This window comes from Allobosea sp. LC85, from assembly GCF_000735605.1.
In the GTDB taxonomy this organism is placed as follows: domain Bacteria; phylum Pseudomonadota; class Alphaproteobacteria; order Rhizobiales; family Beijerinckiaceae; genus Allobosea.
This window is the reverse complement of the sequence record NZ_JPKG01000033.1, coordinates 112,268-219,493: the sequence shown is the minus strand read 5'-3', so window position 1 is coordinate 219,493 and position 107,226 is coordinate 112,268. Positions and strand designations below refer to the sequence as shown.

Here is a 107,226-nt window from a genome sequence, read left to right as displayed (position 1 = left end):
CGGCCTCGACAAAGCCGACAACCCGCTCGCGAAGATCCTTCGAATAGCTCAGACCCATGATCCACCTCCGCAAACGGTGAATCACAAACGCTGCAAAAAGGGAATCGCCCGATTCCGATTTCAGGTCCGACGCTCTAAACAATCGCTGAGGGTGCGTCCCCCGCTCGAATCGACTGCACAGAGCTGGCCGCTCTGGCTGAAGGGAATCATCGAATCCCCTCCCGGCCGAAATGACACCGTTTCCCCGGCCCGAATCCCAGCCATGAGAGGCGGCCCAGCCTATGGCTTCAGCCCTGCTGAATCGCTGGCGGCGCCCCTGCGCGACCGGTTCAGGGAGGCGAAAACGCGCTCGCGGATGCCGTCATCCGCCGGCCAGCGGCGCCGTCCAACGGCTCCGGGCCGGGCCGCAGGCAACCCTGCCGGCAGGGCTGGCCGCAGCTCCCGATGCACATCATCGCCTGAAATCAACCGCTTGATAGAAAACGCTTTTCATCGGTTATAGCCCAATTTCGAGGGCCGCATTCCGATAGGTGAAGGACTGGATTTTTACCACTCGTTAACCATTCTCTCGGTACATCTTGGCAACCGAAAATTTACCAAGATGACCGCCGTGTTAACCAAACCTAGGCCGATCCGCCTCAAGGGGCGCTCCTACCTTGCATTGACGCTGACCCCGGAGCTGCCCTTCGAGGATTGGCTGACGCGGCTCGACGAGCTTGCGGCCCTCTCCGCCGGATTTTTCCTACGGCGGCCGGTGGTGGTCGATGTCGAAGGCCTGACTATCGACCGTCCGCAGCTTCGCGAACTCGTCGGCCAGCTCGGCAAGCGCAATGTGCGGATCATGGGCATCGAGGGCGCACCGCCCTCGCTGCTCGGGGCGGACCTGCCGCCGGCGATGTCCGGCGGGCGGGCGGCTTCGGATATCGAAGCCCCGACCGCCGAACAGGCACCGCAGGCGGATGTGGCAGAGAGCGTGCAGCAAGCGCCTCCTGCCCAGCTGCCGGTCAAGGCGATGCCGTCGATCATCGTGACCGAGCCGGTGCGCTCGGGGCAGTCGCTGATCTTCACCGAAGGCGACGTCACCATCGTCGGCTCGGTCGCATCGGGCGCCGAGATCGTCGCCGGCGGCTCGATCCATGTCTACGGCACGCTCAGGGGCCGGGCGATCGCCGGTGCGATGGGCAATGCCAGCGCGCGCATCTTCTGCCGCAAGCTCGAGGCGGAGCTGATCGCGATCGACGGCTTCTACAAGACGGCCGAGGACCTTGGACCCGACATGCGCGGCAAGGCCGTCCAGATCTGGCTCGAAGGCGAAACATTCAAGGTTGGGTCACTCGCCTGAAACGACGGCGTGTCCACAGAAAGCGGGAGAGTGCAATGGGCAAGGTAATCGTAGTCACATCGGGTAAGGGCGGCGTCGGCAAGACGACGTCGTCGGCCGCATTGGGGGCAGCGCTTGCGCATAACGGCGACAAGGTCGTGGTCGTCGATTTCGACGTCGGGCTGCGCAATCTCGACCTCGTCATGGGTGCGGAACGACGCGTCGTCTATGACATCGTCAACGTCATCCAGGGCGAAGCGAAGCTGACGCAGGCGCTGATCCGCGACAAGCGGCTGGAATCGCTCTACCTGCTGCCGGCCTCGCAGACACGCGACAAGGACAATCTCACCCCGGAAGGCGTCGAGAAGGTCATTGCCGCCCTGAAGACGGCCTTCGACTGGGTCATCTGCGACAGCCCGGCCGGCATCGAGCGCGGCGCGACGCTGGCCATGCGCCATGCCGATGTCGCGATCGTGGTGACGAATCCGGAAGTCTCCTCGGTGCGCGATTCCGACCGGATCATCGGGCTGCTCGATTCGAAGACGCTCAAGGCCGAGAAGGGCGAGCGGATGGAGAAACACCTGCTGCTGACCCGCTACGACCCGGTCCGGGCCGAGCGCGGCGACATGCTGAAGGTCGACGATGTCCTCGAGATCCTGTCGATCCCGCTGCTCGGCATCATCCCCGAAAGCATGGACGTGCTGCGCGCCTCCAATGTCGGCTCGCCCGTCACCCTGGCCGATGGCCGCAGCGCGCCGGCGATCGCCTATTTCGAGGCTGCGCGCCGCCTCAACGGCGAAAACCTGCCGGTAACCATTCCCGGTGAGAAGAAGGGCTTCTTCGGCAAGATTTTCGGAAGGAAAGCAGCATGAACTTCCTTCGTATTTTCACCCGCTCCCAGTCGTCGGCCCCCGCCGCGCGCGAGCGCCTGCAGGTCCTGCTCGCCCATGAGCGCGCCTCGGTCGGCGATTCCGACCTCGTCACCAAGCTGCGCGACGAGATCCTGCGTGCGATCTCGAAGCATATGCAGATCGACGACGACCGGGTCAGCGTCAAGATGGAGCGCGGCGCCAAGGTCACGACGCTCGCCGTCGATATCGAGATCCCGTTCGACGCAGACAAGAAGAAGAAGGCGGCCTGACGGCCGCCCCACCCTTTCCCCGTTTCATCCGGCACGCTGGATCATCGGACCGGATATCGCATCCCATCTGATGATCCGGCTTTTTGTGTTTGCATCGGCCTACGGCGAAAACCGCGTTTCACTTTTCGGTTTCGGACGCTCGCGCTTGCGCCAATGCTCGGCTCAGAGCGTGGTCAAGGCCTGGCCATTGCCCTCCGATCCGGCCCAGCTGAGCCACATGGCTGCAGTCCAGGAGAAATCAGGGCCGCCGCATCCCGTGCCGTCGCTTGGGTCGAAATACTCCCAAAAACCGTTCTGCCGGACGAGATCGCCGCTGTCGCGCCGGAGCAGGTTCGCCTCGTCGGTCAGACCATAGGCAGCCAGGCCATCGGCGATCATCCGGTTCATCATCAGCCAGACCGGGCCGCGCCAATAGCGCGTCGCATCGAAACGTCGATCGCGCGGATCGCTGCTGGCGACGGAGAAGCCGGCGGCTGCACGCGTCGCCTCGAGATGGTGCTTGAGCGCGAGCGCATCCTCCTGGAGCGCTGTGCGCGCATAGAGCGGGAGATAGGCCGCGCAGGTGACGGCCTCGCTGAGCCGTCCGCTGCGCAGGTCGAGAGACCGATACAGCCCATCCGGGCCCTTGAGCCGCGGCATCGCCCTCTCGCCGCGTGCGATCCAGCCGCGCAGGGCGCCGGCCTCTTCGGTGAAGCCCAGTTCCTCCGCCAGCGTCAGAAGATCGCGATCGGCGCGCAGCAGGATCGACTGGATGCCGAGATCGCAGACCCGGAAGGAGAGCTTGCGCGCCACGGCCCCCCCCTCCCAGTCCAGGGCCTTGGCTTCCTCGACCAGGGTCATGACCCGGTTGTAGAAATCATGCGTCGGGCGGTGGGCCGCATCGACATGGCCGAGGTCCTTGCGCAGATGCGCGACATCGACCTGCGGAATGACATTGGCGAGCGGCTCATCCCAGTCCGGCGAATTGTCCCGCCCCGATTCCCAGGGATGGACGATGGTGACCAGCCCGGTGCCGTCCGGGTCGCGGGTCTCATGCCACCAGCGATGCGAGGCGAAGAGCTTTGGGACAAGAGCCCGGATGCGCGAGGAATCGCCGCCGGAGAGCCCGTGCAGCACCCGCGCCGCGGTCGCTGCGACGGGTGGCTGCGAGATTCCGGAGGTCAACGGCTGGCGCTGGATGCCCCAGGCCTCGGGGCCCGGATAGTAGCCGTCGGCCGGGGCGCGGAACACGATATGCGGCACCATGCCGTCATCCCACTGGCCCTCGAACAGGGTTTCCAACTCGCGCCAGGCGCGGTCGAGATCGAAGGTGGCGAAACCGAGCGCGACGAAGGCCGAATCCCAGTTCCACTGGAACGGGTAGACGCGGCCATTGGGGACGGTGAAGCCGCCACGGTCATTGCGGCGCAGCACGGCGCGCGCTGCCTCATCGCGGTCGGAAGGAGGTGTGGTCGACAGCATGGCTCAGGCTCCGGGATGGCTGCGGCCCGTTTCCGGGTCGATCCAGACGATGCGGGCAGGGTCGAGCGCCAGACCGAGCGTTTCGCCCGCCGCGATCCGGGCGCCCGGCGGGGCAACGATGCGGGCAAGGTCATCGCCGATCCTGCCGGTGAGCAGGAGATGCGAGCCCATCGGCTCCGCGACCCGCACGGTGAAGGGCACGCCGCTGGCAGTCTCGGTCAGCTTCGCATCCTCGCCGCGAAAGCCGAGGACGATCGGCCCGTCGGCGGGAGAGGCCAATGTCAGTCCGCCGAGCCGGGCCTGACCGGAGGTCGCGACGGCGTTGACGAAATTCATCGGCGGCGAGCCGACGAAGCCTCCGACGAAACGGGTCGCCGGCCGCGAATAGACCTGGGTCGGCGTGCCGATCTGCACGATATGGCCGCCATGCATTACCGCGATCCGATCGGCCAGGCCCATGGCCTCGGTCTGATCATGCGTGACGTAGATCGTGGTCGTGCCGGCCTCGCGCAGCACGCTGCGCAGCTCCGCCCGCATCTCGAGCCTGAGCAGCGCGTCGAGATTGGACAGCGGCTCGTCCATCAGGAGCACGGCCGGCTCGACCGCCAGCGCGCGCGCCACCGCGACGCGCTGGCGCTGGCCACCCGAGAGCTTCGCCGGGTAGCGGTCGAGATAGGGCTCGATATGCAGAAGCTCGGCCGCCTTGCGCACCTTCGCCTCGACCCGCGCCTGGTCGGCGCCCTTCATGCGCAGGCCGAAGGCGACATTCTCGAACACCGTCATATGCGGAAAGACGGCGTAGTTCTGGAACACCATGGCAAGGCCGCGCTGGGCCGGCTTCAGCGCGGAGACGTCGCGGTCGCCGATCATGACCCGGCCCGAGCTCTGCACCTCCAGCCCGGCGATGATGCGCAGCAGCGTGGTCTTGCCGCAGCCGGAAGGGCCGAGCAGCGCGACGAACTCGCCATCCTCGACGGTGAGCGAAATCTCCTGCAGGGCGATGGCGCTGCCGAACTGCTTGGCGACCTTGTCGATCAGGATCCCGGCCAAGGGCTTCCCCCTATTTGCTCGAGACGCCCCACATCGCGAACAGGTATTTCCTGACCGCGAAGATGAAGAGCACCGAGGGAACGATGAGAATGAAGCCGCCGGCAAAGCGGTAATGCAGCGGTGATTCGGACAGGACGGTCAGCAGATAGGCGGTGAGCGTGCGCTCCCGCACCGTCAGGACCGAGGCGGCAAAGACCTCGTTCCAGGAAATGACGAAGGCGAAGATCGCCACTGCTGCGATGCCGGGCAGCGCCAGCGGCAGCACCACCTTGCGGAAAGCCTGCCAGCGCGTGCAGCCGAAGACCCAGGCCGCCTCCTCGTATTCGCGGGGAATACCCATGAAGAGCGACGAGGTCACGAGAGCCGCGAAGGGCAGCGCCAGGGCCGTGTGGACCAGCGAGACGCCAAACGGCGTGTCGTAGAGCCCGACGCGGATGAAGATGACGGTCAGCGGCAGGGCAAGAATCGCCAGCGGAAAGGCCCGCGTCAGCAGGACCAGCAGGCGGAAGGCGCTCTGTCCCCGGAAGGCGAAACGCGCCAGCGCGTAGCCCGCCGGCGCGCCGAGCAGGATCGAGAACAGCATGGTCAGCGACGCGGCGATCAGCGAGTTCAGCGCGGCGTTCCAGACACCCTCGATCCTGAGGAAGGTTGCGAGCGCCGTGAAGGAGGTCTCCGCCGGCGTGAAGGTTTTTGGCCATTTGAAGACCGCCATCCGTCCGCCCATCGCGCCAAGCCCGATCAGGTAGATCGGCACCAGCACCCAGGCGCAGAGCGCCAGCACGCCGGTGACATAAAGCCATTTGCGGGGCGCGCTCATCCTTGCGTCTCCGGATCGACCCGCAGCGCCTTGAGATAGATGATCGTCGCGGCAAGCGAGATCGCCATCACCAGCACGGCATAGGCCGCGGCGACGCCGTAATTCTGGTTCTCGTTCTGCCAGGTGTAGGCCTCGCCGACGAGGATCGGGAAATTGCGCCCGCCAAGCGCATAGACGACCGCGAAGACCTCGAAGGCCAGGACCGTGCGCAGGATCAGCGCCGATTGCAGGCTGGGCTTCAGCAAGGGCAGCGTGATCCTGCGGAATTTCGTCCAGGGGCTGGCGCCGAAGATGTCGGCGGCCTCGCCGAACTCCTTGGGAATGAGCTGAATCCCGGCAACGAGAATGATCAGGACGATCGCGGTCGCGCGCCACAGCTCGGCCATCACGACGGCGAAGAAGAGGGAAACGGGCGTTTCGCTGTTGAGATAGGCGGTCGGGCCGCTGATCACGCCGATCTGGAACAGCAGCGTGTTGAGATAGCCCGAATCCTGCAGGATCGCGAGCCAGACGAGGCCGGCGGCGAGGTCCGAGACGCCGAGCGGGATCGTCCAGATCCAGAGCACCAGCTCCCGCCCGCGCGTCATCTTCTGCAGCATCAGCCCCATGACGAGCGCGAGCGCCACCTGCAGCGGAATCACCACGATGACGAGCGCGAAGGTGTTGCGCAGCGCTGTCGGGAAATTGAGATCGCCGGCCATGCGGGCGTAATTCGCAAGCGAGACACCCTGCCCGCCATCGAAGGAGAGCAGGATGGTCTGGCCCAACGGCACCAGGAAGAAGGCCGCAAGGAAGGCGACCGCGGGCGCGATCAGGACATAGGGCAACCAGCGTGGCTGGGGCATGGTCGAAGGCCTCTGCAAGGCGCTCCTGGAGGCTGCGCTTGGCCGGAATGACCGGAGCGCAGCCGTCCGAAGCTCAGGTGACCGGGCAGGCGCCCTGGCTCGGCTTGTCCGGGGCCCAGCAGGGCGCGGCGGTCTGGGTCATCAGCGTGCGCAGAATCTCGGCCTGCGCGTCGAGGACCGCGCGGATCGGCTCGTTGCGCAGCACGATGCGCTGGAACGTGTCGAAATAGACCTTGTTGAACTCGCCGCCCTTGTCGCCAAGGCCGATCGGCAGGAGCGCGACGATCGCGTCCTTCGCGCCTTGCGTCTTGGCGACGCCATCGGCGAGCAGCTTGACGCCTGCCGGCAGGTCGGGCGGCAGGGGCGCATCCACGACCGGGAAGAAGCCGACCTCCTGCGCCGTGGCAAGCTGCGTCGCAGGCTTCAGCAGATGCTCGATCACCGCCGCGGCCTGGGCCCGGTTCGGCGCGTCCTTCGCGATGGCGAGCCCGGCAATGACGGGCATATAGGCGCGCCCCTTCGCACCAGCCGGCGGCGGCACGACGAGATACTGGTCGGGCTGGGCGGTCAGCGCATCCTTGACGCGGGCGATATGGTCCCAGGCGATCCAGACTTCGCCCGCCATCAGCGGTTCCTGCATGAAATTGTAGTTGTTCGCGTTGGGGTTCACCGTCGCCCAGAGCGCCTTGAAATCGGTCCAGCCCTTCTCGGCTGCGGCCGAGCGGAACTCCGTCACCATCGAGCCGGTATAGGACGGCACGAGGTTGCCCTGCACGAAGCGGGCAAACAGGCCCTTCGGCCCCGCCGGAAAGCCGATGCGACGCTGGCCGGTCTTGTCCTGGATCGCCTTGCCCCAGGCGGCGAGCTGCTCATAGGTCAGCGCGTTGACATCGGCGCCAGCCGGCAGGAACGGCAACGCCTCCTTCTTGACGACCAGAACATAGGTCGCCTGGATCCAGGGGATATATTGCTGATGGGGCGTGCCGAGCTTGCCGAGTTCCATCAGGCCGGCCGGTATGCCGCTCGAACCGAGCTTGGCCGCAAGATCGTCGACAGCGTCGAGCGAGCCCGCCGGCGCCAGCGGCTGCAACTCGCCGTGCAGCGCCCCCACCAGGCTGATCGTGCGTTTGCCGGCCGCCTGCTCCGCCTTCATGCGTACCGCGAATTGCGGCGGCTCCTCGACCACATAGGTGGTTTTCGGCGCGCCCTTGAGCAGCACGTCGCGCACCTTCTGCGCCTCGTCGATCGGCCGCAGCTGTGTCGACAGAAAGACGACATCCTGCGCCCTGGCGACAGGCGCAGCGAGCACGGCCCCCGCCGCGAAGGCGGCGATCGCCAGATGATTGAGCGTCTTCATAGGCTCCTCCCTGTCTCGCTTGTTCTGGCTGGCATCGGACGGTGCGGCTGCGAGCGGCCTGCCCCGTCCGCGATGGGGTCAGGTTCGCGCCTCCCCGAGCGAGGCGCGTGCAATGAACTCGACGGCATTGATCTCTGTCAGATCGCGCGGATCCGCCCCGCCGATGCGGGCCAGAGCCATCTCCGCAAGGCGGCGCCCCGTTGCGGCGATCGGCAGCTCCATCGTCGCGAGCGCCGGATCGGAAAAGGCCGCGGCCGGAATATTGTCATGGCCGATGATCGCAATGTCGCGCCCGACGACGAGACCGCGCTCGCGAATGGCGCGCATCGCGCCCAGCGCCATGCTGTCGGTGGCGCAAAGCAGGGCGCTGGGCAGCTCCGGCTGCGCCAGCAGCAGCTTCGCTGCCCGATAGCCGCCGGCCTCGTTTGCGCTGTCCTCGACGATCTCAGCCGAAAGGCCAGCCTGGCGACTGGCCCGCTCGAAGCCGCTGCGGCGCAGATGCGCGAAGGTGAAGGCCGAGGGAGCCGCCAGATGGCCGATCCTGCGGTGGCCGAGCGCGGCCAGACGCAGCACGGCATCGTGGAACGCGGCCTCGCCATCGCCATCGACGAAGGCATAGGGTTCGGGAAAATCGCTGCGCCCCATCGCGACGAAGGGAAAGCCGGAATCGGTGAGGTAGCGCAGGCGCGCATCCTCGCGCCGGGTGCGGACGACGATGATGGCGTCGGTGCGCCGACCGTCGACGAGGCGGCGATAGGTCTTGAGTTCGTCGGGGCCGGGCAGCGCGGCGATCAAGGTCAGATCATAGCCCTGCTCCGCAAGCCGCTCGCCGATCGAGCCCATGAGCTCGATATAGAGCGGTTCGTTGAAATGCCCCGGCTCGGCCGGAAGCACCATGGTGACGATCTCGGTGAGCCCGCGCCGCAGGCGCCGGGCGGCGGAATTGGGCCGGTAACCGGCTGCCTCGGCCGCTGCCAGCACACGTTCCCGCGTCGCGAGCGCAACATCGCCATAGCCATCGAGCGCCCGCGAGACGGTCGTGATCGACAACCCCAGCGTTTGCGCCAGCACGCGCAAGGAACTCATCGGCGTCTCGGCAATCGGTTGGACGTTTCGCTGCTCTGTGATCAGGATAACGCCATCCAAAACGTTTTGGAAAGCCCTATCAAGCGTGGCGTGAGGCAGCCGGGCCGTCCGCCCTCTCCTACAGCCGACGGGCTCCGGCCGAGAGGCGCACGGCTTCGGAAATCTGCGCAAACTGCTTCGCAAGCGGGCTCGTCTTGCGCCAGACCATGCCGATCGTGCGCGACGGCTGGGGATCCTTGAAGCGAGTGACTGAGACCGAAGCCGAGCGGGTCTCGACCGAGACCGCCATTTCCGGAATCAAGGTGACGCCCAGGCCAGCGTCGACCATCTGCACCAAGGTCGACAGCGAGCTTGCGTCGAGCAGATCGCGTGGCTGCATGGCGCGCGGGGTCTTGTTGCAGAACGAGAGCGCCTGATCGCGAAAGCAGTGCCCCTCCTCCAGGAGCAGCAGCCGCATTTCGTGCAGCGCCTCGCGATTGGGGGCGGGCTTTCCCTCATCCTCGCGCGGCCGGACGAGGACGAAGCTTTCGGTGAAGAGGGCGGCCTCGGTCAGCGACGGCTCCGAGACCGGCAAGGCCACGACCGCCATGTCAAGCCGGCCCTCATTCAGCTCCTGCACGAGCTTCGGTGTCAGCGTCTCGCGGACATGGAGGTCGAGGCCGTCATAGAGGCGGGTCAGGTCGGCGATGAGGCCGGGCAGCAGATAGGGCGCGACCGTCGGAATGACGCCGATGCGCAGCTTGGCGACCAGCCCTCCGCGCGAGCTGCGCGCATAGTCCTCCAGCTCATCGACCGAGCGCAGGATATCCTTGGTCCGGAGCGCGATCTCTTCGCCAAAGCTCGTCAGCCGGACCTGGCGCCTGTCCCTCTCGAAGAGTTCGGCGCCGAGCTCTTCCTCGAAGGCCTTGATCTGCATCGACAGGGCCGGCTGGGAAATGGCGCAGCTCTCAGCCGCACGTCCGAAATGTCCGTGGCGGGCCAGCGCCTCGAAATAGCGCAGCTGCTTCAGTGTCAGGTTCGTCATAATTTTAGCTTATCGACGCAATCAGAAAATCGGAATTAAAATAATGAAACCCTTTTGCTAAGACGCTCCCTGCGAAGACGAGGAGCAGGCAATGCCGAGACCGCCCCGCATGATCAAGGCCGGTGGCGATCTGCTCATGGCCGGTCTGGCCATCCCAGCCGCCGGCGCCTGTCGATCGCCCCTGTTTCCAGCCGCCCGGCTGGCAGGCCTGGCAGGCCATGACCACGGGTCGCTGCCCCGCACCGACCGCCTGTGATTGAGAAACGCGCGACCAGCGTAATGTGAATTGGAGAGAATCATGAATGCGAAAACTGAGGATGGAGCCGGGAAATGCCCGGTCGCTCACGGGACCAGCGGCACCCAGAGCCGCGACTGGTGGCCCAACCAGCTGCGCGTCGACCTGCTGAACCAGCACTCCTCCAAATCCGATCCGCTGGACCAGGCCTTCGACTATCGCGAGGAATTCGGCAAGCTCGACTATGAAGAGCTGAAGAACGACCTGCGCAAGCTGATGACCGACTCGCAGGATTGGTGGCCGGCCGATTTCGGCCATTACGGCCCGCAATTCGTCCGCATGTCCTGGCACGCCGCCGGCACCTACCGCCTGAGCGACGGCCGTGGCGGCGGCGGCCGCGGGCAGCAGCGCTTCGCCCCGCTCAACAGCTGGCCGGACAACGTCAATATCGACAAGTCGCGCCGCCTGCTCTGGCCGATCAAGCAGAAATACGGGCAGCGGATCTCCTGGGCCGACCTGATGATCCTCACCGGCAACGTCGCCCTGGAGACGATGGGCTTCCGCACCTTTGGCTTCGCCGCCGGCCGTACCGACACCTGGGAGCCGGATCTCGACGTCAACTGGGGCTCCGAGACCGCCTGGCTGACGCATCGCCCGCTCGACACGTTCGATGCCCCGCTCAGCGCTACCGAGATGGGCCTGATCTACGTCAATCCGGAAGGCCCGAACGCCAATGGCGACCCGCTTTCCGCGGCCCATTTCATCCGTGAAACCTTCGCCCGCATGGCGATGAACGACGAAGAGACCGTCGCGCTGATCGGCGGCGGCCATACCTTCGGCAAGACCCATGGCGCGGCGCCCGAATCCCACAAGGGGCCGGACCCGGAAGCCGGAGAGCTGGAGGCGCAGGGCCTGGGCTGGGCCAGCAATTTCGGCACCGGCTTTGGCGCAGACGCAGTCGGCAGCGGCATCGAGGTCACCTGGACGCAGACGCCGGTGCAGTGGAGCAACCACTTCTTCGAGAACCTGTTCAAATACGAATGGGTCCAGACCCGCAGCCCCGGCGGCGCCATCCAGTGGGAGGCGAAGGACGCCGAGGCCGTCATCCCCGACGCCCATGATCCGTCGAAGAAGCGCAAGCCGACCATGCTGACGACCGACCTGTCGCTGCGCGTCGACCCGGTCTACGAGAAGATCTCGCGCCGCTTCCTGCAGAATCCGCAGGCTTTTGCTGAGGCCTTCGCCCGCGCCTGGTTCAAGCTGACCCATCGCGATCTCGGCCCGCGTTCGCGCTATCTCGGGCGGGAAGTGCCCCGGGAAGAGTTGGTCTGGCAGGATCCGGTGCCGGCCGTCGAGCATCCCCTGATCAATGACGAGGACGTCGCTGCGCTGAAGGCCAAGGTCCTGGCCTCGGGCCTGAGCGTCTCCGAGCTCGTCGGCACCGCCTGGGCCTCGGCCTCGACCTTCCGCGGCGGCGACAAGCGCGGCGGCGCCAATGGCGCGCGCCTTCGCCTGGCGCCGCAGAAGGACTGGGAGGTCAACCAGCCCCTGCAGCTCGCCAAGGTGCTCAAGGTCCTCAAGGGCATCCAGTCGGAGTTCAACCTGGCCGCGACCGGCGGCAAGGAGGTCTCGCTCGCCGACCTGATCGTGCTGGCGGGCAATGCCGGCGTCGAGCAGGCGGCGAAGGTTGCCGGCCAGAATGTGACCGTGCCGTTCGCACCGGGCCGCACCGACGCCTCGCAGGGGCAGACCGACATCCACGCCTTCGACGTGATGGAGCCGCAGGCGGACGGCTTCCGCAACTACCAGAAGGCGACCCTCAGGGTGCCGGCCGAGGTAGCCCTGATCGACAAGGCGCAGCTGCTGACGCTGACCGCGCCCGAGCTGACCGTGCTGGTCGGTGGACTGCGCGCGATCAACATCAATGTCGATGGCATGAGCCAAGGTGTCCTGACCGACCGGCCCGGCGCGCTGACGAACGACTTCTTCGTCAACCTGCTGGACATGGGCACGCAGTGGAAGGCGAGGCCTGAGTCCAAGGACATCTTCGAGGGCACCGACCGCAAGAGCGGCGCGCCGAAATGGACGGGCACGCGCGTCGACCTCGTGTTCGGGTCGAACTCGATCCTGCGCGCGCTCGCCGAGGTCTATGCCAGCTCCGACGCGCAGCAGAAGTTCGTGAAAGACTTCGTTGCAGCCTGGACCAAGGTGACGAACCTCGATCGCTTCGACCTGGCCCGATCCAGGTGAAAAGCCTTCAGCGGCCGCCTCCGGGCGGCCGCTGAAGCTCTGCCCGCCCCAGGCGTCCGCGCTTTTCCGGCCCGGCCGACAGGGAATAGACGCGCGGCCCCTCGGCGCTGGCGACACGCGTGCGGCTCAGCGCAGCCTCTCCGGCCGGAATTGCGCGCGACGGCTGATGGTCTTCCCCGACACCATGAAAACGCCCTCGCCGGTGTAGTGCAGTGTCTCGGGGCGCTGCGGCGACGGTGCGACATGCGCCTTCACCACTTCGAGAATGAAGAAATTATAGCGCTCGACCAGCGCATCGTCATGAAGACGGCACTCGAAACTGGCGTGGCATTCGCCGATCAGCGGCGCATCGACGCTGCTTGCGGGCTCTGCCGTGAGCTTGAACCGGTCGAATTTGTCGATCTCCGCCCCGGTCGTATTGCCGATCCCGACGACGGCATCGGTCAAGGCCGTGGTCGGCAGATTGACGACGCAGGCACGGCTTTCGCGGATCATTCCGTGGCTGTGATTGCCGCTGGACACCATCAGGCCGATGAGCGACGGCGAGAACTCCAGAACCGTGTGCCAGCCAAGCGTCATGACATTGTCGGCGCCCCGCCATCGCGACGACACCAGCACGATGGGTCCGGGTTCCAGATAGCGGCGCACCTGGCTGACGGGAAAATCGCGTTTCTCCGGACGTTTTGGCACGGGCGCCCTCTCCCATCTTGCGTTGGCGATGCCAGGCCGCTTTACCCGTCCGTGCCGGGCCTTGCCCACCTGGTTCCAGGCGCAGGCTCAGCGATGGAATTCGCGACGAAGCTCATCCTTGGCGGCTTCCAGCACCTTCTTCTGCGACCGCGACAATTTGGTTCCGGCCCGGTTGATGTGGAAGGTCAGCATCGACATGGCCGAACGGAACGGCGTCGTCTTGCGGCGATGACTTTCTTCGGCCGAATGCTTCAGGGACTTCGCGATGGCGCGTGGATCGCGCGACGCGAACACGTCCTTGTCGAGGTCGAGCGCATCGCTATGCCTGGCGACCTCCGCGGACCATTTCTGCTGATTTCCCGCCATGCCTGCCTCCTGCCTTCCTTGCCTCCTTGCTCCTGCCTTTCCCTGCCCTCAGCCGCGACTGCCGGCCGTGCAGCGACCGTCCCTGACTACCACCCATGCCTCCTCATCCCCCATGAACGCGCACCACTACGAAATGCTCCCTGCACCTGGGCAAAGAGGAACGCAGCGAGCGCTCGCCCGTTTGATCGGAACATCCGCGTTTGCCAGCCAACCGCAGGAGCAGCGCCATGCTGGATCAATCGGATTTCGCCCGCGCACGCCGGCATATGGTCGAGACGCAGATCGCGCTCCGGGGCATCCGATCAGAGCCTGTGCTCGAAGCGATGCGGGAGGTTCCCCGGGAGGATTTCGTCGAAGAGGGCTTCGAGGAATTTGCCTATGAGGACAGCCCCCTCCCGATCGGCGAAGGCCAGTCGATCTCGCAGCCGATGATCGTCGCCCTGATGATCGAAGCGGCAGAGATCGGGCCGGGGGACCGCGTGCTGGAAGTCGGCGCCGGCTCCGGCTACGCCGCGGCGGTGATCAGCCGGATTGCCGAGCGGGTCTATGCCATCGAACGGCACGCATCGCTTGGCGAGCGGGCGCGGCAGCGCTTCGAGAGACTCGGCTATGACAATATCGAGCTGGCTGTCGGCGATGGCACGCTGGGCTGGCCGGAACAGCAGGCCTTCAATGCCATCCTGGTCGCGGCCGGCAGCCCGGATGTGCCTCAGGCCCTCAAGCGGCAATTGGCCATCGGAGGTCGGCTGGTCATTCCGGTCGGGGTGCAGGATGGGGGACAATCGCTGTTGAAGGTGGTGCGCCGCAGCGAGACGAGCTTTGAGGACAAGGATCTCGGCCCTGTCGCCTTCGTTCCGCTGATCGGCGAGCAGGGCTGGGCGGATGCGCGGTCTGTCTTGAAAGATCCGGCCATTCCAGGCATCTGACGCGCCGAGTTCACCAGCCAGACAGCGTGCAGCCATGACAACCAAGACCGCCGAAAGCCGCAGCTTCGAAGCCGATGTTTCCCGCCTCCTGCATCTGATGGTGCACTCGGTCTATTCGGACCGGGATGTCTTCCTGCGGGAGCTGATCTCCAACGCCGCCGACGCCAGCGAGAAGCTGCGCTACGAGGCCATCGCCAGGCCGGAGCTTCTGGGCGACGAACTGAAGCTAGCGATCACGATCGCGGCCGATCCGGAGGCCGGCACGCTCGCGATCGCCGATAACGGCATCGGCATGGGCCGCGACGAGATGATCGAGGCGCTCGGCACCATCGCCCGCTCCGGCACGCGCGGCTTCCTGGAGCGCATCGCGACCGCTGAGGGCAAGGAAGGCGCGCAGCTCATCGGCCAGTTCGGCGTCGGCTTCTACTCGGCTTTCATGGTCGCGGACAAGGTCGATGTCGTCAGCCGCCGCGCCGGCAGCGACGAGGCCTGGCTCTGGTCATCGGACGGCAAGGGCGAATTCACTGTCGCTCCCGTCGCGCTGGATGATGCTCCCCTGCGCGGCACCCGCGTGACCCTGCACCTGATGGAGGATGCCAAGTCCTATGCCGAGCGCTGGACGCTGGAGCGCATTGTCAGGGACCAGTCGGGCCACGTGCCGGTGCCGATCGCGCTGATCGAGAAGCCGGGCGCGGAGGCAACCCCGCTGGCGGACGGCGCGGCGCTCTGGGCGAAGCCGAAGAGCGAGATCGACGCGCAGGAATACACGGACTTTTATCGCAGCGTCGCCGCGCAATATGACGAGCCTGCCGCGACGATCCATTTCCGCGCCGAGGGTCGTCAGGAATACAGCGCGCTCGTCTTCGTGCCGGGCGGGCGCCCCTTTGACCTGTTCGATGCCGATCGCAAGGGGCGCATCAAGCTTTACGTGAAGCGCGTCTTCATCACCGATGAGGCGGAGCTGCTCCCGCGCTATCTGCGCTTCGTGCGCGGCATCGTCGACACGGCCGATCTGCCGCTGAACGTCTCGCGCGAGATGATCCAGGACAGCCCGCTGCTCGGCGCAATCAAGAAGGGCGTCACCAACCGCGTCCTCTCCGAGCTCGCGAAGCTCGCCGAACAGGACGGCGACGCCTTCTCCAAGGTCTGGGAGAACTTCGGCTCGGTCATCAAGGAAGGGATCTACGAGGATTTCGAGCGTCGCGCGCAGTTGCTCGGCCTCGCCCGCTTCAGGACGACGGCTGCGAGCGAGGGCCGGCGCAGCCTGAAGGACTATGTCGGAGCGCTCAAGGAGAACCAGACGGCGATCTACTATATCGCCGGCGACGATGCGGGCAGGATCGCGACCTCCCCGCAGCTCGAAGGTTTTCGGGCGCGCGGCATCGAGGTGCTGCTGCTCAGCGATCCCGTCGACAGCTTCTGGGTTTCGGGAGCGCCGGAATTCGAGGGCAAGCCGTTCAAATCGGTGACGCAGGGTGCGGCCGATCTCAGCCTGATCCCGCTGCTCGACAACGCGACGCCGCCCTCCACTGAAACGAGTGAGGCGGTGCAGGCCTTGCTCGCGGCGATGAAGGAGGTTCTCGCGGACCAGGTCGCCGATGTCAGGGCCTCCGAGCGGCTGACCGACAGCGCGGTCTGCCTCGTCGCCGCGGAAGACGGCCCGGATCGCCAGTTCGAGCGGCTTTTGACCGCGGCCGGGCGCATCGAGAGCGCCAGCAAGCCGATCCTCGAGGTTAATCCGCGCCACGAGATGATCGTCGGGCTGGCCGGCGTCCGGAATGAGGCCGTGCGCAGCGATGTCGCGAACCTGCTGCTCGATACGGCCCGCGTGCTCGACGGCGAGCGCCCGACCGATGCCAAGGCCTTCTCCGAGCGCCTGAGCCGGCTTGTCGCCCTCAGCCTCGCAGCATCGTAGCAACCCAGGGAGGCGCGTGCCGATCCGGCGCGCCGTCTTATCGGCTCCACGCGAATGGCCGGCAACCGTCGCTGCGGTTGCTGGCGGGCGCTGAACGAAACTCCAAGGCGGGAGCGGAACCGGCAGATCCGCTCAAGAGAATACTCTTGTAAACCAAGGTATTGCCAGGGAATTCTGCGATTCTGAATCATCGGGATGAACGGCCTCGGGCGAGGCCCTGAGCCTCAGGCACCGGTCAACTGTGCCTGCAGATCAGCGTAATCCTCGAAGACCAGATCCGGCCGCTGAGCCAGCAGAGCGGCAGGCGCGTTGTAGCCGAAGGTTACCGCGCCGCAGGCCATCCCGGCCTTGCGTGCCGCCTCGATGTCACGGACCTCATCGCCGATCGCAATCGCGCGCTCGCGGGGCACGCCCAGCCGCTTCGCGACGGCCTTGAACTTGGCGCTTTTTCCCCAGAGCGAGGCGCCACAGTCGAAGGCGCTGACATGGTCCGCAGCCCGACCAAGCGTTCGCCGGATCGTCTCCTCCGCATTAGAACTGACCACGGCGATCGCGATGTGATGACGGGCCAGAGTTTCGAGCGCCCGCTCGACCCCGTCGAAGAGGCGAACCTCACCTTGGCTCTGCGCATTGAGCTCACGCATATGCGCGGCGATTGCGGGCATCTTCCACAAGGGAACACCAAGGCGTGCAACGATCTCGCGGCTGCCCAGCGCACGGAGATCATCCCTCTCATGCTCCTGGACCTCCCGGAACCCGAATTTCCGCGCGGTTCCGTTCAGCACCGAACAGAACCACGGAAAGCTATCGGCAAGGGTTCCGTCGAAATCGAAGATGGCAAGCGCGTAGCGAGGCATGACAGTGCGGAGCTTATGAGAGGAGTGCCGGCGATACCCTGATCGGCAGCGCTTGAGGACATTCATTCGCATGAGAGGCTGCTTGCGCACGAGAGGCTGCTTGCGAATGAGATGCCGCCTGTCCGGTAGCGCTTCGCAAGCGCGGATCACAGTGCCATTTTCCGGACAGCCCGGATTTCGTGGAGTAACCGAGGTCTGCTGCTGGCGCGATCCACCAGCGCAAGCTCGAATGCCCAAGGACGGAAATTGACCACAGCCGGATCTCTTCGCCGCATGCATGGTTGTCACATAATCTGGTGAAACGTCGTCCGACGGTCATCACCGACACATCGCAGCTCGCACCGACGGGGCCGGCATGGATTATTTCAGGCGCTTCACCTTCCTGTTCGCGACGCCAAATTTCGACGCGGAGGATCTCGAGGGGATCCGGTTCAACCAGATCGTCGACGAGATCGAGCGCTCCGGCTTCGAGGTCGTCAAGGCGCGCAAGCTGGAAGATGCCGAGATCGCGGTCCAGACCGATGCAGCCATCGGCTGCATGGTGGTCGACTGGGGCAAGAAGGGGCTGGAAGGCAAGACGGCGCACCTGATCAACCTGATGCGCCGCCGCGGGCTCGACTTCCCGATCATCCTTCTGATCCGCCGCAAGCGCTTCGAGGACGTGCCGGTCGAGGTGCTCGACTTCATCGACGGGTACATCTTCCTGTCGGAGGAAACGCCGCCCTTCATCGCCAAGAGCCTCATCAGCCGCCTCAAGCAATATGCCGAGACGCTGAAGACGCCGTTCTTCGGTGCGCTCGTCGACTATGCCGAAGAGGGCAATCATTTGTGGACCTGCCCCGGCCATAATGGCGGCGTCTTCTACAGCCGCAGTCCGATCGGGCGCGTCTTCATGGAGCATCTCGGCGAGGCGGTCTTCCGCGACGACCTCGACAATTCGGTGCTCGATCTCGGCGACCTGCTGACCCATGAGGGACCCGCGCTGAAAGCGCAGAAGGAAGCCGCCCAGATCTTTGGCGCCGAGAAGACCTATTTCGTCCTCAACGGCACCTCGACCTCCAACAAGGTCGCGCTCGCGGCACTGGTCACGGATGGCGACCTCGTGCTCTTCGACCGCAACAACCACAAGGCCGCCCATCATGGCGCCCTGCTGATCGGCGGCGGGATCCCGGTCTATGTTCCTACCGTCCGCAACGCCTGGGGGCTGATCGGGCCGATGCGCTGGGACACATTCGACGAGGAAGCTCTGCGCGAGCGCATCAGGATCCATCCGCTGGTCACGGATCGGGATGCCTGGCAGAAGCCGCGCCCGTTCCGCGTCGCCGTGGTCGAGCAATGCACCTATGACGGCTCGATCCACAGCGCCGAGATGATCCTGCAGCGCATCGGGCATCTCTGCGACTACATCCTCTTCGACGAGGCCTGGGCCGGATTCATGAAGTTCCACCCGCTCTATGCCGGGCGTTTCGCGATGGGGCTCTCCGACCTCGGACCCGATGCGCCCGGCATCATCGCGACGCAATCGACGCACAAGCAGTTGGCCAGCTTCTCCCAGGCCTCGCAGATCCACATCAAGGACAGACACATCCGGGGGCAGAAGCGCCGGGTCGAGCATCGCCGCTTCAATGAGAGCTTCATGCAATATGCCTCGACCTCGCCCTTCTATCCGCTGTTCGCCTCGCTGGATGTTGGCGCGCAGATGATGAAGGGCCGCTCCGGCGAAGTGCTCTGGGACGACACGATCAGGCTCGGAATCGAGCTGCGCAAGAAGATCCGGGCCGTCCGGCGCGAATTCGAGGAGAAGGAAGCGCGGCCCGAGCGGCGCTGGTTCTTCGAGCCCTTCGTGCCCGACCGGGTGACGATTCCCGACGCATCGCGCGAGGGTGCGGTCCATGACGTCGCCTGGGAGATGGTCTCGACCGACCAGCTCGCCCTGGACCCGGCCTATTGGCAGCTCGCGCCGGGGGCGACCTGGCATGGCTTTCCCGGATTGGAGCCGGGCTTTGCCATGACCGACCCCAACAAGCTGACGCTGCTGACGCCGGGCTTCGACCGCGCGACCGGCAGCTATGTCGAACACGGCATCCCGGCGCCCGTCGTCGCCCAGTTTCTGCGCGAGAACCGGATCGTCGCCGAGAAGAACGACCTCAACTCGCTGCTCTTCCTGCTGACGCCGGGCGTCGAGGCGAGCAAGGCCGGCACCCTGATCAGCGGCCTTGTCGCTTTCAAGAAGCTGCATGACGACAACGCCCTGCTGGAGGAGGCGATCCCCGAGTTCTACCGACGCCGGCCTTCGCGCTATGCCGGGGTCCGGCTGCGCGATCTCTGTGGCGAGATGCACCGCTTCTTCCGCGAGGCGGATGTCAGCGGGTTGCAGGCGAGACAGTTCTCGCCCGAGCACCTGCCGGAAATGGCGATGTCGCCCCATGATGCAGCACGCTGCCTGGTGCGCAACGATGTCGACTACCTGCCGATCGACGCCATTGCCGGGCGCATCGCCACGACGCCCTTCGTCGTCTATCCGCCAGGCATCGCATCCATCGTTCCAGGCGAGCGGCTGACCGGGCGGGCCCAGCCGATGATCGACTACCTCAGGATGTTCGAGGCGAGCTTCAATGCCTTCCCCGGCTTCGATGTCGAGATCCAGGGCATCTATCGCGAGACCGATGCCACCGGGCGGGTGCGGCTCCACACCTATGTCGTCAGCGAACAGGCTCAGGGATAGATCATCGGGCCGGTATCCGGTCCGATGATCCAATCCTCCGGGTTTGCATCGGCTTTCCCGAAAACCGCAATCCACTTTTCGGGCCGATGCTTCTAACCTTCTGGCTGCGCATCGGCTTTCCCGAAAACCGCAATCCACTTTTCGGGCCGATGCTTCTAACCTTCTGGCTGCGCATCGGCTTTCCCGAAAACCGCAATCCACTTTTCGGGCCGATGCGTCGAGGGCAGCGACGCGCCATGCAGAACGAAACCCCGATCATCATCCGCCCGTCGCGCGATGCCGATGTCGAGCCGATGCTGGCGATCTATCGCCGCCATATCCGGCGTGGCATCGAGGCCGGTGTCGAGGACAGCGGCACGCCGCAGCCGGACGACCTGCGCGACCGGCGCAAGAACCTGCGCAACCGCCGCCTGCCGCATCTGGCCGCGACCCTGGGTGGAGAGGTCGTCGGCTATGCCTATGTCGTCCTGTTCCGCAAGCGCCCGGCCTATCGCTTCACCGTCAAGCATTCGATCTATGTCCACCACGACCATCTCGGACGGGGGATCGGGCGCCTGCTGATGCAGGCGCTGATCGACGCCTGTGCGGCGGCGGGTTTCAGGCAGATGATCGGTTATATCGACGCCGAGAACACCGCCTCGCTTGCCCTGCACGAGCGCTTCGGATTCGCCAGGGTCGGTCTGCTGCCGGGCGTCGCCTATCGCTACGGCAAATGGTCCGACAGCGTCATGGTGCAGAGGTCGCTCGGCGCCGGCGCCACCCTGCCCGCGCCCTGAATCGGCATGAACTCGGCGACCTGAACAGCGATCTTGGCGTTTCGCAAAGCGCAATAGGGACGCGCCGCTGACGTTCAAGTCGCGGCGCGGCCGGCCCCTTCAGTCAACCGCCCGACACATGGCCGTCAGTAGGCTTCCGGAACGAAGAGCTCCGGCGGAACGGCGCTTCGGATGTAGTCGGGATGGCGCACGCGCTCCGGCAAGGTGATGTCCTGCTTCGGCACCGACTCATAGGGAATCTGGCTGAGCAGATGCGCGATGCAGTTGAGCCGGGCGCGCTTCTTGTCGACCGCCTGAACGACCCACCACGGCGCGTGCTCCGTATGGGTGCGATCGAACATCTCCTCCTTGGCGCGGGTATAGTCCTCCCAGTGGACCCGGCTCTCCATGTCCATCGGCGAGAGCTTCCACTGCTTCAGGGGATCAGCGATCCGCATGCGGAAGCGGAATTCCTGCTCCTCGTCCGTGATCGAGAACCAGTATTTGATCAGGATGATGCCGGAGCGCACGAGCATATGCTCGAAATCCGGAACGGAGCGGAAGAACTCCTCCAGTTCGTCTTGCGTGCAGAACCCCATGACCCGCTCGACCCCGGCGCGGTTGTACCAGCTGCGGTCGAACAGCACCATTTCGCCAGCCGTCGGCAGATGCGGCACATAGCGCTGGAAATACCATTGGTGGCGCTCGCGCTCGGTCGGCGCCGGCAGCGCCACGACGCGGCAGATCCGCGGATTGAGCCGCTGCGTCACGCGCTTGATCGCGCCGCCCTTGCCGGCCGAGTCGCGCCCTTCGAAGAGCACGACGACCTTGAGCTTCTTGTACTGGATCCAGTCCTGAAGCCGCACGAGCTCATGCTGCAGGCTGAACAGCTCCCGGAAATACACCTTCCGGTCCAGCGTCGGGCCTCCCGAGCCCAGCCCCTCGGAGACAAGTTCGTCGAGCCGGTCCTCCTCAAGCTGCAGCTCCAGTTCCTCGTCGAAGCTGTCGGCGATCTCGGCTTTGATCCGGTCCAGATCGGGTGTCATGAGTTGCGAACCTTTGACATGCGTTTCGACAAGCGAGGGTGCGGACGCACCAAACCGCGGTTTTGCAGGGGCCTTGCGAAGACCTCGACAAACCGCGGCGGGAGCGGGACGCAACGCTTGAAAGGCGAAACCCGCGCCACCGGCACCAGTTCCTGCCGCAGCAGTCTCGCCGGCTAAAGTGACGCTGCGATGACCCATAAGTGCTGAAGCTACGCCTGTTCGACGGACAGCCAAGCGGCTGCGATCCAGGAACCGACACGGCTTCGCTCGCCGAGCTATCCGTTCGGCAGGCCGCCCCAACCACCTTCAGCCCATGGGTGATGCTGGCGACCCGTTCTCAGGTCGCCACAGGCGCCTGGTGCTCGTCGTCGATCGAACGCGTATCGCCTGTCCCGAGCAGCGTTCGTGTCGCGTCGATCGAAGCATAGTTCCAGAGGATCTTCATGCCTTCGGTCGTCGAGACGTTGCGGAACCGATGCGGAAGATTGGCGGGGATGAACGTGATGTCGCCTGCCGTGATCGGGTACTCGACACCATCGATTTCGGCGATGGCCTGGCCTTCGAGCAGCATCACGCTCTCTTCGCAATTATGGCTGTGCAGCGGGATCGCAGCCCCGGGCTCGAAGATGGTGATGCCATTGATGAAGCTGGTCGATCCCGTGCGGCGGGTGACGAGCGGGATCGTCTTGGCACCGCCGCCGCGCTGGCGCGCCGGGATTTCGGACGGGCGAAGAACGGCGGGCTTGCAAAACCAGAGATCATCGGACCGGATGCGATTCCGGTCCTATGACCTAACTCGACGTTTTGATGATCGAGGCGACCACAGGCACAAGGGCCAGCCCAATATTGCGGGTGTTTTCCGCGTCCAGGTGCACGCCGTCGATGACCGAAGCCTTTGCAACCGACGCCGCATCGAAGAAGCTGCAGCCGCGGCGCCGGGCGACGGCTTCATATTCCGCTGCCAGGCGTTGTGACTCGGCAATGTCGCGCCCGCCGGCGGGCAACCCGTCCGCCGCGCGCGACGCGGCGAAAATCGGCGGCGAAACCACCAGGACCTTGGGCGCCGCCGCGCCCCAGCCATAGGGAAAGCTCTGCGCGATCTCGATCAGCCGGTCGATTCCCGCCGCAGCGCCCGCAGCGCGGCCACAGATATGCGGCTTGAGATCATTGGCGCCCAGCATGATGATGAGCAGGTCGACGGGATAATGGCTGCCGAGCAGCGTCGGCAGGATCCGCGCTCCGTTTCGATCAGACGGCGACATATGATCGTCGAAACAGGTCGTTCGGCCCCCGAGCCCTTCGGCCACGACGGTCGCTGCGCCCCCTAGTCCGGCCGCAAGCACATTCGGCCAGCGATCCTGAAAGGCATGGCGACTGCCCTGCTGGTGATCCGAGCCCCAGGTGAGGCTGTCGCCGAATGCCAGAATGTTGAAGTTCATCGTTCCATCCAGATTTCGCAGAGTGCGGTCAGCGCCGCCGCATAGGGCTCGACTGCTTTTCCGAGTCGGACGACGTGCCGTATCGCCGGAACGGGAGCGAAGCCCATCGAAGATCCAGAGCCACGGTGGCCTGGACGCGGAAAGCCGCCTTCCCATCCGAAGCCTCGCAACCAGCAAGCCCTGCCCGAGGGGGGAACGAGAAGGCGCTGCCCCATGGACAGCCGCAACACTGCGTGGAACGTTGCGTCAGGCTGTGGGGAGATTGCCGTGAAGATGACTTTGGTCGTGAGGATGCCTTGGGTCATGAGCAGCGTGCTGTTGGGCATGCTGGGTTTGGTGTCGACTGCGTCGGCGCAGTCAGGCGGGACGAGAGCGGAATGCCGGGGCATGAACAATGTTCGCGCCTGCAGCTGTGCCCTCAATAATGGTGGCTCGGTCTCCGCCGATCCCCATCGCCCGGGCAAGATCAAATGGCAGGCCGCGCGCCGCGGAACGCCTGCACATATGGCCTTCATGAACTGCACAAATCGATCGGGGGCATAGTGGCCAGGAATTGAGGGCGCATGATCCTCAAACACGTTCTCTGGCCCGTGCTGCTCTACGGGCTGTTTTTCTGCGCGAGCTTCGGCGCCAGCTTTGCCGGCCTCATCTGGCTCACTGGCGCGGCATGGGACTGGCCGCTCTCCGAAGGGCACCGGGGGCTGGCCGTCATGTCGTTCTTCATAGCCGCATTCGCCACGGATCGATTCTGGCGCGTGTTTCTGTTGGGCGAATAGCCCATCGATCATCGACCAAAGGCGCATGGGAGCGACCTGGAACGACCAACCGGGGGTTGCTAGAGGCGTATTGGATTCCTCCCACGATTGGTTCGCCATGACGAAGCCTGCTGTTGTCGCCCTTCTCGCATTCGGTCTTTCCGCCTGCGTCAGCACTCTGGATCAAAAAATCCCGGAGACAGCAGACACGCCGCAACAGCGGAAGGCAGTTGCCGCCGTGGCGATCGAGAATCTCGGCCGCCATTGGGCCCTTGGCTATCTTCCTCTCAAGGTCCCCAGCATCTCAGGCCCCTTCGCGAGCAAGGGCATAACCGGCAGCACCGTCTTCGCCTACTGCATCAGCGCGATCTACGATCAAGGCCCGTTCCGAAAGGTCGTATACGGAAAGGCCAATGTCGGGCAAGCAGGCTCGAAGATCCACGTCAGTTATGCCGATACACGCGGTATCTCCTGCCAGGGAGAATCCCAGCCCTTCAACGAATTGGCTGAGCTTGTCGCCCAGAAGACCGGGGTGAGTGTGAAATCCGTCTTTGAACTGCCTCCGCCTGCATTCTAGACAAGCAACTGCGCGCCACGCCTAAGGGACGATTGCCGCCCGCCAAGCATTCACAGGCGTTCGTGATGTGGCGACGGCTCCGTCGCTTTTTCCGGTCGACTAAATGCTCAACCCGCTTCATCATACCCGGACCTAGATACAAGCGGGGCGTGCATATGGGGCGATGGCTTCGAGCGACCGGGGCAAGGCGAAACTCCGCTCACGGCTCGGTTTCCACCCTTGTTTCCGGTCTGGTCGGGCTCTTTGCAGCCTTGCCCGCCCAGGCGCAGTGCACGCCCGATCCGCCGGGATTCGGCGCAACGGTGACCTGCTCGGGCACTGATGTCGATGGTTTTGCGGCGCCGGCCAACACGCCCGTCACCATCAATGTCGCGCCGGGAGCGACCGTCCAGCAGGCTCCGGCGACAGGTCAGGCGATCACCTTCGGGCTGAACACGGCTGGAAACCTGCTCAACAACAATGGCTCGATCATCTCATCCGGAAACGCCGCCGGCACCTTTACCGGCGTGACCTTCTCGTCCGGGACAGGCGCCGGGACGAGCATCCTCAACAATTTCGGCATCTTGTCCGCGACGAACGCGGGAGCCGGCAATGCGCTCGCCGTGTCCCTCCTGCAGGGCAATGCGGCCTCGACCATCCAGATCGTCAATGCCACTGGTGCGACGATCGTCGGGACGGCGACAGGCGGCGGCACAGGCGTCGGCGTGAACCAGAATTTTGCGGCCGGCGCCACGGCACGCGCGCTGGTCATCGACAATAGCGGCATCATTCGCGGAACGACCAACGGCGTCGCTGCCGGCACCGGTGCATCCAGCGCGGCTCAGACCATCACCATCAATAACGGCGTCGGCGGCGCGGCGGCACAGATCAATGGCGGGACCGGCGCCGCGATCACCTTTGCCGGCAACGGCCTCAACACCGTCAACAACCTCGCCACAGGCACGATCAACGGCAACATCGTCAGCACCGGCAACGCGTCGATCGTCATCGACAATTCCGGCACCATCAATGGCAACATCAATCAGGGCAACAGCGCCGATACCTTCATCATGCGCGGCGGCGTGGTGAACGGCACTCTCGACCAGGGCAGCGGTCTCGGCGACGGCGTCGATCGCTTCACGATGACCGGCGGCACGATCAACGGCACCGTCAATCAGGGCGGCGAACTCGACTTCGCGACGGTGTCCGGCGGCGTCATCACCGGCGGACTGAACGAAGGCGACTTCGTCACGGTCACCGGCGGCCAGATCGGCTCGATCGACATGACGCTCGCCAATAACGTGCTGACCATGTCGGGCGGGCTGGTCGTCACCAATGTGCTGGCGGCGCAGAACAACGACACGCTCAACCTGTCGGGCGGGCGCATCGGCGGCTTCGTCAATTTCGGCAATGGCAACAACGTCTTCAACATCACTGGGGGCAGCGTCGGCGGCTTCCTGCTCAGCGGAACCGGCACCGACACGGTGAACTGGAGCGGCGGCGGCGTGCTCGAATCCGGCTTCCGGCTGGGCGCGGGCAATGACCTGGCCATCTTCACCGGTCTGACGGCGGCGCACATCGTGCCGGCCGCCGTGATCGATGGCGGGCCCGGCATCGATCGGCTGACCTGGAACAATACCAGCGCAACCGGGGTCGCCCGCTTCACCAACTGGGAGCTGTTTGAACTCACCAACAACTCGCAGCTCACCTTCGCCAGCACGCTGACCCTCGGCGACGCCGGCACCGGCACGGGCACGCTGTCGATCGATGCGACAAGCACCGTCTTCGCCGGGAATGGCGTGCATGCGATCGCGCCCTTCACGCCGGGCCAGCTGGTGACGGTCAACAATGCCGGCACCATCGATCTGACCAACGGCCCGGCGGCCGCGAGCGACAGCCTCATGATCATCGGCAACTATGCCGGCCAGAACGCGCGCATGCGGTTGCAGACGGTACTTGGCGACAGCGCCTCGCCATCGGACCAGTTGATCATCTCCGGCGGCTTGGCGAGCGGGCAGACCGGGATCACGGTCGTCAACCTGGGCGGAACCGGCGCACTGACATTCGGCAGCGGCATCAAGGTGGTCGACACCCTGAACGGTGCGACGACCGCAGCCGGAGCCTTCAGCCAGGCCGGGCCGATTGCGGCGGGGGCCTTCGAATACGCCCTCTATCGCGGCGGCATCGCGGCGGGCACCGAGCAGAACTGGTATCTCCGCTCCACCCTGCCCCCGCCGACAACCGTGGTGCCGCAGCCTCAACTGGCTGTAGGCGCCGAGAGCGCCATCCTGGCGCCATCGCCGGGCGCACCGACGATTGCAACCCCGGACGGGCCGGTGGTGGCGCTCTATCGTCCCGAAGTCGCCACGAATGCGCTCACATCCGCGACCGCGCGCATGGTCGCGCTCAGCACGCTCGGAACCTTTCACGAGCGCCAGGGCGACCAGGACCTGTTGCGGGGAACCGGCATCGCGTCGGCCGGATGGGGACGCATCTTCGGCCAGCAGCGCGAACAGCGGTTCTCGGGCGATGTCAGCCCGGAATTCAAGGGCAGCATCATCGGCCTGCAGACCGGCCTCGATCTCTACGGCATCGACTGGCCAAGCGGACATCGTGACCGTTTCGGCGCCTTTTTCGGCTATGGGCGGGCCGAGGGGGACGTGCGCGGCTTCGCCCTCGGGCAGTTGCGCGCCTCCACCGGCAAGCTCGGGCTCAATTCCTACAGCCTCGGCGCCTACTGGACCCATATCGGCCCGGCCGGCTGGTATCTCGACACCGTCCTGATGAACAGCTGGCTCGATGGCACGCCCCGTTCCGACCGCGGCATCCGGTCTGAAGCCGATGGCACGGTCTTCACCGGCTCGCTCGAGGCAGGCTATCCCATCGCTCTTGGCGGCGGCTTCGTCCTGGAGCCGCAGGGCCAGCTCATCTGGCAACGCACATCGCTCGACCGGACGAGGGATCTGTTCTCCGCGATCAGCCAGGACAGCAGCGACGCGCTGACCGGCCGGATCGGCGCACGCCTGCGGGGCAGCCTGCTCTGGGGCACGACGGAGATCAGGCCCTATCTGACCGCCAATCTCTGGCGCAGCTTCGGCGGCAGCGACAAGACGCTCTTCGACACCAACCTGATCACGACGCAGCGCGGCGCGACCGCCTTCGAAATCGGCGGCGGCGTCACGGCGCAGGTCACGCCGGCGGTCAGCCTCTACGCCAAGGCGAGCTACCTGACCAATGCCGACTCGAATCGCAGCCGCGGCTTTGGCGGAAATCTCGGGCTTCGCGTGACATGGTAGCGGCGATGAAGCTTTGACATCCGCCGCCGAGCTCTGCGCGCCGCCGCGGCGTGCCTCGTCTGTCCGGAAGCGGACTTGCCCAGAAGCTGACTTGCCCGGCAGCCCCGGGGCCTTCGCCGGCACCAGGCGCCAGAGCTCTTTCGACTCGCCTTGACGCCGGTCACGCCCCACCTTCCTGGCGGGCGCCTTGCAGCCTAAAGCATCGGCCCGAAAAGTGGATTGCGGTTTTCGGGAAAGTCGATGCACACAAGGAAGGTTAGGTCATCGGACCGGATACGATATCCGGTCGGATGATCTAAGCTGTGGGATCCCTGGAGGTTGAATGATGGCAACCCTGGAACGCGCGATCGATATTGCGGCAGAGGCTCACTCCGGCCAGCTCGACAAGACCGGCGCCCCCTATATCGCCCACCCGATGCGGCTGATGGTCCACTTCCTGACAGGTGGCAATGAGGAATCGGCGATCATCGCGGCGCTGCACGATGTCGTCCAGGATTCGAAATGGACGCTCGCCGACCTGCATCGCGAGGGCTTCTCGCAGGAGATCCTGTCTGCGCTCGAAGCCCTGACCCGGCGCGAGGGCGAGGAATACGTCGACTATATCCGGCGCGCCGCCGGCCACCCGTTGGCGCGCTTCGTCAAGGAAGCCGATATCCGGGACAACCTGGCGGAAGAGCGGATGAACAAGGTCTATGACCGCGAAAGGCTTTTCAACAAGTATTCCGCGGGGTTGCGCGTACTCGCTGAGACCCCGCTCAAACGCTAGATCGCCGCGCGTCCGTTCGGACGCAGGAGGGGCGATCCATCTCTTTGTTTGAGCATCGGATCTTTCCGAAAAACCGGATTCCACTTTTCGGTCCGATGCTTTAGCGCGCAGCCTATGGAGCAGCAGCCGTCGCGAGAGGCGACGGCTGCGATGGCTGCCTTTGCATCGGCTTCCACTTTTCGGGCCGATGCTTGGAGCCCTCAGCCATTGCTGGCGAAGCGTGTGCTGCGCGGGTCGCCCTCCGGCAGGACCTCGGGCTGCTTCCAGACGACGCCGTTCGGCGTCGGGATCGGGGTCATGGTCAGCTGGTATTGCGGCTGGCCGCGGAAATTCGGATCGCCCGGCTGCTCGCTCTGGATCTGGTAGCGCAGCAGCATCGCGAAATCCTCATGCGCGGTGTTGTGGCAATGGCTGACATAGGATCCGCCGAACTCGCCGAAGCGCACCTGGAACTTGACCCGGCCGGAGGGTCGCAACCGCCAGACATCCTTGCGCACCAGCCGCTCCGTCGCGGGGATCGGCGCGCCGCCGCGATCGATCGTGACGCCCTCCTCGAAATGCAGGTGGATCGGATGATCCCAGCCGTCGCCACCATTGACCAGCGTCCAATGCTCGACCTCGCCCGGCTTCGGGATCAAGAGCGAGATGCGGTTGGCATTCAGGGAATGGGCGCTTTCGCCATTGATCTTGACCGTCCAGGGGAAGTTCAGGATGTCTCCGCATTCCGGCACGCACTGGCCGTCGGGCGTGCTGCGTGAATCGCCGGTGCCGGATCGCCCGAACTCGATCACGCGTTCGCGCACCGGCGCGACGATCGGGATCTGGGCGGTCAGCGTCTTCGTCCCCGTGCGCCAGTCGGGATCGGCGAAATTGGCGCTGCGATCGGCATCAAGCGGATTGCTGGCATTGTAGAGCTTGCCGGGATTGTCGACGCTCTGGAGCTGGTTGACCACCCGGAATTCGAGGAACGGACCGATGCAGGGGTCGTTGTCATCGCCCTTGAAGGCCGAGCCCATCGAGACCGGCCCCTTGGGAAGACGCCCATCGACCTGCTTCAGCAGGTTGACCAGATAGATGCTGTCGCCCGGTTCGAACGCGGCAAAGTCGATGACGATGTCGAAGCGCTCCGCCACGCCCATCTCGTCGGTCTCGGTCAGGGCAATCGGGTTGACCAGCAGGTTGCCATCATTGGCAATGAAGTAGAACGGTACATTGGTCAGCCGCGCAAAGCGGCGGCTCTTGTTGACGGCCAGCGCCAGCTTGACGAAGCGAGCCATCGCCGCATTCAGGATGCGGAAGCGGTAGCGCCGCGGCAGCACTTCGAAATAGGGGTAATAGGTGCCGTTGACGCAAAGCATGTCGCCGAGGAAGCCGTCGGTGTCGAAAATATCGAAACGGCATTGGCCATTGGCGTCGAAGGCCGGGTTCGAGATCGCCAGGTTGACGTCGAAGTCGAGATTGCCCCATTTCAGCTGCGAGCCGCTCGGCAGCCGCAGGTTGATGCCGTCATTGAGGTCCTCGCGGCCGCGATCCGGGCCGCTATAGACATTGCACAGCCCGAAAATGCCCTTGTGCACGTTCTCTGCGGTGAAGAAGAAGCGGTGGTCGTGGAACCAGAGGCTGCCCTGGATCTCGCGGAAATCACCGGGGACCTGGACCAGCCCCTCGCGGTCATCCGGCCCCGAGCATTTGCGGGCATAGTCGCGGTCGCCGGTCGGCCAGACATTCGGCATGTCGCGCCGGGCCATCGCCATGCCCCAATGGTAATCGTAGAAAGTGCCGGGGAAATGATAGGCGTTGCAGGCGCCGTCGCTTTCGGCGCCGTTATGGGCGTTATGGAGATGGATCGAAATCTCGTTGCGCCCGAAGCCGCCATTCTTCTTCCGGTCGACCGGCAGGTCGTTATAGATCCGGGTCAGGATCGGCTCGCCATAGCGCGCCTTGATCAGGGTCGGCTGCCCAATCCCGGTGCGCAGGCCCGCAATCCGCCCCTCGCGGCCGGGTGCGCGCGGACCGAAGGTCCACATCGAGGTCGCATTCTGCTCGGGCATGCCGTCGCAGAAAGAGCAGCCAGGCTTGATCTGTCCGAGTGACAGCAGATAGCCCTTCCTGGGATAGAATTCCTCCCAGCGCTGATGCGCGAAGAACTCGCCGGGCGGGCGCCCCTCGAACGGCCCGGCATTGGTCACCGGGTTGCGGTAGAGCGCACCGCCGGAATTGGTGAAGTCGCTGTGGTAGGAGAAGTTCCTGGCCGGCAGTTCCTGGGCGCCCGCGGCCCCTCCCCACGCTGCGTCGCCATTCGACATGCGCGTCAGTGGCACTGGTTTCAGCACGTCTGGCCGCGGCATCGGGTCATGGAACTTGGCGACGCCGAAGGTCGGGCTGCGCGGCGCGCCCGTCGGCACCTGGGCATAGGCGCTCTTGGCGAAGGGGCTGAGGCCGTTCTTCGCGATCAGCAGGCCGCCTGCCGTGAAATAGCCCCAGCGCAGCAGATCGCGCTTGGTGATATCGCCGACCGACAGCGCCTTGACGATCTCGAGCCGGTTGTCCAGCGCACGCTGGGCCTCCCTCAGCCGCAAACCCTTGGTCAGACGCGGTAGATACATGCCGGCCTCCCCCTTTGCCGCAGCTGCGGCAGAATTACAGTACCGTTAATAGCTGGAGGGTGCCGCGAATTGTAGAGAATATGGTCCGGCGATCCGTGCGGCGAAGGTCAGACCGCGAATCTATACTTAAGAAGGGGCCGCGGCAGCGCTCTGCACAGGTCGGCGCCATTCACGGTTCGATGCACAGATTCAGGGCAGGTTTTCTCCCCTGGATCGCAGTCTCCGCTCCCGTCTTACAGCCCGCTTCCGGCCCCAGGTGGGCGCCCTCCCCCAAGCCGCGCGCCCCGGCGGACGCTGCCGCGACGATGCGGGCCTGTGGAAGGCACGCTTCCCCGAATCTCCCTTGGCCCGCTGTCAAAGCCTGTCGGCGTCGATCACCGCCTGGGCGAAGGCCTGCGGCGCCTCTTGCGGCGGATTGTGGCCGATGCCGCCGGTGAAGAGACGGTGCTCGTATTTGCCGGTGAAGCGCTTCGCATAGGCCGCGGGCTCGGGATGCGGCGCGCCATTGGCATCGCCCTCGATGGTGATCGTCGGCACGCCGATCGTCGGAAACATGGCGAGCTTCCTCTCGAGTTCGTCGTATTGCGGCTCGCCCGCGGCCAGGCCGAGCCGCCAGCGGTAATTATGGATCGAGATGGCGACATGGTCGGGGTTGTCGAGGGCCGTGGCCGAGCGCGCGAAGGTCGCGTCGTCAAAGGCCCATTTCGGCGAGGCCAGTTCCCAGATCAGGCGGGCGAAATCGCGGGTGTATTTCGTGTATCCCGCCTGCCCGCGCTCGGTCGCGAAATAATACTGGTACCACCATTGCAGTTCGGCCTTCGGCGGAAGCGGCGCCTTGTTCAGCTCCTGGCTGCCGATGAGATAGCCGCTGACAGAGACCATCGCCTTGCAGCGCTCCGGCCAGAGCGCGGCGACGATATTGGCGGTCCGGGCGCCCCAGTCATAGCCGGCGATGACCGTCTTCCCGATCTTCAGCGCGTCCAGCAAGGCGATGATATCGGTCGCAAGCGCCGCCTGCTGGCCGTTGCGCGGCGTCTCGGCCGACAGGAAGCGGGTGCTGCCATAGCCCCGCAGATGGGGCACGATCACCCGGTATCCGGCCCCGGCGAGAATGGGGGCGACATCGACATAGCTGTGGATGTCATAGGGCCAGCCATGCAGCAGCAGCACCGGCGGGCCATCCGCAGGCCCGGCCTCGGCATAGCAGACCTCGAGAACGCCGGCCTCGATCCGCTTCAGCGCGGCAAACGAGGTCTGCGCGCCCTGCCCCGCGCTGCCCGCCGGGGCGGCGGGTGATGGGCGCGACTGCGCGCGGGCACTGCCGATCGCACTGAGGGGAGCAAGCGCCGCTCCCAGCGCCAGGGTACCGAGGAAACTCCTCCTGGGGTGATCGATCTGCTCCGACATGGCTCTTTTCCCGATGGCTTGAATGACAAGGGATGGAAGCGGGTCCACTGTATCCCGGCTGTGTCGCCGCGCGGCCGATCGTGCAAGCGCGCGTAGCATCGGGTGGCCTGGATACGGAGAGATACAATCCGCTCGCCGCCATTGGACATCCATCTGGGGCGTCCACGGCAGCGGCCCGAGCCTCTATAGCGGTCACTCCAGCCACGGCGCCCCCCCAATGACCCCTGGCCAGTCCGGTGCGAACTCCAGGCTGCCAGCCCAAACGGAACGATCCGGGGGGTTGGTCTCGCTTGAGCTCGCATTCCACCTCCAGAAGCAAAGCAGCGGCAACCGGCACCCTATTTCTCCTCGGGGGGCTCGACCTCCGTCGCGCCTGATCATTCCGCCGGGACAGCGCCTCTCGAAGCGCAGGTGACAGGTTGCGTCAGCCAAATGTCAGCTTGAGCGGCGTAGTCTCCCGTCGTCACCGCACCTGCACGCCCCGGAAGCCCTTCACGGACCGGCGAAGAAGACCGCGAACGCCACGTCACTCAGCACGTATTCCGCCGGGCTCCTCTCGGTCGGATAATGCTGCCGTGAGCAGGACGCTTCCGGTCCGGGTTGGGACTGTCAATCATAAGACCCCCCAGGGAGGATAATCATGGTCACCCGATATGCTTCCCGTTTTTCCACCACGTCCCGCGTAAAGCCTCTGACGGCAGACCATAGCGGCCGCGCAATCGGCGATCTCGGAACCGTCATGCTGGTCGCGCTGCCGCTGCTCTTCGCTACGGGCGGAGCCGATGCCGCGGCATCGGCAGGTTGCGAGGGCGGTGGCTTCACCGTGCTGGGTCGCACCCAGAACGCCACGATCCCCGCCAGCGCCCTTGGGACGAGTTTTCGCGTGCAGGGCAAATATGCCCAGTTCGATGTCGACTCGGCGACCCTGGGCATCCGCAACTTCACGCTGACCGGCGCGCCAAACCCGCTCGATATCACGGGAGGAGTGCCGACGCCGGTCTTCGCCAGCAAGCTCCCCGACCATCGCGGGTTGTCGCTGACCAGTTCACTCACCGTTGAGATCAAGGAGACCGAGATCGAGATCGGGCGAACCGGCCGCGATCTCAGCATGAAGATCCAGGCCAAGGACTGCGCGACTGGCGGCATCTTCCAGATGGAGGTCGAGCGCGAGGACGGAACGCCGACGCTGTTCACCCATATCCTGGCCGAAGGCGCCAACCCCAGCCTGAAGGCGTTCTATTTCGACAACCGCAACTTCCGGAACCGGGAAGGCGACGAGGTTCCCTTCAAGGACATCACGGTCATCGTCCCGGCACGCGTCAATTTCGGCAATGACTTCTCCCGCAAGTTCGTCGGCAGGGACAGCCCGCAGGTTGCCACGCGCAGGGCGGAGCCGGGCTGCGTGAACCAGATCACCACCCGCTTCCCCGGTGCCCCCGCGACGGTGCGTCATTGCGGCGGCGTGTCCCGCTGGGACGTCGCGAGCGGTGGCCGCATGGGCCAGGTGATGGGCGAGGATGCCGTCGAGGTCGCCCCGCCGGCCACGGAATGCGTCCAGAACTGCCAGGCGCAGAACCGGGTTCGCGGCCGGTCCACGGTCCTTGGCTTCCCATTCCCGGTGGATTTGGCAGACCGACTCCAGCCGCGCTCCCCGCCACAACCTGCCTTCGGCGCAGCGCAGACGGTTGCGACCAACCCGCAATAGGCGGGCGCTTGCCACGGGGTTCTCGAGCCACGACATGAGCGCGCCGGTGATGCGCGCTCGAACCCGCGAGGTCCTGTCCGTCGACGACCTGGTCCGCCGGCTCAATGCGAAGCGCCGGGACGCCATGAAGGCATCACTCGGGGGCGGCAGCAGGGTTCGTCAACCGGGGAAAGCCGACGCAGGTGCCCCGCCGTTCCGGGGGGCGCGGCGGGGCTCTCAGGCCGTGATGACGCCGGAAGGGGATCGCGGCGCCAGGACGTCCCAACAACGCATTGCAGCGCCCCTGGTTCCACAGCCTGCCCGGCATTCGGCGCCGGCAATCCACCTCTCGGGCCGATGCTTCAGATCACGCTGCGGTTGGACGAAATCGTCCACACGCTGAAAACGGTGATCGACTCTCATGGCTGAGCATGCTCGATGCGAAAAACCGTTGCCACTGTTTCGCAGCAGGCTCTAGGCGTGCAGCCTGAACTTCTCCAGGGCACGCCTCGCAAGGTCCTCGTCATCGATGGCGACCATCACCAGGTTCGTCACGATCGAGGCCAGCCTCTGCCGTTCGCGCTCGCGGTCCTGCCTCTCGTCGAGGCTTGGCCTGATTTTCTCCCAGGCCGCATCCAAGGCCGCCTGGGCGCGCGCAATGTCCACCGGATCCCTGAGCGATGAGAATGGCATCGTCGCTCCCCCCAAAGAACTGACTGCCAAGAACTGACTGCATCCTAAATCAGGCCATCGCGCTCCGAAATGCAAGCTCTCCAGCGTAAGAAGGCCCGCCACCCCTTTCGGAGCGGCGGGCCAGTGTCATGGGTCTCTCGCAAATGCCGGGATAACCAACCGCCTTGAGCGTGGTTCCCGCTCCCCCGCCAATTCTTTCGGACTCGGACAGGACTGGAGACGGCGTCGTCTCCGGCAATCACGGATCGAGCCACTGCGTCGCGGCGTCTGTGGGGAACGCAGACGCGGCCCGGCAGCTGATCTCCGTCCGACCTTCGGAGGAGGTGCATCATGCCGGCGAAATCCAAAGCCCGGCGGGAGCGGCGCTCGCCGCCAAGCGGGGCGAGATGAAGACCAGCGATGACTGAAAAGGAGCTGCACGACCTGGCTTCGACCAAGCGCAAGGGCAAACCCGAGCGCATGTCCAAGTCGCACTGAATCTCGCTCGCCATCCCCGAATGTGGCGAGCGGAACCGAGTGACCCTGCCACTGGGGGCTATCGGCAGAGCCCCATGAAGCGACGAGATGGAGGCTGTGTTTTCTTTCGCCGACCAAAGGAACTTCCTGCCGGGATGAGCGTTATGCGCGCGGCCACAGGAGGCGTCCGTGAAAACGCTGGTGTCGGGCTGCCTGGTCTTCCTCCTCGGCGGGTTGTGGTCGGTCCTGGCCGGCCCCGGACCAGGACTCGGACCAATGTCCGAGCTTTTCTGGACGGCCATGGCGCTGGCAGCAACCGTCAGTGCCGCGGGGTTGGATGCGTTGGACGATTGAGAGCTGCCTGCTGAGAGCTGCAGCCTGCGCTCCAGCGGCCTTCATCGGGAGGGCGTGGTGCGCCGACGCGTACCACCGAGCTCCGACCGCCGCTTTGCGCCAGGTTCACGCCGGTCCAGCGCCAGTTTGGCCAGGATGCAGCCGAACACCGCAATCATCAGCGGCGGCGTCCGCAACCGTGCGATCAGGAAACCCAAGGGAATCGCAAACTGCTTGGGATATCGTCCCTCAGCGATATCGCGGGCGATCCACAACCCGATGAAATGAACGAGCGCGCGCATGCGTCTTCCCTCCCGCAAGCGATGAGATGACGGCACCAGGAGGGTTTCGCCTCGTGCGTCGAAGGACGTCACTGCCGCCGCTTCTTGGGCGCCCCGGGTTTCGCCGGGCTCTCAGCAGCGACCGGATCGCTCGCCGGAAAGGTCGCCTTCAGGGCCTTGTTGAGCCGCTCGTCTTCCGTCCCTTCGCGTTCCGCCTTGCGTTGCGCCTTCTGCTCCTTGCGGAGGCTCTCCACAGCCGGGTTCGATTCTGGGCGCATCTCTCAACCTCGTTCATTGCCACACCCCATGGAAACGCCGCGAGGTTCGATCCGTTCCAAGGCTGCGCCGAAGCCCGCGACAGCCTCACGTCATGGCGCCGGTACAGGCCGGCAGGGCGAGACCGGCTCCGGCAACGAACAGCAGCGCGATGCCCGAGAGGCCATCAAGCGCGATGGCAACTCCTGCCAGGAAACGTGCCGTCCCCTCCTCGCCCAGCCGGCGCCCCTCGACACGCAGATGGCAGCCAAGCGCCACGATCGCCAGCACTGTCGCGCTCGCGAGCAGAATGCCATGACTATCGCCGCCCGCGGTCCGGCAGAGCAGGGATTCCGCGGCGTAGACCACGATGAAATGAAGCGCCCACACCGTCGGCCCGAACAGGATCGATAGGCCGCGGCCGGCCGGGCTGCGCCAGCTCGTCACGGCCCGACCAGTCGTGGAAAGCCGTGGGTCAGAGCCATGCCCAGCAGGCTCTGGCTGATGGCGTAGCCCCAGAGCAGCGCCAGGTTGTCGAACACCACGCGACGCTCGGACGTCAGGCGCCCGGCGATGCTGCGGGCGATCGCAAAGGCGGCCATGATCGTCACGGCTGCCGCGATCTGAAGCTGAAGCACGGTGTTGGCATAGACCATCGCCGCGTACCCGCTGGCCTGCGGCCGCAGACCGGCCCGCCAGTGCGCGAGCAGGTCGAGCGCGAGCCCGCCCAGGAGAGCCAACGTGCCGAACCCGATCAGCATCATGAAGGCGGTGCCCGGCACATGATCGCGTTGCGACAGGGAGTGCGCGCCAAACAGCATCGCCGCGCTGGCAAACAGCATTCCTGCGGCACCGAGCGGGCGGGACAGGCCCGGCAGCGCGGCCCCGTCCGGCCAGGTCTGGGCTGAGACGGTCCAGAGGTAGAGATACCCAAACGCATACGAGACATAGAGTGCAGCGGCGACGAGCATCAGGATCACCATCGCCCACCAGCCGAGCGAGACCGGCCCCGACGCGTAGGTCGGAAGGGTGATGCCGCCGCCGATATCGACCGGCTCGGTCGGGGCTGGATCGCTGTCCCACATCCAGACGATGATCGAGACGACTGCGAGCACGCCGGACATCGCCGCCAGCGTGACGAGCTTCACCGTCAGAAGCAGGAAGAAGCCGGCGGTGAAGACGGCGGCGGCGACATGGGCCCAGCCGGGAGCGCTCAGCCGCATCAGATATTGCGGCTCGGCATCAACTGGGGAGGTGACGATGGTCTCGCGCGCGCCCGTCGCGGATCGCGGCAGGTAATAGCGGCCCGCCTCGACATCGCGGGCAAGATCAGGCTCCGTCCAGAGCGGGTCGCGGCTCGAGATCCGCGGTATGCTGCGCGTGCCATAGGGATGGTTCGGCAGCCATTCGAGCGTGCCGGCCTGCCAGATATTGCCGGCGGTTTTGCTGCTGAGCCGCATATGGCGGATGAAATCGACGAGGAAGGCGAAAACCCCTGCGGCCAGCATGAAAGCGCCGATGGTCGAGACCAGATTGAGCCCATCCCACCCCATCCCCGCCGGATAGGTATAGACCCGTCGCGGCATGCCGATCAGGCCGGTGATGTGCATCGGCAGGAAGGCGATGTTGAAGCCGGCGAAAATCAGCCCGAAAGCCCAGCGACCGAGCCGCTCTGAAAGCGCGCGGCGGCTGAAGGCGGGCGTCCAGTAATAGATCGCGGCAAAGAGGGGAAAGACCATTCCGCCAAACAGCACGTAATGGAGATGGGCGACGACGAAATAGCTGTCATGAGCCTGCCGGTCGAACGGGACCATCGCCACCATCACGCCGGTCAGCCCGCCCAGCGTGAAGATCAGGAGGAAGCCGATGACGAAGAGCGAGGGCACGGTGAGCCGCAACCGCCCCGAGGCGATCGTCGCGATCCAGGCGAAGACCTGGATGCCGCTCGGGATCGCGACCGCCATGCTTGCGGCCGAGAAGAAGCCGAGCGATCGGGCAGGAATGCCGGTGGTGAACATGTGGTGGACCCACAGCCCGAACGAGAAGGAGCCGACAGCGATCAGCGCCACCACGATCAGCCGATAGCCGACGAGCGGCGTGCCCGCCATCGTCGGCACGATCATCGAGACCATCCCGGCTGCCGGCAGGAAGATGATGTAGACGTCGGGATGGCCGAAGAACCAGAACAGGTGCTGCCAGAGCAGCGCATCGCCGCCGCGCTCGGCAATGAAGAAGGGCCAGTCGAAGGCTCTCTCCAGCTCGAGCAGAATCGTCGCCAGGATCACCGCCGGGAAGGCGAAGACGATCATCCCGGCAAAGACCAGCATCGTCCAGGCCAGGATCGGCATGCGGGCGAGCGTCATGCCGGGTGCGCGGGTCCGCAGCACGCCGACGATGATCTCGATGGCGCCGGCGATCGCCGAGATCTCGATGAAGCCGATGCCGAGCAGCCACCAATCCGCGCCGACGCCCGGCGAGAAGCGCATGCCCGTCAGGGGCGGATACATGAACCAGCCGCCCGAGGGCGCGACACCGAAGAACAGCGTGCAGAAGAAGACGAGACCGCCGACGACATAGGCCCAAAGCGCAAATGCGCCAAGCCGGGGGAATGGCAGGTCGCGCGCACCCAGCATCGCCGGCAGCAGCAAAATGCCCACCGCTTCAACCGCCGGTACGGCGAAGAGGAACATCATCACCGTGCCATGCATGGTGAAGATCTGGTTGTAGGTTTCCTGCGACAGGAATTCGTTGCCGGGCGCGGCCAGCTGCAGCCGGATCAGCAGGCCGAGCACCCCGGCAAGAAGGAAGAACAGAAAAGCGGTCGCGAGATAGAAATGACCGATCGTCGTGTTGTTGACGTCGCTGACGATGCGCCATCCCTTTGGACTGGCCCAGATGGTTTCGAGGCTGCGCAACTCGTCAGCGGGGCTTGGGCCTGGGTTCGGCAGAGCCTTTTCGCCTGCGGACCCGGTCATGCGGATCGCGCTCATTTCAGGCTCGAGAGATAGGCGGCCACGGCGTCAAGCTCCTCATCGGAGAAGATCCGGAACTCCGGCATCAGATTGCCTGGCTTGACCGACTGCCCGCGACTGATGAACCGGACGAGATTCTCGGTGGAGTTCGGAATCGTCGCAGCCGCCAGAAAGCGACGCCCACCGACACGCGATAGATCGGGGCCGATCGTGCCCGCGGCCGGCGTGCCCCGAATGCCGTGGCAGGCGCCGCAACCAGCCGCCTGGAAAAGCCCCTGTCCGCGAGCGATGCCCTCGCCGAGACGCGGCGCTTGTGTCGATATCAGCCAGGCATCGAATTCGTCCGGCGCCACGGCGTGGATTTCGAGCGCCATCAGCGCATGGGCCCCGCCGCAATATTCAGCGCACTGGCCCCGGTAGATCCCCGGCCTGTCGGCCTTGATCCGCAGCGTATTCGTTCGGCCGGGGATCATGTCCAGCTTTCCGCCCAGGTTCGGCACCCAGAAGGAGTGGATGACATCGGCGGTGTGCAGCACCAGATCGATCTCGCGTCCCACAGGTATCCGGAGCTCGTTAGCGTCGGCGAGCAGGCTGCCATCGGAGCCGGGATAGCTGATGCGCCACCACCATCGCTCGCCCGTGACCTCGATGCGCAACGCCGCTGGCCGACCCAGCGCAAGCGACTCGCGCATCAGCCAGACTCCACAGCCGAGCAGGATCGCGAGCGTCACCACCGGAAAGACGATGCCGCCGAGCCTGATCGCCCGCTCGCCCCCGAGCGCCTGGCGCAAGCGCTCCGGGCCGCGCATGGCCATGACGAGCGAGCCGGCGACGACGAGCAGGATCGCGCCGGCCCCTGCGAACAGAATCCAGGTCAGGAACGCGATGCGGCCCGCCTCCTCCCCGCCTGGTGCCAGTGCCGACTGCATCTCGCTGCAGCCGGCCAGGCTCGTTGTCGCAGTGACAATCAGGAGAGCTCTGCAGCACCTCATCGCCCCAGGCCTCCGGCGGAGACAGAGGCGGCCGGCTGAGCGGCGAAATAGGCTGCGACGTCGGCCGCCTGCTCGGCGCTGAGCCGACGCGCGATCGGGGCCATGACCTGACCGGACGGGCTGCGATCGTTCAAGCCGGCACGCCAGGCGCGAAGCTGGCCCAGCAGATACCGGACAGGCTGGCCGGCCAGCCGCGGGTAGGATGGCAGGGCACTCGCACCATGGCAGTCGAGGCAGGCAGGGATGCCGAGTGACGGAACGCCGTGACGCGCCAGAGCCGCACCGCGATCGACCGCGGCGCCATCGGCAGGAAGCGGATTGTGTCGCGGCGGCGAAGACAGCCCGGCATAGAAGCTCGCGAGTTGCTCGATCTGGCGTTCGGAAAGGTCCGAGGCGGCCGTCTGCATGATCCCGCTTTCGCGCGTCCCGGCCGCAAAGGCGCGCAGCGCGCCGGCGAGCATCGCCTTCGGCTGACCGTGCAGGACCGGGACGAGGTCGCTCTTGGGGCCTTCGACGGCCCCGTGGCAACGCGCACAGGCACCGATCGCATCCTCTCCACTCTCGCCGGTCGCGATTTCGCGCCCGCTTGGCGGGTCGATCCTGACCTCGCCGAAGGCCAGAGCGCGGTAGCCGCGCTCGTCGAGTTCCGGCAGCCGCCGCAGGAAGGCCACGAGCGCCCAGACCTCGTCATCGCGCTCCAGCACGGGCCAGCCCGGCATGCCGGCATATTTCAGTCCATGCTTCACGATCCAGAACAGTTCACCGTCGCGCCACAGGCCGACTTTCTCCGAAAGGTCCGGCGGTGGTGGCAGCATCCTGGCCGCGACCGGGCTGATCGGCTGGCCCGGTGCGCCATGGCAATAGGAGCAGCCGGCATGGAAATGGCCAGCGCCAAGCCGGACTAGATTGTCGTCCTCCTGCCGCGGCAACGTATCCTTGGGCGCCCGCGCCCGGACCGAATTCTCCATTCCGAAGCGCAGGAAACTGTCGAAGAGCTGGAAGTGGCCGGTGCTGGCGGCGACGTTGTAGACCCCGAGCCAGGCGAACAGGAACACGCCGGCAAGGCCAAGCGCGACAAGCATGGCGAGGGCGGCAACAAGCCGCCGCCAGCTGCCGAGCAGCCAGAGGCTGGTCGATCTAGCGCGGGCGAGCAGGGACATCGCCATCCACCTGCCCGATGTCGAGACCACGCAGCATCCGGGCCGCCAGCATGACGCCCGCACCGAGATAGCTCAGCGGGCAGGCCGTGATCATCAGGAGACCGGCAAGCTGCTGATCGGCGAGAGTCGACGGGCCGGTCGCGCACAGCGCAAGCACGAGGCCGGGCAACCCATAGAGATCCCGGGGCGCGAAGATCAGAAGCGCGCCGAGAAGGCAGGCGAACTTGCCGGTGAGCATCAGCGCGGCGAGCGCGTGCCAGCCACCGGCCGGGACAGCCGCCAGCACCCTGCGCCAGAACTGGACGGCCGCCCCGCCAAGCAGGACGAGAAGCGCAGTCTGGACAAGGCTGGACCCGGCCGCAGCCTGCTGCATCGCAGGCGCGTGCCAGGCCCAGAGCAGGACGAGCTGGAACAGCCCTGCCATCCCTATCCGGTGTGGCCCTGCTCTCTCCCTGCGCGGCGAGAGGAGGAGCGCAATGAGGGGAGCCAGGACATTCATGATGGCAAGATGCTGCAGCATCTGCAGCGACAAGGGGCCGAACTCGCCCACCGTCGCAATGACAAGCGCCCCCGCCGCGGCAACGAGCGCGGAACTCGCCAGGATGGCCATCGCGCCATCCGGTCCCACCATGCCGTCGTGTTGAACGAAAGTGCGGCGCAAGACCTTCCCCCCTCGCTTGCCAACGAACGGTGGCCGCGAGAGGTTCCATGGCTCGTCTCCCCGACGGGTCGAGGCAGGCGAACAAAATGCCGGGGTTTTACGTTCACCGCTCACGAGACGGCGGGCCGACCGCCCCCGCAGCCCAGCAGGAGTGCCAATCATGGCGACCACGCGCCGCGTCATCCACATCGCCAGCGTTGCCGCCTCGGCGCTCGCCATTGCGGCTTGCGCAGGTTCCGGCCGGTCCACCCTCAACGAAGAAGCCGGCTACGGGCCCAATCCGACCCTGCCCGAACCACAGACGTCATGGCTTCCGACCATCAAGGTCGCCGATGCCATCGGCTGGAAGCAGGGCGAGAGACCGACCGCGCCGACCGGCGGGCGGGTGACGGCATTCGCGACAGGGCTGCAGCACCCGCGCTGGCTCTATGAATTGCCCAATGGTGACGTGCTGGTGGCGGAAAGCGACGCGCCACCGAAGCCGGCGGACAAGAGCGGTGGCATCCGCGGCTGGGTGCAGGGCCTCTTCATGAAAAAGGCCGGGTCACAGACACCGAGCGCCAACCGGATCACCTTGCTGCGCGACGCGGATGGCGACGGCGTCGCCGAAACGAAGAGCATCTTCCTGGAGAACCTCAATTCGCCGTTCGGCATGGTTCTGGTCGGCGACCAGCTCTACATCGCCAATGCCGACGCGGTCGTCCGTGTCCCCTACAAGCCGGGCGAAACCAGAAGCGCAGGCACGCCGGTGACGGTCGCCGACCTGCCCGCCGGCAGAAACCACCATTGGACGAAGAGCCTGACCGCCAGCGCCGACGGCTCCAGGCTCTATGTCGGCGTCGGCTCCAATTCCAATGTCGCCGAGAACGGCATGACGGAGGAGGTACGGCGCGCAGCCGTGCTCGAAATCGACCCGGCGACGGGCGCGGCGCAGGTCTTTGCGTCGGGCTTGCGCAACCCTGTCGGAATCGACTGGAACCCCGCCACCCGGGAACTCTGGGTGGCGGTCAACGAGCGCGACGAGATCGGCGACGATCTGGTGCCGGACTACATGACATCGGTGAAGCGCGGCGGCTTCTATGGCTGGCCCTACAGCTATTACGGCCAGCATATCGACAGGCGGGTCGAGCCGCAGCGCCCGGAGCTCGTCGCCGAGGCGATCAAGCCGGATTACGCGCTGGGTTCACACACCGCGTCGCTCGGGCTGGCGTTCGTGCCGAACGGGCGGCTCGGGCCGCGCTATCAGGGTGGCGCCTTCGTCGGCCAGCACGGCTCGTGGAACCGCTCGCGCCCGGTCGGCTATCGCGTGATCTTCATCCCCTTTACCGGCGGCAAGCCCGCCGGCATGCCGCAAGAGATCCTCACCGGTTTCCTGAACGAAAAGGGCGAGGCGCGGGGGCGCCCGGTGGGCGTACGGGTCGACCGGCGGGGCGGCCTGCTGGTCGCCGATGATGTCGGCAACGCGGTCTGGCGCGTGGCATTGCCGACGGGTTGACCTCCGCCAGCCCGCGAGCCTGCAGCGAGGCAATCCAAGGCGAGCGAACTTCCGCCTCGCATCGGCGTTGTGCTCGCAGGGGCTAGTCGAGAACGAACTGGCCGCCGCCCGGGAGAGAGCAATGTCTTACGGCACGAGGACCGACCACTATCCCGCAACATCGAAATTGCTTCACTGGCTCATTGCCATCTGTGTGCTGACGACCGCACCGGTGGCGATCGCGATGACACGCGTGGAGAAAGGGCCGACACAGGACCTTCTCTATAATTTCCACAAGTCGCTCGGCGTCACGATCCTGCTGCTGATGATCCTGCGGCTAGTCAACAGGCTCGTCATGGGCGCGCCGATCGCCGATCCGGGAATCGAGCCCTGGCAGAAGACCGTATCCTCCGCCGTCCATACCTCGCTCTATGTTCTGCTGATCGCCATGCCGATCGTCGGCTACACCGCCAACTCCGTTTACGGTGCGCCGACACCGTTCTTCGGGCTGTTCAATCTTCCCCCCATCCTCGGCAAGGACGAAGCTTTGGCGGAGACGTTGTTTACGCTTCATCGCTGGGTCGGGTATTTTCTGATCGTCATCATCGTGACGCATATCGGCGCAGCGCTGTATCATGCATTGATCCGCCGCGACGTCGTCCTGAAGCGCATGCTGCCGCAAGCCATGGGCGGGTTCTGAGCAGCCATCCCCAGTCGCGAAGGACCGGACCCGAACCCGATCCTCAGGCCGGACGCCCAGTGCCCAGTCTCACGCCAAACATGGGAGAGGCCCGCCATTCTCGGCGGGCCTCTCCGTTTTCAGGTCATCATTCGATGATCTGCACGATCCTGCGGGTCCTCGGCTCGACCAGCACCGTCTGATCGTTCACGACCGTGTAGCGATACTTGGTCTTCCCGAAACGCGCCGGAACCTCCCGATACGTGACGGATTGGGGAAGCGTCGCGCCGACGACGACCTTCTCGCGATAGGCCACCGAAGGAACCCGCTGCTCCGTCACATAGGTGCGGAATTCGGCGCGCCGGTTGGCCGCGATGCCGCCGGCGATCGCGCCAGCCGCGGCGCCACCGACAGCTCCGACCGCGGCGCCCGCCGGCCCGCCGACAATCGCACCACCGACAGCTCCGGTTCCCGCGCCGGCCGCGGCACCACCTGCCGCACCGGGATTGGGCTGTTGCGCCGACACGGCCATAGGCAGGGCGACGAGCGCAGCCACAAGGGCAATCTTCCTGATCATGATCGATCTCCCGTGAGCCCCCGCCGGAGTACGGAACACTCTTCCAAGTCATTGGTTCCATGAACAATTATTCAGGAAAGGCATGTTCAGACGAAGAGACCTCGGGGCGATCTTGCGGCGCGGTAGCGGTGAGATCGACGTCGCATTCGACCGGTCGCGCGCGACGAAGGTCGTCCTGCCTTAAGGTTATGAGCATGACTTGATTGAGTATCGGCCAGAAGACGCATTACGATGAGTTGGCTGCCTTGAAACGAGGGCCCGGGACTGCCGATGATCTCGCTGACACTGTCCGATGGATCTCCGGTTCAACTGCTCGCTCGCCGGGTCGCCCGCATCAGGCGGGCTCTTCCCAGCGACGGCGACCCTCTCGCCAAGACGCGCATCGACTGCGTCGATCTCCTGCTGGTGATCGAGCTTCCGGACTATGTCGCGGCTGTCGTGGGCGAGAAACTGCCAACGCTTGCGGAACTTGCGCTACCGGACGGATCGCCGGTCTGGTTCGACGCCGAGAAAGCATCGGGGCCGCTTCCACTGGATTCCAGGCACCAGGCGGATGGAATCCTGTCGTCCCTCGAGATCAGCGGCAAGCGGCAGTTCGTCGGCAATTCCCACGAAGATGTTGCCGAGGCGATAGCCACCGCCGGTGGAGCCGCGCTCCCGATCCCCAGGGCTGGTCCTTTGCGTAAGGCGATCGGTCTCCTTCGCTCGATACGCGACATCCGATCTCACGATAGTGAATGGGACTAGATAATCGAACGGACTTTGGTCCGATGACGGATCAGACGGGTCGTGAGACCTTTAGTACTACAGATGGCCTCAGAATGGTTTCATAACTCTCCTTCAGCCGGATGGGCGGGACAAGAGTTGACGATCAATCCTTGGCTCATAGCGGAGCAATGCGAGTCCGCAAACTGCACGGTTGCTGTCTGGACGGGCGAGAGCCCCACGGCAACCTTCATCGGCATTCGCGCAGCTGCGCGCTATGCGAACGCAGCGTTTCTCGGCGGCTCGATTGTCGAGATCATCATCGACCACAACAATGGTTGCGCCATCATCATCCGGGATGACGATCTGATCGCGCTGCTCGAATACGCTGCCTTCAACTAGCCGGCCGAATTCGCCGTAGCGGAACGCGAGATCTGGAGATGCGCTACACGGCCAGGAACGCGAACTCCGCGCGACTCGGAAGGGGGAAGCGATGACGAAGGCAATCTGCGCGCTCACATTCGAAGTCGGTCTCGCAATTGCGTCGGCGACCATGCTTGTCGCGGCACCGGCATTGGCCGCGGATCAGGGGCGGTGGCCAGGCACGAGCGTGGGCAAGCCGACGCCGAAAATTCCGGGAATTCCCAAAGCCCTGGCCCGGAATCTCGGCAATTTCGACGACCTGGATTTCCACGTCTACACCGGACAGCAGTGGGAGCACCTTCACCGGAGCCACGCGCAGGACATCGTCGTGCACTATCCGGACGGGCACACCAGCAAGGGTATCCCCGACCACATCAAGGAGCTGGCGTTCATGTGGACCTTCGCTCCGGACAACCGGATCACCGAGCACCCGGTGCGCTTCGGCACGGCAGACGGCGAATGGACCGCGGTCATGGGATTCCTCGACGGCACCTTCACCAAGCCGATGACGCTGCCCAACGGCGCAGTGATCCAGCCGACCGGCAAGGCCTATCACCTTCCGATGACGACCCTTGGGCACTGGAACAAACAGGGCACCATGGATGAAGAATATCTGTTCTGGGACAACGCCACCCTGATGCAGCAGATTGGAGCGGCCAAGTAACGGAGCAGTTCGCCCGGCGGACCGTATCGACCAAACCCTGGCACGCCATAGGCCTTTGGTTGCGCCGCTTCACTGCCTTGGGCCGGCCGCCGATCGGCATTTTCGGGTATCGCCAGTCACCCAGCGGAAAATGCCGGCCAGCGCAGCGGCCAAGGCCGCGCCGACCGGCTTGCCCGCGATGGGAGGGGAGAAAGCGAGCAATACCAGCCTACATCGTTCGATGACCAAGAGTACAGCGGTGATTGCAACTTCGCTATGCATTCATTATTTCAAAATTGAAAGCAATTCCGGTATTGTCGCTACGACATCGGAATACGATCGACTGCATATCTACTTGGAAAACCGCCTTCGCACGGCAGCTAAACGGCCGGCCCGACTGCACCTGGCCATCCCCGCCCCATCCCCGCCCTTCCATTGCGGCGGTCCGGTTGACCGTCATGCTCCGGGGAATGCGCCATGGGCAACTCGGACGTCCGGCCCGGAGCAGCCTCAGGCCCCGGAGAGCAGCGAGGCGCCGACATTGATGCCGAAGGCCAGGATGGCGGTGTTGAAGAAGAACGAGAGAATGGAATGGGCCAGGACCATCGTCCTGACCTGCCGCGTGGTGACGCCGATATCAGATGTCTGCGAGGTGCAGCCGATCGTGTAGGAGAAATAGAGGAAATCGACATAGTCGGGCTCTCCCTTGCCTGGAAAATCCAGGCCGCCCTCGGCGCCGTCATCGCTGTAGAAATCATGCGCGTAGTGCAGCGTGAAGAAGGCGTGCACCAGCGCCCAGGAGCTGACGATGGTGACCGCGCCCAGCGCCAGGTGCAGCGCTCTCTCGTCAGGCGGCACGCTCTGCAGGCGGGCGAGCTGAATGCCGATGGCGGCAATGCTCGCCGCGGCTGCCAGGCAGGCGATGATCAGGATCGCGAGCGCGCCTTCATCTTGCTCGGCGGCGCGCGCCTTGATCTGTTCGATGCTCTCGCCAAAGATCATCGTGGTCAGCAGCCCGAGATAGACGATGGCGCCGGCGTCCCATGCGACCAGGAACCGGGTCGACCACCGCCAATCGCCCGGCAGCAGGATCGTCAGCACCGCAATCGCCGCGAGCGCGATCACAAGGCGGGGTCGAATGAGCAGGGATCGTGGCAGCAGCTTCATCAGGTCTCACGCCTGCAGGCCGGGGAATGCGTCCAGGACGGAGCGATCACGGTTGGATCATCGGACCGGATCGCATCCGATCGGATGATCCAACTTTCCGTGTTTGCACCGGCTTTCCCCAAAACCGCAATCCATAGTGCGGGCCAATACTTTAATCCCGGGTGACCACATGGTCTGGCGCACCACGGACGGCAGGGGAAGGAACCGACCAAGACTGCGTCCACGTCTCGGAGAGGATGCGGTTTCGCGCCTTGAGATGGGCGCGCAAGTCGGCAGTTTGCCCTACCGGCAGTGTCGCGTCGAGGATGACACGAAAGCCTTTCGCGGCGGGATTGGCATCGATGATGGTGTTGGTGATCGAACCGGCCGTCGCTGAGGCGACAATCTCGACACGCTTGGGGTCGTTCAGGAAATACCCCAGGTCACCGTCCGCAAAATCGATGATGAAACGCTGCTTGCCCATGCCATCGGCATCGGGCTCGCGGCTGTCCCAGCCGCTGAAGCTGTTACGGACCTGCGCCATCGGATGCAGGTCGTTCGTCGTCGACAAGGCCGCGATGCGATAGGTGAATTCGCTCGCCTTGCCGATCTCGAGCGGCTGTGCCGGCGTCCAGCAGGCCACGATATTGTCGAATGCCTCGTTGTTGGTCGGGATCTCGATCAGGTCGACGCGGCCCTCGCCCCATTCACCGATGGGCTCGACCCAGTAGCCCGGCCGCGCGTGATAGTGCGCTTCCAGATCCTGATAATGCCCGTATTCGCGGTCGCGCTGCATCAGGCCAAAGCCTCGCGGATCGCGGTCGCCAAAACTGGAAATCCGCAAGCTCCCGGGATTGCGGATGGGCCGCCAGATCCAGTCACCGGAACCGGTCTGCATCAGCAGCCCGTCGGAGTCGTGAACTTCCGGCCGGAAATCGGTTCGGTGTCCAAGATCGCCCTCGCCCGCGAGAAACATGGAGGTCAGCGGAGCGATGCCGATCCGCGGGATTTCGACGCGCGGCAGAATGGTGGCCGTGACCGTCGTCGAGGTTTTGCGGCCGGGCGACACGACATAGCGGAATGCGCCCGTCACGGAAGGGGAATCCAGGAGGGCGTAGATCACGAGGTCGAGGCTGTCTGCCCCCGGCTCTTCCAGCCACAGGGCGCGGAAGAAGGGAAACTCCTCGGGCTGCTTGCCACCGACATCGATCGCGAGGGAGCGGGCAGAAAGCCCGTAGCGGTGGCCCCGCCCGATCAGCCTGAAATAGCTCGCCCCCAGGAACGAGATCACCTCATCCTGGACCTTGGGATTGTTGAGAGTGGTCGTCACCGCAAACCCGGCAAATCCAAGGGAGGGTGAAAGCTGTTTGGGAACCGGCACCTTGCCGTATTCAAACAGGCCTGTCGTGAACGGGATCGGGATGGCGTTGCCATTCTTCACGACATGCAGCTGCACCGGCTTGTTGTGCAGGAAGCCGAGATGAAACGGGTGCAGGCGAAAGTCGGACCCGCTCTCCTGCCACAAGGCCTTTTCCCGGCGGAAGCGGATCTCGCGGTAGCTGTCATAGGTCAGTTTCGACAACTCCGGCGGAATCGTCAGACCGCCGGGATCGAAGGGCCGCTCGCCCAGCAGGCGCGCCTGCGTGACGACATCGTCGTAGCCAAACCGGACAGCGCCTGGTTGAGGCGTCGGAGCAGCCTGCGAACCCCGCCCGCTTGCAAGGAAAGCCGTCGAGACGAGCGTCGCCAGAGCGGAGCGACGTGTGAGGAAGTGGCTGCAGCCTGCGTTCATCATGATGGGCCCGTCATTCCAATGGTACGAGCCTAACCCCTCGCTCACGCCCAAGTTCCGTCGGTTCACCAGACCAGGCCATTCGGCGGCCCCCCAAACCTAAAACAGCATTCCCGGAACCTGATCTCCGGTTGCAGCGAACGACCATAACTCTTTGCCTATACGGGCTTCTCTTCCGGCTCGCTCCGACTCGGATGCCGTTGCCTGCGCGTCGCTTGGGCCCGTTCGAGCGATCGCGCCTTGCGTCGCGCATCCCGCAATTCCTCGATCGTCGGCTGCCACCAGCCCCGCGCCAGTTCCGTCCCGGTCGCGGGCTGCCGCGCCGGCCATGTCCGCACCAGCTCATCATGGCCGGGCCTGCGCCAGCTCGCCCAGACGAAGTCACCGATGGCCCCGGCGCTCCAGGGGTAGTGCTCGCCCAGGCTCTCCTCATCGACCAGCTCACCTGTGACTTCGGTGAAGACCAGCGCGCCGGCATGAGACATGAGCGGGCGGTCGCCGGGTGGGAGCTGATCGGCGCGGACCGGATAGCGATGACGTTGCCGCTCCCTGGCTTTCGCGCGCAAGGCGCGATCCTCGGCAGAGCCTTTCAACTCGTCTCGCCGCCGCTTCCGCTCGGCCGGCTCGTTGCGACGCGCGGCCGCCTCGATCGCCGGCCAACGGTGCCGCAGATCCTCCAGCGAGCGATAGGGAATGCGCCAGAGCTTCTCGTCCCCGTCCCACCACGCCCAGGGAACGGCGCGCAGCTCCGCGACGATGGTCCTGGAATAAGGCGTGCGGACCAGCAGATCCTCAGCCGCAACGAGGTAGTCGCTCGTGATCGGATCGAATGCAAAGGCGTCCTTGCCGCGCGCGTCGGCATGCGCGAGAACGCCCGACAGCTCCCGCTGCAGCCAGCGATTGAGCCGCTTCTCGGCCGTGCTGCCCGGCACGAACCAGGCGCGGCGGTCATCGCGCCAGCGCGCCCGGGGAAACGCCGCGCGAAAGCGCTCGACGAGCGCCGCGTCATAGGGGAAGGACGCGGTCGCGCCAGTCCTGTCCTCGCCGAGCGGTTCGACAGTGATGCTCTCTAGCGGGGATGGCATCGTGGCTCGGTCCCTGTCCTCGAGATGGACGCAGACGCCTGCCGCGTTCACCTCCACATTCTTACCTGCACCATTCTTACCTGCACCCGGCCCTGGCGCCGCGCCATGCCGCACGTGCAGCACCCGAGCCCGTCATTTCACCAGGCCGAACGGCCCCCAGAACCGTCGGAAACGAACTCGGCGCTGGATAAGATCGGAGGACAAGGTCAACCACCCCCGAAATGATCCGAGCAAACCGATCCAGCTCTGCGAGCCACTCATTCCGGGCAGACCGGAAGATCCGCCAGAGCATGCTGCGAAAAAGTGGCAACGGTTTTTCGCATGAAGCATGCTCTAAACGATGAGAGTCGATCACGTTTTCTGCGTTTGGACGATTCGTCCAAACGCAGCGTGATCTAGCCGGGCGCGAAGGCGCGGCGCGACCCAATCCAGGAATGAACGCGCCTTGACCGGTAACTGACCCTGGCCGGCATAGACGAGCTGAACCGGTATCGGCTCCGGCGCGAACGCTTCGAGCAGGGGCACGAGCGCGCCTGAGCGCAACTCGTCGACGATCTGATAGGACAGCACCCGAGCCACGCCGAGACCAGCCACGGCGGCATCGACCGCCGCCTCGGTCGAGTTGACGGCAAGCCGCGTGCGCGGCTCCACCGAGAGCGCAGCCGTATCGCGACGGTAGCGCCATTCCGGGGAGGTCGAGAAGCCCTTGAACGTGATGCCGTCATGCTCGCGCAGGTCTTCGGGAACGGCGGGACGACCGTGGCGAGCCAGATAGTCCGGGCTGGCGCAGATCACGCGCCTGACCTCGCCGACGCGCGTCGCCATCAGGCTGCTGTCCTCGAGATGGCCGAGCCGCACGCCGATATCCAGATGCTCCTCCAGCAGGTTGACGTGACGATCGATCAGGAACAGGCGCAGGTCGATCTTTGCGTATTCAGCCAGGAATTCGGCCGCGACGGGGAGCACGTGGCGACGCCCGAAGACGACTGGCGCCGTTACGGACAGCTCGCCGCGCGGTTCGCTGTATTCGCCTGCGGCTGCCCGCTCCGCCTCCACGACCTGTTCCAGGATTCGCCTGGACGCGGCGACATAGTCGCGGCCTGCATCCGTCAGCGCGACCCGCCGACTGGTGCGAACGATAAGACGGGTTCCGAGGTGCTGTTCGAGATCGGCCACCTTCCGGCTGACCGTGGTGAGTGGCGCGCGCAGGCGGCGCGCTCCAGCCGAAAGGCTGCCCTCCTCGATGACCGCGAGGAGCACCGACATCGCATCGAAGCGATCCATTTCAGCCTTCCGATTTCCGGGAGGAAACGTCCCGATTTCTCTGGATAGCTCAGATTTGGGGAAGGCTCTAGCGTCCTCCTCAACCCCGCGTGGTTCGAGCCTGCCCGCGTGGTTCGAGCCTGAAAGGCTGCCCTCGCAGCATAGGAGCCTTCGATGACCGCATTATCCCGTCGCGCCTTCGCCCTGTCCGTTCCCGCCCTAGCCTTGGCCGGTGGCTCCGTGCTGCCCGCCGGCAGCGGGGTCGCGCAGGCTCAGTCGATCGCCTCCAGGGCTGTCCCGCCCCTGGCGCGGGTCTCCATCGGGCGGTTCGCGGTGACCGCGCTGACCGACGGCTTTGCCGACATGCCGTTCTCCTATTTTGTGGGACGGCAGCCCAGCGAGATCGAAGAGGCGGCGGCGGCGCAGTTCGCGGCCAGGCCCGGCGGCATCCGCCTGATGTTCACCCAGTACCTGATCGAGGATGGCGAGCGGCGCATCCTGATCGACACGGGGCCGGCCGGCTTGCTTGGGGAGAGCGGAAAGCTACCCTCCGCCCTGGAGGCGATCGGGATCAGGCCCGAGAGCATCGACGCCGTCATCGTGACCCATATGCATCGAGACCATATTGGTGGCCTGGTCGCGGGCGGCCGCCGGAATTTCCCGAACGCGGAGATTTATGTCGACAGGCGTGAGATCGCTCACTGGACCGATCCGGCGAAGCGCTCGGCGGCGCCGGGCTTCCTGAAGAGCAGCTTCGATGCATCGGCGGAGTTCGTTCGCCTCTATCCGAAACTGCAAGCGATCGATGGCGAGCGCAGCATCACGCGCGGCGTCTCGATCGTCGACCTCAGCGGCCACACCCCTGGACATATCGGGGTGCGCATCGAGGACGGCGGCAAGAGCCTGCTCATGGTCTCGGACATGCTCTTCCATCCGTCGCTCCATCCGGCCGCCACCGATATCGGCTTCGTCTTCGAGCAGGATCCGGAGGCTGCCCGCGCGATGCGCGCCCGTTTCTTCCCGCGCGCGGCCGAGGAGAAGGCATTGATTGCCGCCACGCATATGCCGTTCCCGGGGCTTGGCCACATCGTTTCCGATGGCGGTCGGCTGCGCTGGCTTTCGGCAGAATGGGCCCAGCAGATCTGAATGCCCTCGTCGCGCGCAGCGCAATTCTTCCGAGCGGCGGCTGCGCCGGCTCGGATATCGGAGGCTCGCATGCTTCACAAATATCTCGAGATCGCTTCGACCCCGGCAGTCAAAGGCGCACGCCAGCACTATGGCAGCGCGGGTCAATACGCCAGGATCGACGGCACGCTCGATCCTGGAGCTCCTCCTCGAAACCACCTGCTCGGGCCGGAAGAGGAGGCGTTCATCGCCCGGAGCGACGCGTTCTATCTCGCCTCGGTCTCGGAGACGGGCTGGCCCTATCTCCAGTTTCGTGGCGGACCGATCGGTTTCCTGAAGGTTCTCGACAGCAAGACCCTTGGTTTCGCGGATTATCGAGGAAACCGGCAATACATCACGACGGGCAATGTCGCGGGCAATGACAGGGTCTCGCTGTTCCTGATGGATTATGCCCATCAGCGCCGTTTGAAGATCTTCGGGCATATGCATGTCGCCGACGCGACCGCCGACACGGCACTGGCGGCCAGGCTGAGCGTTCCAGGCCATGACGCCCGCGTCGAACGGGCTGTCACGATTGCGATCGTGGCCTTCGACTGGAACTGTCCGCAACACATCACGCCGCGCTTCAGCGAGGCCGAGCTCGCCGAATGGCTGGAGCCGGTCAAAGCCAGATTGACGTTTCTTGAAGACGAGAACCGCAGGCTGAAACATCGCCTGGGCCAGGGACCGGTGTGACCGGATTGCCGAGCGATTGCCTGCTGAAATCCGGTTTTCGGAAGAATCCGATGCCCAAACAAAGAGGTAGATCGCCCATCCTGCGTCCGAACGGACGCACGGCGATCTAGATTCCGGGCTGACACACCATCCAGAACCCCAAGCTGCGAGGCACCTCATGAAACTCGGCTTCATCGGTACAGGCGCGCTCACATCCGCGATTGTCACCGGGCTCAAATCCGACCCAGACAATTCCATGTCCGTTGTCCTGTCGCCCCGTAATGAAGACATCGCTGCCAGCCTGGCTTCCCGCTATCGGGATGTACGGGTTGCTCCCGATAATCAGGCAGTCCTGGACGCTTGCGACACCGTCATGCTCGCGGTTCGTCCGCAGCTCGCGCATGACGTGCTGCCGGAATTGCGATTTCGTCGTGATCATCATGTCGTCAGCCTGATCGCCACGCTGTCCCGCGAGACGATAGCCGCGTTGACCGCGCCTGCTGGGCAGGTGACGAAAGCACTTCCCATGCCCATGGTCGCGCATAGGCAGGGGGCGACGATCATGTGCCCGCCCGATCCCGGCATGGCGGCACTGTTCGGCGGGCTGGGAAAGGTGATCGAGGTCGAGAATTCAAGCGAGTTTGACGCCTTGAGTGTCGCTACCGCGACGTTTGCGACGCATTTCACGTATCTCGATACGATTCACAGATGGCTTGAAGATCACGGCGTGGCGAAACCGCAGGCACGCGACTATGTCGCCAGCCTTTTCAAGGCGCTGGCAGCCGCCCCGGAAACAAATCCGGATGCCGATTTCATGCATTTGGCTGAAGAATATGCGACGCGCGGCGGGATCAACGAGCAGGTTTTGCGCGCACTCACGGAGCACAGGGTTTTTGATGTCTTCTCAGGCAGTCTTGATGACGTGCATCGACGCATCTCGGCGTCCTGAGCCACGATCGCACTCTGATCGCGACACCGGACGGCCGGGCGCTGTACCAGGCGCTCACATGGGCTGAGTGGTCCGAAGTGACGTCGCTGATCGGCCCGGACCGCTGACGCGATTCAGCCGCGAGCCTGTCGAGCTCACGACTGGCCGACGGCGCGACCGATGACGCGGCTCGTCTCGGAACCGAGCCCTGGTGCCAGCCGAGCCGGGGCGCGACGCATCCGCGTCAGCGCGCTCGTCACGCCCGCTCGTCGACACTGGGGGCGAGATCAGGCCCCGGCGGTGGGGAGCCTGCCGTCTGGCGTGTAGCGATCCACGGCGTCCGGCAGTCGCCGGGACAAGCGGGACAGCAGCTCATCGCGGGACAGGCCCGTCTGACGTTCGAGCTTGGCCAGGACATCGGGACCGATCGCCTGTTCCAGGTCCGGGGGCGCGACTTCCTGATTGGCGCCTTGCCGCACCCAGGAATCGGCCTTCTCGCCCTGGCCGGCCTGCTTGAAGCGCTCAAGCAGTTCGCCCAGGCCGCCGTTCAGGAAGCCGCCGATCCCGCCTGCGCCCGCTGTGCCCCTGAGATCGCCGAGGACCGTGTCCGCGCCTTTCGGGATGTCGCCGGCCGGTGCCCCGGCGCGATCCGGCTGATTGGCCTGGCCGAGCCACTCGGCGATCTTGTCCCGGTTCTGGTACCCTGCGAGGGCAAGCAGGCCCAGCAGTGCCGTCATCGACGGAAAGCCCTTTTCGCTCATGAGGTTCGCTCCTTGCGCTTGGGTGTTACACGCTGCGTTGGCGGTTCGAGAAAAAGGCCCAAACCATCAGGACGATGACGGCGCCAATGACCGCCCCGATCAGGCCCGCCCCTTCCCCGGGGCCGTACCAGTTGAGGGCCTGGCCGAGATAGGTCGCAACGAAGGCGCCGACGATTCCGAGAATGGTCGTCAGGACAAAGCCCGCAGGCTCGTTGGACCCAGGGGTCAGGAACTTGGCGATTACTCCGGCGAGAAAGCCGATGACGATGGTCCACACAATGCTCACGATGTCCTCCCCCAATAGCCCGGTCGCGTCCCACGGCACAAAGCCGCGCCGAGCGACGCCCAAGCACAGTCTGAACCGCCGATCGGCGCGTTGGTTCCCGATTGGCCCATCGGCCCAGGCGATCGCCTTCTTCGGAACGAAATCACCGCTCCTCGATTGAAGCCGGAAGACGCTGGAGCCCACCATGAAGCTGACCCCATCGGCCAAATGCGTCTATGGCTTTTCCGCGCCGACACAGGTCATCGGACTGCTTCAGGCCTCACATTCCAGCGATCAGACGATCCTTGCCAGCGATCAGGCGATCCTTGCCAGCGATCAGACGCTCCTTGGGACGAGCTGACGATCAGTGGGGATGCGCGGCCCGTCGAAAATGAAACGGCCACGGGAGACCGCCGGTTCCGGGCATGCCTCTCGGGCGAGACGCGCGAGGGCAGGATAGCGACGTCACGGCGCTCGGTTCTGCTCGCCGCGGGTATCAAGAACCGTCACCCCAGCGGCTGACGCGCTGCATGCGGATGCATTCAGGCTCGGGGGGCCTGCGCTACTGCCCGGTTTGCGATGGCTGCCGAGCGACGAAGGCGCGCGCCTTTGCCGCGGGAACCGCTGGCCGGGCCAATCGTTTGATCCTGTCGCATGGGCTGGGGTCGGTTTACGCCAGGACGGGAGGTCCGCCATGTCTCTGATCGATGAAGCCGAGCCGGTCGCCGCACCGGAGACCGCGGCGGGTCGACCGGATGATCCGCGCATCCAGAGAATTGCCAGGGCGATGTGCCGGGCCGCGCGGATAGACCCCGACCAGGCAGCCGGGACGGTTGCGATCTTCACGGTCATGCACTGCCACGCTGGACGGTCGGAGAATGATCCGGCATGGATGCTGTTCGAGCGCCAGGCCGAGCTCTTCGTCGCCATGAATCCGGACGTGGTCGGGCCGCTCTGATCCGTCACGGAAACGCCGGCAGCCTCACCGAACCCGCCCCCACCGCTTCGGCATCCGCAAGCCTCTGTGCAAGCACCCGGAAGTTTGCCACGATGGGTTTCGGGTTAAATCCCTGCGAGGATTTAGTCCCTGGGATCGATCATGCGGGGCATGCGGATGCGTTTCCGGTTGCTGGTTTCGATCGCGGTCATGGTGCTGGCGCTTGGCGCCTGCAATGAGCGGGAGGCCGCGAAACCGCCGGCCGCTCCGCCTGCGCCTGCCGTCGGTGTGATGCCGGCCGCCAAGAAGGGGGTGAGCTGGGCCTATTCCTTCGTCGGCCGCATCAAGGCGCCCGAAAGCGTGGCCCTGATGGCGCGCGTGCAGGGCTTCCTTCAGAAAATCCAGTTCACTGAGGGGCAGGACGTCAAGGCCGGCGACGTCCTCTACCAGATCGAAAAGGTGCAATATCAGGCGCAGCTCGACCAGGCGCAGGCCAATCTCGCCGCCGCCAAGGCCCAGGAGCTCAATGCGCAGCTGACCTATGCCCGCTCGCAGGACCTGGTGAAGACGCAAGCCGTCTCGCAGGCGACCCTCGACGCCAACCGCGCCAGCCTCGACATCGCCCATGCCGCGGTGCTGCAGAACCAGGCGGCGTTGACCCAGGCCAAGGAAAACCTCGGCTACACCGACATCATCGCCCCGATCGCGGGCCGCATCGGCCGCACCGCCTATACGCAGGGCAATCTCGTCGGCCCCAGCAGCAATGCACTCGCAACCATCGTCAGCCAGGACCCGATGTATGTCCTGTTCCAGGTCAGCGTGCGCCAGCTCGAGGAGCTGCGCGAGGCGCGCCGGCGGGAGGACGGCGGCCAGGGCAAGATCGCGATCACCGTGCGCATGTCCTCGGGCAAGGAATACCCCCATCCCGGCGTCTGGAACTACACCGACCCGCAGGTCGACCAGCAGACCGACACCGTGACGATGCGAGCCTCGCTCCCGAACCCCGATCGCCAGTTGATCGATGGCGAGTTCGTCTCGGTCGAGATTCGCGAACGGCACGAGCAGGCGCGGCTCGTCGTGCCGCAGGCGGCCATCCAGGTCGACCAGGCCGGCAGCTACGTCATGGTCGTCGACAAGGACAACAAGGCCCAGCAGCGCCGCATCAAGCTGGGCGCGCAGCAGGATGCCGATATCGTCGTCGAATCCGGGCTCACCGAGGGCGAAAATGTCATCGTCGACGGCCTGGTCAAGGTGCGCCCCGGCCTGACGGTGAGCGCCACGCCCGTTGCTCCGGCAAGCGGGAGCTAGGACGTGATCTCATCCGTCTTCGTCGACCGGCCGCGCCTTGCCTTCGTCATCTCGATCGTCATCACGCTGGCGGGCATCATCGCCATCTTCACGATCCCGGTCGCGCAGTTCCCCGACATCGTGCCGCCGCAGGTGACCCTGACGGCGAGCTATCCCGGCGCCGATGCCGAGGTGGTCGAGACCACGGTCGCCCAGCCGATCGAGCAACAGATCAACGGCGTCGACAACGCGCTCTACTACCAGTCGACCAGCGGCGCCGACGGCAGCTACACGCTCAACGTCACCTTCGCGCTCGGCACCGACCCGGACATCAACACCGTCAATGTCCAGAACCGCTCGTCGCTCGCCCAGCCGCAGCTGCCGACCGAGGTCACGCGCCAGGGCCTGACCGTCCGCAAGAAATCCGCCGCGTTGCTGCAGGTGGTCGAGATCCACTCGCCCAAGCACTCGTTCGACTCGCTCTATCTGAGCAATTACGCGACGATCAACCTGGTCGATGCGCTCGCCCGCATCAACGGCGTCGGCCAGGTCAGCCTGTTCGGCCCGCTCGATTACTCGCTCAGGGTCTGGCTCGACCCGAACCGGCTGACCGCGCTCAACCTGACGCCCAGCGACGTGATCAGCGCCGTCCAGGGCCAGAACGTGCAGGCCGCGCTGGGCCGCATCGGCGCCGCGCCGGTCAGCAGCGACCAGCAATACCAGCTCACCGTCAAGACGCAGGGCCGGCTGACCAAGCCGGAGGAGTTCGCCAATATCGTGCTCCGCACCAATCCGGGCGGCTCGGTCGTGCGCGTCAAGGATGTGGCGCGCGTCGAGATCGGCGCCCGCACCTCGGATCGCTACAGCCGCTTCAACGGCGCGCCCGGCGCCGCCATGGGCATCTACCAGTCGCCCGGCGCCAACGCGATCGAGGTCGCCAAGAAGGTGCGGGCGACGATGGAGGAGCTCTCCAAGCGCTTCCCGGAGGATCTCGCCTACGGCATCTTCTTCGACACCACGGTCTTCGTCAGCGCCACGATCGACGAGGTCATCCGCACCCTGCTCGAAGCCTTCGTGCTGGTCGGCCTCGTCGTCTTCCTCTTCCTCGGCAAGCTGCGCACCACCATCATTCCGCTGATCGCGGTGCCGGTCTCGATCATCGGCACCTTCGCCGTGATGCTGGTGATCGGCTTCACCGCCAACACCGTCTCCCTGCTCGCGCTCGTGCTCGCGATCGGCATCGTCGTCGACGACGCCATCGTGGTGATCGAGAATGTCGAGCGCGTCGTCGAGGAGGAGCCGGAGCTTTCGATCGCGGACGCGACCAAGAAGGCGATGGGCGAGATCACCGGGCCGATCATCGCGATCACCTTCGTCCTGCTCGCCGTCTTCGTGCCGGTCGCCTTCATTCCCGGCATCAGCGGCCAGCTCTTCCGGCAATTCGCGGTCGCCGTCTCGGCCGCCATGCTGATCTCGGCGGTCAATGCCCTGACGCTGAGCCCGGCGCTCTGCTCGATCCTGATCAAGCGCAGTCATGGCAGCGGCGGGCCGATGCGCTACGTGATGAACGGCATCGACAAGGTCCGCGACGGCTATGCCGCGATCGTCAGGCGCCTGGTCAGGATCGCCGTCGTCGTCGTGGCGGTGCTCGTCGGCATCATTGCCGCGACGGGCGGGCTCTTCGTGACAACGCCACAGAGCTTCCTGCCGGAGGAGGACCAGGGCGCCTTCTTCATCGCGATGCGGCTGCCCGAAGGCGCCTCGGTGAACCGCACCGCGGCCGTGGTCGAGCAGGTCGAGGCCATCGTCCGGCCGATCGCCGGCGTCGAAGGCGTGCTCTCCGTCGTCGGCTTCAACTTCATCGACGGCCTCGCCTCGTCCAACCAGGCCTTCTTCGTCGTCCGCCTGAAGCCCTTCGAGGAGCGCAAGGACCCGGCGCAGGGCGCCAGCGCCATCATCGGGGCGCTGCGGCCGCAGCTTGCCGCCGTGCAGCAGGCGACGGTCTTTCCCTTCAACCTGCCGCCGATCGTGGGCCTCGGCAGCACCGGCGGTTTCCAATATGTGCTGGAAGCCCTGCAGGGCCAGTCGCCCACCGATATCGCCGCGACGATGCGCGGGCTCTTGATCGCCGCCAACCAGCAGCCCGAGCTCGCCGGGGTCTTCAGCACCTTCGCCGCCGACACCCCGCAGATCTATCTCGATATCGACCGCGACAAGGCGCAGGTGCTCGGCGTCAAGATCTCAGACGTCTTCAGCGCCTTGCAGGCGACGCTCGGCGGCTACTATGTCAACGACTTCAACGTCTTCGGCCGAACCTGGCAGGTCAATGTCCAGGCCGAGACGCCCTTCCGGCGGTCCGTGACCGATATCGGCAAGATCTATGTCCGCAACAATGCCGGCACGATGGTGCCGCTCAATGCGCTCTCGCAGGTGCGCCTCGTCACCGGGCCACAGGCCCTGACGCGCTATAACGGCTACAGGAGCGTGATCATCAACGGCTCGCCGCGGCCGGGCGTCAGCTCGGGCCAGGCGCTCCAGGCCATGGAACGGATCTCCGCAACGACCCTGCCGGCGGGCTACGGCTTCGAATGGACCGGCACGGCCCTGCAGGAGAAGGCGGCAAGCGGCGGCACCACGATCGTGCTCGCGCTCGCCGTGCTCTTCGCCTATCTCTTCCTCGTCGCGCTCTATGAGAGCTGGAACGTACCGATCGCGGTGCTGCTCTCGGTCACGGTCGCGATCCTCGGCGCCATCGCCTCGATTGCGCTCACCGGCGTCAGCCTCGGCGTCTACGCCCAGATCGGCCTCGTGGTGCTGATCGCGCTCGCGGCGAAGAACGGCATCCTGATCGTCGAATTCGCGCTGGAGCAGCGTGCCAAGGGCGAAACGATCGTCGAATCCGCGATTTCCGGCGCCAGGCTGCGCTTCCGCCCGGTGATGATGACGAGCTTCGCCTTCATCCTCGGCCTGCTGCCGCTGGTGATCGCCACCGGAGCAGGCGCGCTCAGCCGGCGCGCCGTCGGAACGCCGGTCTTCGGCGGCATGCTCTTCGCTTCGATCTTCGGCATCTTCCTGATCCCGATGCTCTATGTCGTGTTCCAGTGGATGCGCGAACGCAGCAAGGGCAAGCCGCAGGAGGAAGCGCTAGCCGGCAAGCCGGCCCCTGCCCCGCACTGAGTCGGCATTAGATCACGCTGCGTTTGGACGACATCGTCCAAACGCAGAAAACGTGATCGACTCTAATAGTTTTAGAGGGGTCTGCTCAACAACCACTCACCGCCGGGCGTCGTCCGGCCGAGTTCGACGAAGCCTTGTGCCAGGTAGAACTCAAGGGGGCTCGACGGACCCAGCACAACGCTCGTTTCAACCGTCTCGAAGCCGCTGGACTTCATGTGCTGCAAGGCGAGATCCAGGGCTGCCCGACCGTGCCTGGCCCCCTGATGTGCCCTGTCGATCATGAAGCGCCAAAGGGTCGCCGTGCCCGGTGTCTCCGCGCTTCGCCACTGAACGAACCCAATGGGATGCTCGCCGAGGTGGATGGCGCGGAACACGGCCGTTGGCTCGAAATGCGCTTGGGCGATGGAGAGCGCATTCGCTGCAACGTAGCCCTTCTGATCGTCGCGAACCTCCAATGCGCACACTGCGCGTACCGTTTCATTCGTCACCTCGCACAGTTGGATTTTCATGGGGTTTCCCGCGTCCGTCTCCCACCGAGGACCCTGGTCAGTCCGCGCAGTCGTAGACATCCAATCCCAGCCTCAGCCCACGGTCACCCAGCATCAATAGGACGTGGGGCTTGAACTCCGTCCCTTCGTTATTCTCCCGCATGAACAGGCCGCAGAAGACGTCGCACTGATAGTGCACGGACAGTTGACGCCAGATGGACAGGTCGTTCGGGAGCTTGGCAAGAAGCATGACGATCCGAGCATTCAGGGAGCGGAGGCGAGGACCGGTCCGGCCTGACGCTCAAACGCTGGTACTGCCAGATCGTCCTGCTCGCCCTCGGCTCACAGATCCCGCGTGCGATCGGGCAGTTTGTCGATCGCCTCGTCTGCGCCCTCATCCTTCTTGAGCACACCCTCGCGCAGCACCTTCGTGGCGGCCTTGGCCTCCTCCTCGGAATCGCCGGGAAGAGGTGCCGTCTCGGGCGTCGCGGTGAGACCGATATCGTCGGGCTTCTTCCCGCCTTTCCGGGCCGCTGCGGCGAATGTGGCAAGGGCTTCGGGTTGTTTGGCCATTGGAACCTCCCTGGTTGCCGCAACAACCCTCCTGCAAGCGAACCTGTTCCAGGGCATTCTTGCAGACGGCGCGCCGGGGGCCGGGAGAGCGTTGCCGCCTCCTGTCCCCACCCGGTAGCAGCCGGCCTCCCCGCGCCACCGTCAGGCCCGGACTGAGGCGGATCCAGCAGTGATCGCGTTCAACGCCGCGATCGCCTCGCCACTCAGCTCCAGCGCCCCCGCGGCGAGGTTCTCGCGGAGATGGGCGACCGACGCGGTGCCCGGGATCAGCAGAATGTTCGGTGCGCGCTGCAGCAGCCAGGCGAGCGCGACCTGCATCGGCGTTGCGCCGACCTTGGCCGCGACCTCGGTCAGCCCCGCGGATTGCAGGGGCGAAAACCCTCCGAGCGGGAAGAAGGGCACATAGGCCGTGCCCCTGGCCGCCAGTTCGTCGATGAGCGCGTCGTCAGCGCGGTGGACGATATTATAGTGGTTCTGGACGCAGACGATCTCGCAGATGCCGCGTCCCTCCGCGACTTGGCCGGCCGTGACATTGCTGAGGCCGATATGGCGGACGAGGCCCTGCTGCTGGAGTTCGGCAAGCACCGTCAACTCGGCCGCGAGACTGCCTTCGGCCGGGCCATGACCATCGCCCCAGAGCCGCAGGTTGACGATTTCAAGCGCGTCGAGTCCGAGATTGCGCACATTGTCGTGTACGGCCTGCCGCAATTCGTCCGGCGCGGCGGCGCGAAGCCAGGATCCGTCGGCGCCGCGCCGGGCGCCGATCTTGGTGACGATGACGAGATCCTCGGGATAGGGCGACAGCGCCTCGCGGATCAGCTGGTTGGTGACATGCGGCCCGTAGAAATCGCTGGTGTCGATATGGTCGACCCCATGGGCAATCGCTTCGCGCAGCACCCTGATCGCTGCGTCCCGGTCCTTTGGTGGGCCGAAGACACCGGGGCCGGCCAGCTGCATGGCGCCGTATCCGAGCCGTTTCACCTCGCGATCCCCGAGGCGGAAGGTCATGGGTTGGTCGATGCCAGATGTGCTCGCTCTCATCGTCGCTCTCCTGTTGCTGACCGGCACGAGATAGCGACTGGATGACTGCCGGATTAGAGCGCACAATCGGAACAGGCTGTGCGGAATTCCAGACAATGCAGATCGACCTCGAAGACCTCAAGGCGCTCGTCGCTGTCGCCCGGGCCAAGGGTTTTCGCGAGGGGGCGCGGAGCAGCGGGATCAGCGCCTCCAGCTTGAGCGAGGCGGTGCGCCGACTTGAGACACGCCTGGGCGTCAGGCTGCTGAACCGGACCACCCGCAGCGTCGCCCCGACCGAAGCCGGCGCCAGGCTGCTGGAGCGGCTGGGGCCGGCGCTGCGCGAGGTCGATGCCGCGCTTGACGTCGTGAACGGGTTCCGCGAGCGGCCAGCGGGGACGCTGAGGCTGAACGTGCCGGTCAGCGTCGCCCGGCTGGTGCTGCCCGGCATCGTGCCCGGCTTTCTTGCGGCCTATCCGGAGATCCGCTTGGAGATCATCGCGGATGACGCCTTCGTCGATGTGCTCGCGTCCGGCTGCGATGCCGGCATCCGCTATGGCGAGCGGCTGGAGCAGGACATGATCGCGGTGCCGATCGGGCCGCGCCAGCAACGGTTCGCGACGGCTGCTGCGCCGGCCTATCTCGACGCCAGGGGCCGCCCCCGGCACCCGCAGGACCTGCTGGACCATGCCTGCCTGCGCGGCCGGTTCTCGAGCGGCGCCATGGCGCCCTGGGAGTTCGAACAGGGCGGAGAGACCGTCCGCATCGAGCCGTCCGGCCCCCTGGTGGTCAGCCCCGGCGGCGCGGTCGATCTCGCCATCGCGGCCGCGCTCGGCGGGCTCGGCATCATCCACCTGTTCGAGGAGTGGCTGGCGCCCCATCTCGCCAGCGGCGCGCTGGAGCCGGTGCTCGAACCCTGGTGGGAGAGCTTTTCCGGCCCGTTTCTCTACTATCCCGGCCGGCGCCTGGTGCCGGCGCCGCTCCGGGCCTTCCTTGACCACATCAAGACCGCGACGAGAAGCGGTTGAGGGGAACGGAGTCGTAAGCGTCCGGTGAAACCAACGGTCCACAAATCGTCCATGGCAGCGGCGCGCGTTTTCCGGCTTTCCCGCCAATTCGCGCCGCCATGGCCTGCTGCAAACGATCTTGCCCAGGGCCTTGCCAGGAACAGCCACTTTCATCGCGTCTCCGTTGCGAACCGATGCCAATACAGCGGAGCCATGAAGCGCAAGACGTCAGTCACGAACCAAGCCTTCGATGGCCGCCGCAAGCTTCACGGGATCTGCGGGTGGCGCCGGCATCGGCGGCTTCGCCGATAGCTTCGATCGCCTTGCCGATGGTGGCATCGCGGTCGAGCAGGACGGGCGGCTTCTGGATAACCGCGACTTTTGCAGGCATGACGATCTCCTCCTTCTCGCTACGCGCGCTCACTTGACGCCGACGGCGACGATCATCTCGCATGGCCCCTCGAAGCCGGACGAAGTCTCGAAGCGTTCCAGCTCCTGCTCGATCTCGCGCCACGCTGCTTCGCGTCCGGCGTCGTCGAGGCCGGCGAGCATCTGATGCAGTGCGCCGAACGATTCCTTCTCGAAGCGCACGCATTCCGCCGCGGTCTTCAGCCGCACAGGCGCGGCCACGGTCCGGCTTGCGACGTCACGAAAACCGGCCTTGCGGAAGGTCTCCTCCAGCACGCCGGGGCCGCCGAGGCTGAACGGCCCGGGCTGGCCCGGCAACGGCGGCGGCAGGTTGGCGCGGCGGCGAATGACGGAGACCGGAATCGAGAAGAACTTGTTGTTCTCCGCGGTGCTGTAGACGATGGCCGCGACGCGGCCCCCGGGCTTCAAGGCCCGCTTCATGCCAGCGAGCGCCTTCTGCTGGTCCGGAAAGTAGATCAAGCCGACGCGCGAGATCACCGCGTCGAATGTGCCTTCCGGCACGTCCAGATCCTCACCGTCCAGCACCTTGGTCTCGATGTTGCAATGTCCGGCCTTGCGGGCATTCTCGGCCGCGAAGGCAAGGATGTTTTTGGAGACGTCGGTGGCGAGCACATGACCGGCCGGTCCGACGCGGTCAGCCGACTGCAATGTCTGATCGCCGGCGCCGGCCGCCACGTCGAGCACCCGGTGGCCGGACCCAATCTTCGCGATGTCGAGCATGATCTCCGTCGCCGGCCCGAGCCAAGCGCGCAACAGCGGACCCCAGTCGTTCCAGGCTCGGGCGGCGGCCTGCCATTGCTCGCGGGTCGTCTCCTTGTATTTGATCGGATCGAACGGTTTTGCTGAGGCTGTGGTCATCATAGCGATGTCTCCCTTATTTCGGGGGGTGCTCAGGCGGGCACGCAACGTTCATGGCCGGATGAGGTTGGGTGTGCCCTTCTGACCGGAGAACACGATGAGGAAGCGCACTGGCTTGTCGGTCACGTTGCGGCCGTTGTGCCAAAGGTTGGTCACCTCGGCGAAACCCTGGCTGGCGCTGAACGTATGGGTGCCGTGACCGTCCATCTCGATGGAGAGCGTGCCTTCGAGCATATAGACGAACAGCGGGACCGGGTGCATGTGCCGGCCCACCTGACCGCCCGGCGCGACTTCCGCCAGCACGGCGGTAAATTGGTTATCGCCCTGCGGGAAACGGATCGGCTGGCCGGTGATTGTAGTCGCCGTCTCCAGGACCGGCGTGAGCGTGAGGCCGACCGGGCCGGTCTGCGTGGGCTGCGCGACGGCGATTGTGGCGGCACCGCCCAGCAGCAACGAAAGGGCGAGAGCTGAGGCGAGCGTCTTCATTTTTAGTTCTCCCATGCCTACGATGGCCGAATTGGCCGATTTCGCGGCGTTATCTTGAGCGCTAGACTGGCTGATGTCCGTGGGAGCGCCCGTGGGAACCAGCATGGGACTGCCGCCAGACGGCAATTGAGACCAAGGAGCATGGAAAGTTCCGGCCCCCTCAGAATCCGCCTGCTCGGCGAGTTGCAACTCGCCGGTGGAGACGGCCGCGCTCTGGTGTTGCCGGCATCGCGGAAGACGCGCGCGCTTTTGGGCTATCTCGTCGCCACGGGCCAGGCGCATCGCCGCGAGCGGCTGTGCGACCTGTTCTGGGACGGCCCCGACGATCCGCGGGCGGAACTACGCTGGAGCCTGAGCAAGATACGACCTCTGCTCGACTGGTCGACGGGCGTGCGGCTCGTAGCAGACCGCGAACGGGTTAGTGTCGAACTGGGCGGCGCGGCCGTCGATCTTGCAGTGGTGCGATCACGGCTCGGCGGTAATGTCTCCGCTGCGCCGACCGGTGCATTAAAGGAAGCGGCCGCGCTGTTCGGCGGCGAATTCCTCGATGGCCTCGATCTGCCGCTCTGCTATCGCTACCAGGAATGGTGCATGGCCGAGCGCGAGGCGGCGAGCCGCCTTAGGCTCTCAGTCCTCGCCGCCTGGTGGAGCGCCTCGAGGATCATCCGACCGATGCGCTTTCCTATGCGCATTCGCTCGCCATGGCCGATCCGCTGTCTGAATCGGGCCACGCCGCCGTCGTCAGGCTGCTCTCGCGCCTTGGACGCAGCAAGGAAGCCCTAGCCCACTATGAGCGCGCTCGCCGTGTTCTCGAAATCGAACTTGGGGCGCCGCCTTCTGACGCACTGGAAGAAGCGCGCCGCGCTCTGCAATCCGTAGCCGGCACACGTCCTTCGGCCCAGCCTTCCGTCCCCGCCTCGGACACGGCGCGCCCGCCTGCAGGCGTGCCACCGCCAGATGCATTCTTCATCGGGCGCGACGCTGAACGAACGGAGATCGATAGCATCGTTCATGCGACGGTCGGCAGGCGTCCGACGGGCGCAGTACTCGTGACGGGGGAACCGGGCATCGGCAAGAGCCACATGCTCACGCGTGTCGGGGAACGTATGATCGCCGCGGGCGGGCAAGCTTTCGTCGCGCGGGCCTTCGAGGCCGAAGTCGCGCGGTCCTATGGCATCTGGATCGATCTCCTGCGCGTGACCGTGCGTACGCAATCGCGCGAAGAATTGCCCCCAAAGCTCGGCCTGCTGCTTCCCGAACTCGGCGCGGCGGGAGACGGTCCCGGAGATCGCGCTCAGCTGTTCGAGGCCGTAGTCGACCTGCTCCGGGACATCGCATCGGAACGACCGACCGCGATCATGCTCGACGACATTCAGTGGATCGACGAGGCGTCGTCGTCGCTTCTCCACTACGTCGCGCGCCATATGGATGCCGCGGATGGCCTGCTCATTGCCTGCGCCACGCGCGCCGGGGAAATCGACGACAACGCAGCTGCGTCGCGCGTGCTGCGCTCGCTCGACCGGGATAGACGGCTGCGGACGATCGAGCTTGCGACCCTGAATGCCGCGGAAACGGCGGAACTCGTACGCCAGGTCGATTCAGTGCTGGATGCGACCCGCATATTCGTCGAAAGCAATGGTAATCCGCTGTTCGCGCTGGAGCTCGCCCGATCCTATCGGCAGGGCGGCGCCGACGGCGGACGCACCATTGACGCGGTCATCGCCGGTCACCTCGCGCCGCTGACCGATCAGGTACGCGAGACCCTCATCTGGGCGGCGGCCCATGGGCGCGTGTTCACGCCGGACGATCTCGCGCGCGTGGTCCCCCTCGATGTTGCGGAGCTGCTCATGGCGCTCGGCGAGCTGGAGCGGCGCGGACTGGTGCGTCCGGTTGGCAACGATGCCTACGACTTCACACACGACCTCGTTCGTCAGGCCGCCTATCGCACTCTCTCGCAGCCACGGCGAAGGCTGGTGCACCGACACATCGCGCAGGGTCTGAACGCTCTCGCCGGCACCAACGCCGCGCTGGCGGCAGCCCTCGTCCATCATGCCGCCCTCGCCGGGGAGGACGAGATGGCGGCACGAGCTTGCATTCTCGCCGGGGAGCAGGCGCTGCGGCTGTTCGCCAACTCGGAGGCTGTCGGTTTCGCCGAGCAGGGGCTGCGTCATGTCGAGCGGCTGGGGCATGGTCCGGCGGAACCGGAGCTACGGATCGCGCTGCTGAGAATTCGCGTTCTCGCCGCCACAGGCCCGGGCCTGCGATCGCTTCCGTCGCTGTCTGAGGCCATCACCGAGGCGACCAATGCCGCCGAGGAACAGGGCCTTCAGGCGGCGGCGGCCACCGGGCATTATCTGCTGTCTGTGGTGCATCAGGAGGCGGGCGATGTGCAGCGAGCCGAGAGCAGCACGCTCCGCGCGGCCGAGGCCGGGCGCGCAGCCGACAACAAAACGCGCGCGCGCCAGCTCGCCAATACGGCGCGCTGTCTGCTCGAGCTCGAGACGGAGATCGCCCGCTCGCGCGAGCTGATCGACGAGGCTGGCGGCATTGCCGACTCGCTTGGTCTGGATCTCTGCGAACTGCATTGGGCGCGGGGTCTCCTGAAGCGGTGGGATGGCCGCGAGGAGGAAGCCTTGTCTTCGCTGTCTCGCGCGCTCGCTCTCGCGCGCCGGGACCAAGACCGCTGGCGCGAGTACAAATGCCTGACCTGGCTTGCGATGCTTGAACAGGAGATGGGCCGGTACGCGGACATGCAGGCCCACTGTGAGGAGCTACGGACGGTCGCGGCTCGGCTGCAGGAGGATGAGACACCGTTCGTCGAGACATTACAGGCGCTTGCCACGCTTGCCTCGGCTGAGCGTTCTGCCAATGCGGTGCTGGCGAAAGCGCTAGCGCGGCTCCGAGCGGTCGATGACAAGTCCTACCTCGCCTACGCGCTCAATCGTGCCGCGGGCCTCTATCGACAGACGGACTGCGCCGAGGAAGCCCGGCACTGCGCCGCTGAGGCGCTGACGATCGCCTCGATCATGCACAGGCGGAACGAGATCGCCATTGCGCAGGCGATGCTTGCGCCATTTGGCGCAGAAGCCCCCGCTCAAGGTGCTGGCCGCTTCGACCCCGCTCCATGCGGTCCTGACGACCTCAGCGCCCGGGCGCGATCGGCGTTGTGCGGATTTGCGGAACCGCCGCCTGCGATTCCCACGGCCGCTCCCACGCCCGATGGGCAGATGTGAAGGCTGGAACGGAACAGGAGATGAACCATGCCGCGTGTCATCGTCGAGCGGAGCTTCGAGGCGCCCTTCACACAAGGGGACCTCGACGCGGTTGAGGCACGGATGGCCCCTTGCCTCGACCTTTACAATGTGCGTTGGATCCGCAGCTACTGGTCCGCCGACCGTCTGCGCATGATCTGCGAATACGAGGCCGCCGACGTGGTCAGTGTCCGGAATGTCCAGCGGGAAGCCAACGCCAAGTTCGAACGAGCCTGGGCCGCCGATATGCTGGGCGGGCAATGAGGCCCCTGATGAAGAATGTTACGGGGGATTGTCGCAGTCCTCGCCTGCGGCATGATCGGCGATCAGTCGTAGTGGCTTTGGCGAGCTTCGGATGCGCGGCAGCATTGGCAGCCTAAAGGTTAGAATAAGGATCTGGGCTGGGGGGCCGCCGGCGCAGGCAAGCGCATGGAAGAGATCGGTCCAGACACCTTTGGCGGCCCAGCACACGAAGCGGTTGTAGAGCGTCTTGCGCGGCCCATAGTCGGGCGGCGCATCGATCCAGCGCCCACCCGACTTCAGAACATGGACGATCCCGCTGATCACCCGGCGGTCATCGACACGCGGCTTGCCGCGCGTGTCCGTCGGCAAATGCGGCGCGATCCGCGCAAACTGCGGTTCCGTCAGCCAGTACTGATCCCGATTCATCCGCGCTTCCTTTCGGAAGTACAAACCGCCGGCCACGCCAACAATTTTATGGGTCCGAACCCTAGATCACGCTGCGTTTGGACGAAATCGTTCAAACGCAGGGTGATCTTGATCCGCCCCGCCGCCGACCATCCTGGTTCTGGCGCTTGTCGCAAGCGCCGACGGTATCATCGCCCCATGCAACCTGTCGGCGCCCCTATGTCGAAATGCCGCTTCACGGCGCGACCAGCTGACGCCGGCCTGCCGTGAAGGGGCGCAGGCGCGGCGCTCAGGCGACCTTGGCCTGCACCGTGCCGATGCCCTCGACATGGCCCTCCATCACGTCGCCGCGGACGACCGCGCCGACGCCGGAGGGCGTGCCCGACATGATCAGGTCGCCGGGCTGCAGCTCGAACAGGCCGGAGAGATAGGAGATCATCTCCGGCACCTTCCAGATCATGTGGTTGAGGTCGCCCTGCTGGCGGATCTCGCCATTCACCTTGAGCCAGACCGCGCCGTTCTCGGGATGGCCGATCGTGCTCGCAGGGACGATTTCGCTGAGCGGCGCGGAATGCTCGAAAGCCTTGCCGATCTCCCACGGCCGGCCCGCCTTCTTGCATTCGTCCTGCAGATCGCGCCGCGTCATGTCGAGGCCGACGGCATAGCCATAGACGTGGTCGAGCGCGCTCTCGACCGGGATATCCTTGCCGCCCTTGGCAAGCGCGACCACCATCTCGATCTCGTGATGGACGTTGCTGCTGCGCGGCGGATAGGGGAAATCGCCGCCATCGAGGACGACGCTGTCGGGGTTCTTCTGGAAGAAGAACGGCGCCTCGCGGTTGGGGTCGCCACCCATCTCGATGGTATGGGCGGCATAGTTGCGGCCGACGCAGTAGATGCGGTGAACGGGGAAACGGCTTTGCGTCCCCCGCACCGGGACCATGACCTGCGCCGGGGCCTGGACGACATGGTTCTGGGGCGTAGCGATATTCATCTTGCGTGATCCTTCGTTGGCAAGAGGGGTCTTCAGCGCGAGGCGGCGTAGTAGCCGAAGCGACGTTCCAGCCGCGCGAGCAGTTCGTTGACGGTGAAGGCGAAGGCGAAGAGCACGAGCAGCAGCGCCCAGAAATGCTCCATCAGGAAATGCGACTGGTAGATCTCGAACAGCGTGCCGAAGCCGACGACCGAGACCAGCAGCTGCCCGATGACCACGCCCTTGACGGCGCGGATCACGCCGAGGCGGATGCCGGCCAGGATCTCGGGCAGCGCCGCCCAGAGATAGATCCGGCTGAAGGCCTGCCAGCGATTGGCGCCGAAGCTGCGCGCCATCTCGACCAGCGAGGGCGAAATCGCGCGGATGCCGGCGCGCGTATTGAGAACGATGATCCACATCGAGAAGAGCACGACGGTGAGCACGATCGTCGTCTGGCCGAGACCGAACAGCACCATGATCACCGGCACCAGCGCGCTGAGCGGCGCGGAGAGGAAGAGGTTCACCCAGGGCAGCAGAAGCCGGTCGGCAATCACCGAGCGGCCCATCAGGATGCCGAGCGGGACGCCGACGGAAATCGCAATCATGTTGCCGAACAGGAAGGCGCGGCCGGTGATCAGCAGCGCCTCGAGGAAGGAGGCTGTCGGGACGATTTCGAAGACGCGCCAGATGATGCGCGACAGCGGCGGCAGGATGAAGCCCGCATCGGTATGGCCGGCGATCTCCCAGACCACGGCCCAGACGAGAAGCGCCGCCATCGTCGGCAGGCGAATACCTGAAATGACCATGGGCCCCACCTAGTCCAAGTAATGCCTGAGCTGCTGCCAGATCGCTTCGACGACATCGAGATAGGCGCTGTCGCGCCTGATCTTCTCGGGGTCGCCGCCACGCTGGATCTGCGGCTCGATGATCGCCGAGACGCGGCTCGGCCGGCGCGAGAGCAGCGCGATCCGGTCCGAGACATAGACCGCCTCCTCGATGCTGTGCGTGACGAAGATGAAGGACTTGCCTTCATTGGCGACGAGTTCGAGCAGCTCCTCCTGGAACTTGCGGCGGGTCTGCTCGTCCACGGCCGAGAACGGCTCGTCCATCAGCACGACCTTGGCATCGACCGCGAGCGCACGCGCCAGGCCGACGCGCTGGCGCATGCCGCCCGAGAGTTCGTGCGGGTATTTCTGCTCAAAGCCCTTGAGACCGACGCGCGCGATATGGCGTTCCGCGATCGCCTCGCGTTCGCTATGGGCGACGCCGCGCAGCTCGAGCCCGAAGGCGACATTGCGGATGACGCTGGCCCAGGGCATCAGCGCAAAATCCTGGAAGACGAAGGCGCGTTCGGGGCCGGGCCCGGTGACCTCGCGGCCATCCACCAGAACCTGGCCGCCGGAGGCCGGGATCAGGCCGGCGATGATCTTCAGCAGCGTGGTCTTGCCGCAGCCCGAGGGGCCGAGCAGCGTCGTCAGGCGCCCTTCCGGAAACTCCAGCGAGATGCCGCTGAGCGCCTCGATGCCGCCGGCATAGGTCTTCGAGACGCTGCGCACTTCGACGATCGGCCGGGCCGCGCGGACGGGAAACGGCGGACGGTCGCTGACGGGCTGCGCCATGATGGCTACATTCGGGTTCATCTGCGCACCTCCGGTCGGAACAGGGTGACTTCGATCCGCTCGAGCAGCTCGATGAACAGGACCGAGAACACGATGATGGCGAGGATGGCCGCGTACATCTTGGGATAGTCGGCGACCGACTGGTTGTAGGAGATCACGTCGCCGATGCCGGTCGGCGTGATCAGCAGTTCGGCGAGGATCACGCCGATGAAGGCGGCGGCGCAGCCGAGCCGGAGCCCCGCGAAGATCATCGGGCTGGCTGCCGGCAGGATGATCAGGCGGATGTTCTGGCTGCGCGTCGCGAGAAAGGAGCTGCCCATTTCCAGCAGCGATTTCGGGGTGTTGCGCACGGCGCCGAGCGTGTTCAGCACGATGACCGGCATCGCCATGATGCAGACGGTCATGACCTTGGCGGTCAGCCCGATGCCATAGGCGAAGGTCAGGATCGGGATGAGCGCGGCGAGCGGCGCCGCCTGGGCGATCACGAAGATCGGCGCGAACAGCCATTCCGAGGGTTCGTGCAGGCCCATCAGCACGCCAAGGGCCACGCCGCAGAAGATCGAGGCGGTGAGGCCAATGACGAGCGGGTGGAGCGTGATCAGGAAGGCCTTGAACAGGGTTCCGTCGGCCATGATCGCGCCAAGTCCGCCGAGCGTTTCCAGAAAGGTCGGAAAGGCGGGGCTGAGCGGAATCCGCCCGGCATATTCCCAGAGCGCGAGAACGGCCGCGAAGGACACCAGGCGCAGGACGAGCGGATGGATCAACAGATCGCGCCAGCGCTGGGCCGGAGCCTTGCGAAGAGCCGGCAAAGCAGGAGCAAGTTCGGAAATCTGCAAGGGAGAGTACTCCGCTTGTGCGCATTGCCGGAACGAAGGGGTCCATAGGCTGGAAACTGCTCGCTCCAGCCTATGGATTGGCCTGGGCGGGCCTAGCTGCCCAGGGCCTTGCGCGCCCGCTCCAGCGGCGCGAGATACCAGAAGTCCTCGACCTTCAGCGCGCTGGCCGGCCCCTGCAGCTGGCCTGCCTCGGTGTAGAATTCGAAATCGGCCTTGGCGACCTCGGCGCTGCCGCCGGCCGGCGCATAGACGCCCTCCTTGGTCGCCAGCGTGTAGAACTTGGTGATGCCCTCCAGCACCTCCTTCGGCTGGTCGGCCATCAGCTTGCGCTTGGCCCTCTCCTGCTCGACGATCGCCGGATTGGCCGCCATTTCCTGCCAGAGCCGCAGGAATTCTGTAACGATGACATCGACTTGCTTCTCGTTCTTCTGGATCCAGTCGATCTGCCCGAACAGGGTCTCATCGGAGGCAGGCTCGCTGACGCCGGGCAGGACATGGAAGCGGTCGCCCGCCTTCTCCAGCAGGAGGTCCTTGTTGGCGAGATCGACGATGGTGGCCTTGATCTGGCCCTTCATCATGCCGATGATCCGGTTCTCCGAGCCCGGCACATAGCTGCGCTCGCCGAACTGGATGCCTTCACGTTTCGCGATGATGTTGCCGATCGCCTCCGTTCCGGTGGCGCGGGCGTGGAACGCGATCGGCTGGCCGTTCATGTCCTTCCACGTCTTGTAGGATTTGTCCGCGACCGGGAAGAAGACGAGGCGCGTGCCCTGGAAGAGCACCCGCAGCGGCGCCTTGCTCTTCTGGACCACCGCATAGGGCGTGCCGACGCCAAGATCGGCCTGGCCGTTGATCACGGCCTGGATGGCTAGATCTTCCTTCGCGAAATGCGTCACCTGGTAGTCGACGCCCTTCTCCTTGGCGCGCTCCAGCGCAATGATCATCGAGAGCGTCTCGGTCGACAGCACGTCTCCCAGCGCCACCCGGACTTTAGCTTGCGCCTGCGCGGCGGCGTTTCCCAGCATCAGCGCGGTGCTGACGGCGGCAACGCCGAACAGGACGAATGGCCTTCTCCCCAACAGCTTCATGGTTCGACTCCTCCCCGAATTCTCTTTGCCAGAGTTCTGTTCGCCAGAGTTCTGTTTGGCTTTTTGCGCGACCGTGGTCGCAACCAATTTTATTTTGGGCACTGTCATGTGCTGGATTGTTCCTGTCAAGACTTCGATTTCCGGCCGTTTGATTGAGAATCCTTGCGCAGCGCAGCAATAATTCCAACCAATATCGAAAATGGTTGCAACCGCCCGTGATCCATGGGATCAAGCTCGCATCTCCCGTTACCGGTCGCACATCATGGATCAGAAAGCCCCCGCCCCGCCCGATACCGATTTCTCGGGCGTCCTGACGCAGCTCTATGGCTACATCACCGCGGCGCGGCTGCCGGATGACGGGCGCCTGCCGCCGGAACGGGAACTGGCCGAACTGCTAGGGGTCAAGCGCACCGAACTGCGCAAGGGCCTCGCCGTGCTCGAGCGCGAGGGCCAGCTCTGGCGCCATGTCGGCAAGGGTACTTTCGTCGGACCCAAGCCGCCGCAACTGGTCGATATCGCGGACCTGGCGCAGCGCAGCAACCCGATTCAGGTGATGAAGGCGCGGATCGGCCTCGAGCCCGAGCTTGCGCGCCTCGCGGCGATCAATGCGACCGCGGCCGAGATCGCGACGCTGGCCGAACTGAACGCCTCCTGCCGCGCTGCGACGACCTGGCGCGAATACGAGGCCTATGACGCGCGCTTTCACCACCAGATCGCCGAGGCCGCGCATAATCCGATCCTGATCGCGCTGCTCGAAACGCTGAACGCGGTCCGCCGCGCCGTCACCTGGGGGCGCCCGCGACCGAGCCACGCGAGCCCGCCTGCCGATCACCACAGCTTCGAGGACCATGACCGGATCGTCGACGCGATCGCGCATCGCGAGCCTGCGGGCGCTGCCGACGCGATGCGCCGCCATCTCCAGAACGTCGAGGACCGGCTGATCGGCCGCTCGCCATGAGGCGCGGCAAGCCCTCGACCGGCATGGACGAGGAATCCGCGCATCAGGCTGGCGCGCCGGCCCTGGCGTCAACGGCGCGATGATCTCGAAGGCGCCAGTCCCGACACCAAGCCGTGCCGTTGCGGATCTCCGCATCCCGGAGCTATTCTGTCGGCGCATTGCAGCAACCGCTTGAGTGAGCCAAAGGCATCGATGTCGGGTTTCTGGTTCTGGTTTTACCTGGCGCAGGGGTTGCTTGCTGCCGCGACCCTGGCTTGCTTCTTCGTTCAACTTTTTCGGGGGCGGATCAGCCTGAAATCGCTGCGAAGCGGGTGGTGGCAGGTTTAGTTTCGTTCCCAGCGCTTGGTTGGTGGCAGCTAGGATTGCGACGCGCGCAGCCCAGGCAACGTACGCGCTGTCCGTGCGCCGCTAGACGCAGGGCATCCGCGTCAGGCTTTTCACCCTCAGGCGTCGCTCGCTGCCGGGAGGGGTTCCATCAATTCGATGCGGTTCCCGAACGGGTCATCGACATAGATGCGGTCATACCCGTCCAGTGGTTGGTCCTCTGCGACGCCGTAGCCGCGCGCCTTCAGATTGGCGACCAGCGCTTCGAGACCGCTCACGATGAAGGCTGGGTGCGCTTTGCGGGCCGGCTTGAAATCGGCGTCCACTCCCAAGTGGACCTTCAATGCTCCCTGCTCGAACCAGCATCCGCCCCTGCTGGCGAGATGAAGGGGCTTGGCGACTTCATTGATGCCGAGAACGTCTTCATAAAAGGCGCGCGCCTCACGTTCGCCGCCGGCTGGCATGGCGAGTTGCACGTGATCGAGGCGCGTAACGGTCATTGTCGCAGTTTAGTTTCAGCCGAGGCCGGAATCCACCCACTGCACCACCACTTCGGCAAGCAGATGCCGTAGGGGGGAAGTCCACCCCATCGCCCCGTTGCTTCCGTTCGCGCTGGGGAGCGGCCCTGACCCGTTGTTACTGTGCCCCCAGCCCGTTCAATGCGGTGGCGAGATCGCCATAGCTGCAGACGATGCGATCCGCGCCGGCCATCGCCAAGCGATCACCGTGATTGCCGGCGCAGTGGGCGCCAGCGGTGAAACCGATGACCTGCATGCCGGCGGCCTTGCCGGCCATGACGCCATTGACGCTGTCCTCGACGACCACGCAGTCACCGGGCTGCACGCCCATCACTGCGGCGGCATGGAGAAAGAGGTCGGGTGCGGGTTTCCCGTTCAAAACCATGTCCGAGGAGAAGATATGCGGATCGAACAGGCCGATCAGGCCGGTCTCCTGCAGTTTCCAGCGCAGTCGCACGGAGGGCGTGCTCGAGGCGACGCAGCGGAGCGCGGTGAGGCCGCCAATGGTGTGCCGGGCGCCCGGGAGGGCCGCCAGATGGATTTCCAGTTGCGCGGTCGAATGGTCGTCCAGCCGCGCGAAGAAGTTGGGCGGGAGGGGAGCGCTGCGCTTTTCCGCGATGATCGACTGGAGCCTTGCCTGCCACATCGGCGGGGACAGCCCCATGAATGTATCCGTGTAGACATCGCGTTCGAGGATGACGCCGGCCGAGGCCAGGAACGCGAGTTCGGCCGCAAGATAGATCTCCTCGCTGTTCACCAGCACGCCGTCACAATCGAAGATGATGAGCGTCATCGCGGGGCGTCCGGTTTCAAGCGATCTCCTCGCTAAAGCATTGGACAAAAAATGGATTGCGGTTTTCGGGACACAAAATATTAGATCAGAAGACCGGATACGATACCGATCCGCTGATCTACAATTGCCTGTTTCCTCTGCCAGCTTTCACGACGTAGCTCTGCAGGTTCTTGCATGCGTTCGCGAACATTGAGCTGAAGTACATTCGCGACAGGGGGCCACCCATGGCCACCAGGAGGCGTGGTTCAAGTCCCACGCTGTAGGTGAACCGCGTCTTGCCGGGAACGATCTCCTCCAGAAGGTAATCCTCGGCCAGCGCGTGGGCCAGGGGCACGGATTGCCCAGTCACGTAGAACGAGCAACGGCGGTTCTGCTCCCATCGGAAGAAGTGCTCGTCGAGATTAACCGCCGAGAGAGAGACCGTCCGGGTGGTTCCAACCCCGTATGGCTTGGTGCTGGTCCACACTACTTTGTGGATCGCCCGAAACCATTCAGGCCAGGCTTCTCCGTCCTCGAAAATCGCAAAGACGTTTGCAGGCGAAGCATCCAATTCCACCACGTTCCTGAAGCGCATGGGCGCCGTGTCGAAGAACGAGGCATCCACCGGACGACCGGCAAAGCGCATGGCAAAAACCTCCAGGGTCACGGCTGTTCGGATCAGCCCCCCACTCGTGCCCCAATGATCAGGCGGCTGGCAAGGCTCTTCGACCCAACACAGCCGCAGCCCCTGGGGCAGGTTCCCTTGCCCCAGCGGCCCCGCGATCACCCTTTGGACCCTGCATCAGCGCTGGCCAGCAAGCCGCCTGGTCATCATCATTGAGGCCGAAGGCCATGGCGGGCCGCAAGGCTTCGAGCAGATGCGCCTCGCGCTCGATGCATTCGCGCGGAGATGACGGAGAGAGCGCTGCCATATCCACCTGTCCTGTGGAGCCCGGAAGCCAGGGTATACGGCCCCACGCGCTCCTATTGGACATGCGTCGCGTTCAGCCCGGGCCAATTGCGGTCGGCTCTGGCGATGAACCTCGCCTGATCGCCGAGCCAGGTCTTCCGGACACCGAGATCGTAGTTCAGGTAGAGCCGGCCATCGACGATCGACCAGGCCTCCGGCTCGATCTTCACGAGGTAGCCGCGCGAGGTGCCATAGGCGCAGAAGCCGCCATAGGCCGGCAGGTAGCGCGCCGGATCGGCTTCGAACAGCGCCTTGTGCTCGGCGCTGGCGAAGCGCCAGGTGGCGCCGCGAAGGACGACGGAAAATTCCGGCTTGCCCAGCGTGGGGCCGCCGTCGCGGAAATAGGCGACGGGGTCGTAGCCGCGGATCGCGATCCCGTCCGACGAGCCCAGCGTGTTGACGGGGCGGGGCATCTCGGCCCGGGCGCCGGGTGCGGCGAGCGCCGCGCCGGCGAACAGGATGAAGCTGCGCCGGTCGAGCATGGCGTTTCTCCCTTCACTGTCGATGTTCAGGACGAGCGCGCTTCCGGCACCGCCGGCGACCAGATCGTCATGGACCGCACCCGCGCTGCGGGCCGATGGCATCGTTTCGTGGCGCATCGCGTCGCTCCGCCGCAGCCGCCCCAGGCGGCTTTCGGGGAAAGATCGCGCGGCGGGGAGGTTTGGTTACATCCTCACGCAGACGTGAGCCTGGCTGAGACGGACCTGGGCCGCCAGGCCCGCGCCCGCCCCTCGCACGACCCTGAGTTGCAATACTGACCAATATTGCATCGAAATCATTGTGCCGGCTGCACATTTTCATAGAATGATGGGAATGTCGGACCAGCCTCGCACTCCCGATGATCTTTTCCTGAAGCGCCTGGATGCACTCTACTGCACCGATCCGAACGGTCGCCTTGTCTGCACCAATGAATGGGACTGGCGGCCGGCCCCTCGATTCCATCTGATGCGAACGGCGCAGGGTCCGATCTTTCGCTGCCGGACAGATGTGCCGGAGGAGGTCGTGTCCCGCCTTGGCGAGTTATGCCGCACCGAACCGCTGGACCGGGCCTTTGAGAAGCAGCCGGTCCACCGCGACCGCTATCTCGAGATCCTGGCCGAGCACGCAGCCGTCGAAAAGCTCTGGTCCGGCCCCTCCTATCGGGCGGTCCGGGATCCCTTCCCCGCCGCGACGGCGACCCTCGTCACCCCTGAGAACGCCGCTCTGCTGCAGGACGGATTTGAGGATTGGCTCCCCGACATCCCGCATCGGCAGCCCTTTCTCGCCGTGGTGAAGGAAGGCCGCGCCGTATCGATCTGTGCAAGCGTTCGCATCACGGCAGCGGTGCATTGCGCGGGGGTGGAGACCCATGCCGATCATCGCCGAAGCGGTCATGCCGCGCAGGCGGTCGCCGCCTGGGCACGAGCCGTCCGTTCGCTGGGCGCGGCGCCATTCTACAGCACGTCATGGGACAATATCGCCTCTCAAGGCGTCGCCCGCCGTCTCGACATGGAACTGGCGGGCGTGGATTTTCACGTCACGTGACCGGTCGGCGGAGGCTGCGAATGACGGGCTGCGCCGCCCGATTTTGTCGTGTCCGCTTATGGCCGGCTCAGCGCGCTGCCGGACCGGCTCCTCCCTCCCCGCCAAGCTCGACCCAGTAGCCCGGCTGGTAGGGCAGCGGCAGGAAGCGCTCATGCAGCTCCCGCAGCGTCGCCTCGGGATCGAGATCGGCGAACAGCTCCGGATGGAGCCAGCGGGCGATCCTCTGGATCGCCACGAACTGATAGGGGTTGTTGTAGAACTGATGCCAGATCGCGTGGACGCGGCCGCTCGTCACCGCAGCCGTATGAGCGAAGGCCGGGCGTTTCGCGAGATTGGCGAGCTTCCGCTTCGCCTCCGTGAGATCCGCGCCCGGTCCGAGCCCGACCCAGGCCCCGCCCGGCGCCAGCGCCCCCCAGTTGCCGCCGGTCGCGATCACCACATCGGGGTTCATGGCGATGATCGTCTCGGGGTTTGCCGTGCCGAAGGTTCCGGGCAGGACGAGGCTGCCGAGGTTCCGTCCGCCGGCGATCTCGACCATCCTGCCGAAATTCTCCGGCCCGAAGGTCATGCAGCAATCGTCGGAATAGCCCGGAATCCGGTCGACCATGACAAGCGGCCGCTTGAGATCGGCCAGCCCGGCCAGCCGATCGGTGACGCGCGCGATCTCGCGGGCGCGAAATGCGATGAGCTCCTCGGCGACCTCCGACCGGCCGAACAGGCGGCCCATCAGCCGCAGCGACGGTTCCGTGTTCACGAAGGGTGCGTGGCGGAAATCGACATAAACCACGGGAATGCCGACGGAAGCGAGCTTTTCGACGAGCTTCGTCTCCGCGCTTGCGATCTCGGCTTCGACATTGAGGAACAGCACATCCGGCTTCAGGGCGATCACCGTCTCGATATCGAGATTGCCCTCGCTCATGGCCCCGAGCGCCGGCAGCGCCGCGATAGCGGGATAGCGCCCGACATAGCCGCGGTAGCTGTCCGGATCGGCCTTTTGCAGATCGTCGCGCCAGCCGACGATCCGGCGGAACGGCGCGTCCCGGTCGAGCGCGGCGATGGCGTGGATCTGCCGCCCCTCGCCGAGGATCACGCGCTGGACCGGAACCGTCACCGTGACGACGCGCCCGAGCACATCGGTCACGGCGACCGACTCGGCCCATGCCGGTGCGCCCCCGGTGATCACCAGGAGCGCCAGGACGAGGCGGCACAGGAGCGCCGCGAGCGCCCGCCCGCATGCGTCGATGCTGGGGCGCCGATGGCTTCCGCCGCGAGCGCTCATCACAGATCGACCGACATCGAGAGCCGGAAGGTGCGCGGCGCGCCCGCATAGAACGTCCCGAACGAGGCGACGCTCGACCAGTACTTGGCATCGGCGACGTTCTGGACGGTGGCGCGGAAGGTTGTCTTGCGCCCGGCGATCTCGGTTGCATAGCGCGCGCCGAGATCGACCCGCGTCCAGTCGGGCAGCGACTGGCTGTTGGCGGTGTTGATGAACTGCTTGCCGGTGTGGATCAGCGCGCCCGTCAGGGTCAGCCCTCTCACCCAGGGCAGATCCCATTCGGCGCCGAGATTGAGCTGCATCGAGGGAACGCCGATCGGCCGGTTGCCGAGATTGGCCGCGACCGCCGTCTTCGTCAGTTCGCCGTCCAGCAGCGTCGCACCGCCAAGCAGTCGCAGTTCGGGGGTGAGTTCCCCGTAGAGGTTGAGCTCGAGGCCGCGCACGCGCTGCTCCCCGCTCACGGTAAAGGCTCCGCTGCTGCTCAGCTCGGCACTCGGCTTGCTGATCTGGAACGCGCTGATGCCGGCGCCGAACGTGCCGAACTGCGCCTTCACGCCGGCCTCGTACTGCTTTGCGCGATAGGGCGCGAAGGCCTCGCCGGCATTGGTCGCATTGGTCGGCGCGACATCGCCGCGGCTCAGCCCCTCGATATAGTTCGCGTAGAGCGAGACATTGTTCAGCGGACGCAACACGAGGCCGACCACCGGCGTCGTCGCCTGCTCGTCATAGGACGAGGTCACGGCGCCGGTCGTGGTCGAGTAATTATTCGTCTCCACCGATTGACGGCGCACCCCCAGCGTCAGCAGGACACGCTCGTCCAGGATGGACAGCGTATCGGCCAGCGCGACGCTGGTGAGGTCGCTGTCCGAGGTTCGCGCACGGGGGACGCGGGTCGCAAATTGCGGCTCAGTCAAGACGGGGGCGTAGATGTTCGAGCTCACGGCCCGGCCGGCGGTCAGCGCCCGCTCGATCTCGTCGTGATAATAAGACGCCTGGAAGGTCAGCTCATGCTTGACGAAGCCCGTCTCGAAGCGGGCCCGGACGCCGCCGTCATAGATCTGCCGGCCGATCGCCAGATCGAGATATTGCGGGGTGTAGGTGACATCGCCTCGGCCGTTCAGGATCGTCGGCAGCGGCCCGTTGCCGAAGAACCGGTCGACATGGGATTGGGAGCCCCCGACATTGCCGAATAATGTCACATTATCAGTGAGATCGTATTCATTCTTCAACAAGACCGAACCATCGTCGATCCGCGAATGCTCCCAGGGCTGGATCACGTTGCGACGTCCGCTCGGGGCCGCCGGCACCGGAACGCCGGGGCTGGCCAGGAAGGGCCGCGTCGGCGCGTCCCAGTAATCGCGCTGGGCCAGAACATAGAGCCAGCTGCGGAAGCGCTCGCCCTGGTAGTCGAGCGCGAGCGAGCCGATGCCCGTGCCGTTATACTGCCGGTCGACGGCGGTATCGCCGCCGCGCAGGCTGCCATTGACCCGGACACCGAACTCGCGGCCGGCGCCGTAGCGCCTTGCGACGTCGAACGTGGCGCCGCCATAGGCTTTTGACGCGAGCTCCGCGCCGATCCGGGTGAGATCGCCCTCCGCCCGCTTCGGCACCACGTTGATGAGGCCGCCGATGCCGCCGTTCGGGGCGATGCCGCCGAGCGCCGCCGCGGGGCCCCTCAGGACCTCGATCCGCTCGGCATAGTCGGTGAAGACGCGATAGTTCGGGGCGACGCCGAAGACGCCATCGAAGGCGAACTCGCCATTATTGCCTTCCGAGATCGGAAAGCCGCGGATGTTGAACGAATCCACGATTCCGCCCGAGGGGTGCGAACTGCGCACCGAGGGATCGAGGATCAGCGCCTCGGCGACCGTCGCCGCCTGCAGGTTCCGGATCAGGGCTGCCGTGTAGCTCGTCATGTTGAACGGGGATTTCAGGATCTCGGTATTGCCGAGCAGGCCGAGCCTGCCGCCCTGCGCCACTTGGCCACCGGCAAAGGGAGGCGGGACTTCGCCCTTCGTCCCCTGCCCCTCGACGACGATCTCGTCGAGCTGCACGCGTGTCGGCGCCGCGCCCTGAGCCAGGGCGCCGGTTGCTTCCAGGCCGACCATCCCCACGCCCAGCAGCGCCGGGATCACGCAGTTCATCATTCGATCGTTTCGAAGCTTCATCACGCCCTCATGAAAAATCAGAACATGCAACGCCGATTAATAGCGGCGCAGATCATGAGGCCTCGTATCGATCAATCCATTTCTCTGGTCAATAACGCGAAACATAGATGCAAATATACATTTCGAATATCATTGAGAATATATATAATTACTTTCGACTAATTCAAATATGACTTCAATTCGCAAAAATAAATCAGACAAAACAACAACTTAACGCGAGCCAATCTCAGCCTGAAACGGATCATGCGCTCCGGCACGGACCCGCAGGTCGCGGCCGAACGGCACCCACACCGGATTCCCCGGGCCAGTCGATTTCAATTTTTGCAATCGGCCCGGACAAAATCAGAGGCAGCCCCGCGGATCGGGTGGGCGGGCGCGCCGTCAGGCGGCGTAGAGGCGAACGAGGTCGCGCGCGGACGAGATTTCGTCGCAGATCCATTCATCGACCAGCTTGACCTCGCGCCGGCGCCGCATGTCGGGCGGGCGGACGAGGTAATAGGAGGCGCCGGTCGGCACCGCCTTGCGCAGCGGCACGACAAGCCTGCCGGCCTGAATCGCCTCATGGGCCAGCACGACATCGGTCATGGCGACCCCGAGCCCGGCTTCGGCGGCGCTGAGCGCCATGTCGAGGGCATCGAAATCGAGGCCGCTGCGCGGATCGAGGCTCGCGCCTGATTTCTCCGTCCAGGTCGCCCAGTCCTGCCGATCGGGCAAGGGGTGGAGCAGCGTCGCCTGGGCCAGGTCGGTCTCGCTGGCCTGCCGCCCGGCGAGATAGCCCGGCGCGCAGACCGGGAGAATCCATTCGGCGTAGAGTTCGGTCGTGTAGTCGCGCGGCCAGTTGCCGACGCCATAGCGGATGCCGAGATCGGCATCGGTGTCGTTCAGCGTCATGTCGTTCAGGCGCGTCTGGACATTCACCTTGATCAGCGGGTGCCGCTCCTGGAACGAGCGCAGCCGCGGCAGCAGCCAGCGCAGCGCGAAGGTCGGCAGCACCTTGATCGTCACCGCCTCGCGGTCGTTCTGGAACGGGTTCACCGCGTTGGCGATATGGTCGAACGCCTCCTTGACGCTGACCGCGAGCCGCTGGCCGGCATCGGTGATCTCCAGGCCGTTGTGATTGCGCTGGAAGAGCTGGGCGCCAAGCTGCTCCTCCAGGATGCGGACCTGGCGGCTGACCGCGCTCTCGCTGACATGCAGGGCGAGCGCGGCCTTCTTGATGCTGAGCTCGGCCGCCACGATCTCGAAGCAGCGCAGCGCATTCAATGAGGGGAGCCTGCGGGTCAAGACGACCTCCTGCCTTGTTCGTGTCGCGCAGCCGGCCGCTGCCGGCCGCGCCAGAGGGCGTCACCACGCCCGGGCGATGTCTTCAGCTGATCTCCATGCGCGGGTCGAGGGCATCCCTCAGGCCATCACCAACGAAATTGAAGCTGGTGACCGCGAGTGTAATGGCGAGACCCGGCATGATGGCAAGCCAGGGCGCGCTCGACAGGTAGATCTGGGCATTGTTGAGCATGTTGCCCCAGCTCGCGCTCGGCGGCTGGATGCCGTAGCCGAGAAAGCTGACATAGGATTCGAGCAGGATCGCCTTGGCGACATTGAGCGTGGCGGCGACGACGATCGACGCCACCGCATTGGGCAGGAGGTTGCGCCACATGATCCGCAGGCTCGACGCCCCCATCGCCCTGGCCGCGACCGCGTAATCCTGGTCGCGCAGCGCCCTGATCTGCGCCTCGACGATGCGTGCGACATTCATCCAGGACGTCGCCGCGATCAGCAGCGTCATCGAGAGCAGGCCGGGCTTGACCAGCGCGGCCAGCGCCAGGAGCAGGAAGATCGTCGGAAAGCACAGGATCGCATCGACGAAGCGCATCAAGAGCGAGCCGAGGATGCCGCCATAATAGCCCGCGATCATCCCGACCCCGGTCCCGGCCGCGATCGCGATCGCCATGGCGGTGAAGCCGATCGCGAGCGAGATCCGCCCGCCCATCATCAGCCGGGCGAGGATATCGCGGCCGAGCTCGTCGGTGCCGAGAACATGGGCGCCCGAGAGCGGCGGCGCAAAGCGATGCAGCACGTCGATATGGGTGTCGTCGAAGGGCAGGAGATAGGGCCCGAGAAAGGAGCCCAGCACCAGGATCGCGATGGTGGCTGCCCCCGCCATCGCCAGCTTGTGGCGCCTGAAGCGGGTCCAGGCGCTCTTGTGCTCGCTTCCCGCGCGGGTGTCGGCCAAGTCGATCAGGCTTGCTGCGTCGGTCATGGCTCACCCCATCCGGATGCGCGGATCAGCCACCGCGTAGAGCATGTCGGCCAGCAGCGACCCGAGCAGGACCATCACGGCCGAGAACATCAGGATGCCCATGACCACGGGATAGTCGCGGTATTCCACGGAATCGAGGAAGAGCCGCCCCATTCCCGGCCAGGTGAAGACCGTCTCGGTCACCAGGGCGCCGCCGAGCAGCGTCGGGAATTGCAGGCCCGCAAGGGTGATGAGCGGAAGCAGGGCATTGCGCATCGCATGGCCGCGCAGCACCGCCCGCTCCGGCAGCCCTTTGGCGCGCGCGGTCCGGATATAGCCCTGGCCGATCACGTCGAGCATGGCCGAGCGCATGAACCTGGCCCAGATCGCGGTCTCGACCAGCGCCAGGACGAGCGCCGGCGCGATGAGATGATGCGCGACATCGAGAAAGGAGCCGTCGCCGATGGTCTGCCGATTGCCGGCCGGCAGCCAGCCGAGCTGGACCGAGAACAGGTAGATCGCGATCAGCCCGAACCAGAAGGTCGGGATCGAGAGGGCCACCATCGCGCCCACCGTCGCCACCATGTCGAAGATGGAATAGCGCCGGATCGCGCCCAGGATGCCGATCCAGCAGCCGAGTGCTATGGCGATCAGCGTCGAGACCGCCATCAGCTCGAACGTGGCGCGCAGATGCGAGCCGATGACGCTCCAGACCGGGCTGTTGTCGCGGAAGGAGCGCCCCCAGTCGCCGCTCAGCATGCGCAACAGCCAGTCCCAGTACTGCACCGGCAGGGGCCGATCGAGGCCGAGCTGGCGGGCGATGCGGTCGAGATCCTCCTGCGACATCTGGGCGGATTGGGCGAATTGCGACATCGGCCCGCCCGGCGCCAGATAGAGGATCGCGAAGCCGATCATCGAGACGATGGCCAGCAGGATGAGGGACTGCCAGAGCCGCCTCAGGAGAAAGGGGATCATCTGCGCCCGCTCACGACGCCCAGAACCAGCTGCGCATGTTCCAGCAATTCGACGAGCAATTGATATTGGCGGCAAAGCCCTGCAGCCCGTCCTTGATGCCTTCGGCCATCACGGTCTGATAGATCGGCAGCAGGACGAGATCGTCGCGGATGATCGTCTGGATCTTGCCATAGGTCGCCTTGCGCTGGGTCTGGTCGAACTGGCTCGCGCCCTCGGCCAGCAGCCGGTCGATCTCTGGGTTCTGGTACTGATAGGTGTTCAGGCCGCTGCCGGCCTTGGCCGGGATCGCCTTGCTGCTGAAGCGCGGCGTCACGTCCGGATCGTTGCCGAGCATGAAGTTGGACCCGACCATCACGGATTCGAATTTCGACTTCTGCCAGAATTCGCCCCAGATCACCGCGCCCGGCATGTTGTTGATGCGCAGGCCGACGCCGATCGCCCGCCAATCCTGCATCAAGAGCTGCTGCGACTGCTCGCGGCCGGGATTGCCGACCGTGGTCGAGTTGGCGAATTCGAGACGCACGCCGTTCTTCTGGCGGATGCCGTCGGAGCCGCGGGCCCAGCCGGCGGCATCGAGCAGCGCATTGGCCTTGGCCGGGTCATGGCGTTGCGCCGGCAGGCTTGAATCATAGGCCCAGGATTGCTGCGGCAGGAAGGACTCGGTCGGCACCGGAAGGCCGTAATACAGGGCCTCGATCCGCGCCTGCTTGTTCATGCCGAGATAGAGCGCCTCCCGGACCGCCTTGTCGGCGAAGGGCGCGAATTCGAGGTTCAGCGCGATATGCTCGATGAAGGCGGTCGGCGAGAGCGAGAGCTTGCGGCCGCGCAAGCCCTGCGCCTCCCTTACGAAATGGGCGGAGATACCGCCGAGCCCGAGATAGTCGATCTGCCCGGTCCGGAACTGCGTGTAGAGCATCGTCAGGTCGGGGATGTATTTGAAGACGACCCGCTCGAGATAGGGCCCCTCGCCGTGATGGGCCGGGTTGGCCTGGAGCAGCAGGTGGTCGCCCGCGACGCGCTCGCCCCAGCGGAAGGCGCCGGTGCCGACGGGTGCGCTGTTGAACGGCGCCGTGTTCGGATCCTGCGCCTTTTCCAGGATGTGCCTGGGAACGATGAAGGTCAGCGCCAGGATCGAGAGATAGGGCGAATAGGCGCTTTCCATGCGCCAGTGGATCTCGTCGGGGGCAACGACGACGATATCCCTGACGAGGCTGTGGCCGACGCGGTTGCGGACCCTGAAGCCAGGCGTATTGATCAGGTCGAGCGTGTATTTGACGTCCTCGGCCGTGAACGGCGTGCCGTCATGCCATTTCACGTCCCGGCGCAGCTTGATCTTCCAGACCAGCCCATCGGCGGAAAGCCCGCCATTCCCGACGCTCGGAACCTCGCTCGCGAGATCGGCGACGAGCCTGCCCTGCGGATCGATCGACCAGAGCGGGTTGAAGAGCTGCCACCAGACGCCCTGGTCGACCTCGCTGCCCGGCATCAGCGGATTGAACACGGTCGGTTCCTGCGAGATCCCCGCGATCACCTGGCCACGCGGCTTTTGCGGCGGAACCAATGGGCGCGCCTGCGCATGCGCCGCCCCAAAACCGCCGAGCAGCGAGGCTGCTCCGGCGCCGAGGCCAAGGCCCAGAAGTTCCCGGCGGCTGGCGCCGCTGCCTGCCTTGCTATCGATCATCGCTTCAATCCCCTTTTATCGCCACGGGCTGTGTTCAGCCTCGAATGATCGTCGGCCCTGGCTTCAGGCCGCTAGCTGCAGCCCATCCCGCATCGGTGAAAGATCCGCTGCAGTGACGCCGAGCTCGGAAAGGTTCGCCGGAAGGCTGCTGCCGGCCATGATCGCGGCGATCGCCTGCCCCATGGCCGGAGAGGTCAGGATGCCGCAGCCGCCCTGCCCCGCCAGCCAGTAGAAGCCCGGCGCGTCCGGCCGCGTGCCGGCCACGGGATTCTTGTCGGCGACGAAGCTGCGCAGGCCGGCCCATTGGCTGAGCGGCCGGCCGACCCGCAGAAGCGTATCCTGCTCGATATTCTCGATCGCCTGCGCGACATCCATGTCGTCGGGATAGACATCGCCCGGCTCGGTCGGCACCGCGTCAGCCAGGCTTCCCATCAGGCAGCCGGTTTCCGGCTTCACATACCAGCCGTAGCCGACATTGCTGACATGCGGCCAGTCGCGCGTATCGAAGCCGGGCTGCAGCGCAAAGGTGAAGGCGGTCCGCCGGTGCGGCACCACGCCGAGGGAGCCAAGGCCGGCGAGACGGGTGACCTCGTCGACCCAGGCGCCGGCAGCATTGAGCAGCAGCGGGGCGCGCAGCTCGCGGTCGCCCAGGCGCACGCTCCAGAACTCGCCCTCCCGGCGGATCGACTGGACATCGGCCCTGGTCAGGAGCGAGGCACTATTGCCCTTCGCGCCACGCAGATAGCCCTGCAGCAAGGCATTGACGTCGATATCCATCGCGTCCGGCTCATAGACGCCGGCATCGACCTTGTCGGCGACCAGAGCCGGGAAATGCGCGAGCGCGGCGCGGCCGCCGAGATACTCGGCACGGGCGCCGACGGAGTGGAGATTGTCGCGCAGGCGGATGAGCGCCGCCTCCTGGCCCGCCTTCGCAACCGTCAGACAGCCGCGCGGCGTCATGATCGGGTGATCGGTGAAGCCGTCGGGCGGCGCCTCCAGGAAGGCGCGGCTCGCCTGCGCCATCTTCCGCATCGTCGCGGCGCTGATGCCGACGGTGAACTGAGCCGCGGTGCGGCCGGAGCTGTGATAGCTGAAATGCTCCTCACGCTCGATCAGGGCGACCGAGCCATGGCCTGAGAGGAAATAGGCGGCCGAAGCGCCCGCAATCCCGCCGCCGATGATGATGACGTCAACCTGCATCGGCCGAACGCTTCCCTGCACTGCCTCGCAACCGCCGACCGGTTGCGCTGATCTGAAGGAGGGCACCGGGACGGGCGCCTTGTCGATTTCAATAATTGGAAGTCGAGGGCTGAAAAACTGCGACCAGCCTGGCCCGTATTGCTGGCGCGAATTCCTGGGCCGAATGTCTGGGCGCAATTCCTGGCCCTCCGCCTCCAATAATTGAAATCGACAAGGCGCCCGTCGCTGCGCTCCCTCATGGCGCAAGGCAACGTCATGCGAAAGCGATCATGAGCGACACCAGACCATCAGCGGGCGGCCGGCGCCTGATTTCCTCGGGCAGCGAATTCGAAGAGACCTATAGCTACAGCCGGGCCGTGGTCGTCGGCCCCCATGTCATGCTGTCGGGTACGACGGGCTATAACTATGCCTCGAGCACGCTGGCGAAGGGGGCGCGCGAACAGACCCTGCAGCTCTTCCGCAATGCCTCGGCCGCCTTCTCCCAGGCCGGCGCGACGCTCGCCGATGTCGTGCGGGTGCGGATGTATCTGTCGCAGGCGGCGCATCACGAAGAGATCATGGCCGTCTTCGCCGAGACTTTCCGGGGTGTGAACCCGGCCTGCACGACGGTCGAGGCCGGGCTGTTCGATCCGGAAATCCTCGTCGAGATGGACATGGATGCCATCCTCGATGTCCGCGCTTAGCCTGTTCCCGCACGCCCCCGACGATGTCGTCGCGCAGCTCGGCGCCGAGCCGGTCGCCCTGCCGCGCCAGGCCGATGTCGTCGTCATCGGCGGCGGCATCATGGGGGCGGCATCGGCCTATTATCTCGCCGGTGCCGGGCTCGACACCATCCTGATCGAGCGCGACAAAGTCTCGTCCCAGCAATCCGGCCGCAACTGGGGCTTCGTGCGGACGCAATATCGCGACCCGCTCGAATTGCCGCTGGCGCTCGAGGCGCTCTCGATTTGGCCCTCGCTGGAACAGGAGCTCGGCCAGCCGATCGGCTGGCGCCGGACCGGCTGCATCTTCGTGGCCGAGACCGACGCGGAGCTGCAGAGCTTCGCGCATTGGCACCAGGTCACGCGCGACATCGCCGTCGATGCCCGGATGCTGTCTCGCCCTGAGCTGGCAAGCCTGATGCCGGCGCTGCGCGGCCAGGCGCCCGGCGCGCTGCACACCCCCTCGGACGGCCAGGCCGAGCCCGCGCTCGCAACCACGGCCTTCGCCCGGGCGGCGATGCGGCGCGGCGTCCGCGTGCTCGACGATTGCGGGGCGCTCGCCATCGAGGTCGCCGGCGGCCGCGTCAGCGGCGTCGTCACCGAACATGGGCTGATCCGCTGCGGCACCGTGGTCTGCGCCGCCGGCCTGCAAAGCCACCGCCTGCTCGCGCCGCTCGGTCTCGTCCTGCCGCAGCAGGGCGTGCGCAGCACGGTCTCGCTCACCGCCCCGCTGCCGGCGCTCAGCGAAGCCTGTTTCTGCGGCTTTGGCATCGGGCTGCGGCAGCGCGCCGACGGCTCCTGCATCATCGCAGCCGATTCAAGCTCCGATATCGATCTCTCGCTCGATTCCTTCCGGGCCTCGCGCTTCTTCCTGCCCGAGCTGCTGCGCTACCGCAGCGGTTTCGCCTTCAGGCTCGGGCGGCCGCTCCTCGATGACCTGCATGAGCGCCTCTCGGTGCCGAAGCGCGAGCGGCCGGTGGCGCGCCGGCGCCCGCGCATCCCGGCCAATGAGGCGCGGGCGGCCAAGACCGGCGAGAGCGTCAGGCAGCTTTTCGAGGGGGCGGACGGCATCGAGATCGTGAAATCCTGGGCCGGCCAGATCGACGTGATGCCGGACGCGCTGCCGGTCCTGGACAGCCCTGCCGAGATCGCCGGGCTGATCGTCGCGACCGGCTTCTCCGGGCACGGCTTTGGCCTCGGCCCGGCCGTCGGGCGCCATGTCGCCAGTTTCGCCAGCGGCGCCGCCCCTGCCGCGATCCTCGCGCCGCTGCGCTTCGACCGTTTCGCGCGCGGCACCTATTCGCGCCCGCACGCCCCCCTTTGAGCCTCATCCGGGATGTCGTCATGAGTTTTGAGAACGCGGCCGATTACCGGGCCATCGCCGGGACGCTGGCGCTACCCGCCGGGGCCTTCATCGACGGCAGGCTGGCCGGCACGGCCGATGGAAAGCTCCTGGACTCCGTCAATCCGGCGACGGACGAGCTGGCGGTGGCGAATGACAGCGATTACGGGCTGCATGCGACGCTCTACACAAGGGACCTCGACCGGGCGCTGTTTATGTCCCGGCGGCTGGCCTGCGGCACGGTTGCGATCAACGGCTTCACCGAAGGCGATCTCAAGACGCCGTTCGGCGGCTATAAGCGCTCGGGCTCGCTCGCACGCGACAAGGGCCTGGAAGCGATGGGGCAGTACCTGCAGACGAAGACGACCTGGATCAGCATCAGCGCGCCGGCACGCCAGGGCTGATGCCTCGGCATATGAGACAGGCCCGATCAGACATTGGATAAGGCGATGAGCATGGACAGCTCCACCCGCGCTCGGATCGAGCGCTTCTATGACGGCACGCTGCTGCCCGACGAGATGGTCGCGACGATGTCGACCGATGGCGGCTGGTTTCCCTCGCGAACCATCGCACGCGCGCCGATGCCGTCCGTGTTGGAGCGATCCGGCCAGGCCTTGCCGCCGCTCGCCATCCAGGACCACGGGACGAGCTTCGACCTCTATGACTATCTCTCGGTCAACCGCGTCGCCGGCCTGATGGTGCTGCGCGATGGCGCGGTAGTCGAGGAGAGCTATTCGCTGGGTATCGGCCCGCAGACGATGTGGAATTCCTGCTCGCTCGCCAAATCGGTCGCAGCGACGCTGGTCGGCATCGCGCTGCGCGAGGGCGCCATCGAGAGCCTCGACGACCCGGTGACGCGCTATGCGCCGCTCGGCGGCGTCTATGCGCAGGTCTCGATCCGGCAGCTGCTGCGCATGGTGTCCGGCATCCGCTGGCGCGAGGCCTATACCGACCCGACCTCCGACCGCAGGCAGCTGCTGGAGATCCAGACGCAGTGGCAGAAAGGCGGCATCGCCCGGCATATGGCCACCCTGCCCGCCGCGACGGCGCCGGGGCAGTCCTGGACCTATAATACCGGCGAGTCCTACCTCGTCAGCGCGGTCATGGAAGGCGCGACCGGCACGAACCTCGCCGACTATCTCTCCACCCGGCTGTGGTCGCGCATGGGCGCGGAAGCCGACGCGACCTGGTGGTCGGAAAGCCCCGACGGAATGACCGTGTCGGGCAGCGGCATGCACGCGACCATGCGCGATTATGCGCGCTTCGGGCAGTTCGTGCTGGATGGCGGGCGGATCGGCGGCGAGACCCTGCTGCCCGAAGGCTGGACCGGCGAAGCGGGCTCGCCCTTCCTGATCGGCGAGACGCTCGTCCCCTATGGCTATATGTGGTGGATCCCCGTCCTCGACGATCCCGCGCTCAAAGGCACCTTCCAGGCCGAGGGCATCTATGGCCAATACATCCACATCAACCCGCACAAGCGCCTGGTCGTCGTGGTGCTGAGCGCACGCTCGAAGCCGAGCTATCGCCAGCGCCTCGAGATCAAAGACGACGCCTTCTTCGCCGCGCTTGCCCGCGCCTTGTGAGGCGGCAGGGGCGCAACGGCCTCGGCTAACTCAGCCGATCGCTTCCCCAGCATGCAACCAGATCACCATACCAACGAGACGCGGGCATCCCGACGGGGATGGCGGCTCAATGGATCACCACCGCTGCAATCAGCGTGAAGGCAGCGGCAAGCGTGATAACAGCGCCCCAGGCGGCGTAGCGCGGCGCCATCCACAGCCCAAGGGCTCGGCAATTGTCCATGCTCGGCCAGATACTTGTCATGGTGGGCTCCATCGATTGTTGCCGGTTCAGACCAATCCGAGGACAGGTTGAGGCCGAGACTGAGGCTGGGACCAGGGCTGACCTTGCGAAAGATAGTCCGGAGGCCAGGATCAGGTTGCCGAACCGGCCGGCTGCTTTCGAAGCCGGTCGAAGGCGCGATCGCATTCGCAGGCGCCAACAGCCGTTGGCGACGTCATCCCAACGGCGTCGGACATGGTGCAATTTCGCACCAAAGGGCTGGCCCTTGCCGTACTCGACTGGAATTGAGCGGAGCCGAGACAGGGTCGGCCTCAAGGCTCGTCTCAGTTCGATCCGAAGCGAGACGGCAGATTCACTGGGCGCTTAAATGGCGGATTAAGCAAGCAGCTGGTCCGCGTCATCTTGGCCAGCCTGGGGGGCGGCTTGCCGACAGGCTGAAGCGCGCACCGTGACGAGATCAGGGCTTCACAGCGGATTGAAGCTCGTCTGTTGATTCCTGTCGCCGCCCTCATCGCGCATATAGGCCTGGATCGCGGTCATCACGGCGCCCAGCGAGGCGTAGGGGCCAAATCGGATCAAGGGGAGCGCCAGCGCACCCAGGTGCTGAGGGCCGATCCAGTAGTCTTCATCCTGTCCGGCGACAATCGTTCCGAAGTTCCGACCGAGCAGGTCCTTCATCTCCCAGACGCTGCGTTCGAGTTGCGTGACGACGATGTCCATGAACGCCTCCGGCCGGTCGGTTGCGAGCTGTGCCGGTAGCGGAGATATGGGGATGACGGTCAGGGCGTATAAGGTCCGCAGCGCCGAATACAGCCGCCGGCGCGGCCCCAGGGCGCCGAAGAGCTGACCCAAATCGCCATCAGATCTTCTTCCTGGTGATGAACGTGAGCCGCCCATAGGCACCGGTCTCGGCGAGGAGCACCTGTAGCGAAGACACTCCCTGCGCCCGGAGAGCAAAGGCGAGGAACGGTGCTGCATCAATCGCCGTCCGGAGCTTCTGAAGCTCGCTTTCGCCGCGTGCTGCGACAATCTGATTGACACGTAGCCGCTCCGCCTTCGGCAATGCCCCGATATCGACCACGATCACGGATCGATTCTTCAAGAGGCCCGAAGAGGTCTCCGGATTGAGCCCGATCTCCCGGTCAGCCGTTGCTTCTCCGGACGGAGCCTGAGCATTGGCGGCGCCGGAAAGCGCCAGAGCGGAAACCGCCGCCACGATCGGGATCATGTGCATCGGGCTTCCTTCCATCCGGTCGCCGATGAGCGCGCCCCTTATGCACGCGTGGGCGCCAGCTTCTGGGCTTCAAGCACGGCCTCGACGCGGTTGCGAGCCCCCAGTTTTTCCATCAGGTTCGACATATAGCCCTTGATCGTCTTCTCGCTCAGCAAGAGAGCATTGGCGATTTCGCGATTTTTCTTTCCGCACAGGAGCAATCTCATAATCTGATCTTCCCGATGGCTGAGCCGGGACCTTGGCGCAGTGCGCTTTTCGCCGGCCGCACGCTGCAAGGCGCCGATCACCTTGATCGCGATCGATGGCGTCAGATAGGTCTCGCCGCGTCGCGCACTGGCGATCGCCTCGAAGAGGTCGTCCACCGGAGTGCCCTTCAGGACATAGGCACAGGCACCAGCATCGAGTGCCTGAAGAGCGTCATCCGCATTGCTCGACGCCGTGAAGACAACGAGTTTCATGTCAGGGACCACCCTGGTGGCCGCAGCCATCGCCGCAAGCACGTCACCGGGCATGCTGAGATCGACAATCATGCAGTCAGGCCGATCGCTCTCGGCAATGGCGAGAATCCGGTCCGCCGAGGATCCCGATGCCACAAGTGCGAAACCACCCCTCCGCTGCAGCAGGGCCGCGATCCCCTCGACCAGAAGCGGGTGATCGTCGAGAATTGCAACTGAAATCATTTTCACGGACAGACCTTCCCAATTGAATATTCAACCCGGCCATGCTCCGTGATTAAAAAAACAACATAAGAATTCATGCCTCCTATAAACGTAAAAATGCCCGAGAGTGAGGCGCTACATACGCAGGATTGTACAGCTATTTCTTGATCTGATTATGATCTTGTTATCCGCATCGGACACACAGACAATCGGCGACACATGCCGCAGCCGACGCCTCTCTCGGGGGCAAGGCGTCCACGGCCGATCGCCATAGCCCACCTCATCACCGGGAGGCTGGCGTTCGAACGCGCCTCGCCAAGGGCCGGGGCCGGTGTAATCTGCAGCCCCCCTGCCGAGGTGCCATGACTTGAACCATCGCCAGCTTGAGACGTTTGCCGCCGTGATGAAGTCCGGCACCGTCTCGCGCGCAGCCGAGCTGCTCGGCATCACGCAGCCGGCGGTCAGCCGCACCATCGCCGAACTGGAGCGCTCGGTCGGTTTCCTGCTGTTCGACCGGGTGCGCAACCGCATCATCCCGACGCCCGAGGCCAGGCTGTTCTATGCGCAGGTCGAAGCCTCGTTTCGCGGCATGGATACGCTGAGAGCAGCCGCGGCACGGATCCGCGACCATGGCTCCGGGCAATTGCGGGTCGGCTCGCTGTCGGCGCTCGGCTCGTCGCTGGTGCCGAAGGCGGTCCGGCGCTTCCGCGAGGGCCATCCCGATATCGGCGTCACCCTGATGGTCCTGCCCTCGCGCGACGTGCGTGACGGCGTCGTCTCCGGCCAGTTCGATATCGGGCTCGCCGCCGACGAGATCGATGTCAGCGGCGTGTTGCACCAGCCCTTCGTCTCGCCGCGCGTGCTTTGCGCCATCCCGCGTGCGCATCCGCTGGCCGAGCGCGAATTGATCACGCCGCATGACCTGCACCGCCTGCCCTTCGTCGCCTATGTGCCGGAGGACCGGACCCGCCAACGGCTCGACCTGGTCTTTCACCAGGCCGAGGTCAGCCCGCATGTCGTGGTCGAGACGATCTATGCCGCGACCGTCTGCGCGCTCGTCGCCGAGGGGGTCGGCATCGGCCTGGTCAGCCCCTATGCGGTCGCAGGGGCCGATATGAACCGGATCGTGCTGAAGCCGTTCGAGCCGGCGGTGCACAGCAAGAGCCTGCTGATCCTGCCGCTCGACCGGCCGAAATCCCAGCTGGTGCGCGATTTCATCGATTGCCTGCTCGCCTCGCGCTAGATCGCCGTGCGTCCGTGCGTCCGTTCGGACGCAGGATGGGCGATCTATCTCTTTGTTCAAGCATCGGATTTTTCCGAAAACCGAATTCCACTTTTCGGTCCGATGTTCTAAGCCCGGTCCCTCAAGACGCGCAGGTATAAGATTTAGGCATCGAGCTATTGCCCCAGCTGAATTGTCGCGAACGGACCCGCCGCTATCGTGGCTCCTGAGCAGGCCTGGCCTGCAGCGATGACCGGGCCACGCAGCAAACAGCAACGGACCGTGGCGCACCGGGCGAAACGACGGGGGATGACCGATGAACCTTTTTTCCCGGCGCCTGGCGCTCGGCGCCACCGCCCTTGGACTGGCTGTGCTCAGCGGCTGGACCGCTGAGGCGCAGCAGCCGGATCTGTCCGGCAAGACCATCACCATCGGCATCCATAACCGCTCGCCCTGGGGCTATCGCGACAAGGACGGCCATGTCGTCGGCTATCACCCCGATCTGGTCCGCGCCGCGCTTGCCCCGCTCGGCGTCAAGGCGATCGAGTTCACCGTTGCCGATTTCGGCGCGCTGATCCCTGGGCTGCTCGCCAACCGCTTCGACATCATCGCGTCGGGCGTCGCCATCACCCCGGCGCGCTGCCAGCAGGTGCTGTTCAGCGAGCCCGATCTTTCGGCCGGTGACGGCCTGCTCGTGCTCAAGGGCAACCCGCTCAAGCTGCACAGCTACGAGGACATCGCGAAGAACCCGAACGTCAAGCTCGGCGGCGGGCGCGGCACGGAGAATGCGAAGAACGCACTGGCCGCCGGGGTTCCGGAAGACCGCCTGCTGCTCTTCCCGAACAACGAGGCGGTGGTCAGCGCCATGCTCGCCGGGCGCGTCGATGCCGCGACGCTGTCGGCGCCGAGCGTCGCCGGGCTGATGGAGGCCGGCGGCATGAACGCGATCGAGCGCGCCCTGCCCTTCAAGGGCTACGTCAAGCCGGGCGGGCAGGAATACATGATGGCGACCGCCGTCGTCTTCGCCCCGAAGGACAAGGCGTTGCAAGGCCTCTACAACGCCCGGCTCGCCAAGCTGAAGACCGACGGCACGATGAAGGCGATCATGGCGAAATACGGCTTCACCGATGCCGAAATGCCGCCGGAGGCCTCGACCGCCGATCTCTGCGCGGCAAAGCCGTGAGCGCCGGCCCGAAGCCGCCGGCCCGATCATGAGTTTCGCAGACGTCCTTGCCGGGATCTACCAGGGTTTTGGCGTCACCGCCTCGGTGACGCTGCTCGGCATGGCCTATGCCGTGCCCTTCGCCTTCATCGCCGGCGTGCTGCAATTCAGCACGCGCGGCTTCGCCCACACCGCCGTCACCGCGGTGATCGAGTTCTGGCGCTCGTCGCCGGTGATCATCCTGCTCTATGCGTTCTATTACACGCTGCCGGGCTTCGGCATCCGGCTCTCGGGGCTCGCGGTCGGCGGGCTGGTGCTCGGCCTCAATATCGGCGGCTATGGCAGCCAGGCGGTGCGCGCCGCGCTGCAGGCGCTCGACCGCGGCCAGGCCGAGGCCGGCCGCTCGCTCGGCTTCCGGCGCTGGCAGATCCTGCTCTTGATCGAGCTGCCGCAGGCGCTGCTGGCGATGATGCCGACCTTCGTCAACCAGTTCATCCAGCTGGTGAAGAGCACGGCCCTGGTTTCGCTGATCACGCTCAGCGACATGACCTTCCGGGCCAAGGAAATCTCGCAGCTCCATTACGACCCGGTGAAGGTCTATACCGGCCTTCTCGTTGCCTATTTCGTGCTCTGCTACCCCGCGACGATCGTCGGGCGCTGGCTCGAGCGCAAGGTCGGCGCCGGGCGGAAACTCGCCCATGACGTTTGATCCCGCCTTCGCCCTCTCGATCGTCCCGCCGATTGCGAGAGCCCTGACCACGACGCTCGCGGTGACGCTGCTGAGCTGCCTGTTCGCCGCGCTGCTCGGCTTCGGGCTGGAAATCACCAGGCGCTCCAGCAAGCCGATGCGCTACGCGATGCGCTTCGTCATCGACTTCATCCGCTCCACGCCGGTGCTGGTGCAGCTCTACTTCCTCTACTACGTGCTGCCGGTCTACGGCATCAAGCTGCCGGCGCTCGTCGTCGGCGTCGCCGCGCTCAGCCTCTACTATTGCGGCTACCTCGCCGAGGTGTTCAAGGCCGGGATCGACGGGATTCCCAGGGGGCAGTTCGAGGCGGCCAAGGCGCTCGGCCTCAACCGGCTGAAGACCGTTCTGCTGGTGATCGCGCCGCAGATGCTGCGCAACATCGCCGCGCCGATGGGCAATTACTTCATCTCCATCTTCAAATCGACGCCCTATCTCGCAGTCATCGCCGTGCCGGAATCCTTCGGCTCGGCCCTCGACATCGCGTCCGACACCTTCCGCTACGGCGAACCGATGGCGGTCGTCGGCGCACTCTTCCTCGCGATCGCCGTCACGCTCTCCTTCCTCATCCGCCGGTTCGAGGCGCATCTCGCGCTCTCGGCCAGGCGCTGAGTTTTGCGCAAGGCGTCGTCGCCCTCCCCTCGCTTCTTTCCGAGACCGATCATGGACCAGGCCTTCCTCGACCAGCTCACGCAGTGGCGCCGCCAGCTGCACGCCCGCCCGGAGCTTTCCGAGCACGAGCATGCAACCGCCGGCTTCGTGCAGGACAAGCTCGCCGAACTCGGCATTCCCTTCGTCGCGGGTGTCGGCGGAACCGGTGTCGTCGCGACGCTGTCCCGGCCGGGCTCGAACCGGACGGTCGGGCTCCGCGCCGATATGGACGCTCTGCCGATCCAGGAGCTGAACACCGCACCTTACGCCTCGCAGACGCAGGGAGCGATGCATGCCTGCGGCCATGACGGCCATACCGTCGCCCTGCTCGGCACGGCTGCGGCGCTGGCGCGCGACGAAAGCTGGAAGGGCCAGGTCCAGTTCATCTTCCAGCCGGCCGAGGAAAACGGTGTGGGCGCCAGGGCGATGATCCAGGACGGCCTGTTCGAGCGCTTTCCGATGGAGCGCGTCTTTGCCTTCCATAACTGGCCGGGGATCGAAGCCGGCACGATTGCGGTGCATGACGGGCCGGTCATGGCGGCCGGCGGGCGCTGGAGCGTCACCCTGCACGGGCTTGCCGGCCATGCTGCGATTCCGCACCAGACCCGCGACCCGATCGTCGCCGCCGGGCACCTGATCGTCGCGCTCCAGACCATCGTCGCGCGCAATGTCGATCCGGTCGATGCCGTCGTGCTCTCGATCGGCCAGATCAGCGGCGGCGTCGTCAGCAACCAGATCCCGGAAAGCGTGACGCTGCTCGGCACCTTGCGGACCTACCGGCCCGAGGTCCGCGAGGCGGTGATCAAGCGGATGGAGAGCATCATCGCTGGCATCTGCGAGGCCTATGGCATGCAGGCCGATGTCGAGATCCTGTCGACCGGCCGGCCGATCATCAACACGCCGGCCGAGGCGGCGCTGTCGGTGCAGGCCGGACAGGCGATCGGTGCGCCGGTCCGGCGCGACGTCCGGCCGAGCACCACCGGCGACGATTTCTCGTTCCTGCTCAAGGAGCGGCCCGGCGCCTATGCCTGGATCGGCAACGGCCCGGCCGGTCCGGAGGGCGAGCTGCACAATGCCCGCTACGACTTCAACGACGCCATCCTGCCGGTCGCCGTCGGCTGGATGAGCGAGGTCGCCAGGCGCGCCCTCACGGATGCCGCATGAGCCATAAGGGCCGAGCATCATCTCATGCCCGCAGCCTGATTGTCGCGCTTTGCCAAGCGCTTACACCTTGTCCCACGAAAGGGATCAGCCATGCACGACCTCACCCGCTGCGTTCACCATCCGGCCGTCAACGAGGAGGGCTATGCCAGCCTCGCCGTGCCGACGCATCGCGCCTCGACCATCGTCTACAAGGACGCCGCGAGCTTCGCGGCCCGCAAATATCGCGGCTTCGACGGCTATACCTACGGGCTGCACGGCACGCCGACGACGCGGACGCTGGAGGCGCAGCTCACCGCGCTGCATGGCGGGGTCCGCACCGTGCTGGTGCCTTCGGGCCAGGCCGCCGTCACCATCGTCATGCTCTCGGTGCTGCTGCCCGGCGACAAGGTGCTGATCCCCGACCATGTCTACCCGCCGGTGCGCAGCTTCTGCGAGGAGTATCTCAAGCCGCGCGGCATCGATTACGGCGTTTATGACCCGCTGATCGGCGCCGGCATCGCCGCGCTGATCGACGACGCGACCAGGCTGGTCTGGGTCGAGTCACCCGGCTCGGGCACCATGGAGGTCCAGGACGTTCCCGCCATCGTCAAGGCGGCCAAGGCCCGGGGCGTGCTCGTCGGCTGCGACAACACCTGGGCGACGCCGCTGATCTTCAAGCCGCTGGCGCATGGCGCCGATTTCGCCTGCGAGGCGCTGACCAAATATGTCGGCGGCCATTCCGACCTGCTGCTCGGCTCCGTCACCGTCTCCGACATGGCGCTGCGCGAGAAGATGAAGGAGACGCTGCGCGCCTTCGGCGTCGGCGTCTCGCCGGATGAATGCCAGCTCGCGCTGCGCGGCATCGAGACCATGGGCCTGCGCCTCGCCCATATCGGCGAGGTCTCCGAGGATTTCGCCCGGCGGCTGACGCATTCGCCGGCGGTCGAGACGGTGCTGCACCCGGCCCTGCCCTCCTGCCCCGGCCATGCCGTCTGGAAGCGCGACATGGGCCGTTCCGCCGGCGTCTTCAGCGTGGTCCTGAAACCCGTCACTGATGCGGAGCTCGAAGCGGCGCTCTCCGCGCTCAAGATCTTCGCCATCGGCGCCTCCTGGGGCGGCACGCGAAGCCTGATCGCGCCGATGGCGATCAAGGGCGACCGCACCGTCAATCCCTGGACGCCGGAGGGCACCGTGCTGCGCATCAGCATCGGCCTCGAGGATCGCGACGACCTCTGGAACGACCTCGACGCGCTGCTCGTCGCGCTCGAACGCAGGCCCGCTGCCAGGGTCGCCTGAGACAGCGGCCCCCAAGGAACTGGCCGCGAACGGGGTTCAGCGCCTCAGTTCCTCGGCCAGCTCTTCGAGACTTGTGACTCTGCGGCCGAACCAATGCCGAACGGTCTCCCTGCTCGTGGACAGGTCGATGCCGTCCGGATCGAGGCCGCTGACGCGCCAATGGCCCGGGCCCTGTCCTGCAAGCGCAACGAGAGCGGCGAGCTCGGCCGCCGAGCCGTTCAGCCGATCGATCTCGTCTCTTGCGCGAGACATCAATTGTTCCGCCCCCGACAGCTCCGTCTTCAAGGCGGCTGCCGTCACCTCATTGGCATTCTGCGCCGGGCCGCCATTGATCTGCAGGGCCTCGACATCGACGCGATAGAGGCAGGCATCGGGCAGATCCAGGTAGAGCTTCGATTTGGGATAGCGGCGGGCATATCTTTCCTTCGCGTCATTCTCGTCGGCGGCCGGGATCAGATGCGCTCGGCCGACCAGCGTCAGGCGCGGGCGCATGAGCGCATCCGGAGCACCTGCCTCGGCGAGAGCGAGCGAGACCCGGTTGTCGGCTTCGATATTCCGGGCGTGAACGGCCAACCTTGCGACGAAGAAGAACGGAGTGCCATCCGGCTCGATCGCCAGGTTGGTCGCCATCGTATAGGGATAGCCACTCCCGGGATCCAGCGTTGCCAGGGCGCCGAGCCGGGCCGTTCTCAGCAAGTTCCGCGCTTCCTGCATGGCCTCGAAGGGGCGGGCGGCAGCCAGGTTGAGCTCTATTCCACGCGGCGTGATCGGGGCCGTCGTCTTCGGCTGCATGTTTCGTCTCGCGTTCGTTGAGCGGGCCGAGATCTACAGACCTGCCCCGCTCGGCCGATACATCCGATCGCGCGAACCGGCCCCGCTTCAAGGCACCTTGCCCAAGTGCCGTTGCACCGTAAGATGGATATCAAGCCTGGCAGATGTGACCCGCCGCTCCGTCGGTGCGGGCGCCCGGCGGAACTCCCCCTTGTCAGACCGTGAAACGGCGTCGAAGCTCGCGACGGCCCACGCGCTCGGCGGTCAAACACCGATCTCACATACCCGCCGCAGCACGTGTCAAAGGAAACAGGCGATGATCAGCATTCTCGGGGTTTCGGGCAGCTTGCGACGCGGCTCGTACAACAGCGCGCTGCTCCGGGCGGCCCAGGCGTTGATGCCTGACGGGGCGGAACTGGTCGAAGGCACCATTGCCGGAATCCCGCTCTACAACGCCGACGACGAGGCCGAGACCGGTATTCCGCCCGCCGTTCGGACGCTCAAGCAGCAACTCGCGCAGGCCAACGGGCTGATCCTGTTCACGCCGGAATACAACAACTCGATCCCCGGCGTGATGAAGAACGCGATCGATTGGCTATCCCGCCCGGCGAGCGACATCGGCCCGCTCTTCGGTGGACGCCCCGTCGCCCTTCTGGGGGCCTCCATGGGTGGCTTTGGCACCGTGCTCGCGCAGGAGGCCTGGCTGCCGGTGCTGCGGACGCTCGGCACCCGACCGTGGTTCGGCGGACGCATGCTGGTCTCGCGCGCGCAGACTGTGTTCAATGAAGCGGGCGAGCTCGGCGATCCCGTCACCCAGGAGCGCTTGCGCGCATTTCTGGCCGGCTTCGCTGCATTCGTGGCTTCACAGGCAGGCTGAAGGCCCCCGGGCAGTGGCGTCGCCCGCGCGGCGCATCGCCGGCGGCAATCCTTGAGCTTACAGGCAGTCCACCCGGGTGATGATCACCCCTGTCCCGTCGATCTCGAATGTGCGCTCGTCGACATAGGTCACGAGGGCGCCGGTATCGAGCGTATACGAAGTGCTGCTCAGGCCGGGGTAAAGCCGCCAGACAATGACAGTGTATCGTTTCCCATCACTGTCCTCGCAGGGCTCGCGATACAATTCAGTTGGCATGATGGCGATGGAGCCGGCGCGCGCCGCCAGCGCCGACCTGCGGACATATGACCAGCAGGCTCTCCATCTTGGATGAAACGGTTTCGGCAGCGAAACCATCTTTGACACCACAACATGACTGCCTGGACTCAAACGATTGGGCCGCTCGCATGTTCCCTGCTGCCGGAACGATTCCCTGGAGCATTGGACCGAAAAGTGGAATCCGATTTTCGGAAAAATCCGATGCTCAAACAAAGAGATAGTTCGCCCATCTTGCGTCCGAACGAACGCACGGCGATCTGGGCCCCGGCGTTCGCCCCCTGTGGCGGAGCAACTGCTGCGCGCGTGTCCCTGTCTTGCGGGCTGGCCCCGGCTCCGAGGCGCTGAAAGGCCCGGTCGTTTCGCGGCGGATGAGCGGCGGATGAGCGGCGCTGGGCGTCTTTCACGGCCGAAGCCGTGCGACAGTGGAGTCGTTGGCCGCGACAACCAGCCTTTGGGCCGCGATGACCGCTTCCAGTCGGTTCCGGGCGTGCAGCTTGGCCATGAGGCTCGTCATGTAGGATTTGACGGTCTTGCCGCTGAGCGAAAGCTCGTGGGCGATCTCATTGTTCTTTTTTCCGAGCAGCAGCAGTCTGACGACCTGCTCCTCCCGGACGCTGAGCCTGTCGCTGATCGCCTGCTGTCGTTTGATCGTCTGATCCTTCAAGGCATAGATCACCTTGGTCGCGAAGGCAGGCGTGACATAGACATCGTCCTGCCGGACGGCCTGCAGAGCCTGGAAGAGATCCTCGGCAGGACTGCCTTTCAGGACGTAGCCCCTGGCCCCGATATCCAGAGCCTTGATCGCATCCTCTGTGCTGGACGAGGCTGTGAAGACAACGATCTTCGTCCCGGGAGCGATCTTCATCGCGTCCGAGATCGCCTGAAAGGCATCCCCCGGCATGCTGAGATCGACGATCAACTGATCGGGGCGATGCGTTCTGGCGATCGACACGATGTCATCCGCGGAATTCCCCGTCGCTGCGAGCCTGAAACCGCCCCATCGTTTCAGCAGCGCAGCGATCCCTTCCAGCAGCAAAGGATGATCATCGACGATCGCGACCGAGCTGTCCGGCATGGCCCCCGCCCCTTGCATTTGTCTGCCAAGGCCGCGCCGAATGGTTGCGTAGTCATCTCTCTTTGTAAATTCTCTAAGCAAGTAAGAATGGCTACCCAATCCGTCGACCGAACCGCGTCCAGTGCTAGTCTAGGTCGCAATTTCGAGGGGTTGCCAGGAACGGGTTGAGCACCGCACACTCCAATCGTTTGGGGGTACAGCCACGCTGGAGGCCTCGCCCATGCCCGAGATTCCCATCTTGCTTGCCGTCCGGACAGATCGTGAGTTCCGCTTGGTCTGCGAGCGGATCGGGCAGCTTGAAAGCAAACCACCGAGCCCGATCAGAACGATAGAATTGCGAAGGCTGAAGGCGGCCGCACTGCGCTATCTGCCGCCGGAGCCGGAGCAGCACTGAAGACGCGACCGCGTCAGCGGACCGCGGCCTTCTGGGACATCCGAAATCCGGGATGGTGGGCCTGGTGCCTGTTCCCGCCGGCTTCGACTTTGCCGACCCAGAGCATCGGCCCGAGAAGCGGATTGCGGGTTGAGATGGTGGTTCCCTGGCGCTTCGGTTGCGGAACGCAAGCGCGCCGCGCCGAGCCTCTGCTCGGAGGAGCACCATCCGAGTGCCGCCGCCCGAGATCCCGTCCATATTCCGGCCATGTTTTGGGGACGCAATTTGTCATGTGACGGAGCCCGATCGGCGAACGTCGTGTTCCGTCGTGCGCCTCTGATAATCCAACGGTTTGCGCATGCGTTGCGGAGATCGCCATGCGTGCTGATCGCCCCAAGCGTGTTTCCGGCCGCGAAATTCTGAGCCACCGAGATTTGTCGGCGCAGCAATGGCCGGCGAGACCTGAACGCGTCGTGGCCGTCACGATCTTTCGACGGAGTGTTGGCCGGGCATCCCGGCCGATCGGCTGCGCCGCCGCCGCGAGGCTTGATCCATAGGTTATTTCATCGACGCAACGAGACAGGCCGAGGAGGATGGTGCGATGCATGATCTCAATGTGAACGGCCGTGCCCTGTCGGTTGATGCCCCCGACGACATGCCGCTCTTATGGGTGATCCGGGATATTCTCGGCATGACCGGAACCAAATTCGGGTGCGGCATCGCCCAATGCGGCGCCTGCACCGTTCATATGGACGGCGAGCCGACCCGCTCATGCGTCACGGCGATCAGCGATGCCGCGGGCACGTCGATTACGACGATCGAGGCGATCGGCGAGACGCCGGCCGGCAAGGCGATCCAGGCGGCCTGGCTGGACGTGGAAGTCGTGCAATGCGGCTACTGCCAATCCGGGCAGATCATGTCGGCGAGCGCGCTCCTCGCCGGCAATCCGAAACCCACGGACGCCGACATCGACGCTGCAATGTCCGGCAATATCTGCCGCTGCGGCACGTATCTGCGCATTCGTGAAGCCATCAAGCGGGCCGCGACGCTCGCTGGCGCTCGGTGAGGACTGCAGCCATGGCACATGTTCAGAGCCTGAAGGGTCACGTCGTCTCGCGTCGGGCGTTCCTCCATGCCGGTGCCGCCGTCGGCGGCGGATTGATCATCGGTTGGCCGTTGCAAGGTGCGACCCAGCCGGCCGGCGGCGCGGTGCAGGCACAGCCCTTTGCGCCCGGCGCCTTCATCCGCATCGATCGCATGGGAAAAGTGACCGTCATCTCCCCGATGATCGAGATGGGCCAGGGCACCTACACGTCGCTGCCAATGCTGGTCGCCGAGGAACTCGACGTCGCGATGAGCAATGTCGCGGTGGACCATGCGCCCGCCAACGCCAAGCTTTACGGCAATCCCCTGATCGGCGTGCAGATGACGGGCGGCTCAACCTCGATCCGCGCCTTCTATCTGCCGCTGCGCCAGGCCGGTGCCGCCGCGCGGCAGATGCTGATCGCCGCAGCCGCCAAGACCCTGAACGTGGATGCAAGCAGTTTGACGACGGAGCCGGGCTATGTCGTCCACGTCGCGAGCCAGCGCCGGATCGGCTATGGTGACCTCGTCGACGAGGCGGCCAAGCTCACCGTTCCGGCCGCGGTCAAGCTCAAGGACCCGAGCACGTTCCGGATCATCGGCACGCCGGCCAAGCGGCTCGACGTTTCCGGCAAGGTCAACGGCACGGCGATCTACGGCATCGACGTCAAGCTGCCGGGCATGAAGATCGCCACCGTCTCCGCTTCTCCGGTGTTCGGCGGCACGGTCGCTTCCTTCAATGAGGCAGCGGCCCTGAAGGTTCCAGGCGTCCATCAGGTCGCGAAGCTCGACAACGCGGTTGCCGTCATCGCCGATCACTATTGGGCGGCGAAGCAGGGCCTGGAGGCCGCTGCGGTCAAGTTCGACGACGGACCGCATGCGACCGCCTCCATGGCCGACATCGTTGCCGCATTGGCAACGGCTTCGGAAAGACCCGGCGCGGTTGCGCGAAACGAAGGTGACGCGGCCGCCGCCATCGCCAAGGCCGCGACCAAGGTTGCGGCGATCTACGAAGCCCCGTTCCTGGCCCACGCGACGATGGAGCCGATCAACTGTACCGCCCAGGTGACGAGCGACGGCTGCGATATCTGGGTCGGCTCGCAGGTTCCCGATATCGCCCAGCTCGTCGTCTCGAAACATCTCGGGCTGAATCCGGAGCAGGTGAGGATCCACAACCATCTGCTCGGCGGCGGTTTCGGGCGCCGGCTCGAAGTCGATTTCATCGCTCAGGCGGCGCTCATCGCGAAGCAATCCAAGGACCCGATCAAGGTCGTCTGGAGCCGGGAGGAGGACATCCAGCACGACATGTACCGGCCCTATTACTACGACCGGATCAGTGCCGGGCTCGACGACCAGGGCGTGCCGATCGCCTGGAGCCACCGCATCGCCGGTTCATCGATCCTGTCCCGCTACTTCCCGTCGGCGGTCAAGGACGGGGTCGATTCCGACGCGGTCGAGGGGGCCGCCGAAATCCCCTACGCAATCCCGAACATGCATGTCGACTATGTCCGGGTCGAACCGCCGGGAATTCCGACGGCCTTCTGGCGCGGCGTCGGTCCGACCCATAATGTCTATGTGGTCGAGGGCTTCATCGACGAGCTCGCCGCGGCCGCGAGGAAAGACCCCGTCGACTATCGACGCGCCCTTCTGGCGAAGAACCCGCGTGCGCTCCATGTGCTTGAACGCGCCGCGCAGAGGGCAGGATGGGCAACGCCGCTGGGGCCACGCCAGGGGCGCGGCATCGCTTTGTCGCAATCCTTCGGCACCTATCTCG

General features: G+C 65.4%; 105 protein-coding genes and 3 pseudogenes (1 of these 108 running past the window's edge). 47 read left to right on the top strand and 61 right to left on the bottom strand.

Annotated elements, in window-relative coordinates:
• Positions 1 to 601 precede the first annotated feature (601 nt).
• Genes minC through minE form a run of 3 tightly spaced genes read left to right on the top strand, consistent with a single transcriptional unit; the run spans position 602 to position 2,462 of the window.
• Positions 602 to 1,342, top strand: coding sequence for a septum site-determining protein MinC (gene minC / locus FG93_RS17225; RefSeq protein ID WP_043236472.1), 741 nt, complete (start codon positions 602 to 604; stop codon positions 1,340 to 1,342).
• Between the two features lie 35 nt (positions 1,343 to 1,377).
• A complete protein-coding gene (minD, locus tag FG93_RS17220) occupies positions 1,378 to 2,193 on the top strand; it encodes a septum site-determining protein MinD (RefSeq protein WP_043236470.1) in 816 nt (271 codons plus the stop codon).
• On the top strand, positions 2,190 to 2,462 hold the full coding sequence (minE, locus tag FG93_RS17215; protein ID WP_043236469.1) for a cell division topological specificity factor MinE: 273 nt from the start codon (positions 2,190 to 2,192) through the stop codon (positions 2,460 to 2,462). Before minD ends, minE begins: the two co-directional genes overlap by 4 nt.
• A 162-nt stretch (positions 2,463 to 2,624) precedes the next feature.
• Here the strand turns inward: minE and FG93_RS17210 are convergent, their stop codons facing one another.
• The 7 genes from FG93_RS17210 to FG93_RS17180 form a co-directional block, all read right to left on the bottom strand.
• On the bottom strand, positions 2,625 to 3,923 hold the full coding sequence (locus FG93_RS17210) for a hypothetical protein (protein ID WP_052513877.1): 1,299 nt from the start codon (positions 3,921 to 3,923) through the stop codon (positions 2,625 to 2,627).
• 3 nt (positions 3,924 to 3,926) lie between these two features.
• On the bottom strand, positions 3,927 to 4,973 hold the full coding sequence (locus FG93_RS17205) for an ABC transporter ATP-binding protein (protein WP_043236468.1): 1,047 nt from the start codon (positions 4,971 to 4,973) through the stop codon (positions 3,927 to 3,929).
• Positions 4,974 to 4,983: 10 nt separating this feature from the next.
• On the bottom strand, positions 4,984 to 5,790 hold the full coding sequence (locus FG93_RS17200; RefSeq protein WP_043236465.1) for a carbohydrate ABC transporter permease: 807 nt from the start codon (positions 5,788 to 5,790) through the stop codon (positions 4,984 to 4,986).
• On the bottom strand, positions 5,787 to 6,635 hold the full coding sequence (locus tag FG93_RS17195; RefSeq protein ID WP_043236463.1) for a carbohydrate ABC transporter permease: 849 nt from the start codon (positions 6,633 to 6,635) through the stop codon (positions 5,787 to 5,789). The genes FG93_RS17200 and FG93_RS17195 overlap by 4 nt, the downstream gene beginning before the upstream one ends.
• Positions 6,636 to 6,708: 73 nt before the next feature.
• Positions 6,709 to 7,992, bottom strand: coding sequence for an extracellular solute-binding protein (locus FG93_RS17190; RefSeq protein ID WP_043236462.1), 1,284 nt, complete (start codon positions 7,990 to 7,992; stop codon positions 6,709 to 6,711).
• 78 nt (positions 7,993 to 8,070) lie between these two features.
• Positions 8,071 to 9,078, bottom strand: coding sequence for a LacI family DNA-binding transcriptional regulator (locus FG93_RS17185; RefSeq protein ID WP_043236584.1), 1,008 nt, complete (start codon positions 9,076 to 9,078; stop codon positions 8,071 to 8,073).
• A 118-nt stretch (positions 9,079 to 9,196) separates the two neighbouring features.
• Complete coding sequence (locus FG93_RS17180) at positions 9,197 to 10,102, bottom strand: hydrogen peroxide-inducible genes activator (protein WP_043236460.1); 906 nt, start codon at positions 10,100 to 10,102, stop codon at positions 9,197 to 9,199.
• A 91-nt stretch (positions 10,103 to 10,193) separates the two neighbouring features.
• On the opposite strand from FG93_RS17180, the gene FG93_RS32925 reads away from it, so the two are divergent.
• Positions 10,194 to 10,358 (top strand): hypothetical protein, encoded by a 165-nt coding sequence (locus FG93_RS32925; RefSeq protein WP_161783836.1) that lies wholly within the window; start codon positions 10,194 to 10,196, stop codon positions 10,356 to 10,358.
• A gap of 42 nt (positions 10,359 to 10,400) precedes the next feature.
• Entirely contained in the window at positions 10,401 to 12,587 is a 2,187-nt protein-coding gene (gene katG / locus FG93_RS17175) for a catalase/peroxidase HPI (RefSeq protein ID WP_043236457.1), read from the top strand.
• A 126-nt stretch (positions 12,588 to 12,713) separates the two neighbouring features.
• Here katG and FG93_RS17170 read toward each other — a convergent pair whose 3' ends face one another.
• Together FG93_RS17170 and FG93_RS17165 are read right to left on the bottom strand one after the other, a co-directional pair.
• Positions 12,714 to 13,277, bottom strand: coding sequence for a flavin reductase family protein (locus tag FG93_RS17170; RefSeq protein WP_043236455.1), 564 nt, complete (start codon positions 13,275 to 13,277; stop codon positions 12,714 to 12,716).
• Positions 13,278 to 13,364: 87 nt separating this feature from the next.
• A complete protein-coding gene (locus tag FG93_RS17165) occupies positions 13,365 to 13,643 on the bottom strand; it encodes a DUF3175 domain-containing protein (protein WP_043236454.1) in 279 nt (92 codons plus the stop codon).
• A 227-nt stretch (positions 13,644 to 13,870) separates the two neighbouring features.
• On the opposite strand from FG93_RS17165, the pseudogene FG93_RS17160 reads away from it, so the two are divergent.
• Both FG93_RS17160 and htpG read left to right on the top strand, forming a co-directional pair.
• Positions 13,871 to 14,536, top strand: a pseudogene (locus FG93_RS17160) (protein-L-isoaspartate(D-aspartate) O-methyltransferase); the annotation flags it as partial.
• Between the two features lie 67 nt (positions 14,537 to 14,603).
• Positions 14,604 to 16,484 (top strand): molecular chaperone HtpG, encoded by a 1,881-nt coding sequence (gene htpG / locus FG93_RS17155; RefSeq protein ID WP_043236452.1) that lies wholly within the window; start codon positions 14,604 to 14,606, stop codon positions 16,482 to 16,484.
• Between the two features lie 224 nt (positions 16,485 to 16,708).
• Here htpG and FG93_RS17150 read toward each other — a convergent pair whose 3' ends face one another.
• On the bottom strand, positions 16,709 to 17,341 hold the full coding sequence (locus FG93_RS17150) for an HAD-IA family hydrolase (protein ID WP_043236450.1): 633 nt from the start codon (positions 17,339 to 17,341) through the stop codon (positions 16,709 to 16,711).
• A 355-nt stretch (positions 17,342 to 17,696) separates the two neighbouring features.
• On the opposite strand from FG93_RS17150, the gene FG93_RS17145 reads away from it, so the two are divergent.
• Together FG93_RS17145 and FG93_RS17140 are read left to right on the top strand one after the other, a co-directional pair.
• Entirely contained in the window at positions 17,697 to 20,066 is a 2,370-nt protein-coding gene (locus FG93_RS17145) for an Orn/Lys/Arg decarboxylase N-terminal domain-containing protein (protein WP_043236447.1), read from the top strand.
• A 212-nt stretch (positions 20,067 to 20,278) separates the two neighbouring features.
• A complete protein-coding gene (locus FG93_RS17140; protein WP_152579485.1) occupies positions 20,279 to 20,842 on the top strand; it encodes a GNAT family N-acetyltransferase in 564 nt (187 codons plus the stop codon).
• A 125-nt stretch (positions 20,843 to 20,967) separates the two neighbouring features.
• On the opposite strand, the gene ppk2 is transcribed toward FG93_RS17140, so the two are convergent.
• The 3 genes from ppk2 to FG93_RS17125 form a co-directional block, all read right to left on the bottom strand.
• Positions 20,968 to 21,867, bottom strand: coding sequence for a polyphosphate kinase 2 (gene ppk2 / locus FG93_RS17135; protein ID WP_043236446.1), 900 nt, complete (start codon positions 21,865 to 21,867; stop codon positions 20,968 to 20,970).
• 337 nt (positions 21,868 to 22,204) lie between these two features.
• Positions 22,205 to 22,495, bottom strand: coding sequence for a cupin domain-containing protein (locus FG93_RS17130; protein ID WP_348270480.1), 291 nt, complete (start codon positions 22,493 to 22,495; stop codon positions 22,205 to 22,207).
• Positions 22,496 to 22,658: 163 nt separating this feature from the next.
• Positions 22,659 to 23,306 carry an SGNH/GDSL hydrolase family protein gene (locus FG93_RS17125; RefSeq protein ID WP_043236441.1) on the bottom strand — a complete coding sequence of 216 codons (648 nt, stop codon included), beginning with the start codon at positions 23,304 to 23,306 and terminating at the stop codon, positions 22,659 to 22,661.
• A gap of 563 nt (positions 23,307 to 23,869) precedes the next feature.
• On the opposite strand from FG93_RS17125, the gene FG93_RS17115 reads away from it, so the two are divergent.
• The 4 genes from FG93_RS17115 to FG93_RS17100 all read left to right on the top strand — a co-directional run bounded on the left by FG93_RS17115 (position 23,870) and on the right by FG93_RS17100 (position 28,679).
• On the top strand, positions 23,870 to 24,082 hold the full coding sequence (locus FG93_RS17115) for a hypothetical protein (RefSeq protein WP_043236438.1): 213 nt from the start codon (positions 23,870 to 23,872) through the stop codon (positions 24,080 to 24,082).
• 97 nt (positions 24,083 to 24,179) lie between these two features.
• Positions 24,180 to 24,638 carry a hypothetical protein gene (locus tag FG93_RS17110; RefSeq protein WP_043236435.1) on the top strand — a complete coding sequence of 153 codons (459 nt, stop codon included), beginning with the start codon at positions 24,180 to 24,182 and terminating at the stop codon, positions 24,636 to 24,638.
• A gap of 155 nt (positions 24,639 to 24,793) precedes the next feature.
• Positions 24,794 to 27,913, top strand: a complete 3,120-nt coding sequence (locus FG93_RS17105; RefSeq protein WP_161783835.1) for an autotransporter outer membrane beta-barrel domain-containing protein — start codon at positions 24,794 to 24,796, stop codon at positions 27,911 to 27,913.
• Between the two features lie 322 nt (positions 27,914 to 28,235).
• Positions 28,236 to 28,679 (top strand): HD domain-containing protein, encoded by a 444-nt coding sequence (locus tag FG93_RS17100; RefSeq protein ID WP_200878123.1) that lies wholly within the window; start codon positions 28,236 to 28,238, stop codon positions 28,677 to 28,679.
• Positions 28,680 to 28,879: 200 nt separating this feature from the next.
• On the opposite strand, the gene FG93_RS17095 is transcribed toward FG93_RS17100, so the two are convergent.
• Positions 28,880 to 31,285 carry a multicopper oxidase family protein gene (locus FG93_RS17095; RefSeq protein ID WP_043236434.1) on the bottom strand — a complete coding sequence of 802 codons (2,406 nt, stop codon included), beginning with the start codon at positions 31,283 to 31,285 and terminating at the stop codon, positions 28,880 to 28,882.
• A 354-nt stretch (positions 31,286 to 31,639) separates the two neighbouring features.
• A complete protein-coding gene (locus FG93_RS17090) occupies positions 31,640 to 32,692 on the bottom strand; it encodes an alpha/beta fold hydrolase (protein ID WP_043236432.1) in 1,053 nt (350 codons plus the stop codon).
• A 640-nt stretch (positions 32,693 to 33,332) separates the two neighbouring features.
• Here FG93_RS17090 and FG93_RS17085 point away from each other — a divergent pair.
• Complete coding sequence (locus FG93_RS17085) at positions 33,333 to 34,397, top strand: hypothetical protein (protein WP_200878122.1); 1,065 nt, start codon at positions 33,333 to 33,335, stop codon at positions 34,395 to 34,397.
• Positions 34,398 to 34,850: 453 nt separating this feature from the next.
• On the opposite strand, the gene FG93_RS17080 is transcribed toward FG93_RS17085, so the two are convergent.
• Positions 34,851 to 35,069, bottom strand: coding sequence for a hypothetical protein (locus FG93_RS17080; RefSeq protein ID WP_152579478.1), 219 nt, complete (start codon positions 35,067 to 35,069; stop codon positions 34,851 to 34,853).
• 330 nt (positions 35,070 to 35,399) lie between these two features.
• On the opposite strand from FG93_RS17080, the pseudogene FG93_RS32460 reads away from it, so the two are divergent.
• Together FG93_RS32460 and FG93_RS32920 are read left to right on the top strand one after the other, a co-directional pair.
• A pseudogene (locus FG93_RS32460) lies at positions 35,400 to 35,546 on the top strand (DUF3008 family protein).
• Between the two features lie 168 nt (positions 35,547 to 35,714).
• Positions 35,715 to 35,879: a hypothetical protein gene (locus FG93_RS32920; protein WP_161783834.1), complete on the top strand. Its 165-nt coding sequence runs from the start codon at positions 35,715 to 35,717 to the stop codon at positions 35,877 to 35,879.
• Between the two features lie 41 nt (positions 35,880 to 35,920).
• Here FG93_RS32920 and FG93_RS17075 read toward each other — a convergent pair whose 3' ends face one another.
• The 7 genes from FG93_RS17075 to FG93_RS17045 form a co-directional block, all read right to left on the bottom strand.
• Positions 35,921 to 36,160 (bottom strand): hypothetical protein, encoded by a 240-nt coding sequence (locus FG93_RS17075; RefSeq protein ID WP_043236427.1) that lies wholly within the window; start codon positions 36,158 to 36,160, stop codon positions 35,921 to 35,923.
• A gap of 68 nt (positions 36,161 to 36,228) precedes the next feature.
• Entirely contained in the window at positions 36,229 to 36,417 is a 189-nt protein-coding gene (locus tag FG93_RS17070) for a hypothetical protein (RefSeq protein ID WP_043236426.1), read from the bottom strand.
• Positions 36,418 to 36,502: 85 nt separating this feature from the next.
• Positions 36,503 to 36,841, bottom strand: a complete 339-nt coding sequence (locus FG93_RS17065; protein ID WP_043236425.1) for a hypothetical protein — start codon at positions 36,839 to 36,841, stop codon at positions 36,503 to 36,505.
• A complete protein-coding gene (ctaD, locus tag FG93_RS17060; protein ID WP_043236575.1) occupies positions 36,838 to 39,369 on the bottom strand; it encodes a cytochrome c oxidase subunit I in 2,532 nt (843 codons plus the stop codon). The genes FG93_RS17065 and ctaD overlap by 4 nt, the downstream gene beginning before the upstream one ends.
• A gap of 11 nt (positions 39,370 to 39,380) precedes the next feature.
• Complete coding sequence (coxB, locus tag FG93_RS17055) at positions 39,381 to 40,295, bottom strand: cytochrome c oxidase subunit II (RefSeq protein WP_244448643.1); 915 nt, start codon at positions 40,293 to 40,295, stop codon at positions 39,381 to 39,383.
• 59 nt (positions 40,296 to 40,354) lie between these two features.
• Positions 40,355 to 41,518: a c-type cytochrome gene (locus FG93_RS17050; protein ID WP_161783833.1), complete on the bottom strand. Its 1,164-nt coding sequence runs from the start codon at positions 41,516 to 41,518 to the stop codon at positions 40,355 to 40,357.
• Positions 41,496 to 42,179, bottom strand: a complete 684-nt coding sequence (locus tag FG93_RS17045; RefSeq protein WP_200878121.1) for a cytochrome c oxidase assembly protein — start codon at positions 42,177 to 42,179, stop codon at positions 41,496 to 41,498. Before FG93_RS17045 ends, FG93_RS17050 begins: the two co-directional genes overlap by 23 nt.
• A gap of 160 nt (positions 42,180 to 42,339) precedes the next feature.
• Between FG93_RS17045 and FG93_RS17040 the strand changes: the two genes are divergently transcribed.
• Complete coding sequence (locus tag FG93_RS17040; RefSeq protein ID WP_043236422.1) at positions 42,340 to 43,674, top strand: sorbosone dehydrogenase family protein; 1,335 nt, start codon at positions 42,340 to 42,342, stop codon at positions 43,672 to 43,674.
• A gap of 121 nt (positions 43,675 to 43,795) precedes the next feature.
• The gene (locus FG93_RS17035; RefSeq protein WP_043236420.1) at positions 43,796 to 44,353 is read left to right on the top strand and encodes a cytochrome b; all 558 of its coding nucleotides are present in this window, start codon (positions 43,796 to 43,798) and stop codon (positions 44,351 to 44,353) included.
• 127 nt (positions 44,354 to 44,480) lie between these two features.
• Here the strand turns inward: FG93_RS17035 and FG93_RS17030 are convergent, their stop codons facing one another.
• Positions 44,481 to 44,909 (bottom strand): DUF1236 domain-containing protein, encoded by a 429-nt coding sequence (locus FG93_RS17030; protein WP_043236419.1) that lies wholly within the window; start codon positions 44,907 to 44,909, stop codon positions 44,481 to 44,483.
• Positions 44,910 to 45,179: 270 nt separating this feature from the next.
• Between FG93_RS17030 and FG93_RS17025 the strand changes: the two genes are divergently transcribed.
• From FG93_RS17025 to FG93_RS17015, 3 genes are all read left to right on the top strand, one after another.
• Positions 45,180 to 45,656 (top strand): hypothetical protein, encoded by a 477-nt coding sequence (locus FG93_RS17025; RefSeq protein WP_043236417.1) that lies wholly within the window; start codon positions 45,180 to 45,182, stop codon positions 45,654 to 45,656.
• A gap of 117 nt (positions 45,657 to 45,773) precedes the next feature.
• Positions 45,774 to 46,016, top strand: coding sequence for a hypothetical protein (locus FG93_RS17020; RefSeq protein ID WP_043236416.1), 243 nt, complete (start codon positions 45,774 to 45,776; stop codon positions 46,014 to 46,016).
• Between the two features lie 91 nt (positions 46,017 to 46,107).
• Complete coding sequence (locus tag FG93_RS17015) at positions 46,108 to 46,701, top strand: ester cyclase (protein ID WP_043236414.1); 594 nt, start codon at positions 46,108 to 46,110, stop codon at positions 46,699 to 46,701.
• Positions 46,702 to 47,190: 489 nt separating this feature from the next.
• Here FG93_RS17015 and FG93_RS17010 read toward each other — a convergent pair whose 3' ends face one another.
• From FG93_RS17010 to FG93_RS16995, 4 genes are all read right to left on the bottom strand, one after another.
• Entirely contained in the window at positions 47,191 to 47,847 is a 657-nt protein-coding gene (locus FG93_RS17010) for a DUF1345 domain-containing protein (RefSeq protein WP_043236412.1), read from the bottom strand.
• Between the two features lie 151 nt (positions 47,848 to 47,998).
• Positions 47,999 to 49,621, bottom strand: coding sequence for a glucan biosynthesis protein (locus tag FG93_RS17005; RefSeq protein ID WP_244448642.1), 1,623 nt, complete (start codon positions 49,619 to 49,621; stop codon positions 47,999 to 48,001).
• Positions 49,622 to 49,776: 155 nt separating this feature from the next.
• Entirely contained in the window at positions 49,777 to 50,703 is a 927-nt protein-coding gene (locus tag FG93_RS17000) for a hypothetical protein (RefSeq protein ID WP_052513884.1), read from the bottom strand.
• 351 nt (positions 50,704 to 51,054) lie between these two features.
• A complete protein-coding gene (locus FG93_RS16995) occupies positions 51,055 to 51,987 on the bottom strand; it encodes a LysR family transcriptional regulator (RefSeq protein WP_043236411.1) in 933 nt (310 codons plus the stop codon).
• A gap of 153 nt (positions 51,988 to 52,140) precedes the next feature.
• Here FG93_RS16995 and FG93_RS16990 point away from each other — a divergent pair, with 153 nt between their 5' ends.
• From FG93_RS16990 to FG93_RS16980, 3 genes are all read left to right on the top strand, one after another.
• A complete protein-coding gene (locus tag FG93_RS16990) occupies positions 52,141 to 53,112 on the top strand; it encodes an MBL fold metallo-hydrolase (RefSeq protein WP_043236408.1) in 972 nt (323 codons plus the stop codon).
• 69 nt (positions 53,113 to 53,181) lie between these two features.
• Positions 53,182 to 53,826, top strand: coding sequence for a pyridoxamine 5'-phosphate oxidase family protein (locus tag FG93_RS16985; protein WP_043236565.1), 645 nt, complete (start codon positions 53,182 to 53,184; stop codon positions 53,824 to 53,826).
• A 157-nt stretch (positions 53,827 to 53,983) separates the two neighbouring features.
• Positions 53,984 to 54,754 carry a pyrroline-5-carboxylate reductase gene (locus FG93_RS16980; protein WP_043236406.1) on the top strand — a complete coding sequence of 257 codons (771 nt, stop codon included), beginning with the start codon at positions 53,984 to 53,986 and terminating at the stop codon, positions 54,752 to 54,754.
• A 266-nt stretch (positions 54,755 to 55,020) separates the two neighbouring features.
• On the opposite strand, the gene FG93_RS16975 is transcribed toward FG93_RS16980, so the two are convergent.
• Positions 55,021 to 55,494: a YidB family protein gene (locus tag FG93_RS16975; protein WP_043236405.1), complete on the bottom strand. Its 474-nt coding sequence runs from the start codon at positions 55,492 to 55,494 to the stop codon at positions 55,021 to 55,023.
• Between the two features lie 25 nt (positions 55,495 to 55,519).
• The gene (locus tag FG93_RS16970; RefSeq protein ID WP_043236563.1) at positions 55,520 to 55,780 is read right to left on the bottom strand and encodes a GlsB/YeaQ/YmgE family stress response membrane protein; all 261 of its coding nucleotides are present in this window, start codon (positions 55,778 to 55,780) and stop codon (positions 55,520 to 55,522) included.
• A gap of 184 nt (positions 55,781 to 55,964) precedes the next feature.
• Here FG93_RS16970 and FG93_RS32915 point away from each other — a divergent pair, with 184 nt between their 5' ends.
• The 4 genes from FG93_RS32915 (at position 55,965) to FG93_RS16955 (ending at position 61,160) form a co-directional block, all read left to right on the top strand.
• A complete protein-coding gene (locus tag FG93_RS32915; RefSeq protein WP_161783832.1) occupies positions 55,965 to 56,120 on the top strand; it encodes a hypothetical protein in 156 nt (51 codons plus the stop codon).
• A gap of 333 nt (positions 56,121 to 56,453) precedes the next feature.
• Positions 56,454 to 56,717, top strand: coding sequence for a hypothetical protein (locus tag FG93_RS16965; RefSeq protein ID WP_043236403.1), 264 nt, complete (start codon positions 56,454 to 56,456; stop codon positions 56,715 to 56,717).
• 150 nt (positions 56,718 to 56,867) lie between these two features.
• Complete coding sequence (locus tag FG93_RS16960) at positions 56,868 to 58,004, top strand: efflux RND transporter periplasmic adaptor subunit (protein ID WP_161783831.1); 1,137 nt, start codon at positions 56,868 to 56,870, stop codon at positions 58,002 to 58,004.
• Between the two features lie 3 nt (positions 58,005 to 58,007).
• Positions 58,008 to 61,160, top strand: coding sequence for an efflux RND transporter permease subunit (locus FG93_RS16955; protein ID WP_043236398.1), 3,153 nt, complete (start codon positions 58,008 to 58,010; stop codon positions 61,158 to 61,160).
• A 71-nt stretch (positions 61,161 to 61,231) separates the two neighbouring features.
• On the opposite strand, the gene FG93_RS16950 is transcribed toward FG93_RS16955, so the two are convergent.
• From FG93_RS16950 to FG93_RS16935, 4 genes are all read right to left on the bottom strand, one after another.
• Positions 61,232 to 61,669 carry an N-acetyltransferase gene (locus FG93_RS16950; RefSeq protein WP_043236561.1) on the bottom strand — a complete coding sequence of 146 codons (438 nt, stop codon included), beginning with the start codon at positions 61,667 to 61,669 and terminating at the stop codon, positions 61,232 to 61,234.
• A gap of 37 nt (positions 61,670 to 61,706) precedes the next feature.
• A complete protein-coding gene (locus FG93_RS33420; protein WP_348270479.1) occupies positions 61,707 to 61,904 on the bottom strand; it encodes a DUF4279 domain-containing protein in 198 nt (65 codons plus the stop codon).
• 86 nt (positions 61,905 to 61,990) lie between these two features.
• Complete coding sequence (locus tag FG93_RS16940) at positions 61,991 to 62,221, bottom strand: hypothetical protein (RefSeq protein WP_043236395.1); 231 nt, start codon at positions 62,219 to 62,221, stop codon at positions 61,991 to 61,993.
• 141 nt (positions 62,222 to 62,362) lie between these two features.
• A complete protein-coding gene (locus tag FG93_RS16935) occupies positions 62,363 to 63,262 on the bottom strand; it encodes an aldo/keto reductase family oxidoreductase (RefSeq protein WP_052513869.1) in 900 nt (299 codons plus the stop codon).
• Positions 63,263 to 63,357: 95 nt separating this feature from the next.
• Between FG93_RS16935 and FG93_RS16930 the strand changes: the two genes are divergently transcribed.
• A complete protein-coding gene (locus tag FG93_RS16930) occupies positions 63,358 to 64,266 on the top strand; it encodes a LysR substrate-binding domain-containing protein (RefSeq protein ID WP_043236390.1) in 909 nt (302 codons plus the stop codon).
• A gap of 211 nt (positions 64,267 to 64,477) precedes the next feature.
• Here FG93_RS16930 and FG93_RS32910 read toward each other — a convergent pair whose 3' ends face one another.
• The 3 genes from FG93_RS32910 to FG93_RS32905 are packed head-to-tail and all read right to left on the bottom strand — an operon-like array spanning position 64,478 to position 66,018.
• Complete coding sequence (locus FG93_RS32910) at positions 64,478 to 64,636, bottom strand: hypothetical protein (protein ID WP_161783830.1); 159 nt, start codon at positions 64,634 to 64,636, stop codon at positions 64,478 to 64,480.
• Between the two features lie 29 nt (positions 64,637 to 64,665).
• Positions 64,666 to 65,580, bottom strand: a complete 915-nt coding sequence (locus FG93_RS16920) for a class I SAM-dependent methyltransferase (protein WP_200878120.1) — start codon at positions 65,578 to 65,580, stop codon at positions 64,666 to 64,668.
• Between the two features lie 3 nt (positions 65,581 to 65,583).
• The gene (locus FG93_RS32905) at positions 65,584 to 66,018 is read right to left on the bottom strand and encodes a cupin domain-containing protein (protein WP_043236385.1); all 435 of its coding nucleotides are present in this window, start codon (positions 66,016 to 66,018) and stop codon (positions 65,584 to 65,586) included.
• A 141-nt stretch (positions 66,019 to 66,159) separates the two neighbouring features.
• On the opposite strand from FG93_RS32905, the gene FG93_RS33645 reads away from it, so the two are divergent.
• The 3 genes from FG93_RS33645 to FG93_RS16900 are packed head-to-tail and all read left to right on the top strand — an operon-like array spanning position 66,160 to position 69,533.
• Positions 66,160 to 66,801, top strand: a complete 642-nt coding sequence (locus FG93_RS33645; protein ID WP_043236384.1) for a hypothetical protein — start codon at positions 66,160 to 66,162, stop codon at positions 66,799 to 66,801.
• A complete protein-coding gene (locus tag FG93_RS16905) occupies positions 66,720 to 69,251 on the top strand; it encodes an AAA family ATPase (RefSeq protein WP_043236381.1) in 2,532 nt (843 codons plus the stop codon). Before FG93_RS33645 ends, FG93_RS16905 begins: the two co-directional genes overlap by 82 nt.
• Positions 69,252 to 69,278: 27 nt before the next feature.
• Positions 69,279 to 69,533, top strand: a complete 255-nt coding sequence (locus FG93_RS16900; protein WP_043236379.1) for a nickel-binding protein — start codon at positions 69,279 to 69,281, stop codon at positions 69,531 to 69,533.
• 123 nt (positions 69,534 to 69,656) lie between these two features.
• On the opposite strand, the pseudogene FG93_RS16895 reads toward FG93_RS16900, so the two are convergent.
• From FG93_RS16895 to FG93_RS16870, 6 genes and pseudogenes are all read right to left on the bottom strand, one after another.
• A pseudogene (locus FG93_RS16895) lies at positions 69,657 to 69,938 on the bottom strand (transposase); the annotation flags it as partial.
• A 268-nt stretch (positions 69,939 to 70,206) separates the two neighbouring features.
• Positions 70,207 to 70,860: a fumarylacetoacetate hydrolase family protein gene (locus FG93_RS16890; protein WP_200878125.1), complete on the bottom strand. Its 654-nt coding sequence runs from the start codon at positions 70,858 to 70,860 to the stop codon at positions 70,207 to 70,209.
• Between the two features lie 83 nt (positions 70,861 to 70,943).
• Entirely contained in the window at positions 70,944 to 71,696 is a 753-nt protein-coding gene (locus FG93_RS16885; RefSeq protein ID WP_043236375.1) for an ABC transporter permease, read from the bottom strand.
• Positions 71,697 to 71,705: 9 nt separating this feature from the next.
• Positions 71,706 to 72,509 carry an ABC transporter ATP-binding protein gene (locus tag FG93_RS16880; RefSeq protein WP_043236552.1) on the bottom strand — a complete coding sequence of 268 codons (804 nt, stop codon included), beginning with the start codon at positions 72,507 to 72,509 and terminating at the stop codon, positions 71,706 to 71,708.
• A gap of 17 nt (positions 72,510 to 72,526) precedes the next feature.
• Positions 72,527 to 73,345 carry an ABC transporter permease gene (locus FG93_RS16875; protein WP_244448641.1) on the bottom strand — a complete coding sequence of 273 codons (819 nt, stop codon included), beginning with the start codon at positions 73,343 to 73,345 and terminating at the stop codon, positions 72,527 to 72,529.
• A 92-nt stretch (positions 73,346 to 73,437) separates the two neighbouring features.
• Entirely contained in the window at positions 73,438 to 74,433 is a 996-nt protein-coding gene (locus FG93_RS16870; protein WP_043236373.1) for an ABC transporter substrate-binding protein, read from the bottom strand.
• 262 nt (positions 74,434 to 74,695) lie between these two features.
• Between FG93_RS16870 and FG93_RS16865 the strand changes: the two genes are divergently transcribed.
• Positions 74,696 to 75,391, top strand: a complete 696-nt coding sequence (locus FG93_RS16865; RefSeq protein ID WP_052513868.1) for a FadR/GntR family transcriptional regulator — start codon at positions 74,696 to 74,698, stop codon at positions 75,389 to 75,391.
• Positions 75,392 to 75,834: 443 nt separating this feature from the next.
• Here FG93_RS16865 and FG93_RS16860 read toward each other — a convergent pair whose 3' ends face one another.
• The 4 genes from FG93_RS16860 to FG93_RS16845 form a co-directional block, all read right to left on the bottom strand.
• On the bottom strand, positions 75,835 to 76,215 hold the full coding sequence (locus FG93_RS16860; protein ID WP_043236371.1) for a VOC family protein: 381 nt from the start codon (positions 76,213 to 76,215) through the stop codon (positions 75,835 to 75,837).
• Positions 76,216 to 76,351: 136 nt separating this feature from the next.
• Positions 76,352 to 77,026, bottom strand: coding sequence for an HAD family phosphatase (locus tag FG93_RS16855; RefSeq protein WP_043236369.1), 675 nt, complete (start codon positions 77,024 to 77,026; stop codon positions 76,352 to 76,354).
• A 118-nt stretch (positions 77,027 to 77,144) separates the two neighbouring features.
• Positions 77,145 to 77,672 (bottom strand): SRPBCC family protein, encoded by a 528-nt coding sequence (locus FG93_RS16850; protein ID WP_052513867.1) that lies wholly within the window; start codon positions 77,670 to 77,672, stop codon positions 77,145 to 77,147.
• Positions 77,673 to 77,989: 317 nt separating this feature from the next.
• The gene (locus FG93_RS16845) at positions 77,990 to 78,574 is read right to left on the bottom strand and encodes a YHS domain-containing (seleno)protein (protein ID WP_152579475.1); all 585 of its coding nucleotides are present in this window, start codon (positions 78,572 to 78,574) and stop codon (positions 77,990 to 77,992) included.
• Positions 78,575 to 78,788: 214 nt separating this feature from the next.
• On the opposite strand from FG93_RS16845, the gene FG93_RS16840 reads away from it, so the two are divergent.
• The gene (locus tag FG93_RS16840; RefSeq protein ID WP_043236367.1) at positions 78,789 to 79,499 is read left to right on the top strand and encodes a hypothetical protein; all 711 of its coding nucleotides are present in this window, start codon (positions 78,789 to 78,791) and stop codon (positions 79,497 to 79,499) included.
• Between the two features lie 67 nt (positions 79,500 to 79,566).
• On the opposite strand, the gene FG93_RS16835 is transcribed toward FG93_RS16840, so the two are convergent.
• The 7 genes from FG93_RS16835 to FG93_RS16805 form a co-directional block, all read right to left on the bottom strand.
• Positions 79,567 to 80,778, bottom strand: a complete 1,212-nt coding sequence (locus tag FG93_RS16835) for an ABC transporter substrate-binding protein (protein ID WP_052513865.1) — start codon at positions 80,776 to 80,778, stop codon at positions 79,567 to 79,569.
• Positions 80,778 to 82,946 (bottom strand): TonB-dependent siderophore receptor, encoded by a 2,169-nt coding sequence (locus tag FG93_RS16830; protein ID WP_244448640.1) that lies wholly within the window; start codon positions 82,944 to 82,946, stop codon positions 80,778 to 80,780. The genes FG93_RS16835 and FG93_RS16830 overlap by 1 nt, the downstream gene beginning before the upstream one ends.
• Before the next feature lie 381 nt (positions 82,947 to 83,327).
• Positions 83,328 to 84,230: a LysR substrate-binding domain-containing protein gene (locus FG93_RS16825; RefSeq protein WP_043236365.1), complete on the bottom strand. Its 903-nt coding sequence runs from the start codon at positions 84,228 to 84,230 to the stop codon at positions 83,328 to 83,330.
• 82 nt (positions 84,231 to 84,312) lie between these two features.
• Positions 84,313 to 85,203 (bottom strand): ABC transporter permease, encoded by an 891-nt coding sequence (locus tag FG93_RS16820; protein WP_043236363.1) that lies wholly within the window; start codon positions 85,201 to 85,203, stop codon positions 84,313 to 84,315.
• A gap of 3 nt (positions 85,204 to 85,206) precedes the next feature.
• The gene (locus tag FG93_RS16815; RefSeq protein WP_043236361.1) at positions 85,207 to 86,157 is read right to left on the bottom strand and encodes an ABC transporter permease; all 951 of its coding nucleotides are present in this window, start codon (positions 86,155 to 86,157) and stop codon (positions 85,207 to 85,209) included.
• 10 nt (positions 86,158 to 86,167) lie between these two features.
• Positions 86,168 to 87,838: a peptide ABC transporter substrate-binding protein gene (locus FG93_RS16810; protein ID WP_043236359.1), complete on the bottom strand. Its 1,671-nt coding sequence runs from the start codon at positions 87,836 to 87,838 to the stop codon at positions 86,168 to 86,170.
• 63 nt (positions 87,839 to 87,901) lie between these two features.
• Positions 87,902 to 89,038 (bottom strand): FAD-binding oxidoreductase, encoded by a 1,137-nt coding sequence (locus FG93_RS16805; RefSeq protein WP_043236358.1) that lies wholly within the window; start codon positions 89,036 to 89,038, stop codon positions 87,902 to 87,904.
• Positions 89,039 to 89,307: 269 nt separating this feature from the next.
• Between FG93_RS16805 and FG93_RS16800 the strand changes: the two genes are divergently transcribed.
• From FG93_RS16800 to FG93_RS16785, 4 genes are read left to right on the top strand one after another with little or no spacing between them, the layout of a single operon-like run.
• Positions 89,308 to 89,721: a RidA family protein gene (locus FG93_RS16800; RefSeq protein ID WP_043236356.1), complete on the top strand. Its 414-nt coding sequence runs from the start codon at positions 89,308 to 89,310 to the stop codon at positions 89,719 to 89,721.
• The gene (locus tag FG93_RS16795) at positions 89,708 to 91,063 is read left to right on the top strand and encodes an FAD-binding oxidoreductase (RefSeq protein WP_052513863.1); all 1,356 of its coding nucleotides are present in this window, start codon (positions 89,708 to 89,710) and stop codon (positions 91,061 to 91,063) included. Before FG93_RS16800 ends, FG93_RS16795 begins: the two co-directional genes overlap by 14 nt.
• Before the next feature lie 20 nt (positions 91,064 to 91,083).
• Positions 91,084 to 91,485: an aldehyde dehydrogenase family protein gene (locus tag FG93_RS16790; RefSeq protein ID WP_043236354.1), complete on the top strand. Its 402-nt coding sequence runs from the start codon at positions 91,084 to 91,086 to the stop codon at positions 91,483 to 91,485.
• A gap of 45 nt (positions 91,486 to 91,530) precedes the next feature.
• Positions 91,531 to 92,664, top strand: coding sequence for a serine hydrolase (locus tag FG93_RS16785; protein WP_043236352.1), 1,134 nt, complete (start codon positions 91,531 to 91,533; stop codon positions 92,662 to 92,664).
• Positions 92,665 to 92,770: 106 nt separating this feature from the next.
• On the opposite strand, the gene FG93_RS33865 is transcribed toward FG93_RS16785, so the two are convergent.
• The 4 genes from FG93_RS33865 to FG93_RS16770 form a co-directional block, all read right to left on the bottom strand.
• Complete coding sequence (locus tag FG93_RS33865) at positions 92,771 to 92,905, bottom strand: hypothetical protein (protein ID WP_280114146.1); 135 nt, start codon at positions 92,903 to 92,905, stop codon at positions 92,771 to 92,773.
• Positions 92,906 to 93,349: 444 nt separating this feature from the next.
• Complete coding sequence (locus tag FG93_RS16780; RefSeq protein WP_043236350.1) at positions 93,350 to 93,736, bottom strand: hypothetical protein; 387 nt, start codon at positions 93,734 to 93,736, stop codon at positions 93,350 to 93,352.
• A 7-nt stretch (positions 93,737 to 93,743) separates the two neighbouring features.
• On the bottom strand, positions 93,744 to 94,118 hold the full coding sequence (locus FG93_RS16775) for a hypothetical protein (RefSeq protein WP_152579474.1): 375 nt from the start codon (positions 94,116 to 94,118) through the stop codon (positions 93,744 to 93,746).
• 38 nt (positions 94,119 to 94,156) lie between these two features.
• Entirely contained in the window at positions 94,157 to 94,798 is a 642-nt protein-coding gene (locus tag FG93_RS16770) for a response regulator transcription factor (RefSeq protein ID WP_043236347.1), read from the bottom strand.
• Positions 94,799 to 95,144: 346 nt separating this feature from the next.
• On the opposite strand from FG93_RS16770, the gene FG93_RS16765 reads away from it, so the two are divergent.
• From FG93_RS16765 to metC, 6 genes are all read left to right on the top strand, one after another.
• On the top strand, positions 95,145 to 96,020 hold the full coding sequence (locus FG93_RS16765; protein ID WP_043236346.1) for a LysR substrate-binding domain-containing protein: 876 nt from the start codon (positions 95,145 to 95,147) through the stop codon (positions 96,018 to 96,020).
• A 295-nt stretch (positions 96,021 to 96,315) separates the two neighbouring features.
• On the top strand, positions 96,316 to 97,182 hold the full coding sequence (ehuB, locus tag FG93_RS16760; RefSeq protein ID WP_043236344.1) for an ectoine/hydroxyectoine ABC transporter substrate-binding protein EhuB: 867 nt from the start codon (positions 96,316 to 96,318) through the stop codon (positions 97,180 to 97,182).
• Between the two features lie 28 nt (positions 97,183 to 97,210).
• Positions 97,211 to 97,870, top strand: a complete 660-nt coding sequence (locus FG93_RS16755; protein WP_043236343.1) for an amino acid ABC transporter permease — start codon at positions 97,211 to 97,213, stop codon at positions 97,868 to 97,870.
• Positions 97,860 to 98,519, top strand: coding sequence for an ectoine/hydroxyectoine ABC transporter permease subunit EhuD (gene ehuD / locus FG93_RS16750; RefSeq protein ID WP_043236341.1), 660 nt, complete (start codon positions 97,860 to 97,862; stop codon positions 98,517 to 98,519). Before FG93_RS16755 ends, ehuD begins: the two co-directional genes overlap by 11 nt.
• A 51-nt stretch (positions 98,520 to 98,570) precedes the next feature.
• Positions 98,571 to 99,722, top strand: a complete 1,152-nt coding sequence (locus FG93_RS16745) for an amidohydrolase (RefSeq protein WP_043236338.1) — start codon at positions 98,571 to 98,573, stop codon at positions 99,720 to 99,722.
• Between the two features lie 90 nt (positions 99,723 to 99,812).
• Complete coding sequence (gene metC / locus FG93_RS16740; protein ID WP_043236335.1) at positions 99,813 to 100,997, top strand: cystathionine beta-lyase; 1,185 nt, start codon at positions 99,813 to 99,815, stop codon at positions 100,995 to 100,997.
• 36 nt (positions 100,998 to 101,033) lie between these two features.
• Here metC and FG93_RS16735 read toward each other — a convergent pair whose 3' ends face one another.
• Complete coding sequence (locus FG93_RS16735) at positions 101,034 to 101,789, bottom strand: HugZ family protein (RefSeq protein ID WP_043236334.1); 756 nt, start codon at positions 101,787 to 101,789, stop codon at positions 101,034 to 101,036.
• Between the two features lie 295 nt (positions 101,790 to 102,084).
• Between FG93_RS16735 and FG93_RS16730 the strand changes: the two genes are divergently transcribed.
• Positions 102,085 to 102,645, top strand: coding sequence for an NADPH-dependent FMN reductase (locus tag FG93_RS16730; RefSeq protein ID WP_043236331.1), 561 nt, complete (start codon positions 102,085 to 102,087; stop codon positions 102,643 to 102,645).
• A 57-nt stretch (positions 102,646 to 102,702) separates the two neighbouring features.
• Here FG93_RS16730 and FG93_RS16725 read toward each other — a convergent pair whose 3' ends face one another.
• Both FG93_RS16725 and FG93_RS16720 read right to left on the bottom strand, forming a co-directional pair.
• On the bottom strand, positions 102,703 to 102,900 hold the full coding sequence (locus FG93_RS16725; RefSeq protein ID WP_043236330.1) for a hypothetical protein: 198 nt from the start codon (positions 102,898 to 102,900) through the stop codon (positions 102,703 to 102,705).
• A gap of 421 nt (positions 102,901 to 103,321) precedes the next feature.
• A complete protein-coding gene (locus tag FG93_RS16720; protein ID WP_052513861.1) occupies positions 103,322 to 103,996 on the bottom strand; it encodes a response regulator transcription factor in 675 nt (224 codons plus the stop codon).
• 974 nt (positions 103,997 to 104,970) lie between these two features.
• Here FG93_RS16720 and FG93_RS16715 point away from each other — a divergent pair.
• A complete protein-coding gene (locus tag FG93_RS16715; protein WP_043236328.1) occupies positions 104,971 to 105,435 on the top strand; it encodes a (2Fe-2S)-binding protein in 465 nt (154 codons plus the stop codon).
• Between the two features lie 11 nt (positions 105,436 to 105,446).
• Positions 105,447 to 107,226 carry the 5' portion of a xanthine dehydrogenase family protein molybdopterin-binding subunit gene (locus FG93_RS16710; protein ID WP_043236326.1) on the top strand. 395 nt of this gene lie beyond the right edge of the window, so only the first 1,780 of its 2,175 coding nucleotides appear in the window; its start codon is at positions 105,447 to 105,449; the stop codon falls past the right edge of the window.

Bases quoted from the DNA above. Each gene is read 5' to 3' on its own strand.
- minC (WP_043236472.1), top strand. From the start codon at position 602: ATGACCGCCGTGTTAACCAAACCTAGGCCGATCCGCCTCAAGGGGCGC.
- minD (WP_043236470.1), top strand. From the start codon at position 1,378: ATGGGCAAGGTAATCGTAGTCACATCGGGTAAGGGCGGCGTCGGCAAG.
- minE (WP_043236469.1), top strand. From the start codon at position 2,190: ATGAACTTCCTTCGTATTTTCACCCGCTCCCAGTCGTCGGCCCCCGCC.
- FG93_RS17210 (WP_052513877.1), bottom strand. From the start codon at position 3,923: ATGCTGTCGACCACACCTCCTTCCGACCGCGATGAGGCAGCGCGCGCC.
- FG93_RS17200 (WP_043236465.1), bottom strand. From the start codon at position 5,790: ATGAGCGCGCCCCGCAAATGGCTTTATGTCACCGGCGTGCTGGCGCTC.
- FG93_RS17195 (WP_043236463.1), bottom strand. From the start codon at position 6,635: ATGCCCCAGCCACGCTGGTTGCCCTATGTCCTGATCGCGCCCGCGGTC.
- FG93_RS17190 (WP_043236462.1), bottom strand. From the start codon at position 7,992: ATGAAGACGCTCAATCATCTGGCGATCGCCGCCTTCGCGGCGGGGGCC.
- FG93_RS17185 (WP_043236584.1), bottom strand. From the start codon at position 9,078: ATGAGTTCCTTGCGCGTGCTGGCGCAAACGCTGGGGTTGTCGATCACG.
- FG93_RS17180 (WP_043236460.1), bottom strand. From the start codon at position 10,102: ATGACGAACCTGACACTGAAGCAGCTGCGCTATTTCGAGGCGCTGGCC.
- FG93_RS32925 (WP_161783836.1), top strand. From the start codon at position 10,194: ATGCCGAGACCGCCCCGCATGATCAAGGCCGGTGGCGATCTGCTCATG.
- katG (WP_043236457.1), top strand. From the start codon at position 10,401: ATGAATGCGAAAACTGAGGATGGAGCCGGGAAATGCCCGGTCGCTCAC.
- FG93_RS17165 (WP_043236454.1), bottom strand. From the start codon at position 13,643: ATGGCGGGAAATCAGCAGAAATGGTCCGCGGAGGTCGCCAGGCATAGC.
- htpG (WP_043236452.1), top strand. From the start codon at position 14,604: ATGACAACCAAGACCGCCGAAAGCCGCAGCTTCGAAGCCGATGTTTCC.
- FG93_RS17150 (WP_043236450.1), bottom strand. From the start codon at position 17,341: ATGCCTCGCTACGCGCTTGCCATCTTCGATTTCGACGGAACCCTTGCC.
- FG93_RS17145 (WP_043236447.1), top strand. From the start codon at position 17,697: ATGGATTATTTCAGGCGCTTCACCTTCCTGTTCGCGACGCCAAATTTC.
- FG93_RS17140 (WP_152579485.1), top strand. From the start codon at position 20,279: ATGCGTCGAGGGCAGCGACGCGCCATGCAGAACGAAACCCCGATCATC.
- ppk2 (WP_043236446.1), bottom strand. From the start codon at position 21,867: ATGACACCCGATCTGGACCGGATCAAAGCCGAGATCGCCGACAGCTTC.
- FG93_RS17125 (WP_043236441.1), bottom strand. From the start codon at position 23,306: ATGAACTTCAACATTCTGGCATTCGGCGACAGCCTCACCTGGGGCTCG.
- FG93_RS17115 (WP_043236438.1), top strand. From the start codon at position 23,870: ATGATCCTCAAACACGTTCTCTGGCCCGTGCTGCTCTACGGGCTGTTT.
- FG93_RS17110 (WP_043236435.1), top strand. From the start codon at position 24,180: ATGACGAAGCCTGCTGTTGTCGCCCTTCTCGCATTCGGTCTTTCCGCC.
- FG93_RS17105 (WP_161783835.1), top strand. From the start codon at position 24,794: ATGGGGCGATGGCTTCGAGCGACCGGGGCAAGGCGAAACTCCGCTCAC.
- FG93_RS17100 (WP_200878123.1), top strand. From the start codon at position 28,236: ATGATGGCAACCCTGGAACGCGCGATCGATATTGCGGCAGAGGCTCAC.
- FG93_RS17095 (WP_043236434.1), bottom strand. From the start codon at position 31,285: ATGTATCTACCGCGTCTGACCAAGGGTTTGCGGCTGAGGGAGGCCCAG.
- FG93_RS17090 (WP_043236432.1), bottom strand. From the start codon at position 32,692: ATGTCGGAGCAGATCGATCACCCCAGGAGGAGTTTCCTCGGTACCCTG.
- FG93_RS17085 (WP_200878122.1), top strand. From the start codon at position 33,333: ATGGTCACCCGATATGCTTCCCGTTTTTCCACCACGTCCCGCGTAAAG.
- FG93_RS17080 (WP_152579478.1), bottom strand. From the start codon at position 35,069: ATGCCATTCTCATCGCTCAGGGATCCGGTGGACATTGCGCGCGCCCAG.
- FG93_RS17075 (WP_043236427.1), bottom strand. From the start codon at position 36,160: ATGCGCGCGCTCGTTCATTTCATCGGGTTGTGGATCGCCCGCGATATC.
- FG93_RS17070 (WP_043236426.1), bottom strand. From the start codon at position 36,417: ATGCGCCCAGAATCGAACCCGGCTGTGGAGAGCCTCCGCAAGGAGCAG.
- ctaD (WP_043236575.1), bottom strand. From the start codon at position 39,369: ATGACCGGGTCCGCAGGCGAAAAGGCTCTGCCGAACCCAGGCCCAAGC.
- coxB (WP_244448643.1), bottom strand. From the start codon at position 40,295: ATGCAGTCGGCACTGGCACCAGGCGGGGAGGAGGCGGGCCGCATCGCG.
- FG93_RS17050 (WP_161783833.1), bottom strand. From the start codon at position 41,518: ATGTCCCTGCTCGCCCGCGCTAGATCGACCAGCCTCTGGCTGCTCGGC.
- FG93_RS17040 (WP_043236422.1), top strand. From the start codon at position 42,340: ATGGCGACCACGCGCCGCGTCATCCACATCGCCAGCGTTGCCGCCTCG.
- FG93_RS17035 (WP_043236420.1), top strand. From the start codon at position 43,796: ATGTCTTACGGCACGAGGACCGACCACTATCCCGCAACATCGAAATTG.
- FG93_RS17030 (WP_043236419.1), bottom strand. From the start codon at position 44,909: ATGATCAGGAAGATTGCCCTTGTGGCTGCGCTCGTCGCCCTGCCTATG.
- FG93_RS17025 (WP_043236417.1), top strand. From the start codon at position 45,180: ATGATCTCGCTGACACTGTCCGATGGATCTCCGGTTCAACTGCTCGCT.
- FG93_RS17015 (WP_043236414.1), top strand. From the start codon at position 46,108: ATGACGAAGGCAATCTGCGCGCTCACATTCGAAGTCGGTCTCGCAATT.
- FG93_RS17010 (WP_043236412.1), bottom strand. From the start codon at position 47,847: ATGAAGCTGCTGCCACGATCCCTGCTCATTCGACCCCGCCTTGTGATC.
- FG93_RS17005 (WP_244448642.1), bottom strand. From the start codon at position 49,621: ATGATGAACGCAGGCTGCAGCCACTTCCTCACACGTCGCTCCGCTCTG.
- FG93_RS17000 (WP_052513884.1), bottom strand. From the start codon at position 50,703: ATGCCATCCCCGCTAGAGAGCATCACTGTCGAACCGCTCGGCGAGGAC.
- FG93_RS16995 (WP_043236411.1), bottom strand. From the start codon at position 51,987: ATGGATCGCTTCGATGCGATGTCGGTGCTCCTCGCGGTCATCGAGGAG.
- FG93_RS16990 (WP_043236408.1), top strand. From the start codon at position 52,141: ATGACCGCATTATCCCGTCGCGCCTTCGCCCTGTCCGTTCCCGCCCTA.
- FG93_RS16985 (WP_043236565.1), top strand. From the start codon at position 53,182: ATGCTTCACAAATATCTCGAGATCGCTTCGACCCCGGCAGTCAAAGGC.
- FG93_RS16980 (WP_043236406.1), top strand. From the start codon at position 53,984: ATGAAACTCGGCTTCATCGGTACAGGCGCGCTCACATCCGCGATTGTC.
- FG93_RS16975 (WP_043236405.1), bottom strand. From the start codon at position 55,494: ATGAGCGAAAAGGGCTTTCCGTCGATGACGGCACTGCTGGGCCTGCTT.
- FG93_RS32915 (WP_161783832.1), top strand. From the start codon at position 55,965: ATGAAGCTGACCCCATCGGCCAAATGCGTCTATGGCTTTTCCGCGCCG.
- FG93_RS16965 (WP_043236403.1), top strand. From the start codon at position 56,454: ATGTCTCTGATCGATGAAGCCGAGCCGGTCGCCGCACCGGAGACCGCG.
- FG93_RS16960 (WP_161783831.1), top strand. From the start codon at position 56,868: ATGCGGATGCGTTTCCGGTTGCTGGTTTCGATCGCGGTCATGGTGCTG.
- FG93_RS16950 (WP_043236561.1), bottom strand. From the start codon at position 61,669: ATGAAAATCCAACTGTGCGAGGTGACGAATGAAACGGTACGCGCAGTG.
- FG93_RS16940 (WP_043236395.1), bottom strand. From the start codon at position 62,221: ATGGCCAAACAACCCGAAGCCCTTGCCACATTCGCCGCAGCGGCCCGG.
- FG93_RS16935 (WP_052513869.1), bottom strand. From the start codon at position 63,262: ATGAGAGCGAGCACATCTGGCATCGACCAACCCATGACCTTCCGCCTC.
- FG93_RS16930 (WP_043236390.1), top strand. From the start codon at position 63,358: ATGCAGATCGACCTCGAAGACCTCAAGGCGCTCGTCGCTGTCGCCCGG.
- FG93_RS32910 (WP_161783830.1), bottom strand. From the start codon at position 64,636: ATGCCTGCAAAAGTCGCGGTTATCCAGAAGCCGCCCGTCCTGCTCGAC.
- FG93_RS32905 (WP_043236385.1), bottom strand. From the start codon at position 66,018: ATGAAGACGCTCGCCTCAGCTCTCGCCCTTTCGTTGCTGCTGGGCGGT.
- FG93_RS33645 (WP_043236384.1), top strand. From the start codon at position 66,160: ATGGAAAGTTCCGGCCCCCTCAGAATCCGCCTGCTCGGCGAGTTGCAA.
- FG93_RS16905 (WP_043236381.1), top strand. From the start codon at position 66,720: ATGGCCGATCCGCTGTCTGAATCGGGCCACGCCGCCGTCGTCAGGCTG.
- FG93_RS16900 (WP_043236379.1), top strand. From the start codon at position 69,279: ATGCCGCGTGTCATCGTCGAGCGGAGCTTCGAGGCGCCCTTCACACAA.
- FG93_RS16890 (WP_200878125.1), bottom strand. From the start codon at position 70,860: ATGGTCCCGGTGCGGGGGACGCAAAGCCGTTTCCCCGTTCACCGCATC.
- FG93_RS16885 (WP_043236375.1), bottom strand. From the start codon at position 71,696: ATGGTCATTTCAGGTATTCGCCTGCCGACGATGGCGGCGCTTCTCGTC.
- FG93_RS16880 (WP_043236552.1), bottom strand. From the start codon at position 72,509: ATGGCGCAGCCCGTCAGCGACCGTCCGCCGTTTCCCGTCCGCGCGGCC.
- FG93_RS16870 (WP_043236373.1), bottom strand. From the start codon at position 74,433: ATGAAGCTGTTGGGGAGAAGGCCATTCGTCCTGTTCGGCGTTGCCGCC.
- FG93_RS16865 (WP_052513868.1), top strand. From the start codon at position 74,696: ATGGATCAGAAAGCCCCCGCCCCGCCCGATACCGATTTCTCGGGCGTC.
- FG93_RS16860 (WP_043236371.1), bottom strand. From the start codon at position 76,215: ATGACCGTTACGCGCCTCGATCACGTGCAACTCGCCATGCCAGCCGGC.
- FG93_RS16855 (WP_043236369.1), bottom strand. From the start codon at position 77,026: ATGACGCTCATCATCTTCGATTGTGACGGCGTGCTGGTGAACAGCGAG.
- FG93_RS16845 (WP_152579475.1), bottom strand. From the start codon at position 78,574: ATGCGCCACGAAACGATGCCATCGGCCCGCAGCGCGGGTGCGGTCCAT.
- FG93_RS16840 (WP_043236367.1), top strand. From the start codon at position 78,789: ATGTCGGACCAGCCTCGCACTCCCGATGATCTTTTCCTGAAGCGCCTG.
- FG93_RS16835 (WP_052513865.1), bottom strand. From the start codon at position 80,778: ATGAGCGCTCGCGGCGGAAGCCATCGGCGCCCCAGCATCGACGCATGC.
- FG93_RS16830 (WP_244448640.1), bottom strand. From the start codon at position 82,946: ATGAAGCTTCGAAACGATCGAATGATGAACTGCGTGATCCCGGCGCTG.
- FG93_RS16820 (WP_043236363.1), bottom strand. From the start codon at position 85,203: ATGACCGACGCAGCAAGCCTGATCGACTTGGCCGACACCCGCGCGGGA.
- FG93_RS16815 (WP_043236361.1), bottom strand. From the start codon at position 86,157: ATGATCCCCTTTCTCCTGAGGCGGCTCTGGCAGTCCCTCATCCTGCTG.
- FG93_RS16810 (WP_043236359.1), bottom strand. From the start codon at position 87,838: ATGATCGATAGCAAGGCAGGCAGCGGCGCCAGCCGCCGGGAACTTCTG.
- FG93_RS16805 (WP_043236358.1), bottom strand. From the start codon at position 89,038: ATGCAGGTTGACGTCATCATCATCGGCGGCGGGATTGCGGGCGCTTCG.
- FG93_RS16800 (WP_043236356.1), top strand. From the start codon at position 89,308: ATGAGCGACACCAGACCATCAGCGGGCGGCCGGCGCCTGATTTCCTCG.
- FG93_RS16795 (WP_052513863.1), top strand. From the start codon at position 89,708: ATGTCCGCGCTTAGCCTGTTCCCGCACGCCCCCGACGATGTCGTCGCG.
- FG93_RS16790 (WP_043236354.1), top strand. From the start codon at position 91,084: ATGAGTTTTGAGAACGCGGCCGATTACCGGGCCATCGCCGGGACGCTG.
- FG93_RS16785 (WP_043236352.1), top strand. From the start codon at position 91,531: ATGAGCATGGACAGCTCCACCCGCGCTCGGATCGAGCGCTTCTATGAC.
- FG93_RS33865 (WP_280114146.1), bottom strand. From the start codon at position 92,905: ATGACAAGTATCTGGCCGAGCATGGACAATTGCCGAGCCCTTGGGCTG.
- FG93_RS16775 (WP_152579474.1), bottom strand. From the start codon at position 94,118: ATGCACATGATCCCGATCGTGGCGGCGGTTTCCGCTCTGGCGCTTTCC.
- FG93_RS16770 (WP_043236347.1), bottom strand. From the start codon at position 94,798: ATGATTTCAGTTGCAATTCTCGACGATCACCCGCTTCTGGTCGAGGGG.
- ehuB (WP_043236344.1), top strand. From the start codon at position 96,316: ATGAACCTTTTTTCCCGGCGCCTGGCGCTCGGCGCCACCGCCCTTGGA.
- FG93_RS16755 (WP_043236343.1), top strand. From the start codon at position 97,211: ATGAGTTTCGCAGACGTCCTTGCCGGGATCTACCAGGGTTTTGGCGTC.
- ehuD (WP_043236341.1), top strand. From the start codon at position 97,860: ATGACGTTTGATCCCGCCTTCGCCCTCTCGATCGTCCCGCCGATTGCG.
- FG93_RS16745 (WP_043236338.1), top strand. From the start codon at position 98,571: ATGGACCAGGCCTTCCTCGACCAGCTCACGCAGTGGCGCCGCCAGCTG.
- metC (WP_043236335.1), top strand. From the start codon at position 99,813: ATGCACGACCTCACCCGCTGCGTTCACCATCCGGCCGTCAACGAGGAG.
- FG93_RS16735 (WP_043236334.1), bottom strand. From the start codon at position 101,789: ATGCAGCCGAAGACGACGGCCCCGATCACGCCGCGTGGAATAGAGCTC.
- FG93_RS16730 (WP_043236331.1), top strand. From the start codon at position 102,085: ATGATCAGCATTCTCGGGGTTTCGGGCAGCTTGCGACGCGGCTCGTAC.
- FG93_RS16725 (WP_043236330.1), bottom strand. From the start codon at position 102,900: ATGCCAACTGAATTGTATCGCGAGCCCTGCGAGGACAGTGATGGGAAA.
- FG93_RS16720 (WP_052513861.1), bottom strand. From the start codon at position 103,996: ATGCCGGACAGCTCGGTCGCGATCGTCGATGATCATCCTTTGCTGCTG.
- FG93_RS16715 (WP_043236328.1), top strand. From the start codon at position 104,971: ATGCATGATCTCAATGTGAACGGCCGTGCCCTGTCGGTTGATGCCCCC.